Raw genomic sequence first — 108,543 nt, forward strand, 5'->3', positions numbered from 1 at the left:
CATGGCGCATCATGTCCATCGGCTTGCGCCAGTGGGCGCATGGGTCGTGATCAGAGAGTCTTGGTATCACTGCCTTTGCACGCGATGGCGACCCGGCAACCTCGGTCGCGTGTTCGGCAATATCCAGGAATGCCTCCGAAAACCGGCTATGTTCGCGGGAAAGACCATCCAGTTCCCCAAGACCTTGCCCCTTCTCCAGTCCTAAAACGACCAGCAGCGCGCAGACGATTGCAAATAATAGGTAAAACAGGACACCGATGACAGCTCGGCGAACCAAGCCATTGAGCCATCCCCAAATTAGCTCTGCAGCGTCCACGAATCCCCCTTGAGAGAAGAGACTATGTGATAGTCAATAAAGGACAACGAAAAAAACTTCGAGTCCAGAAGGAAACCTTCATTTCGGATTGAATTATTGAAGAACAAAATGTGTCGGCTGACCGAATGGGCCAATTTGTATCGATCGATCGGCCTTGAAGCCTATGCGCCGACAAAACGGCTGGACAACTTCCTCGGTCAAAAGCGCGATGATGGTCGCGCAAAAGCCGCCGGCGACCACCGACCACCGACCACCGGAACGCCATCTCACTCAGGACAATTCCGACTGCTTGATCCGATCGTCCATGGCACGCACCGCAGCGTCGAAACGGACGTCCTCGCCGATGGCTGTGGCAAGGTTTGTTTCCCAACCTTCGCTCTGGGCCTGCCATGCGATGATGGCGCGCTGTGAGCGCTTCCGATTTAGATGAAAATACTGATTAATGATCTTGGCAGGCACGGCATGGCGGATGCTCTTTTCGTCGGCCGGCAAGAGGGTTGTATAGGCGCAAAACGCTTCCGACATGCCCATGAGATCCCCTTCACGAGCGAGGTCTGACAGCAAGGCGAGCAAGGCGCCACTACGCACGGCATAGTCAGGCGATCCGGTATCGCGGATTGCGCTGGCAATTCGATCAGCAAGCATGTGCAATCACCATAGGCATTTCACGCTCTTCCCAATTCGCGGCTATCGGCCCTAGATTGGATCGTCTGTGTTTCATGATTGATGCATGTCCTTTGTCCAAGTTGGTGACGTGCGCCCCTGATTGTTACCAGTCAGAGGTAGAGTCCGGCTCCTTCATGATGGTTGGTTGAGTGGATGACAACCTGTCCGGGGGCATGCCCCCGGACAGGTTCGCCGGCTTTCTCGGCGGGTGTTCTCCCGCCCAGTTTCGAGTGGGGCCTGACGTGGTTATAGTCGTGCCGCCGACCGGCGATTTCTGCTCTCGTTCGAAGCGGGCGATCCGGACTGGGATCGCTTTGCGCTCGCAGGCCTTGCCGATCTACCCGCGCCGCAGTTCAAGCTGCTCAACATCCGGAATTCAGGCAGGATCAGCCAGGCGCCCTGCTGCCCTGCTGGCGGCACTGGAGGGGTATTGACCGCGCTTTGGTTCAGGCTGAACAACTCTCTGCGATAGACCTGGACACTTCGTTGGCGGCGAGCTTGACCGCATTGTCGATGTGAACATAGCGCTGCGTGACGCCATGCGATGCATGGCCGAGTAAGGCGCAAATCGTCAGTTCCGAAAACCCCAGTTCGGCCGCCATGCTTGCGAAAGTGTGACGCAGAGCATGGGGTGTGATCCCTGTGATACCGGCTGTAGCGCAAATGCGCTTCAGGACGCGTGGCAGGCCAACGAAATGGCCATCGGAAAAATCGCCGGGAAAAACATGGTCGTTCTTCTCGCGCTTCGGCTGTGAGCGGATGAGATCGAGGGCGACCGCCCCCAGCGCGCGTACCTGAGGTCCGGTCTTCGCATCCGGGAAGCGGACGCAGCTTCTACGCTCATCGACCCAGTCTCGTTTGAGACCAAGCGCCTCCATCCTTCGAAAGCCCGTGAGCAGGATGAGCCGAATTGCCGCCACGGCCACCGGACTTTCGGCTTCGTGATCGGCCATCGCCTTTCCAAAGCGCTTGAGTTCTTCAGCCGAAAGGCGGCGCTCACGCTTTACATCCACCGCGATCTTGCGGATGCCACGCGCCGGATTGGTCTCGATGACGTTCCAGCGCACCGCTTGTTCAAAAATCGTGTGCAGCATGCCGATGGTCCGGCCGGCTACGCCCGCGCCGCCGCGGGTAACGCCGCCACGTCCGTTGCGGTCCTTTGCCGTTCGCCCTTCTTTGATGTCGGCCTGGAACCGTTCCAGTTCCCCGATCGACAAGTTCTGGACTGGCCGGTTGCCGATCAGAGGCTTGACATGTTGTTCGATGCGGCTGCGGTCGAGCGCCAGAGTTGATGAGGCGACCGGCTTGCGCCTGCGTCCCAGCAGCCGTCCGGCTTCGGCTTCCTTCAGATACCAGTCGCACAGGTCGCTGACGGTCATTCCGGAGCGATTCTGATGGCGCTTCTCTGCCGGGTCATCTCCCGCAGCAACCGCGCCCAGCTTGACCCTTGCAAGGTCTCGCGCCTGCTCGACCGTGATCACACCATGGCGTCCAAGATTGATCCGGCGCTTGGTGCCCTCGCGATTACGATATTGCACCACGAAGGTCTTGAGCCCCGAGGGCAGGACGCGCACGCCAAAGCCCTTGATGTCGCTGTCCCAGAGCACGACCTGCTTCTCCGCCGGAGGTGCAAACAGCTCGACGGTACGCATTGTCAGTTTGGCGGTTGGCATGTACGACACCCTACTTGGAGACAAAATCGAACACTCGATCTTGTCTCCATATTATCTCCAGCCGAATTCCAAGTCCGGCGCTGAGAAAGCTAGGCTATCGTAGACAGAAAGCAACGAAATTAAGGGTTTTCGCACTTACCCGCGCAATGAGAAAGTCTAGCGTAGGCTGCACAGCCAATTGCCAAGGTTGGGGTCGAGGGTTCGAATCCCTTCGCCCGCTCCAGTTTCTCTCGCACATTCTGACAGATCAACGCTTTCTCAGCGCGGAGCTTCTGCTGCGCCTGGGGCCGCGTTTGCTGCGCTGTGCCGGGTATTGCCGGGATGTTTCAATACCTTTGCACAAGCATTCTCGGCTTTGTCGCCCAGTCGACACATGGATGTCGTTGTTCTGACCGCAAACTGCCGCAGAACTGACCGCAGGAAGTCAGAAAACACCGCCAGATGCCCCCCATCGAATCAAAACTCGTAAACAAGGGGGTCGAATCCATGTCATTCCAGAAAGTCCGCAACGCCTGCGTGCTCGGCACGTGCCTGGCCGCAATTGCCGTCGCTTCACCGGCGATGGCCGACGAAGCTGCCGACGGTGCAGGTGCACCGATGGAAGGCGGCGCGATCGTCGTCACCGGCACGCGCGCGACGTACAACAACTCGGCGCTGAGCGAGGAACTGATCGCGGATCAGCCGCCGATCGCCTCGGCGCTCGATCTCGTCGACACGCTGCCCGGCGTGCAGGTTCAGGAAGGCGATGCTTTCGGTTTCGACGACTGGTCGACCGCCGTTTCGATTCGCGGTTTCCAGACCAACCTCGACCAGCAGCAGGTCGGCATCACCATCGACGGTATGCCCAACGGCGGGTCTAACTACGGTGGCGGTTCGAAGGCCAACCGCTTCATCGACACCATGAACATTCGCACGGTCGAAGTGTCGCAGGGCACGGCCGACATCGGTTCGCTCTCCAACGAGGCGCTGGGTGGCACGCTGAACTTCGTGACCTCCGATCCGCTCGACGACATGCGCGTGCGCCTGTCCGGGTCGGTCGGCGATTTCGAGGCCAGCCGCTACTACGCCCGCTTCGACACCGGTCTGTTCCTCAACGACACCGCCAAGGCCTGGTTCTCCTATTCGCATCAGGAAGCGACCGACTGGATCGGCGGTTCGGCGCAGAACCATCGCGACAACTTCGCGGCAAAGTTCATCATCGACACCCCGGTGAAATTCACCGGCTACGTCAGCTACGACGATGCCCACGAGGACAACTACGACCAGGTCTACTCGGCGGCGCAGTACGAGTACTATCCGAAGACCGATGGCCTGACCACGGACTGGACCGGCGTTCCCTATCAGGATCAGGCCTATCGCCGCGCCTGGTCGACGCTGCGCAAGAACTTCTTCGCCTACCTCAAGGCAGATACTACGATCGGCAATGTACTCGATCTGCATGCATCGGCTTACTACCACGACATGGCTGGCCGCGGTGACTGGGTTCCGCAGTACGTCGTCGACGTGATTGCCGATGGGGCCGGCAACCCCGAAAGCGAACTGACGGGCAACAGCACGGTCGATGGCGGTTCGCCGCTCGGCACGATCTATTTCGTCGACGCCAACGGCGTGGCGATGACGCCGATCGAAGGTTGCGAGGGCAACCTGACCTATCCCTACGGCGGCACCACCAACCCGGCTTACGCCCCGGCCTGCTACGCGCCCGGCGCCATCGGTGCCCAGTCCTACCGTCACACGCACTATCGCAAGGATCGCAAGGGCGGCACGCTCGATGCGGCCTGGAATGCGGATCTGGGCGGTCTGGAAAACACCCTGCGCGGCGGTATCTGGTACGAGGACACCAACCGCGAGGAATGGCGCAACTGGCACAACGTGATCGACACCACCGTCGGCCCCGAATACGCCTCGCTGCCCTACTGGACGCAGTATAGCCGCAAATACCCGCAGGACACTTTCAAGTGGTTCGTCCAGGACACCGTAAAGGCTGGCCCGGTCACCGCGCACGTGGGTGCCAAGCAGTTCATCAACCACATCGAACGCGTCGATCTCTTCGGCGAGACCGACAACGTCCGCATCAAGTCGAAGTCGGACATCCTGCTTTCGGGCGGTATCCAGGTCGAGCCGATGTACGGCCTCAACCTGTTCGCCGGCTATGCCGAGAACTTCAAGTCGCTGACCGACTCGGTGCTGGAGTATAACAACGCCGACTTTACCTCGATCGATCCCGAAACCGCCGAAAACTGGGAAGCGGGCATCCGCTACCAGAACGGCTGGTTCAACGGCTCGGCCACCTGGTTCAAGGCGAAGTTCTCCAACCAGGTGATCTTCGTGCCGAACAGCACCTCGGCCGGCAACGACTACCTGGGTGAGGGTGACGGCAAGTTCTTCAACGCCGGCGGCATCGACTCGGAAGGCTTCGAACTGCTTGCCAACTTCCGTCCGGCGCGCGGTCTCAACCTCTACGGTGCCTACACCTATATCGATGCCACCTATCGCGGCACCGGCAACGCCGACCTCGATGCCGAGCAGGGCGTGACCCCGGGCAACCGCGTGGCCGGCATCGCCAAGCACATGTGGGTGCTGTCCGGCTCGTACAACTACGGTCCGGTCACTCTGGGCGTGACAGGCAAGTACACCGGCGACCGTTTCGTCAACGCCGACAACAGCTGGACGGCGGCAAACTACTTCCTCACCGACCTCAATATCAGCGTGAAGGGCGAAGCGCTCAGCGACTCGCTCAAGGCGCTGGATTTCGCCCTCACCGTCAACAACCTGACCGACGAGAACTATCTCGGCGGCATCTCCGGCGGTTACGCATGGATCGGCGCCCCGCGCACGATGGTCTTCACTGCCACAGCCGATTTCTGATCGGAAAACCACAGGCACTCATGGGGGAGTGTTGGAGCGGGCCGGTGTCCAAAGCCGGCCCGTGTTCCGTTTTTACCGAAAACCGCAATACGGGCGTGACATGGGTCGCGCCCGACAAGAACAGGTCCGAGCACGAGGAGCGCTGAGAAATGACCCGCACACTCCGTCAACCCGAAGTTTCCCGCCGCGCCCTGCTGGCCGGCATGGCCGGCAGCGCGGCCTTTCTGGCCATGCCGGCGTCCGTCCTGGCGCAGGCCATCGCTCCCAATCCGATGTTCCGGCACGGTGTCGCCAGCGGCGATCCCGATGCGACCAGCGTCGTGCTGTGGACCCGTCTGACCGCCGCCGCCGTCAAGGGTACCTGGGAACTGAGCACCACGCCGGACTTTGCCGAAGTAACCAAGACCGGCCCGTTCTCTACCGATGCCGACCGCGACCACACCGTGAAGGTCCTCGCCGAAGGTCTCGAGCCCGGCGGCATCTATTACTACCGTTTCCGCGTCGGGGAAGCGCTGTCGGTGCTGGGCCGCGCCCGCACCCTGCCGGAAGGACAGCTCGACCGCCTCGGCATCGCGCTGATGAGCTGTTCGAACTACGCCTTCGGTTTCTTCAACGCCTACGACGCGATTGCCCGTGACGCCGATGTCGACTTCGTGCTGCATACCGGCGACTACATCTACGAATATGGCGGCAAGGATGGCTGGGGCGCCGATGTGGCCCGCAAGATCGGGCGCGTACACGACCCGCTGCACGACATCGTCTCGCTGACCGACTACCGCACGCGTCACGCGCAGTACAAGACTGACCTCGGCGCGCAGGCCATGCACGCGAACCACACGCTGCTCGCCTGCTGGGACGACCACGAGAGTGCGAACAATCCCTGGGTCGGCGGCGCGCAGAACCACGATCCGGCCACGCAGGGCGACTGGGCGACCCGCCGCGCTGCCTCGATCCGCGCCTATTTCGAATGGATGCCGGTGCGCGAGCCCGAATGGCTCAAGGTCAAGGGCCGCACGCGCAAACAGTTCTGGCGCGGCTACAGCTTTGGCGATCTGGCCACCTTGCACACGATCGAAACGCGCCACACCGCGCGCGCCAGGCAGATCGACTACATGGACTATGCCGATACCATCACCGATGCGGCATCGGCGGAGCGCTTTAAGAAGGAGGTGCTCGGCGCACCGAACCGCCCCATCCTTTCGGCCGAGTGCGAAGCGGACCTTTCCGCTGCGCTTACCCATTCGGTGGAGCAGGGCCAGCCCTGGCGCATCATCGGCTGCCCGATGGTGATCGGCCGCGTCGACGTGCCCGATGTGGTCAAGCTCGGCCTCGTCCCCGATCCCTCCGAGAAGCTGGCCCAGGCCAGGACGAAAGAAGAGCTGGCCAAGCTCGTCTACGATCCCGCCGTCGCCTTCGCGTGGAAGGGCAAGTACAACCTGCCCGACTACACCGATGCCTGGGGCGGCTATCCGTGGGCGCGTGAGCGGCTCTACGATCTCTCGCGCAAGGCGGGCGCGGGCGATCTCGTATTCCTCTCGGGCGACAGCCACAGTTTCTGGATCAACGATCTGGCCGACGACGAAGGCCGTCCGGCTGGCATCGAGTTCGGCACGGCGGGCATCTCCTCGCCGGGCGACTTCATCTCCAGCGGCTTCGGCGAGGCGACCTCGCGTGCGCTCGACAAGGCCTATGCCGAGCACATTCCCGAGGTGACATGGACCGACAACATGCACCAGGGTTACGTACGCATCGAATTCGAACGCGAGCGCGGCATGGCGACCTTCGTGGGCGTCGATACGGTGCTGACGCCGAGCTATCGCACCATGGTGCTGCGCCGCGCGCCGTTTGAACGGCAGGGCAAGCAAGTCGCTCTCACCTGATCTTCGGTCGTATGACAGCGCCGTCACCGAATTGACCAAGCGCTGTCACGGCCTGCGGATAGGGCGCCCCCGAGTATCGCGCAGACCAGCATCGCGAAGGGGGCGACATGGTATCGAAGCGTTTGGGACTGCCGCGTTTGGGCGCGGCGGTCCTTTCCATGGCGGGGGTTGGCATCGCCCTGCTCGCCGCGGTTCCGGGGGCGGCGGCGGACGATGCGCCGGCTGAGGTGATCCACCGGATTGCTGCCCCGGAGGCGCGGCAGGGCGTGGCTTCCGATGGCAAGCATGTCTTCGCCATCGATAACAACGTGATCGCCAAGTACCGGATTGCGGACGGCAAGCGGCTTGCGGAGTGGCGCGGCGATCCGGCGCAGTTTCCGCACATCAACAGCTGCACGATTGCGGGCCGCGAACTGGTCTGTGCCGCGTCCAACTATCCGGCGGTGCCGCAGCTCAGCACCATCGAGGTGTTCGATCCCGCAACGCTGGAGCACATCCGCTCGGTCAGTCTCGGGATGGCGCCGGGGTCGCTCACCGTGGTCGACCGGCACGACGGGCACTGGTGGGCGGCTTTCGCCAACTACGATGCCAAGGGTGGCGAGCCGACCCGCGATCACCGCTACACGCTCTTTGCCCGGCTTGATGAAGACTTCCGTATCGATCGCGGCTGGGCCTTTCCGGAAAGCGTGCTCGAACGGTTCAAGCCGCGCAGCGCCTCGGGGGCGAGCTGGGGGCCGGGCGGGCATCTCTATGTCAGCGGCCACGATCTGTCCGAGGTCTATGTGCTCGATCTGCCCGAGTCCGGTTCCGTGCTGCGGCACGAGGCGACGATCCCGGTCGAAACGCACGGGCAGGCGATCGATTTCGATCCGCGTGACCCGGCTCTGCTGTGGTCGATAGATCGGGCTTCGCGGACGGTGGTCGCCAGCCGGATCGGTGAGGCGCCGTGAAGCTGCGATACCTGACGGGCTCTATCGTGCTTCTCGCCGGCGGATCGCTGGCCGACCCGCTGCCCGCGCCCGATCTGGCGCCGGCAGCTCAGGATACGGCAATGCCGGACAGCGCCTGCGCGCCGGACGATCTTTCGGTCCTGACCTATAATGTCGCCGGCCTGCCCTGGCCGCTCGCCAAGAAGGGCCCGGTAGCCCTGCGCGCCATCGGCGAGCGACTGGCACGGATGCGGGCCGAAGGCTGCGCGCCGCGCGTGGTGGTGCTGCAGGAAGCCTTTTCGGCGGAGGCCAAGGCCATCGGCGCGCGCGCCGGTTATGCCTATTCGGTCGAGGGCCCTTACTTGCGGACCGGGGGCGTGCCGCCGGGGATGGACCGGAGCTGGATGCTGGGGGAGACGGCCGGTACGCCGGTCGACAGCGGTCTTGTCGTGCTGTCCGATCTCCCGGTACTCGACGTACAGCGCGCCGCCTTTCCCGAGGGGGCCTGCGCCGGGTACGATTGCCTGGCGGCCAAGGGTGTGGTGCTGGTGACGTTGCAACTGGCTTCCGGACGCGCGGTCATGGTGGCGACGACGCACTTCAACAGCCGCGGAGCTTCGAAGGCCCCGGTGGAACGTACGCTAGCGGCCTATCGGCGGCAGGCGGACTTTCTTGCCCGCTTCATCGCCGCGCACCGCGCGCCCGGCATGCCGCTGGTGATCGCGGGGGATTTCAACCGGGGGCAGCGTCCGGGCCGGATGGCCCTTCTGGATGCCGCGATGGCGCGTCTGGCCGGCGGGCCTTTGCTCGACAGTCTGCGCATCTGCATGAATGACGATCCGGGTGCCTACGACCGGTCGCTGGATGCTCTGACGATCGCCCGCCGGGCACGCGACCTGCAATTCGCGATCGACGGCGAGGGCGCCGGGCTGCAGCCGGTCGGGATCGATATCCCCTTCGGAACAGAGCCCGATGGCACGATGCTCTCCGACCACATCGGCTATACCGTGCGCTATCGCTACACGGCGAGTTGAGGCCAACGCAAAATTGAAGCTAGTCCCGTTCGTGTCGAGCGTAGTCGAGACACGTCAGCGCTACACCAGCGTGTCTCGACTACGCTCGACACGAACGGGAACTGTAATGATCCTTTGGGCCGTTCCTACTGGTCGATGATCGGCCCGCGCGTCTCGACGATGCGCTCGCGGTAGACCACGCGCTTGCCGCGATTGGCGCCCACGCCCAGGAACATGATGCCGATGAAATAGCCGAAGTCGTACCAGCCACCGTTGTTGGGCACGGCATAGATCGACACGTCGGTGAACAGCGATACAAACCAGGCGAACGGGAAGATGAACCCGTGCCACATGCCCAGCAGGAAACCCGGCGCTTCGGGCTCGACGGCGGATGCAACCTGCCGCGCGCAGCCTGCCAGCACGAAGAGTGCGATGAGAGGCAGGAGGCGCGCGGCTTTGTTCATTCTAAAGATCGATCCCGCTTACTGGCAGGCCCTTACTGACAGGCCAGACACTCGTCGTAGTCGGTCGTCTCGCCGATCTCGAACTTGGGCGCCTCGGAGGTGTTGTCCGCCTCCACGCCGCCCGCGCCCGCGAAACCCGCCCGCTGCACGCTCTTCGAGCGCAGGTAGTAGAGCGACTTGATGCCCTTCTCCCAGGCCTGGAAGTGCAGCATCATCAGGTCCCACTTGTCGACGTCGGCGGGGATGAACAGGTTCAGCGACTGCGCCTGGTCGATGTAGGGCGTACGGTCTGCCGCGAATTCGAGCAGCCAGCGCTGGTCGATCTCGAAGCTCGTCTTGTACACCGCCTTTTCCTCGGGCGAGAGGAAGTCGAGGTGCTGCACCGAGCCTCCGTGCTCGAGGATCGAGTTCCACACGTTGGTGGAATCCTTCGATTTCGCGGCCAGCAGCTTCTGCAGGTAGGGGTTCTTCACCACGAAGGAGCCCGAAAGCGTCTTGTGGGTGTAGATGTTGGCCGGGATCGGCTCGATGCAGGCGCTGGTGCCCCCGCAGATGATCGAAATCGACGCGGTCGGTGCAATCGCCATCTTGCACGAGAAGCGCTCCATCACGCCCTGGTCGGCCGCGTCGGGGCACGGGCCGCGCTCGTTCGCCAGCAGCATCGAGGCCTCGTTGGCCTTCATGTTGATGTACTGGAACATCTGCATGTTCAGCGCCTTGGCCATGGCGCTTTCGAAGGCGATGCCCTTCTTCTGCAGGTACGAGTGGAAGCCCATCACGCCCATGCCGACCGAGCGTTCGCGCATGGCCGAGTACTTGGCACGGGCCATCTCGTCCGGCGCGCGGTCGATGTAGTCCTGCAGCACGTTGTCGAGGAAACGCAGCACGTCCTCGATGAAGCGCTTCTCGCCCTTCCACTCTTCCCAGGTTTCCAGGTTGAGCGAGGAGAGGCAGCACACCGCCGTACGGTCGTTGCCGAGGTGGTCGCGGCCGGTCGGAAGCGTGATTTCCGAGCACAGGTTCGAGGTCGAGACCTTGAGGCCGAGATCGCGATGATGCTTGGGCATCATGCGGTTCACGGTGTCGTTGAAGACGATGTACGGCTCGCCGGTGGCAAGGCGGGTTTCAACCAGCTTCTGGAACAGCGAGCGGGCATCGACCTTGCTGCGAACCTCACCGGTCTTGGGCGACTTGAGTTCGAACTCCGCGCCGTCGCGCACGGCTTCCATGAATGCGTCGGTCAGCAGAACGCCATGGTGCAGGTTGAGCGCCTTGCGGTTGAAGTCGCCCGACGGCTTGCGGATCTCGAGGAACTCCTCGATTTCCGGGTGCGAAATGTCGAGGTAGCAGGCGGCTGAGCCACGGCGCAGCGAGCCCTGCGAGATCGCCAGTGTGAGGCTGTCCATCACGCGCACGAAAGGAATGATGCCGCTGGTCTTGCCGTTGAGGCCCACCGGCTCGCCGATGCCGCGCACCGAACCCCAGTAGGTGCCGATGCCGCCGCCGCGCGAGGCGAGCCAGACGTTCTCGTTCCAGGTCGCGACGATGCCTTCGAGGCTGTCGTCGACCGAGTTGAGGTAGCACGAGATCGGCAGACCGCGACCGGTGCCGCCGTTCGACAGGACGGGCGTGGCCGGCATGAACCACAGCTTCGAAATGTAGTCGTAGAGACGCTGCGCGTGCTCCTGATCGTCGGCATAGGCATCGGCCACGCGGGCGAAGATGTCCTGATACTTCTCGCCCGGCAGCAGGTAGCGGTCGTCCAGCGTTTCCTTGCCGAAATCGGTCAGCAGCGCGTCGCGGCTCTCATCGGTGACGATGGTGAAGCGGCGATCATGGATCTTCTTGGAATCCGAACGCTTTGCCGTCTTCTGGGCAGCCTTCTCTTCCACCTGCGGCGCATCCACCAGATCGGCGGTGGCAGTGTCGGTCTTTTCCATGACGATTGCCGGGCTCTCACCCGTCTCCTTGTTCTTCGTGGCGGCCTCGCGCGGAGTGGGCCCGGCGTCCACTACGGTCTGGCTGTCTTCGTTGTGGCTCACATCGTGACTGGCCACATGACCCTCGTTTCCGTTCCTGAAATCCACTCGTCGCCCCCATGCATCCGTAGCGTCATCGAACTGCCTTGCGGCATGTTCACAGTTCATCGCAGGGCTTTGGCGGCACCGACGCGATTCGGCGGGCGATAGAAATCCCGTCTTACCACAATCGGCACAAAAAGAGAACGACCCGAACCCTGCCTTGCCCTGGGCGCGGTCTGCTGCCGGGGCCTCCCCCCGCCCTTGAAAGGCCGCCATGCGATCGTTGCGATCCACGTGACTTTCCTAGGTATTGAGGCCCGGCGACCGACGCGCCACAACCCATAGTGCTCTTTCTGCAAACCGGTGCAAGAGGGTGAAGTCGCGGTTAACAGGTGGCGCCTGTCGCGACTGGACAGCTTTTGGCGATGCGCGACGCGTGGGAAGTCCTTCACCTCTCACCAATGCAAGAGTCTAAATGGCTCCCGACACCGAAAAATTTTTCCACATAAATCGCCGACGAGCCGAATCGCATTTGCGACGAACCGAGTCCGTCATGCCGATTGTCAAGGCGCTGATACGGGCAATTGTTGCCAGACGCGCCCATCGTTGCGGACCGGCAGGTGGCAGCGCGCGTCCGTCGAGCGATCTCGGCGGCTTGCCGATGACGGCGTGCAAAAATGCACGGGGCGTGCAACCGTCCTGTCGTTCAAAGCTTCTAGGCAACGCAAATATCGAGAGGGCACACACTTTCATGTTCAACATCATCGGCGCCATCATCAGCGGCCTGCTCATCGGCGTTTTTGCGCGCTTCTTCTATCCGGGCGCGGTGGAAATGGGCTGGGTCGCCACGATCCTGCTGGGCATCGGCGGCTCGCTGGTGGCCGGCCTCATCACCAGCCGCGGGCAGAGCGATTTCAGCCGGGCCGGCTGCCTCGCCTCGATTCTCGGCGGCATGGCGCTGATCTTCATCGGCCGCGCGCTGGGCATCGGCGGCTGATTCGCCAAACGGGCGGTTACTTCGCCCGCGCGAGAATATTGGCGGCGGTCGTGATCAGGCCGCCGTTGGCCGCAATCGTCAGCCCGGTCAGCCAGCGCGCCTCGTCCGACGCGAGGAAGCCGACCACATCGGCAATGTCCTCCGGTTCGCCCAGGCGGCGCTGCGCGGTCCAGGGCACGACCTGATCGGGCCATGACTGCCCGGCGATCATCTCCGTCCGGGTGCAGCCCGGTGCTACCGAATTGGAGGTGATCCCGCGCGGGCCCAGTTCCTGCGCCAGACTGCGCATGAAGGCTTCGCCGCCCGCCTTCGCGGCAGCGCCGATGGATACGCCCGGGGCCCCATGTGTGGCCATGCCCGAGGACAGGAAAATCACGCGTCCGGCCTCGCTCTGCGTGAGGCGGGCGAATTCCGATGCGGCCAGGATCGTCGAGCGCAGGTTGAGCGCCAGCACGGCGTCGATGGTTTCCACCGGCATATCGGCGGCCATTCCGCCCTTGCCGCCACCGGCATTGAGCACGAGTACGTCGAGCGCCCCGTGCACGGCAAAGGCATTGCGCACGACATCGAGCGCGGCATCGCCCTGTGCGAGGTCGCCCATCACCACATCGGCCGTGCCGCCCGTGGCGCGAATGGTTTCCGCGACCGCTTCGGCCCGATCGCGCTGGGCGCGGGCGTGGAGCACGACGCGGGCACCATCCGCGGCCAGTCGCCGCGCGATTGCCGCGCCGATCCCGCGTGAGGAGCCGGTGACGAGTGCGACGCGTCCGGCGAGCCGGCTCACAGCAGCGCTCCGCCATCGACGGGAAGGACCGCGCCGGTGATCCAGCCCGCCGCGTCGCTGCACAGGAAGGCGATGGGGCCCGCGATGTCTTCGGCCTGGGCGATCCGCTTGAGCGCCTGATCGCGGGTGGTCATCTCGAAGCCCTGCGGTGTCTCCGTCCATGCCGCGATCGGGCCGGTCGCCGTCGTGCCCGGGGCCACGGCGTTGACGCGAATCCAGCGCGCGCCGAATTCCTGCGCGGCGCGCCGCACCAGCGTCTCGATCCCGCCCTTCATGGCGGCATAGGCGGCAACCCCGCCGGTCACCCGCCGCGCGGTGAGCGAGGAGACGAAGACAACGCTCGCGCCCTCGACCAGCGTGTCCGAGAGCTTCTGCAGCAGGAAGAAAGGCGCGCGCAGGTTGATCGTGGCGATCCGGTCGAAAGTCTCCTCGGTGCAGGTGCCGATATCCGAAGGCGGCATGACCGCGGCATTGAGCACAAGCGCCTGCAGTCCGTCGGGGCACAGGGCCGCAACATCGCTGGCCAACTGCGCGGGCGTGTCCGGATCGGAAAGGTCGCCGCCGACGAGCGCCGCGCTCCCGCCGGCAGCCTCGATCCCGGCCATCACGGCTTCGGCCTTTTCGCGATTGCTGCCGTAGTGCACGATCACGCGGTAACCGTCCGCCGCCAAGGCCTGTGCCGCCGCCGCGCCGATCCCTTGCGATGAACCTGTAACGAATGCCGTTTTGCTGGCCATGGTGCCGTTCTCTCCCGCTTTTCGCGAAGAGTGCGGCAGGGACGGATGGCTGTCGAGCGCGAAGGGCTCAGTTACGCGGGAGCGATGCGGTCAGGGAACGAGGACGGTATCGACCGGGGCGGCGTCCGTCTCGGGATAGTCGAGCGTGTAGTGCAGGCCCCGGCTCTCGTGCCGCCGGAGCGCCGAGCGCACGATCAGTTCCGCCGTCTGCAGCAGGTTGCGCAGCTCGATCAGATCGGTCGAGACGCGGAAGTGGCGGTAGTATTCCTCGATTTCGGCATTGAGCAGTTCGATGCGGTGCATCGCGCGTTCGAGCCGCTTGGTGGTCCGCACGATACCGACGTAGTTCCACATGAAGCGGCGGATTTCTGTCCAGTTCTGCTTGATGACGACTTCCTCATCCGAATCCGTCACGCGGCTCGCATCCCAGGGCATGACCGGTGGAGGTGCATCGTACCGGTCCCAGTTGTCGAGGATGTGGGCAGCGGCGGCATCGCCGAAGACGAAGCATTCGAGCAGCGAGTTGGAAGCGAGGCGATTGGCCCCGTGCAACCCGCTTTCGGTGCATTCGCCGGCGGCGTAGAGCCCCGGCAGGTCGGTGCGGCCGTCGAGGTCGATCACCACGCCGCCGCAAGTATAGTGCTGTGCCGGGACGACCGGGATCGGTTCCCTGGTCATGTCGATGCCGAGCGAGAGCAGCTTCTCGTGGATGGTCGGGAAGTGCTCCGTGACGAATTCGGGCGGCTTGTGGCTGATGTCGAGGTGAACGTAGTCGAGACCGAAACGCTTGATCTGGTCGTCGATCGCCCGCGCCACGACATCGCGGGGCGCCAGTTCGGCTCGCTCGTCGTAGTCGGGCATGAAACGGTGCCCGGTATCCGGGTGCTTGAGATGGCCGCCTTCGCCGCGCACCGCCTCGGTAATGAGGAAGTTCTTGACGTCGAGATTGTAGAGGCAGGTCGGGTGAAACTGCATCATCTCCATGTTGGAGACGCGCGCGCCGGCACGCCAGGCCATTGAAATGCCGTCGCCCGTGGCGCCGCGCGGCGCTGTGCTGAAGCGGTAGACGCGGCCCGCGCCGCCGGTCGCCAGCACCGTGGCATGGGCCGTGTAGGCTTCCACGAGGCCGGTCTGCTCGTTGAGTGCATAGACGCCCCAGACGCGGCCGGAGGCGGTATATCGGACCTCGTGCCGACCGGTGATGAAATCGATGCACGAACGCCCGGGCAGCAGCGTGATGTTGGGATGGGCTTCGGCGGCTTGCAGCAGCGCCTGCTGAACCGCCCAGCCGGTGGCGTCATTGACGTGAACAATGCGGCGGTGGGAATGGCCGCCTTCGCGCGTGAGATGGAGTTCGTTGCCCTCCATGTTGAACGGTACGCCCAGATCGATCAGCCGCTTGATGGCATGCGGTGCACGTTCGATAACAAACTCGACTGTCTCGCGGCGGTTGAGGCCGGCGCCTGCGATCATGGTGTCGCTGATGTGTTCTGCGAAAGTGTCGCCTTCGTCGAGCACGGCGGCGATTCCGCCTTGGGCCCAGGCCGTCGATCCGCCTGTAAGCGTGCCCTTGGCAAGCACGACGACCTTGTGTCGTTCGGCGAGCGCGAGCGCTGCCGTGAGTCCGGCTGCTCCGGAGCCGATTACGAGGATATCGAAGGTCTTAGCGTCGTTCGCGTGCGTAGGCATCGCGCTTCATTGCCGATCAATGACGGTCCCTGCAAGATTTTGCGACGCGACCGATGTTTTGTTGCAGTGCCGCATAAACACCTATAATATGCCTGTAGAACAGTACGGCAAGTACTGGGATCGCCCATCGCTGTTACCCGTTTGCGGGTAGTCCTGAAATATTCAATTCAATAGCGCGGGGTTAAGAACGTGGCTAACTTTATCACGTTATGCGCTCTTAATAGGCATCGGCCGGTTAGATCAGCCGTGCAATGGGATGGAGCTAATTATGTCGGTACTTGCAAGAACTGCGGGGAACCCATCAGGCGCATGAAGCACAACCTTTGGAAGCGTGACGGGGAAAAAGAATAGTGTTGCCCTTGTGAGTTCAAACGATGGTGTTCGAAACTGGCGAAACAGTTTTGCCGTCTCAATTCACGCGAACATGTTCCTCTTCCGGTGGCGCGTTGCTCTGATTAACGCGATCTCATCGCCGGCGGCTCGTTTCAGCGCTGGTTGCACCGTTTGCCAAAAGTGTGGTGTTCGGCGGGTGTTCTATCCCTGATCGCTTCGCGCCCGCACAATTTCGCGGGCTCAGGCTGCAGCGCGCGCCTGGCTGGTCAGGCTTACGAACACGTCTTCGAGATCGGCTTCGCGTGTCGTCACGTCGAGGATGCCGAAGCCTTGCGTCTGCAAAGCTGACAGAATCTCGCCGGCGTTGCTGCGATCCTTGTCGTAGGTGATTTCGAGCTGCCGTTCTCCGATGGTCTCACACTTCATGACACCGGGGTGGTTCGGCAGATTGGTCACATCGCGGTCGACGGTCAGCACGAGAATTTTCTCGCGCGCCATGCCGACCAGTTCGCGAGTCGGCTTGTTGGCGATCAGCTCGCCATGATTGATGATGGCGATCCGGTCGCACAGTTCCTCGGCCTCTTCGAGGTAGTGCGTGGTGAGCACGATGGTCACGCCTTCGCGGTTCATTTCGGTCACAAGTTCCCAGAGCTGACGTCGCAGTTCCACGTCCACGCCGGCCGTCGGTTCGTCCAGGACGAGCACAGGCGGCTGGTGGACCAGCGCCTTGGCGATCAGGAGGCGCCGCTTCATGCCGCCCGAGAGCGTGCGGGCATAGGCATCGCGTTTGTCGGCAAGGTGCACGGCGCGTAGCAGTTCCTCGCTGCGGCGCAGGTGCTTGGCGATGCCGTAGAGCCCCGCCTGGTTTTCCAGAACTTCGAACGGCGTGAAGAACGGATCGAAGACGATCTCCTGCGGAACGATGCCGATCGAGCGCTTGGCGTTACGCTGGTTGCGGTCGATGTCGAAGCCCCAGATTTCGGCGCTGCCCGAGGTCTTGCGCACGAGCCCGGCAAGAATGTTGATCAGCGTCGACTTGCCTGCGCCATTCGGGCCGAGCAGCCCGAAGATCCCGCCTTCGGGGACGTCGAAGGACACGCCCTTGAGCGCCAGCTTTCCTTCGCCGTTACCGGCGGGCGCATAGCGCTTGACCAGATCGCGAATGGAGATGGCGGCATTCGATGAGGTGGCGGGCTCGGGGGAGGTGCTCATGGCATCCGCATTTGGGGCAGGTTTGCGGCTGCGTAAAGGGCGGGCTTCGCTTGACGGGCAGATGGCGTGCACTTATGATCCACAATGTATCACTAATGCGTAACAAGCTTTGGGAGAGGAATGATGGCAACCGCCGCGACGACTGTGGAGAAGGATTACTTCACCGACCATTCGGTCCTGCTCGATCCCTACGACTACTTCGAGACGATCCGCCGCCACGGTCCGGTCTATCAGATGCAAAGCCGCGATGTCGTCGTGGTGACGGGTTTCGCGGAAGCGCTGGAAGTGCTGCGCAACACGCAGGACTTTTCGTCCTGGCTGAATCCCGATCCGTTGGTGAAGCTGCCGTTCGATGTCGATGGCGACGACATCACCGCGCAACTGGCGGCGACGCCAAGCAATCCGATGGAACTGATGGTCTCCTATGATGGTGAGCGGCACGCAGCTGCCCGTTCGCTGCTCAACCCGCTGTTCACGCCCTCGCGCCTCAAGGCCAACGAGGAATTCATGCGCGCCTATGCCGAAAAGATGGTGCAGGATGTCGTCGCGGCGGGCGGGTGCGAGCTGGTAAACAAGGTTGCGACGCCGTTCGTGACCATGGTCATTGCCGATCTGCTCGGCGTCCCGGCGGACGACCGCGAGGCCTTTCGCCAACTGATCGATTCCGCGCCGCCTCCGGGCAACATGGATGCGGGTGAAGATGGCCAGAGCGTCCACCCGCTGATGGTCATGGCCGGCTATTTCACGCGCTACGTTTCCGAGCGCCGGACCCAGCCGCAGAACGACGTGATGACCGAGATGGCGCTGGCCAAGTACCCCGACGGATCGACGCCCGATGCGATGGAAGTGGTGAAGTCGGCGATGTTCCTTTTTGCCGCCGGGCAGGACACTAGCGCCAAGCTGATCGGCAATGCGATGCGCCGTCTGGCCGAAGATCAGGATTTGCAGCAGCAGATTCGCGAGGACCGCAAGCTGGTCGGGCCGTTCCTGGAAGAAGTCCTGCGCGTCGAAGGCTCGACCAAGGCAACCTTCCGCATCGCCTCGCGCAGGACGAGGATCGGCGACATGGAAATCCCGGCCGGCAAGCGCGTGGTGGTTTCGCTGTCCGCGGCCAACCGCGATCCGCGCCGCTGGGAGGACCCGGCCGAATTCCGCCTCGGCCGGCCCAAGATCAAGGAGCACCTCGCCTTCGGCCGCGGCGCGCATACCTGTGCAGGCGCCCCGCTGGCCCGCGCAGAGGTGGCGGTGATTCTCGACAGGTTCCTCGAGCACACCAGCGCCATCACGCTCGACGAGGCGCATCACGGCCCGGCCGGCAACCGCACTATCGAATACGAGCCGAGCTACATCATTCGCGGTCTGGCGAACCTGCATATCAAGGTCGCCTGATCGTTTCGATGTCGTGGCTGCAGTCCTTCGTTCGGGGGCTGCAGCCTCATTCTTGGCGGCCCAGGCATCAGCTTTTCATGCTTTCCGTCTTGGATTTCGCCGGGTGCGTTCGCCATATCGGTGCAAACGCCCGGGCGGACAAAGGCTGATCTGCCGGAAAAACCCTTCAAATCCGCGCCGGGGCGGCTAAAGCCCGTTGCATGTCGAATCCGCACGATCCCGCCATGCTGGCCAAGGCCGAAACCCTCGTCGACGCGCTGCCCTATATGCAGCGATACGCCGGACGCACGTTCGTGGTGAAATACGGCGGCCATGCCATGGGCGATCCCGAGCTGGCGAGCGACTTTGCCGAGGATGTCGTGCTGCTCAAGGCGGTGGGCATCAACCCGGTGGTGGTCCACGGCGGCGGCCCGCAGATCGGCGCCATGCTCAAGAAGGCCGGTATCGAGAGCCAGTTCATCGACGGCTTGCGTGTCACCGACAAGGCTACGGCCGAAGTGGCCGAAATGGTCCTCTCGGGCGCGATCAACAAGGAGATCGTCGGCTGGATCTCCAAGGCCGGCGGCAAGGCCATGGGCATCTCCGGCAAGGACGGCAAGATGGTCACGGCCCGCAAGGTGCAGCGGACCAAGAAGGATCCCGACAGTCTGATCGAAAAGGTGGTCGATCTCGGCTTCGTGGGCGAGCCCGATTCCATCGACATCTCGGTGATCGAGACGATCTCGGCCGCGGGCATGATTCCGGTCATCGCCCCGATCGCGCCCGGCGCCGACGGCGAGACATACAACGTCAACGCCGATACCATGGCCGGGGCGATTGCCGCCGCGCTGGGGGCCGCCCGGCTGTTCCTGCTCACCGACGTGCACGGCGTGCTCGACAAGCAAGGCAACCTGCTCACCGACCTGCGTCCCGCAGACATCGAGAAGCTGCAGCAGGACGGGACGATCTCGGGCGGTATGATCCCCAAGCTGGAAACCTGCGTCCATGCCGTGGAGGCCGGGTGCGAGGCCGCCGTCGTGCTTGACGGGCGTGTCTCGCATGCCATGTTGCTGGAAATATTCACGCAGGAAGGCGCCGGCACGTTGATCCGAACCGGTCAGACGTCCAAGTGAGGGGTTCCCAGAGGCTGAAAGGTATCTCGATACTCATGCGCACCATTGCCGCGACCAGGACCATGCTCGTCACCGCACTTTCGGGCAGCGTGTTGCTGCTCGCGGGGTGCAACCAGAATGCCCCTACGCCGGAGATGACGGCGGAGGCCACCGGCTTTGCAACCGATGCCGTTGTGACAGAACCCGCACCGCTGCCTTCGGTGGACGCTTCGGCCGCTGCCAGCGCCGGCATTGCCGCCGGTCTCGACATGGGTGCGCTGCAGGAACGCCGCGATCCCGAACGCCTCCTTCGGTACTACACCAACGCCCTGCGCGTGGGCGACTGGATCGATGCCGCGAGGGCCTGGAGCCTCGATGCGCAGATGACCCCCGAAAAGCTGCAGGCGGAATTCGGCGGTCAGGCCGGCCCGAAGATCGCGGTCGGCAAGGGCGACGTCGAGGGGGCCGCCGGCTCGCTCTATTACGAGGCGCCGATCGTCGTCGATTTCGCGGATGGCCGCGCGTCCAAGCGTGGCACCATCGTGCTGCGCCGCGTGAACGACGTCCCCGGTGCCAGCGAGGAACAGCTCAACTGGCGGATCGAACGCACCTCTACACTGGTGCCCTGAATCCGGGCGCTGCACCGCCGCTTCAGTCGGTATTCGTCGAAAGCTGTCGGTAGAGCGTAGAGCGCACCCTTGCCGGGGTGGCGCCTGCTCGGCTATCAGCGCGGCCAGCCTCGACCTGAGCGCGGGTCCTCATCAGGAAAGGAGCAGGTGTTGCTGTTCGCCACCCTCTACGAGATCGTCCAGTATCTCATCAATATCATCGTCTTCGTGGTGATTGTGCAGTTCGTGTTGAGCCTGCTCATCTCGTTCAACGTGGTCAACATGCACAACCAGTTCGTCGCGGCCGTCTATCAGGCGCTCAACGCCATTCTCGATCCGCTGTTGCGACCGATCCGGCGGATGATGCCCAATACCGGCGCCATCGACTTTTCGCCGATGATCCTGATCATCGGGCTTACCATCCTCGGCATTATCCTTCGCAACCTGGCGATAGCGTACGCATAATGACTGAAGCTTCGATCATCGACGGCAAGGGCTTTGCCGCAGGCCTGCGCGAGCGGGTTTCCAGGGTAGCGGCGGATTTCGAGGCGAAGGCCGGCCGCAAGGCGGGCCTAGCGGTCGTGCTGGTGGGAGAGGACCCCGCCAGCCAGGTCTATGTCCGCAACAAGAACAAGCAGACCGTGGCCTGCGGCATGAACAGCTTCGAGCACAAGCTGCCCGTCGAAACGCCCGAGGCGGATCTGCTGGCGCTGGTCGAGAAGCTGAATGCCGATCCGGCCGTGGACGGCATCCTCGTCCAGCTTCCGCTGCCTTCGCACATGAACGAGCAGAAGGTGATCGCCACGATCAATCCCGACAAGGACGTGGACGGTTTCCACGTCGTCAATGTCGGGCGTCTGGCGACGGGCCTTCCCGGTTTCGTGCCTTGCACGCCGCTGGGCTGCGTGATGCTGCTCAAAGACAAGCTGGGCTCGCTTTCGGGGCTCGATGCCGTGGTGATCGGGCGCTCCAACATTGTCGGCAAGCCGATGGCGCAGCTGCTTCTGGCAGAAAGCTGCACGGTTACCATCGCCCACAGCCGCACCAGGGACCTGCCCGCTGTGGTGCGCCGCGCCGACATCGTGGTCGCCGCCGTGGGCCGTGCGGAGATGGTCAAGGGCGACTGGATCAAGCCGGGCGCCACAGTCATCGACGTCGGCATCAACCGCTTGCCGCCCGCCGAAGGCGAAACCAAGGGCAAGCTGGTCGGTGACGTCGATTTTGCCAGCGCTTCGCAAGTCGCGGGAGCGATCACCCCGGTCCCCGGCGGGGTCGGCCCGATGACCATTGCCGTGTTGCTGCGCAACACTGTCGTCGCCGCGCATCGCAATGCGGGAATCGGGCTGGACGAGAACGCGATTTGAACCGGATCGGCGCCTTTCTGCTCGTAGGTGCGGCGGTGGCGATGCTCGCCGCGCCCGCCGGCGCGGAAAAGCGTCGCCGTCCGGCGGGACCCGGCACGGCCAACCCCAGCGAGCTGATCGCTACCGAGATCGCCTTTGCCCGCGCCGCGCGCGAAGACGGGCAATGGACGGCCTTCCGCAAGTTCGCCGATGACGAGGCCGTGATGTTCGTGCCGCAGCCGGTCATGGCGAAGGACTGGCTCAAGGGTCAGCAGGACCCGGCTCAGCCTGTCCAGTGGGAACCCTACCAGGTCTGGATGAGCTGCGACGGCACCTTGGGCGTGATCAAGGGCGCATGGCACCGGCCGGACGGTTCGGTGGGTTATTTCACCACGATCTGGAAGCAGCAGAAGAAGGGCGAGTATCGCTGGCTGCTTGATCAGGGCGATGCACTGAGCGAGCCGCTTGAAAAGCCCGACTGGCTCTCCGCGAGCGTCGCAGATTGCCCCCAGCGCGGCAGCGGTCCGCCTCCGCACAGCGGCGACAAGAATCACGAAAAGCGTCGCGAAGCCGGGATGACCGGTTACGGGCAGGCCGATGACGGCACCCTGCGGTGGAGCTACAAGGTTTCGCAGGATAATTCGCGCGTGCTGTCCGTCTACCTGCGCAAGAACGGGAGCATGAGCGAGGTCTTGTCGTCATCCGTAGCCGGGCAGGCGGACTAAGCGCGCCATGCTCGACCTTTTCCTCTCGGCTTTCGTCACCCTCTTCGTGGTGATCGACCCGCCCGGCTGCGCGCCGATCTATGCGGGGCTTTCTGCTGACGCGAGCCGGCGGCAGGCGGTGGTCATGGCCGCGCGCGCCTGCGTGATCGCGGCGCTGATCCTCATTGCCTTCGCCCTGTTCGGCAAGCAGTTGCTCGGCGCGCTGCACGTCGAACTCGACGCTTTCCGCATTGCCGGTGGCATCATGCTGTTCATGATCGCGGTCGACATGGTCTTTGAAAAGCGCACGCAGCGCCGCGAGGAACGCGCAGAAAAGCTGATGGCAGAGCACGCCGAAACCCCGGAAGTGGAAGATGTCTCGATCTTTCCGATGGCCATGCCGATGCTTGCCGGCCCCGGTTCGATCGCGACGATCATGCTGCTGATGAGCCGCGCGCACGGTTTCGAAGCGACCGCCGTCGTGCTGGCCGCGATGCTTTCGGTCATGCTCCTGAGCTTTGCTGCCCTCGCAGCCGCCGGCCCGCTGATGCGCGTACTGGGTGACAACGTGGAGGCCGTTATCACGCGCCTGCTGGGCGTGCTACTGGCCGCTCTGGCGGCACAGTACGTGATCGACGGCGTGACGGCCTCGCTGCTGCGCTAGCGGCTCTTCTACCCTAACCAGCCACACCCCGTTCGTGTCGAGCGAAGTCGAGACACGCCAAGGCCGCGCTCACGTGTCTCGACTTCGCTCGACACGAACGGATGGCAGACTAACCGGGGAGGTCAAACCCGCCGCAGGAATCCGTCGACCGAGGCGGTGATGACGATCTTGTTCTCGATGGTCTTGTCGAGTTCGAAAGCCAGCTTGTCGCCGTCCGCTGCCGTGCGGCCTTCGTCAGCCAGTCGCTTCTGGTATTCCCAGACCGCAGTGCGCGGGTTGTCGCCCTTGCCCCAGGGGCGGTCGGCGCACATTTCGTCGGGCAGGTCTTCGACGCCGGTATCCCAGACCACGCAGTAGGAGCCCTTCGAGGTCAGCGGCGCATAGACCTCCAGCTCTGCCAGCACATGTTCATGCGTGTGGTTGGAATCGAGGAAGACCATGATCCGCTCGTATCCCTCGGCATGGGCCTTCACTTGCTCGAAGATGTCCGGTGCTACCGAGGAACCCTGGATCGTGGTGATCTTGTGCGCCATCGGATGCTCTTCGATCCCGGCGCGGTTGTGCGCACGGATGTCGATATCGACGCCCACCACCTTGCGGCGGCTGGCCTTTGGATCGAGCACGGTACCGGCTTCCAGCGCATCGCAGTAGTCGAGCATCGCCAGCATCGAGGCCGAGAGGATCAGCGATCCGCCATGGGCGATGCCGGTTTCGATGATCAGGTCAGGGCGGCAAGTCCAGATCAGTTCCTGAATTGCATACTGATCCTGCGGCACCTGAATGATCGGGCGGCCAAGCCAGGTGAAGTTCTGCGCATAGTTGTGCCGGATCGCCTCGCGCAGCCAGATCTGCGTCATGCCGAGGAAGGCAGTGTCCTCGCCGATGCCGCGGATGTTGTCCTGCACATAGGCAGCGAACTTGGCGTTTTCAGACATGCAATCAATTCCCGATCATGTGAGGCGTGTGCAGTGGATGTCCCACCAGCGCGTGCGCGGGGCGAGGCGATTACCCTCACGGTCGCGCACGGTCGTGGCGTAGTGTTCCACCATGTCGTTATACGAGAGCCAGTCCCCCTCGATATCGCGGCCGAGCGGACCGGAGGCACCGGCGGGGAAGATGTGGCCATGTTCGGCATCAGTCCGTCCCTCGACGGTCGACTGGTCGAGCAGCTTGAATCCGTCGTAGCCGCAAGCGGCGAGGGTTTCCATGTAGTCGAAGCCGAAGCGGCAATCCTCGACGCTGATGCAGGCGGGCAGCAGCGGTGCGCCGCGAAGCTGGTCGAGCACGACATGGTCGACCCCTTCGACATCGATCTTGAGATAGTAGGGCACGCCGAACCGCGCGAACAGTTCGGGCAGCGTCACGCACTGCACGGTGATGCGCTCGCACGTGCTGTCGTCGCGCCCGGCCCAGCCCGGATCGATGCTGCTCCAGTGGTCGTTGTCGAGATTGACGAGGAAGCTCGTCTCGCCCGAATGCTCCCAGATGGCCGCATGGACGATGGTGAGGCGGCCTTGCTCCACCGCATCGGCAAAGCGCTCCGAGGCCTTGGCGCAAAGCGCGGGATTGGCTTCGAGCGCGACGACATCGTAGCCGAGCTTCAGATAGTAGTCGGTGTCGTCCCCGTTGTTCATGCCGAGGTCGAAGATCAGGCGGCTGTTGCGGGCATAGGTTGTCATCGGATCACCCTTGCTCCTGCGGCAGCGCATAGACGACCGCGCCGGTGCCGCACCAGCTGTGCAGCCGCATAAGGAAACGGTAGTCCTCCAGCGTGTCCATCAGCCATGCCGGCGTACGCCAGATCCCGTCGGCATTGTGATAGGTGGTCACGGCGAGGATCGGGCGATTTCGCCGGATCGTCTCGCGAGCCCCGCGCAGGGCATCGAGCTCCGCGCCTTCCAGATGGAGCTTGATGAAATCGGGCGCGAGATCGAGGCTGTCGAGCGTTATGCTGCGCAGCATGTCTCGTCCCGTCGCGGAAAATTGTGAGGCGTAGCCGAGACCGCGATGGAAAGGCCGCGTATCGCTGTCCGCTCCCAATGCTGCCGCTACGGGCGTGATCCGCTCGGCCACTTCCGGTGCCATTGCTGCACGCATGGCTTCAATGGCAGCGAAGTTGTCGGGGTCGGGTTCGATGGCGACGATCCGCTTGAAGGTATTGTCGCGCAGCGCCGCGAACTTGCGGGTGACTTGCCCATGATGCGCGCCGCCATCGACGAACACGCCCAGCCTTTCGGCACGCGCGGTGACGTCCGAAATGAAAAAGCGGTCGCCGCCAGTGACGGGCGGGCCTTCGAAGGTCCACTCCTCGCGTAACATGCGCCACGCCAGGAACTGAAGGTGATGCGCGCGCGACAGATCGTCGTCCCAGGCATAGAGAACGTCCGCGGTGCGCGCGAAATCGGTGTCGCTCAGTGGATGGGCGAACCAGCCGTTAGAAAGCGGATGCCGGTCTCGCTGGCTTTCGGCAACATCGTAAAACGGGACGACCTCGGCCCAGCCATCGGCTGCCAGATCGCTTTCCAGCGGCTTGAAAGGCGCCGTGGCCACGCAGAGGATCAGTTGCGCATCCTGCTTCACACGAGGCGGCACATCCTGCGGGTGTACGATCTCCACGCCGCGCCAGAACGGATCCTCGCGCAGCGCCTCGGCATTGCGATCGACGACAAGGCCGATCTCGTGACCGAGCGAGGCGAAGTAGTCGCGCGCCATCCGGCCCATGTCGCCGCCGCCGTAGAGGGTGATCGGCAAGCGAGGGGGCTGCGGGGTCGCGCGGCAGGTGCCGTCCCGGAGGTCGGCCAGCAGCGCGCGCGCTTCGCTGCGCCCCGGCACTTCGGAGAACTGACGCAGGCCATAGCGCTTGGCGCCGGTCAGCACCGCTGGACCCCTTTCGCGCATGACCTTTCCCGTACTCCCCGTGACGAACCACGAACTTATCACACGCAAAGCGTATGGGAATCGTTAACCAAACCTTGGTAGTTGTGTCGCCCAAGGGGAAAAGGGCTTATAGATTTGCCATGAGCGTGGTGCTGTTGACCGGAGCGACCGGCTTCGTCGGTCGAGCGATCCACCGCTATCTCCAGCGGCGGGGCCATGACGTGCGCGTTACGGTCCGTCCCGGCACCGCGCCCCGTCTTGCCGTTCCCACACCTCAGACGGCGATCATCGAAACCGACGACATTTTCGCACGCGATGCCGCATGGTGGGCCAAGGCCTGTGCGGGCGTGGACGCCGTTATCCATGCCGCATGGTTTGTCGAGCACGGCCGCTACCTCAACGCGCCCGAAAACGCCGATTGCGTGCAGGGCAGCTGCGCCCTCGCGCAAGGCGCAGTGGAGGCTGGCGTCGCCCATGTCATCGGCGTGGGGACCTGCATGGAATACCGCCTGCCGGGCGAGAACCTCTGCGTCAATGCCCCGCTGGAACCGGCCAATTTTTATGCCGCGTGCAAGGTCGCAACCTATCAAATGATGCGCGAATGGCTCGCGCAGCACGACACCCGCTTTTCCTGGTGCCGCCTGTTCTACCTGCACGGCGAGGACGAGCACCCCGCCCGGATCGGGGCCTACCTGCATCGCCAGCTACAGGCCGGCAAACAGGCGGACCTTTCCGCCGGTACCCAGGTCCGCGACTTTCTCGATGTGCGTCAGGCCGGTGCGATGATTGCCAATGTCGTCGACAGCGGCCAGACTGGCGTCATCAACATATGTTCGGGCGAGCCGCTGACCGTGCGCGCCTTTGCCGAGCGGATCGCCGACAGCTACGGCCGGCGCGACCTGCTGAAATTCGGAGGCCAGCCGCCTCGTCCGTCAGACCCCGCAGCAGTGGTCGGCGTGTGCAATCTAAAAAAATCTGCCGAACTACTGGAGTTCTTATGAAAGCGCAGCTGAAGCCCCGGATCAATCTGGAAGGGCGCACGCCGCTGGAAACGGTCATTCCGCTGGAGACCCCGTTCGTCGTCTTCGTCGATCCGGCCAGCGCCTGCAACTTCCAGTGCAAGTTCTGCCCGACCGGCCACCGCGACATGATCGCCGACACCGGCCGCTATCAGGGCGCGATGAAGTACGATGTCTTCACCAAGGTGGTCGACGATCTCGCGGAGTTCTCGCAGCCGATCAAGGTGCTGCGCATGTACAAGGACGGCGAGCCGTTCCTGAACAAGCGACTGGCCGACATGATCGCCTATGCCAGAAAAGCGGATCACATCGCATATATCGACACCACCACCAACGGCACGCTGATGACGCCCGAGCGCGCCGGGCCGGTGATCGAGGCCGGGCTCGACCGGATCAACATCTCCGTCGATGGCATGACCAACGAGCAGTACAAGCGGTTCACCGGCTTCGACTTCGATTTCCCCGCCTTTGTGAAGAACGTGAAGTGGCTCTACGAAAACAAGGGCGACATGGAGATCGCGATCAAGATCCCCGGCGAGTTGATCACCGAGGATCAGCGCAAGGAGTTCTTCGACACCTTCGGCAACTACTGCGACCGCATCTTCGTCGAAAACTTTGCGCCGTGCTGGCCCGAGTTCGACATCGAGGCCCATACCGGCGTGAAGATCGAAAAGGGCATCTACCAGCAGGACGTGACGCCCACCGACACCTGCCCCTACATCTTCTACGGCTACTCGGTGAATGCCGACGGCCTTGTCAGTTCCTGCTTCCTCGACTGGGGGCGCAAACTGGTGATCGGCGACGTGCGCGAGCAGTCGATGAAGGAGATCTGGAACTCCGACAAGATGAACGCATTGCGCCTGCAGCATCTCGAAGGGCGCCGATGTGAAAACGGCGTCTGCGGCGATTGCGGCCAACTGACGCACTGCCTGCCCGACAATGTCGATGAATTCCGCCCCACGCTGCTCGACACGTTCAACAAGCTGGTGACCATTGATCCCTCCGTGGAGGCCCCGGGCGGGTTCAGGGAGCCGAGCGCCATCGCCGCAGAATGAAGATCCTGCATATCGCTGCGCACCTGGGCGGCGGCGTGGGCAAGGCCCATGCCGCGCTCTGCGCAGCTGATGGCGCCGATGTGCAGCGCCACTACCTGCTGCTCGAAGAACCACGCGACCGGCGCTACGCGACCGCAGTCGAGCAGGCCGGCGGGACGATAACCGTAGCGCCGGGGCCGCAGGTCGCGCGAGACCTGATCGCGCAGGCGGACGTGCTGCAGATCGAATGGTGGAACCACCCGCGCCTCTACGAGTGCCTGTGCCGGTGGGACCTGCCCGAAGCCCGTACGGTGATCTGGGCGCACATTTCCGGCCTCCATGCGCCGTGTATTCCTGCTGGCTTGCTAACCGCCCCGCATCGCTTCCTGTTTACCTCGGCCTGTTCGATGGAAGCCGCCGCTGTGCAGGCGCTGGCGCCCGAAGACCGCGCCGGGTTGGGCGTGGTCAACAGCGGTTTCGGCTTTGCGGCACCGGCGCCGACAACGCCGCAGCGTGCAGGCAATATCGGCTATCTGGGCACGGTCGATTTCAGCAAGCTGAGCCCCGACTTCCTCGAGGTGGTCGACCGCGCAGAACCCGATACGCCAGTGTCGATCTGGGGCGAGGTCGAGGCGGGCAGTCCGGTCCTTCGCCGTGCTTCGACCATGCGCAAGCCTGAAGCGGTGCGCTTTGCAGGCCACACGGACGATCCCGAAGAGGTACTGCGGCAGACCGGGATATTCCTTTACCTGCTGCAGCCCAAGCACTTCGGCACTGCCGAGAACGCGCTGATCGAAGCCATGTCGCTAGGCTGCGCACCGCTCGTTTTCGCTAATCCCGCCGAACGCGCCATCGTCGAGCATGGCCGCACCGGATTCATCGAAGCCGATGCCCCCGCTGCTGCCGAGCGCCTGAAATGGATGCTGCGCAATCCGGACATGGTCGCAAGGATCGGAGAGGCCGCGGCCCGTTTTACGGCCAAAACCCGGACTGCAGCAAAATCCGCCGGAGAGTTCGCGGCGATCTACCGCGACGTGGTCTCGGTAGAGAAGCGGAAGATCGACTACAGCGCCATACTCGGAGCGACGCCGGCCGAGTGGTTCCTTTCCACGCAGGAGAGCACCGGTTCGCAAAAGGAACCCAAGGGCTCGGCGCGAAAAGGCACTCTGGCCCATTTCACGCACTGCTTTCCCGACGATCCGTCGCTCAAGGCGCTTTCGCCTCGACTGCCCGACCTGTTCTCGACGGACTGAGCGGCCTCAGACCAGCACGAACTGCATCAGATCGCTTTCCAGGAACACGAAGTGCGGGTCGAAGCCCCGAGCTGCAAAGGTATCGGCCGCTTCCTGCGATGACACGAGCACGGCGGTCGACGCCGCTTGTGTATCGCTCTCGCCCGTATCGCCCGTCACCTCGATATGGTCCGCCAAGCCGAGCTTGAGCAGCACTTCGCTGATGGCCTGCGGATCATCGGCATCGCTCAGGATCAGACGCTTGATTTCGGGAATGGAACTGACCTTGTAAGCCAGCGTCTGCAGGCCGACCATCACCGGGAACTGCGAGCGCAGTTCCGCGACGCTGGGATGGTCGCCGAAGCCGGCAATCGCCATGCGCGTGTAGAGTTCATAGGCCCGCACATAGTCGTTGCGCGCCAACCAGAAGCGCACCGCCACAGACATGCGCAGCGCCGTGAAGATGTGGCACATCCGGTCGTAGAGCGCGCGGGCTTCATCATCGGCGCTCAGCTTGCCGCGACTGACGCCGAAATGCAGGAAGTATTCGAGGCCGCCGCGATACATGTCCCACGAGGTCATGACGTCCTCGTTGCCCGCCTGCTCGCGGTTGGGGGCGACCTTGGACACGGTGACCGAGCGGTAGAACGGCTCCTTGAGGAACGTCACGGCACCCTGATCGAGGAAGTGGGCAAGATAGACGAAGGGCCAAAAGCAGAAGAAGCGCGGCACGAATGCCGAGCGCACGCTCGACATTCGGTAGATCGCGATTTCCGGGAAGATGTGCTTCTGGAAGATGAATTCGAACACGCTCAGGAAGTCCTGCCGATCGAATTTCACATCGGCATCCACCTCGTAGAACTTGCGGTGATCGACGCCCTGAACCTCGTCGTGGAGAAACCAGGGGGCATGGCAGGCGCTGACATCCTGATTGGCGTCAAGGTAGGCGATCACTTCCTTGATCCGCGGCAGGATCAGCAGGTCGTCGTCACCCTGATAGATCATGTACTCGCCCGAGGCGTGCTGGATCGCGTTGGTGAGGTTGGGTCCCGGACCGGCGTTTTCCGGCATGCGCAGATAGGTAATCGGCAGCCCCTTATCGATGAAGCCCTGCACGACCTCCTGCGTGTTGTCACTGGACGCGTTGTCCGAGATCACGATTTCATGGGCAAAATCGAAGTCCGCTTCCGCCAGGCATGTCAGCGCCGTTTGCAGGTACTCCGCTCGGTTGTAGGTCGGAATGCAGATGCTGAGTTTCATGTCAGTCAAAGGACCACCTCGTTGCTGAAATCGGGATATTGGGCATCGCGCGCGCCGATGATCTCGGGCGAGAAGGGCCAGGCGATGGCGAAGGCGGGATCGTCCCAGCGCACGCCGCGTGCCAGATCGGGAGCGTAGGTCTCGGAAATCTGGTAGAACAGCTCGCAATGGTCCTCAAGCGTGAGGAAACCGTGGGCACAGCCAGCGGGAATGTAGAAGGCGTTGTGACGGGCGGAATCGAGTTCGACCGCCGCCCACTTCAGATAGCTGGGCGAATCCGGACGCAGGTCGAGCGCGACATCGAACACGCGACCGCACGACGCCCGCACCAGCTTGGCCTCCGCCTTGGACGCGATCTGGAAATGCAGTCCGCGCAGCGTGCCGCGCCTGGCATTGGTCGAGACGTTGCATTGCGGATAGACGCTGGCGAGGCCCTGCGCTGCGAACGTCTCCGCGCAGAAAGTCCGGGCGAAGGCACCGCGCTCGTCTTCGCGCATCTCGGGTTCGACGATAAAAGCCCCGGCGACATCGGTTGCAACGAACTTCACGTCAGCACCGTCAGTTCCGGAACCGCAACCACGAACTGCCCGCCCCACGCGCGAACCTCACCCATCGTCGCCATGACTTCCTCGCGGATGTTCCACGGCAGGATCAGGACGTAGTCGGGCCGGGTTTCGGCAAGCGTTTCCGGCGGAAGGATCGGCAGATGACTGCCCGGCAGGAAATGGCCCTGCTTGGCCGGATTACGGTCGACGACATAGGCGATCCGGTCCGTCCCGACACCGCAGAAGTTGAGCAGCGTATTGCCCTTGGCCGCCGCACCATAGGCCGCCACTGTCTTCCCGTCGCTTGCGGCCTGATCGAGAAACGCCAGCAGCCCGTCGCGCACCGGCGCCACGCGGCTCTGGAAGGCAGCGTAGGTTTCAAGCTTGTCGAACCCGGCGGCCTTTTCGTCCGCACGCACTTTGGCGAGGCGCTGACCGATTTCGTGCGCCTGTGACGCCGCCGGGCAGGCCAGTACGCGCAGGCTCCCGCCATGGGTGGGCAGTTCCTCGACATCGAAGACCTTCAGGCCGTGTGCCGCAAAGACCGTCTCCACCGCGAGCAGCGAGAGGTAGTAGAAATGCTCGTGATAGACGGTGTCGAACTGCACCCCTTGGATCAGTCGCAGCAAATGGGGGAACTCGACGCTCACGACGCCATCGGGCTTGAGCACCGCGGCAAGACCACCGACGAAATCGTTGATGTCGGGCACATGGGCCAGCACGTTGTTGCCGATGACCATGTCCGCCGCGAGCCCCCTGCTCACCAGATCGCGCGCCGTCTCCTTGCCGAAGAAGCGCGCCTCGGTCGGCACGCCGATCTGGCGGGCAGCCTCGGCCACGTTCTCGGCCGGCTCGATCCCGAGCGCAGGCACACCTGCTGCAACGAAGTGCTTGAGCAGGTAGCCGTCGTTGCTCGCCACCTCGATCACCTGCGAGGTCGCGTCCAGCCCGAAGCGCGCACGCGCCATTTCGGTAAACCGCCGCGCATGCTCCACCCAGCTGTCGCTGTAGGACGAGAAATAGGCGTAATGGCTGAAGATGTGCTCGGGCGGCACGAAGCTGTCGGCCTGCACCAGCCAGCACTGTGAACACACGAAGGCGCGCAGCGGATAAGCCGGTTCGGGCTGCGTGAGCCGCGCTTCGGTGAGGTAGGCATTGGCGAGCGGCGTTTCGCCGAGATCGACGAAGGGCTGCTCCACCGGCGCACCGCAGAACCGGCAGGGGCGCGTGCTCATGCCATCCGTTCCTCGTAGTCTGCGATCTGCCGCAGCGTGAATTCGCGCATGTCCGCTCCCCGGCGATGGGCGTCGTACCAAGAAACCGTCCAGTCGACGGTCTGCCCCCGGTCGAGACAGGGACGCCATCCCAGAACGTCCCCCGCGCGGGCGGAATTAAGCATCAGGAACGGCGCTTCGCCGGCCCATGAGCCGGGCGCCTGCTCCCAGCTTCGTTCCAGACCGAACCCCCGGCCCAGTTGGTCGGCCAGTTCGGCGACTGTCGCGAAGTCCTGTGCATCGGGACCGAAATTCAGCGCCTCGGGCAAGGTGGCATCCCCAGCCTCGGTCAGCGCGCGGGCATACGTGAGATAGCCGCCGAGCGGTTCCAGTACGTGCTGCCAGGGGCGGACGGCTTCGGGATAGCGCAGCATGACCGGCTCGCCCTTTTCCAGCGCGCGGATGAAATCGGGCACCAGCCGGTCTTCCGCCCAGTCGCCGCCGCCGATGACATTCCCGGCGCGTGCGGTGGCGAGGACCACGCCCTGCTCGCGCAGGAAGCTTTTCGCGTAGCTCTGGCACACCAGTTCGGTGCAGGCTTTCGAATTGCTGTAGGGATCGCTGCCGCCCAGCGGATCGCTCTCCACGAAGGCCTTGGGCCGGCCGTCGTTGGCATAGACCTTGTCCGAGGTCACCACGAGCACAGTGCGCACCGACGGCGTGCTGCGCACGGCATCGAGCAGGTTCACCGTGCCCATGACATTGGTGGCATAAGTCCCGGCGGGATCGGCGTAGGAAGGCCGCACCAGCGCCTGTGCCGCCATGTGGATGACAATTTCCGGTTCGGCCTGCTGCAGCACACCCGACAGGGCCGCTCCATCGCGGATGTCGACAATATGGTGTTCGCCCCTCCACGGACCGGCCATCGCATAGAGCGACGGCGAGGTTGCAGGCGCCAGCGCTAAGGCCGATACCTCTGCACCCAGCCGTTCCAGCCAGAGGCTCAGCCAGGCCCCCTTGAAGCCGGTGTGCCCCGTGACGAAAACCCGCCGGCTCTGCCAGAAGCTATTCAGCCCCATACCTTCCAGGGCGCCTTGCCGGAGTTCCACAGCTCCTCGAACTGCATCTTTTCGCGCAGCGTATCCATGGGTTGCCAGAACCCGTCATGCTCGAAGGCGGCAAGCTGCCCGGCAGCGCAGAGCCGTTCGAGCGGCCCGCGCTCCCACACCGTCGCATCGCCCTCGATCAGATCGATGACCGAGCGGTTGAGCACGAAGAAGCCGCCATTGATGCGCTGGTTGCCGATGCTAGGCTTCTCGACGAAGGAGGTCACGCGTCCGTTCTCGATATTGGCGGCGCCGAAGCGGCCCGGCGGCACGACTGCGCACATCGTTGCTTCCAGCCCATGGTCGCGGTGAAAAGCGATCTCGGCGGTGATGTCGATATCGCCCAGCCCGTCGCCGTAGGTCATGCAGAATGGCTCTTCGGGATCAAGGTAGGGCGCCACACGGCGCAGGCGTCCGCCGGTCATGGATTCAATGCCGGTGTCGACAACCGTCACCCGCCAGTTCACCTGCTCGGCACTGTGATGCTCGATCGTGCCGTTGGAGAGATCCACCGTGATGTCGTTGTGATGGATGAACAGGTTGGTGAAGTATTCCTTGATCATGTAGCCCTTGTAGCCGGCGCACACGATGAACTCGGTGATGCCGTGATGGGCGTAGATGTTCATGATGTGCCAGAGCATCGGCTTTTCGCCGATCTCGATCAGCGGCTTGGGCCGGGCGATCGTTTCTTCCGATAGGCGCGACCCGAAGCCACCGGCCAGAATTACGGCTTTCATGAGAGGCGCCCCGTTCCCCGTATTCGTGCGAGTGCTGCTACAGGCTGCATCTCGGAAATACCCTCTGTTTTCGTTCCGTTATCGACAGACCGGCTTTCCCCCAGCCGCTTCGGCAACATGAACGGGGGAAGGTATAGGCGCAACGAATCGCACTAAGCAACCCGTCATCGCGGCTTTGCGAGCGGGGTTCCGGATCGGTCGCCGCACGAAAAAGGTCCCTCCCGGACGGCGCCGGGAAGGACAGTGTCAGCCGCCCAGGGTGGGGGCGTCTCGAGGCGAAACGGAAAAGACCGGAGCGGCTTTGGAAAGGCGCGGATAGGGCCGCTCCGGCCATGCAGTCGCGTCGACCGCATTCAGGGGGCGGTGCGAGGCCGCCGATCGGGGAACTTCGTGCGGGTCAGTCGCGCGGAATGACCCAGCGGATCGTTCCGGCATAGCTGCCGGCGACCTGGCTGCCGCTGGCGTCGGTCGCGGGCTCGAAGCGGGCGCGGCGCGAGACGTTGCGGCAGGTGGCATCGTCTAGGCCGGTATACCCGCTGGACTTGACGATGGTGCAATCGCTGACCCGGCCGTTTGCATCGATGGAGAGGCGGAAGCGTACGGTTCCGGTATGCCCGGCGCGCAAATCGCGGGTCGGATAATCGTCGGTGCTAACCCATTCGGCAATCGCGCCCCTGGGCTTTGCCGCCTTGGGGGCAAACTGCGGCGGCGGATCGCTCGGGGCGACCGGCGGCACGAAGGTGAAATCGGTCAGGTCCGTGACGTCGACCGGCGGCTGGAAGGTCGGTGTGATTTCCACCGGCGGCAGCACTCGGGGCTCGGGCGGGGTGATGAAGGTCTGCTGCGGAGCCTGCGTTTGCGGCCGTACCGTCGGCTCTTCGGTCGGCTTCGGTGGGGGAGGAGGTGGTGGGAGCGCGATCTGCACCCCGTCAGTCCGTGGTTCGGGCTCGCTCTCGATGAAGTTGACCGCGAGGCCGTGCACCAGAGCCACGGCCAGTCCAACCTGGATAAGCGCGACCGTTCCTCCGGTCAGGGCCTTTCGGCCACCTGTATTCCCATCGACATAGGACATGGGCTTCCTCTCCATATGTTGGCCGTATCCCTGCGTTCGGTCGCAGGCCCGGCTCGGTTCATGGACAGAAGCGTAACACAATCAATTTGGTTGGGAATTGTTTTTTGCTAAGGAAAACAAGCATATATCAGAGCACTGCTATAATAACTGTGCTTAGTATTGCCGGGAATCGCCAAGTTCTGCGGACCGCAGTCAAGTCGCTGAATCGAGGCTGAATGAAAATCAGCGCGCCCCGGCCAGAGCTTTCTGGCGCCGGCGCTGCACGGAACTGCCCAGACCGATCGCTTCGCGGTACTTGGCGACGGTACGGCGGGCGAGTTCGAAGCCCTTTTCCTTGAGCAGTTCGACCAGCGCATCATCGGAAAGGATGGCCTTGGGGTCCTCGGCATCGATAAGCTGCTTGATCGCCGCTTTCACGGCCTCGGCCGATGCCCCGCCTTCGCCGCCCGCCGAAGCCACGCCCGAACTGAAGAAATACTTGAGCTCGTAAGTGCCGCGCGGACAGTTGAGGAACTTGTTCGAGGTTACGCGGCTGACTGTCGATTCATGCATGCCGATGGCTTCGGCCACGGTGCGCAGGGTCAGCGGCTTGAGCTGCGAGACCCCGTGCCGGAAGAACCCGTCCTGCTGTTTCACCAGTTCGGTGGCGACCTTGAGGATGGTCCGCTGGCGCTGGTCGAGCGCCTTGATCAGCCAGTTGGCGTCGGCAAGCTTGTCCGAAAGCCAGGCGCGCGAGGACTTGTCGTCGCAAGTGCCCTTGAGCTCGACGTAGTAGCTGCGATTGACGATCAGGCGCGGCAGCGTGGCCTGATTGAGCGCGATGTCCCAACCACCGTCGGTGCGCGGCGTAATGAGAATGTCCGGTGTGACAGCCCCGCTGGGTTCCCCGCCGAAGCGCATCCCCGGCTTGGGATCGTAGCTGCGCAATTCGGCCAGCATGTCGGCGAAGTCCTCGTCGTCCACGGCGCACATGCGCTTGAGCCGGGACAGTTCGCCGCGCGCCACGAGATCGAGGTTATCGATCAGCTTGGCCATGCAGGGGTCGTAGCGATCCGCTTCCTTGGCCTGCAGCGCGATGCATTCGGACAGCGTACGCGCGCCTATTCCGGTTGGATCGAGCGACTGGACCACCGCGATCCCTTCCTCGGCTTCGTCCGGCTCGATGCCCAGATCAGCCGCGATTTCGTCGAGCGTCGCCGGCAGATACCCGGCGTCGTCGAGCTGCCCGATGATGTAGCGGGCAATGCCGGCGAGACGCAGATCGTCGGTCACGGCGCCGACCTGTGCCTCGAGATGTTCGGTCAGGGTCTCGCCGCTGCTTGCGCGCTCGTCGATTCCGGGACCGTCCTCGCCGGCCGGGCCGCGCAGATCCGAACCCCAGCTGGCATCGTCGAGCCCGCGCTGTCCGTCGCCGGTATCCCGGTCGCTATCGATCGAGCCGGCGTCGATATCGAGAGGCCGGTCGTCCGCCCCGCGCCCTTCGCCGATCAGCTGATCGACCGAGGAGCTTTCGAGATTGGTGCGGCGCGCCTCTTCGGGCATGTCCACGGTTTCGGAAACGGGCTCGGGTGCGCGTTCGCCAACATCGAGCAGCGGATTGGCTTCCAGCGACTCCCCGATGAAGGTCTCGATCTCGAGATTGGACAGTGCCAGCAGCTTGATCGCCTGCTGCAGCTGCGGCGTCATCACCAGCGACTGGCTCTGCCTGAGGTCTAGACGAGGCCCCAGCGCCATCGGTCAGTCTCCGCCCGCGAAAGGCCTCACAACGTGAAACCCTCGCCCAGATAGAGACGACGTACGTTTTCGTCGGCGACGAGCGCTTCGGGGCTACCCGCGAAGAGCACCTGGCCGCCATAGATGATGCAGGCGCGGTCGACGATATCGAGCGTCTCGCGCACATTGTGGTCGGTGATCAGCACACCGATGCCGCGCGTCTTGAGGTCGCGCACGAGATCGCGGATGTCCGCGATGGAAAGCGGATCGATGCCCGCGAAGGGCTCGTCGAGCAGCATGATCGAGGGATTTGCGGCCAGTGCACGGGCAATTTCGCAGCGACGGCGCTCACCGCCGGACAGCGCCATTGCCGGACTGGAGCGCAGGCGCGTGAGGCCGAACTCGTCGAGCAGGCGTTCGAGTTCCTGCTCGCGCATGGTCTTGTCCGGCTCGTTGAGTTCGAGCACCGCGCCGATGTTCTGTTCGACCGTCATGCCGCGGAAGATCGAGGTTTCCTGCGGCAGGTAGCCCAGCCCCAGGATCGCGCGGCGATACATGGGCAGGCTGGTGACATCGATGCCGTCCATCAGGATGCGGCCCGAGTCCGGCCTTACCAGACCCATGATCGAATAGAAGCAGGTCGTCTTGCCCGCGCCGTTGGGGCCCAGCAGGCCGAGCACTTCGCCCTTGGCCACGGACAAGGAGATATCCGACAGCACCGTGCGCTTGTCGTAGCTCTTGGCAATGGAGATGACTTCGAGGCCGCCGCGCTCTGCCAAGAGCGCCGCAGCAGCGGCGGCATCGCCGTGCACCTGTTCCTGCGAAAGATCAGTCGTTTCGGTCATTCCTGCAAGGAATACGCAGCCTGCGGGGCGACGGCAACCCAGCATTTCCGCTTGACCGGTCAGATTGGCAGGTTTCGTGCATGACGCGCGGACAATCGCGCTGCGCCGATCTTCGCACTTGCAAAAATCAGAAGTGAACTTGATCTTAACGCATTTAAGTGGTTCACTCGTGATCAGTCGAGGGAGAGTCGCCTGATGAACAATGGAACGAGCCACGCCACGATGACCCAGGCATCGACGCTGCACAAGCAGGAAGTCACGGTTGGCGACTGGCGCCGAAAGATGAGCGACCACATCGCTTATGCCCTGCTGGTCTACACGGCCCTGCAGATTTTCGTGACTGTTGGCGCACTGAAGGCGGGAGGCGGTTCGCTGCTTCCCTATCTCGCTCTGGTCATCCTCGTCATCGCCATCATCCCGGCCTGCCGCCGCTTCGAGTCCCGCTGGAACAAGCTGACCGACAAGCAGGCACACGATCCTGCGCTTGCCGCCTACTACCGGCGCGACCGGATGCTGCTCTGGGCTCTGGCCATCGGCCTTCCGTTTGGGCTGACCGCGCTGTTCAAGGGCCTTGCGCTCGCTTTTACCTGACCTGATGCGCTAGCAACTCGCATTTGCCCTTCGCCGCCGCGGCGACTAGGGCGAATGCGCGCACGGCTGCCGTGCGCGCGTAAGAGGAGTTGCAGTTCACATGCTCAGTCCGGAACAGGCCAAAGACCGCGCGCAGGATCTCGTTGATCGCGCGCGCAAAGCCGGTGCCGACACCGCCGATGCCGTTTACGGCGCCAATGCCTCCGAAGGCATCCAGATCCGGCTGGGCAATCTCGAAGACGTCGAGCGCTCCGAAAGCGAGCACATCGCCCTGCGCGTGTTCCTCGGCCATCGCTCCGCCAGCATCGGCTCTTCCGATCTTTCGCCCGCCGCGCTCGATGAACTGGCCGACCGGGCTATCGCCATGGCCCGCGCCGCGCCGGAGGACCGCTATTCGGGCCTCGCTCCCGCAGAGCTGTTGACGCACGGCCCTTACCCGGAACTCGACCTGATCGAGACTTACGAGCCCAGCCCGCATACCTTGCGTGCCATGGCCGAAGAAGCGGAAGAGGCAGCGCGCGCGGTGGAGGGCATCACCAATTCCGATGGCGCATCGGCCAGTGCCGGCTCGGGGGTCTTTGCCCTCGCCACCAGCCATGGTTTTGCCGGGGGCTATGCCTCGACCCACCATTCGATCAGCGTTTCCGTCGTCGGCGGCGAAGGAGCGGGCAAACAACGCGATAATGCCTGGCGCACCGCCCACCACGCCAGCGATCTTCCTGCCGCAGCCGAGATCGGCAAACTGGCCGGCGAAAGGACGATTGCCCGGCTCGGTTCGGCGCGTGCGAAAAGCGGCCCGATGCCGGTCGTGTTCGATCCGCGCGTGGCCGGCACGCTGCTCGGCCATCTGATCGGGGCCATGTCCGGCAGTTCGATTGCGCGCCGGTCGAGCTTCCTGCTCGACAAGCTGGAAGAACAGATCTTCGCGCCGGGGATCGAAGTGGTGGAGCGCCCGCACACCCCGCGCGGCCTGCGCTCGCGGCCCTTCGATGGCGAAGGCCTGCCGACCGTGGCGCGCAATCTCGTCGAGGATGGGCGCATCACCGGCTGGCTGCTGGAGTCGGCCTCGGCTCGCCAGCTTGGCCTGCAGCCTACCGGTCACGCCGCGCGCAATGGCGGCGGCGCGCCGAGCGTTTCGGTGGGCAATGTCCACCTTGCGGCAGGAGCTCTGTCCCCCGCCGAGCTGATGGCGGACATCAAGGACGGCGTCTATGTGACCGAGCTGATCGGGCAGGGCGTGAACGGCGTTACCGGCGACTACAGCCGCGGTGCGACCGGCTTCCGCATCGTCAATGGCGAACTGGCCGGGCCGATCTCGGAGTTCACCGTGGCCGGCAACCTGCTCTCGATGTTCGCCAAGATGACCCCGGCCAACGACCTAGAATGGTACCGGGCGATCAACGTGCCTACGGTACGCGTCGATGGCATGACCGTCGCCGGGGACTGAGGCCTACTGCGAGCCCTCGTTTCGGCGCGCATAGCCTTCGGCCATCAGTTTTCCGAGTTCGGGCCGGTTCGCCGTCTGCAGGTGGCGGGCGCTTTCGACTTCGATGTACTCGCCGACAGGCAGCGTCTCGGCGGAGATGCAATTGGCTTTCATCAGCCGCAGCGCCAGTGGATCGCGCGCGGCGAGCTGTTCGGCGAGCGCCATGGTTTCGCCATGCAGCGCATCCGGCTCGTAGAGGCGATTGACCAGCCCCATGGCATGCGCCTCGTTGCCGCCGAAGCGGTCGGGGAAGAACAGCAGTTCGCGCGCCTTTGCCCCGCCGACAAGGCGGTCGAGGCTCCACGCCAGCCCCATGTCTCCGGATACGCCGACATTGAGAAAGGCCGTCGAGAACCGCGCCCGCGCAGTGGCGAAACGCAAGTCGCAGGCTGTCGCCCAGCCCATGCCCGCGCCGGCACATCCGCCATCGATGGCCGCGAGCGTGACCTGCGGCATCGTGTGGAGCAGCGTGGAGGCGTGATAGATCGCGCCCATGTCCGCTTGCGCGCATGCCTCGGACACCGGCGCATTGTCCTCGGGCGTGGAAGCGATATCCGCGCCCACGCTGAAGTCGTTGCCGGCCCCGCGCAGCACGAGCACGCGTGCATCGCTTGCAGCGACATCGCGCACCGCCTCGTAGAACGCCACGCACATGCCCACCGTCACGCCGTTGCGCCGTTCGGGGCGGTTGAGCGTGAGGAGGGCGATGGTGCCGTGCCGCTCGGCGAGGACGGTCGGCGCGCGGCTCATTGCGGGTTGGACCAGACCGGCGCGCGCTTTTCGAACAGTGCCTTGCCGCCTTCGCGGGCGTCGGGTCCGGTGAACATGGCACGCACTTCGGGAAGCGCGAACATCTCCTTGTTCGAAGCTTCCATACCGAGGTCGTAGTAGGACTGCATCACGGCCTTCGTCGCAATGATCGAGGCCGGTGAACACGAGGCGATCTCGTCCGCCCAGCGCCGGGCGCAGTCCATGAGCTCGCCATCGGGAACGACCTCGGCGACCATGCCCCAGTCGTGCGCCTGCGCCGCGGGCACCTTGCGCGCGGTGAGGAGCATGGCGTGCGCGCGCTTGGGCCCGAGTTCCTGCACGATGCGCTGAATACCGCCGCCGAGCGCGGCAAGGCCGACTCTCGGTTCGGTCAGGCCGAAACTCGCGCTTTCGGCCGCGACGATCACGTCGCAGGCCAGCGCCGCCTCGAACCCGCCGCCCATGGCAAAGCCGTTGACTGCCGCGATCACCGGCTTGCGGCGATTGAAGCGCCAGACCAGCCCGGCGAACCCGGTTTCGGGCACCGGCATGCCGTTGAAGGCACGCGGATCGGCCTTGTCGAAAGGCGTGCGCAGGTCGGCGCCGGCGGAAAAGGCCTTGTCGCCGGCCCCGGTAAGGATCGCGACCCACAGGTTCGGATCGGCCTCGTAGGCATCGAACACTTCGCCCAGTTCGAAATTCGCCTCGCCGTGAAGCGCATTGCGCATTTCCGGCCGATCGATGGTCACGGTCATCAGGTGGCCATCGGTCTCGACCTTGCAGAACCGGGTTTCCATGTGCGTATCTCCTCTCGTTGGTCTGCTGCCTGTTGAAACCTGCGCGGCCAAGGATCAAGATCGGCAGACGATGAGACAAGTGTCTAGCATTCTTTCCTTCGAGACTCCGGGGCGCAGCCTGACCGATATCACGCGAGCGATGGCGGACTGGCTGGACGAGACCGGCATTTCCGAAGGGCTGCTCACGCTGCTGTGCCGCCATACTTCGGCTTCGCTGCTCATTCAGGAGAACGCCGCACGGGAAGTGCGGGGGGACCTGCTGACATGGCTCGACCGGCTGGCGCCCGAAGGTGCTCACTATGCGCACGACGATGAGGGACCGGACGACATGCCCGCGCACCTCAAGGCCATGCTGACAGGCGTGAACCTGCAGATCCCGGTGATTGGCGGTCGCATGGCGCTCGGCACATGGCAGGGGATTTACCTTGCCGAGCACCGCGCGATGCCGCACCGTCGGCAGATCGCCGTCCACGTTTTCGGCGAATAAGAAACCGGGAAGCCTCGCGCTGTAACCGCCGGCGGTCCCGCAACGAATAACGGGAGAGAAGGAGCGGATATGGACGTGACAAATGCGGAATTCGATCCAGGCTTCGACATCGCTGCGCGCGAAGCGCACGTGGTGGGCGAAAAGCCGCGTATCGATCCGGTGGCGCAGGAAGACATCGACCCGGCCTCGCGCCAGCTCGTCGACGAGATCCGCGCCAGTGCCGGTGCACCGCCTGTCGAGCAGGTGCCCGAATACATGCGTACCGTCCTCAAGCACCCCGAGATATTCCGCTGCCAGATGGAAATGGGCACGGCCCTGTTCCAGGGGCGTATTCCCGCGAAGGAACGCGAACTGGCGATCCTGCGCATCGGCTGGCTGTGCCGCGCGCCCTACGAGTGGGGGCAGCACGTCAACATCGCCTACCGTATCGGTCTCGACCGCGATCTGATCGAACGCGCCCGGATCGGCTCGTCCGCGCCTGGCTGGACCGACCACGAAGCGGCGATCCTGCGGGGTGTCGAGGAATTGCTGGAAGACAAGGTGCTGTCCAACGGAACCTGGGACACGCTCGCGCAGAGCTGGGACGAGGCGCAATTGATCGAGTTCCCGATGATGGTCGGCCAGTACGTCGCGACCGCCTTCGTCCAGAACACACTGCGCATCCGGCTCGAGGACGGCAATCCGGGGCTCGCCCGCGCATGAGTACGCTTGAAGGTCACGGCACCTCCGCCAAGGGCGGGGATGTGGTGAAGCGCCACCGTCTCTCGACGCGGGTGTGGCACTGGATCAATGCCGTGACCCTGCTGGTCATGCTGATGAGCGGCTTGATGATCTTCAACGCGCACCCGCGGCTCTACTGGGGCGAATACGGCGCGAACTACGATCCCGCCTGGCTCAAGATCAGTTCGGCGCGGGCCGGCGGCAGGGAGTTCGGCTACCTCCAGATCGCGAACACCCGGTTCGAGACGACCGGCGTGCTCGGGCTCTGGGAAGACCCCGAGGGCCGCACCCAGCGCCGCGCCTTTCCCCATTGGGCGACGATCCCCTCGCGCTACAGCCTCGCCGGCGCGCGAATCTGGCATCTGGCCTTCGCCTGGGTGCTGGCCGGAGGGCTCGCACTCTATCTCGCATGGTCGCTGCTCAACGGCCACCTGCGGCGCGACGTCCACATCACCCGCCGCGAGTGGAAGCTGTCGCACATATGGCACGACGTGAAGCAGCACGCACGCCTGCGCTTTCCCACCGGCGTGGCGGCTTTGCGCTACAATGTCCTGCAAAAGCTGTCCTATGCCGGCGTGCTCTTCGTACTGCTGCCGCTGATCATCTTCACCGGTCTTGCCATGTCGCCGGGTACCGATGCCTGGCTGCCGCTGGCGACGCAGATCTTTGGCGGGCGGCAGTCGGCACGCTCGGTCCATTTCATCTGCGCATTCCTTCTGGTGCTGTTTTTCCTCGTCCACCTGGTGATGGTGCTGCTCGCCGGCCCGTTCAACGAAGTCCGCTCGATGATCTCTGGCCGCTATCGTCTACCGCCCGAAAAGGCGGACACCCCGGAGGAGCAAGCATGAGCCGCCTGATACTCTCGCGCCGCCACCTGATCCGTGCCGGGGCCGTCGGTGTCGGCGGGTTGCTCCTGCCCGGCTGCGACAGGCTGTTCGAGAACCGGATCTTCCGTGAGACAATCGAAAGCGCTGAGGACCTGCATCAGGCCACCCAGCGCACGCTGGGCCGCGATGCTCTCGCACGCGAATTCTCCAAGGCGGACATGTCGCCGATCTTCCGCGCCAACGGCAGCCGCGAAGTCGCCGATGCGGCCTATCAGCGGCACTTGCAGCAGGAGTTCGCGCAATGGTCGCTGCGAGTCGACGGACTGGTGGAACGACCGCTCGACCTGCCGCTATCGATGCTCAAGGGCTTCCGCCAGCGCACCCAGATCACGCGGCACGATTGCGTCGAGGGCTGGAGCGCGATCGGCCAGTGGACCGGCCCGCAGCTCGGCCCGCTGCTCGACCTTGCCCGGCTCAAGCCGGAGGCGAACTACATCGTCTTCCACTGCGCAGACCTCTACAACGGGCGGCCTTACTACGAGTCCATCGATCTCGTGGATGCCTTCCACCCGCAGACGATCCTGGCCTGGGCGATGAACGGCAAGCCGCTCGAACAGGCCCACGGCGCGCCCCTGCGGCTGCGGGTCGAACGCCAGCTCGGCTACAAGCACGCCAAGTTCGTCACCCGCGTGGAAGCCGTGGCTTCACTCGATGGCATCTATGGCGGCAAGGGCGGGTACTGGGAGGATAACGGTGCTTACGCCTGGTATGCGGGAATATAGCTGGCGATTGTCCAGGCGGAGGCGCAGAGGCGCGAAGGCTTCAGTTTGCGGCGCAAGACGCCATTGCTTCTGACAAGCTTGCGGAAACCTATGAATGCAAAAAGTGAAGCGGCTTTGCCGCCTCACGGAATTCTTCGCGCGTTAACGCAAGCAAACCCTTTTCTTCTCCGCGTCTTTGCGCCTCCGCGTGATCTCTTTTGGCTATTCCCCGCACAAGCACCCCAAATTTGACCTGGCGCAAGGAAATGATCCACTCCGCATCGCTATGAGAACGATGTTCTCGGACGCAAAGACGCGAATCGGGAAAGGGATTCGATAAGAGAGGATCAGGTAATGGACAGTGCATTCTGGGATGGACTGCTGGCGAGTTACCAGTGGCAATTGTCGCTCTATACAGCGCTCGGCATCATGGCCGTGACAGTACTGGGCAAGCTGGCCCTGCGGATGGTGCCGACCGTTCGCGAAGCGGGAAAGCTCAACGCGGAAACTTACCGCAAGAAGATGGAAAACCCGCGCTATGCGGCGAACCAGCGCTGGAACCGCAAGTGGGGCCTGTTCTTCTGGGTGGTGATCTTCGCAGGCATCCTGCCGTTCACCCTGACCGCCGAGCCGCAGCCCATCTGGCAGATCCTGCTGGACTGCTTCGTGATCCTGATGGTTTATGACTTCTTCTACTATCTGGTGCACCGCTTTCTGTTTCACGATGCCGGTTTCCTGGGCGGACCGCTGATCTGGGTCCACGCCGTCCACCACCGCCAGCACAACCCGTGCCGCGAGGATTCAAGCTTCATCCACCCGATCGAGGTCGCGATGGGCCTGGGGCTCTATGTCGCCTGCATCTTCGTGCTGTCGCGCTTCATGGGCAACTTCCACGTTGCGACGATCGTGATCACCTGGGTCGCCTTCTCGCAGATCAACCTGCACAACCACGACCTGTGGACGGTCGACCGCTTCCCCTTCAAGTACCTCAACACCATGTCGGTGATGCACCACAATCACCACGCCCGGTTCACCGGCGGCAACTTCGCGACGATCTCGCTGCTCTACGACTGGATGTTCGGGACGCTGGACTACGGCGCGGGTTACAAGGGCGCCGAATACACGCCCAAGCCCAAGAAGACGCCCGAAGGCGCCGGAATGGTCTGAAGCCTGACTCGGCACGCAAAGAAAAACCCGGGGCAGTGCGCTCCGGGTTTTTCGTGCCGGTGAAAGGCAGGGTGTCGAAGCCCAGCCTTACGCGTCCAGCTTGCGTCCCAGCTTTACGAAGAACCAGATGAAGGGCGGCACCATGATCGTCGACAGGACCAGTTTGGAAATGATCTGGCCTTCCATGATCGAAACCAGCGGCAGGTCCTGACCGGCGAACGAGATCGTGATGAACAGGACCGTGTCGATCGTTTGCGAGAGCATGCTGGCGATCCAGGCGCGCACCAGCAGCATGCCGCTGCGTTCATGGCCCAGCTTGTCGCCGGCGAGGCGGGAGAAGAGATAGACGTTGAGCGTCTGCGAAACGCCGTACGATACGAGCCCGGCAAACTGCATGCGCGCGCCTTGGCCCAGCAGGCGGGCGAAGGCTTCCTGATCGTCCCAGAACGGTGCGGGAGGCACCATGTGGATGACGAAGGTCAGCAGCAGCATCGACACGATGAGCGGGATGAAGCCGTAGCGTACCAGCCGGTTGGCCGTGTCCTTGCCGTGCAGTTCGGCCACTGCGCTGGAAAGCACCACCAGCAGCAGAAACGCGAAGATCCCCGATTCCACCGCAAGGTCGCCCAGCAACGGCCAGTGGCCCAGAGACGCGAGCTTGGTCCCCAGCACGCCTGCCAGCACGACAAGGCCGCCGTAGAGCAGCGAGAAGACGAAAAGGGAGCGGGAGATGAAAGGCGCCGGGCTGGGCGCGGAAGCGGCGGGGTGGTCCATGACCGTCCTCTAACGGCCTGAAGACAATTGGACTAGCCGTCTCGCGCTCTGGCCGATAGGTTCTCCCGATTCCTCCCTCGCATTTCACGAAAGATCCGCGCCTCGATGCATGTCGTCTACAGCCTGCTGGGCATCGCTCTCATCATGACGGCAGCATTCCTGCTTTCTTCCGACCGCAAGGCGATCCGCCTGCGCGTTGTCGGCGCGGCGTTTGCGCTGCAGGCAGGTTTTGCCGCGCTCGTGCTCTATGTTCCCTTCGGCAACCGGGTGCTGCGCGGCGCTGCTTCCGGTGTGGAGAGTCTGCTCGGCTATGCCCATGCCGGCGTCGATTTCCTGTTCGGCCCGCTCGCTTCGCCGGAAATCGGGGGCACCAGCTTTGCGATCGCGGCGCTGCCGGTGATCATCTTCTTCGCCTCGCTGATCTCGATCCTCTACTATTTGCGCATCATGCCGCTGGTGATCCACTGGATCGGCGGTGCGCTGGAAAAGGTCACGGGGATCAGCAAGGTCGAAAGCCTGTGCGCGGCCTCCAACATCTTCGTCGGGCAAAGCGAAAGTCCGCTGGTTATCCGGCCTTACCTGGCAAACCTCAATCCCTCGCAGCTGTTCTGCGTGATGACGGTGGGACTTGCCGGCGTGGCAGGCACGATCCTCGCCGCCTACGCCTCGATGGGCATCCGCATCGACTATCTCGTCGCGGCGGCCTTCATGTCGGCGCCTGGCGGCATCTTCATGGCGAAGATGATCATGCCCGATCCGCGCGGGCCGCATCCCGATGAAAGCAATGTGCATGAGGGCTATGCGCCGCCGGCCGGCATGGCTGCCGCCGCGCTCAACCGCGATGACGTGACGCACCAGCCCGGCGTGCATGTCGACGACGTCGAGCCGGTCGAGCACGAGGAGGAAGAGCCCGCCAACATCATCATGGCGGCCTCGCAGGGCGCGCAGACCGGGGTCAAGCTCGCGGTGGCGGTCGGCGCCATGGTGCTTGCCTTCGTTGCGCTGATTGCGCTCGCCAACGGCATCGTCGGCTGGGCGGCGGGCCTGTTCGGGTTCGAAGGCGTCACGTTCCAGGCCTTGCTCGGCTATGTCTTTGCGCCGGTGTTCTTTCTGCTCGGCGCGCCCGACTGGAACGAGGCGATGCACGCCGGCGGGCTGTTCGGTACAAAGATCGTGCTCAACGAATTCGTCTCGTTCATCGAACTGGGGCAGGACAGTACCTTGTCGGCGCGCACCGTCGCCATCGTGACGTTCGCGCTGTGCGGGTTCGCCAACTTCTCGTCGATCGCGATCCAGATGGCGGTGACGGGCGGCCTTGCGCCCAACCAGCGGCCGATAATCGCCAGGCTCGGCATGCGAGCGCTGGCCGCAGGCAGCCTTTCGAACCTGATGAGCGCTGCTCTGGCGGGGCTGTTTCTCAGCTTGACCTGAGGCGTTACTTGTCCCTGCCGGGCTCGACGTCGCGTCCGGCCCAGGCCGCATAGCGCTGCGCTTCGGGGTTGGCGGCGATGCCGTCTTCGAGCGCGTAGAGCCATACCTTGCGGTCATCCGGCTCGTAGCGCGGCCAGCTGTCACCCGGATTGCCATGCTTTACGAAGCTGGCAATATGGGCGCGCATCCGTTTGCCCAGAGCGGCACGGCGGCCGCTGTCCGGACCGCCGCGGGCCAGCGCCATCTTGAGGCCGGTGAAAGGCCAGAACAGCGTCAGGTCGAGCCCGTGCGTGGCCCCGGCGATCGGGTGGGCATAATCGAAACGATAGAACCAGGTCGGCTGGCGGGCGGCGTGACGCTCTGCGAAGTGGCGCGTGGGCATCACGAACGTCAGGTCCGAACCCAGAGCGATGCGCCCTTTCTTGCTGCGCGGGTAGGCAGACAGGATGCGCTCGGCGTGCTCGGGCGCCAGCTGGTCGCGCAGCAGGGCTTCCAGATCCGGCCACTTGGAAGGCAGGATGTCTCCGGGCATCAGATCGAAAAGCCGGATTTCGTCGCGCGTCGATCCGGCGAGGAGCGGAACGGGGGCAGTGTCGTGAGTCAGCGCTTCCTCGAACGTTGCCGGCAGCACATCGCCATCGTACCACGGGGCGGCGGGTATCGCGTTGGTCAACTGGCCTCCCACGGCGACTTGCGCCGCCATCAGGTCCGTAATGTCCATGGTCTTCAGACGATTCAGGCTGCCCTGATCGAGTTTCAGGACTTCGGCAAAACGCCGCGCGTCGCGTACGCTGCGCTCGCGATCATGGATCAGGCTGACGGCGCCGGATTGCATGATCGCGCCATGAAAGAGCCCGCGTGCCGCCGGGCTCAGCATCAGCAGCGATATCGACATCGAGCCTGCCGACTGGCCGCAGATCGTCACCCGCGAAGGATCGCCGCCGAAAGCCTCGATATTGTCGCGCACCCATTCGAGTGCGGCGATCTGGTCGCGCAGGCCCAGATTGGACGGGATCGCGGATATGCCGAGCGCTTCGGCGAAGTTGACGAAACCCAGCACGCCGACCCGGTAGTTGATGGTGACGACGATGATCCCGCCTTCAGCGGCGAGCCGCGAGGCGTCGTAGGAATTGGCGCCGCCCGCCATGAAGGCGCCGCCGTGGATCCAGACCATGACCGGTAAGGGCGCGGTCGTCTCGACTTCGGGGCGGTAGACGTTGAGGCAGAGGCACTCCTCGCCATAGATTTCGCTTTCCAGCACATCGCGCCGGACCTTGCTGCCATATTGCTGCGGGCACTGCTTGCCGAAGCGGTCGCCCGGAAGCACACCCTGCCACGGCTCGACCGGCTGCGGCGCCTCGAAACGGCCTGCGCGGGCATAGGGAATACCCAGGAAACGGGTCGTATCGGGCGCGGATAGTCCTGCCGTCCCCGCGATCTTCCCCGCACGCATCTGGACAATCGGCTGCATCATCGTCTTCTCTCCCCTGCCAAACACCCAATGCTAGCCGGAGAGTGCCGTGAAGCCAGAGGAATTCCGCGAGACATACGGACCTATCGCCCTGGTGACGGGCGCGTCCTCCGGTATCGGCCTCGCTTTTGCCGAGGAACTGGCGGCGCGCGGTTTCGATCTCGTGCTGGTGGCGCGCCGCACCGACCGACTGGAGGCCCTGGCGCAGCGTCTGCTCAGTTCGTGCGGTGTGAAGACACGCGTTATCGGGGCAGATCTCTCCGATCCGGATGCTCCCGCTCGGCTGCTCGAAGAGACCGAGGGCAGCGACATCGGTCTTGTCGTCAGCAATGCCGGTTTCAACATCAAGGGCGCATTCGAAAGCAAGGACGCCTCGGCCATGGCCAAGATGCTGACGGTCAACTGCCACGCGCCGATGCAACTGGCCCATGGCTTCATTCCCCGCCTGAAGGCGCGCGGGCGCGGCGGTCTGGTGTTCACGGCTTCGGTCGAGGGGCTGATCGGCTGCCCCTATTCCACCGCCTATTCCGCCTCGAAGGCCTTGGTCGTCTCGCTGGGCGAGGGCCTCTGGGGCGAATTGCAGGGAACCGGCGTCGATGTGCTCACGCTTTGCCCAGGTGCGACAGAGTCCGAAGCCACAGCCAACATGCCGAGCGCAGCCAACCTGCAATCGGCCGCAGACGTCGCGCGCCTCACGCTGGACAATCTGCGCGAGGGCCCGACTTTCGTGCCACACCAGCACTATCGCGACATGTTCGAAGGGCTGCGCACGATGCCGCGCCGCGACGCGCTGACGCGCATGGCGCAAAGCATGAAGGACCTGGCCTGATCTTTGGTCGCGGCCGGGTTGCGCCCAAAGGTTAAAGAAGGCACCATCCCGGCTTTCTGGCGACAGGGAGGCAGGCCATGGACGATCTCGACCGCAAGTCCTCGAATCCGGCATCGGGTTTCGAACTCAACAACCCGACCATCATCAGCCTGCTCTATCTCGCCTCCTTCGTCGTGGGGGTGACGGGGATCATCGGTGTCGTGCTTGCTTTCGTGTGGCGGAGCGAACCGAAGGCCGCCTGGGAAGAATCGCACTATCAGTATCTGATCAACACGTTCTGGATCGGCCTCATCGGGTCGATCGCCGGGGTGCTGCTGATGATCGTGCTGATCGGCTTTCTGCTGCTTGCGGCGACAGCGATCCTGGTGATCGTGCGCAGCGTGCTGTGCCTTATCAATGCCCAGAAGCATGCACCCATGCCGAATCCGGGCTCCTGGACCATCTGATCCATTTCGGAAGCTGCGGTTTTAGCCGTCTGCTTCGATTATGTGCGATAGTGATCTCCTGCTGATGCAGGGGGCGCTCTGTTATGTACATTACTTTTTGTAATGAATGCATAAAAACAAAGTGAAGGCTGTTATACAACAAGACTAACCCTTTCTTCAATGTAAGAAATATTTCCACAATATGGCTATTAATTGCACCATCCCGATGAAAAATGTTAATCGCAATCGATAGTATTAAGAATAACTGCGTTTTTAACTTGTATTCGCACATTATTTGGGTACCTGCTGCATCTGTAGATTGAACAGGATGGCTGGCGGAAAGCAGCGGCTTTGAAGGCTGCTCTCTTCCGCCCCGAAATGACGCCCGTCCACGGTGCGGCCCCACGCTGTGCCGGCCGTCGCCCCTAACCCCCCCCAGGGGCGGCGGTTCGGCGGGCTGCAACCCGGTATACCGTTGCCGGCTGTATCGTTTCCTCTTGGGGGACGAGTTGGGATGATATGCAGACGCGCTTCCTGCCTTTGACGTTGCTGTATCGAAGTATGCTTGCGAAGCTCGTGCGGGAGCGTTTGCATGTCTTCTGAGTCGATTGCGCGACCGTTCGATTTCCAGCTCGTGCCCGAGCGGCTGTGGCAGGCGATCAACCCCTGGACCTGGAACGTGGATACCGGGCCCGTCGGCCTCATCAACGTGAACATAGGCCAGACCCGTCACCCGGAAGTCGAACGCGCCATTCTCGATGAGGTCGGCAGCTATGGCCGGCAGATCGGCCATATCGGCGATGCCGTGGAAGTGCTGATCCGGCATCTCGATCCGAAAGAACTCAGCCGTGAAGAACAGGACGCGCTGGATGTCCTGAAAGGCGACCTGGCACAGATCCGGGGGCTCAAGGCAAGGAAGATGGGCGCATGATGAGCGTCAGCTGGGCACTGGTCGTCATGGGCGCGATTGCCGCATTCGTGCTCGGCTGGATCGCCGGGCGCGGTAGCGTGGATATCCGCGCCGGCGCTGGTCGGCCCATGCGAAACTACGCCGATCTTGGGCCCGCGATCCGTACGGAAATTGAAACTGCCGTGGCGGACGGGCGCAAGATCGAGGCGATCAAGCTCATGCGCGATGCCACCGGTATGGGCCTGAAGGAAGCCAAGGAAGCGGTCGAAGCCATGGACGGCCGCTGTTTTGCGACCGCTACACCGCCGCGAAGATCGCGATTCCCAGGTTGATCCACAGCGCCAGCATGAACACGACGCCGAGGCTGAATGCCAGTCCGCGCGGGCCGGGGCTGTTGGATGTCATGTGCACCGCGCTCTGGACGAAGCGGCAAATCGCAAATCCCCAGGCAAAGACCAGCGTCCACGTGCCCACTGAACCGAGCACGAAAGCGGTAATGCAGCCCGCGTAGAACAACGTGGGCAGTTCGAACAGGTTGTCCCAGTGGCGCGCGGCGGCTGTGGCCATTTCCGGTTCGGGTGTGCCGAGGTGGGCGCGGTAGAACGCGGGATCCTGGCCTCCCTTCACCGCTGCGGCACGCGCCGCAGCCATCTTGATGAAGGCGATGAACGTCAGCGCGACGACTATCAGCATCGGTACCAGAACGAGTGTCTGATTGGTAGCAGGCATGGCCGGATCTCCCCCCTATGGCTTTGGGCAAGGATGCCCAAGCAGAAGGAAGGCCGCAAGCACTACTGCGGCGCTGGACTGGGCACGAGGCTTCGATCATCGCGCCGGCGCGCTTTGTTCCGTCTACTGTGAGGTCGGCAACTCCACCGGAACCTTGGGGGCGGCCGGTTCTTCGGCCCATTCGGTTGACTGTGCCGCCGGCTGCGTGGCGACCACGACATCGTTGCCATCTCCCGATGGCTTCATCAGCCAGACCCCGAGAACGACGAGCAGCAGCAGGATCACGACAATCCAGAGCCATTTTGCGGGGCCGGTAGCTGCCGGATCGGCCATGACTCACTCTCCTTTCCAAGGTTGCGGGAGCCCGACCGGGATCGGGCTAAGGAACGGGTTCGAGCACGGCTTTCGGCAGGCGGCTGGCGAATTGGTCGGCTGCGCCTCTCCGGAAGGCGTAGAGCTGCGTGATCGGGACCTTGTAGCGGGTCTTTCCGTCGCTGATTACGATGGTGTTGCCAGCCCGTCTTTCGACAGTGCCGATCAGGGTTCCGCTATCATCGACGATGGGCAGGCCGGGTGTCAGTTCCACGCGCGTGATATTGCGCACGGTGACGACATCGGGGTGGGCCATGGCGCTGGCCGTAGCGGGAGCGGCGGTTCGCTGGGCGGCCGCAGGGGTTGTCAGCCCCAAAGCGGCGGCACATGCGACAAGCATCATCTTTCCGGTCATGTACAATCTCCGGAATCGGGTTTGGGTACACCCGTAAAACGCCGGGGGCGCAGATGAGTTGCCGGAAATCGGCGGGACCCGTCGATGAATCGCGCGTTGTCATCGATCGGCACCAGGTAAAAGGTGCAGGCGGACATTATGCGAGGGGCTTGGGGGCAGCGCGTTCCCGCGCTACCGTCCGCCGATGATCGAGACCTTGCCGTTATTCCATTGCATTGCCGGCCAGCCCGTTGTGGTTCTGGGCGTGGGGGAGGCTGCGGAGGCCAAGCGCCGTCTGGTCGAGCGCGCGGGCGGACTGGTTGTCGAGGATCTGCAGGAAGGCATCGACAAGGGCGCCCGGCTCGCCTTCATCGCGCACGAAGCCGATACCGCGGCGGAAGCCGATGCGATCCGGGCGCGGTGTGCCGGTCTGCTCGTCAACGCTACCGACAGGCCGGCCTTGTGCGATTTCACCGTGCCCTCGATCCTCGACCGCTCGCCGGTGCTGGTGGCCATTGGAACCGGCGGTGCTTCGGCCGGGCTCGCCAAGCAGTTGCGCTTGCGGCTCGAACAGATCCTGCCGCAGTCGCTCGGTGCGCTGGCAAGCGCGCTGGGCAAGGCCCGAAGCGCCTTGCGCGCACGCTTCCCCGACGCCGGTGAGCGCCGCCGCGCGCTCGACGCCGCGCTGGGGATCGGCGGCGAACTCGATGTATTGAGCGAGGCTGCCGAGGGCAGGGTGGAGCAATGGCTTTCAGGAGCCGAACCGCTGCCGGCAGGCGTTGTCGAGATCGTTTTGCGCAGCGCGGATCCCGAGGACCTGACGCTGCGTGAGGCCCGGCTGATGGGATCGGCAGACGTCGTCGCCTTTGAAGCCGGCGTGCCGGTGCAGATACTGGACAGGGCACGGGCCGATGCAAGCCGCGTTGCAGTGGCGCCCGGGCCAGTTCCGGCGGGACAGGGCCTCATCGTTGTGTTGCGAAGCAAGCCAAAGACAACCTGACGGTATTTCGGGCCTCAATTTCAATCTTTTAATTAAAGCCCTGCCGCTCGATGCGGCAATTTCTCCGTTGAAGCACGAAACCATCAAAGCAAAGGGGGGCGGGGGCATGAAAATGTCCGAGCGGGAAGACCTGATTCTTCCTCGAATCGATCATGCTGCGTTACCGGATCTGGACATGCTGACGGGCGCTTTCGGCAGTTTCGCCGATTCCTCTCGCATCGATGCCGAGGACGACAATCACGCCGAACTGATGCTTTACCTCCTCCCGTTTGCGGTTTCGGACTGACGGGACAATCATGCCGATACAAGGTGCACCGGCCGGTGCGCGTCAGGACGAGGAAAGCTGGGAGCGCGGACAGGCGGCGCTGGCCCGGCGTCTGGCCGACTGGCGCGCCTTGCCGGAGATTGCGCCGGTTCTGGAGGCGATGAAGCTGTTCGGAGAAGGGGCTGCGCTCGATCTGTGCCAGCCGCTGGCGAACCTGTTTACTGCAGACGGAGAGCATGCCCCTCGCTTCGTGGAGAGCTTCGTCTCGGCTGGGCTGAGTTGCTTGCGGGACAATCCGCTCGGGCAGATCCCTTTGTCCCACGGGCGGCGCGATGCTGTTCCCGTGCTCCTGCTGGCCGATGCGGCGCGGGCCAGTCTGGCGCTCGCAGCCTATGAAGGGGCCGCGCTCGATGCCTTGCCTGCGCCCAAGACCGCCCGGTTCGCGCCGCAGGAAACCTGGATCTACGTGCTGTCCGGCACCGGAACGGCAGATCTCGTACTTCGCCGCGAAGGGCAGGGCACGCGCGAGGTCCTGCAAACGGGGGCGATCGACCTGCAGCCCGGTACGGCGTTCTATCGCTATGGCCCCCGCGAGGCCTTCCAGATGCGCAGCGTGCGCGGAAGCCTCGTGCTGCTGCGCCTCCAGCGCCAGTTCGCCGAGCCGGAACCTGCCAGGGAATACAGCCTTCCCGACGGCGCTCTCGTCCACCAGTCCGCTGCCCATCCGCACGATACGCGGCTCGAGCTGGCAACCTCGTTGCTTGCCCGCATGGCGCGCAAGGATGCTGTCGGGCCGATGGCCGCCATCGCACTCGGACAGTCGGACAAGGGCGCGTCGCAGAGCTTGCGCTGGCACGCGCTGCGCGAGGTCCTGACGCTCGACACGGCCGCCGGTCTCGATCTGCTGGCGCGGCTTTCGAGCGACCCGGAAGATCCCCTCGCGCGCCCGGTGGCGTCGCTGCACGCCTCGCTTCTCGAATCCTGGCCGGATCTTGCGAAGGCGGCGTCGTGGCGAGAGTAATCCCGACCCGAGATCCGACACCGGCCTCGCTCGAAGAGTGCATCGAGGCGCTCACCACCTGGGGCTTCGATCCATACGAGGAGGAGAGCGTCTCGCACGCGGCCAACTGGTTGCAGCGGCTGGGCAACGACGCGCATTTCCTTGGCGACGCCCTTGTCGACCTGCTCGCCGGGAGAAGCGGCGGCGGCGATGGGCCCGCCTTTCGCGGCTGGGGCCCGAACAGCATGCTCCTGGCGCGGCCCCGGCAGGGCAATTTCGCGATAGGCGCGGAGATCCTGCCCTCGGCCAGCGAGCATGTGCTGCGGGCCAGTGGGCCGAGAGCGCTCGGCTACGGCGTGGTGCACAACCACAACTACGATTTTCTGACGCTTGGCTATTTCGGTCCGGGCTGCCGGATCGACGACTATGAATTCGATATCGAGCGCAGCGAAAGCCATCTCGACGCCGCGGTCATGCTGCGCCCCGTCGGCCGTTCACGGCTGAAGCCGGGACGGCTCGTCCACTACCGCGCCCGGCGCGACGTGCATTGCCAGCACCCGCCCGACGCGCTTTCGGTAAGCCTCACGCTTTCGCATGCCCATGGCGCGCAGGGGTGGACCGACCAGAACACATTCGTGCCGATAGAAGGCAGTGTCGGCGGCTTTCGCATTGCCAGCGTTGCCGGACATGGGCCGAGCGAGACTTTCCTGCGTGTCGCGGTGGCGCTGGGGAGCGAGGAGGCGGGCGAACTGGCTCGCCACTTCGGCAAACGCCACCCCAGCGACCGCATGCGCCTCACCGCATGGCGCGCGCTTGCCGGCGCAGCGCCCGACCGCGAAGGCCGCGATGCGATCTGGAGCGAGGCGGAGGCGGCGGGAAGCCGGGCCGTTGCAGCCGTGGCGAAGCTGCGAAAGGGGTAGGCACGGGTGGCGCGTGCCGGTCAAGTCTAATAGCCATCAGATGGCGGCTATTCAGATCCTTCTACGAAAAGCTGCCGTTCCGCAGCTGCCGACATAGCGGCCGCTATGCAGCTTGGCGTTGTCAGATCGCCTTTCGGTCGTATCATTTTTCCAAAAATGAGCTTTCGCCCACCCATCGTTCCTTCCCGCGTCGCGGAACTGTTATGTTTCGTCCCCACAGCTTTTGTAGATTTCGCCATGTTGGCCTACTTAGTTTGGGCAGAAACACGGGGCTTATTGGAGTGGAGTGGTGTTGCGCTCTTTTGGGTGCTGAGTTTGTTTGCCAGCATACCTGTCATTGGGATCGGCCTGCTGCTGCGGAGGTACCGCCTTCAAAAGGCAGTGGCTCTGAGTGAATACAAACAAGCCTTGGACCTTGCGTCGCAAGGGCAGTAGATAGTCGCTAACCCCCGACATTTTGGTAGTCGAAACGCTTCTGCACCCGCGGCGGAAGCGGACTATCACGACCCGGAAAACATCCGTCCGAGCTTAGAACATCCCCCCAACCAGCGCATCGATAGCGCCTTGCAGGATCACGGCGGCGGCGGCGGAATCGATGCGGGTGGCGCGTTTGGCGCGGCTCATGTCCTGTTCGATGAGGCCGCGTTCGGCGCCGGTGGTGGACCAGCGCTCGTCCCACAGCAGGATCGGCAGGCCCAGCACGGAGAGGTTGCGGGCATAGGCGCGGCTCGACTGGGCGCGGGGGCCTTCCGAGCCATCCATGTTAAGCGGCAGGCCGATGACGACACCCTTGGCCGAGCGTTCGCGGATCAGCGCTTCGAGCGCGGCCTTGTCGGCGCCGAACTTGCCGCGCTTCATCGTCTTGCCGGGCGAGGCGAAGCGCCAGCCGGCATCGCAGAAGGCGGTGCCGATGGTCTGGGTGCCGAGATCGAGCCCGAGCAGCGCCCCGGCATCGGGTAGCGCATCGCGGAAATCGAGCGCGCTGGTGGTGATCAGTGCGCTTTCAGCCATGCCGCGGTGCGCCTTTCGTAGTCGGCCCTCAGATTGGCCCAGAACAGGGTCATGTCATAGACGTGATAGTTATTGCCCGGCAGAACGAAAGCGTCGAGGTCCAGCTTGGGCGGCGGGCCGATGTGGAGGAAGTGGTCGGGGCCGCAGGCCGCGGGGACCTCCTGCGCGACGAGTTCGCCGGTGCTGCGTTCGAAGTTGGGCACGAGCGTGCCGGTGTTGGCGCCAGCGTCGGCAGCGCTATCGAGAGCGCCCGTCAGCGGATTGAAGCACAGGAAGGCGCTGCCCCCAACGGCCTGCCCGTCGAGCCCCTTGCGGCGGCCATAGGCCTGCGTGAGCATCGACGTATCGGCGGGATCGGCAACGCTCAGCCAGCTGGCGACGCATCCCGGCTGGTCGGCCCGGACGCAGGCGGGCAGACCCATTTCGGGCAGATCGTGTTCGATCGAAACCGGCCAGCCGATGACGTAGGCTGCGGCGATGCGGTCTGCCAGCGGGGTTCGGGCAATCCGGTCGCGCAGCAGGCGCCGCAGAAGGAACGCGCCCTGGCTATGCCCGGCAAGCACGATGGGCCGGTCTTCGGGCGCTTGCGCCACAAACGCATCGAAAGCGTCGAGAACGTCGCGGTAGGCAAGGTCGATGGCCTCGTTCGCCTGCGGCTTGTCGGTGAGGAACGCGCCGATGGCGGCCTGGCGATAACGCGGCGCCCAGATCGCGCCGGTGCCGTTGAACGGGCTTGCCATGGCCTTGACGAAGACGTCCGCACGCTCGCGCGAGGTGGCGTCATCCAGATCGGCGTTCCAGTCACCCTTTTCGATGTAGCTCGTCGGGTGGACGAAGAAAACGGTGGCTTGCGTGGGCCGTACCTGTGCCGTGAAGCCGGAGGGCAGCCACTGCGCGGGATTGTCCTGCTTCGCCATGTCTGGCCGCGCGATCCACATCCCGGGATCGTCGTAGGCATTGTCCGCAAGCGCCGGGCGCGCGTGGAAAGGGCCATCGGGCACGAAGGCCATTTCCGTCAGGTCTTCGGCGTAGAACGTCAGCACCAGCCGGACGAGGATGTAGAGCACCAGCAGGACGGCGATGATGTAGAGGAACTTGCGAGCCATGGCCGGTGCCTGTCGCGCGGGCAGGCGCCGGGGTCAAGCGCGCGCTTGGGCGGGCTTTAACCCCAGCCCTATTTCCCGGCTGCCGCCTGCTTCGCTTCGTAGGCCCCGGCGACCGCCGGATCGATCTGCGGACGCAGGCTCTTGAAGGCGCGGCCGTCGCGCAGCGCGCTCCACCAGGTCAGCGGGTTCCAGGTCTGGGTGCCGTCGAGCGAGAAGGTGATGAATTCCGCGCGTCCGCCGATGTCGGAAAGCGGAACGGGCCCGCCCAGACCGCCGCCGGGATGGCCGAGGAAATCGGTCTCGAACGGTGCGCGGCTGTCGGCAGAGCGGTCGCGGTCGTCGCCCATCAGGAAGACGTGACCCTTGGGCACGACGGTCTCCGGATAGTTGTCGAGCGGCTGGTTCAGATAGTCGATGACCCGATAGGTCGCGCCGTTGGGCAGCGTCTCGCGGAACGTCGGCAGGTCATAGACCTCGCGTCCGCTTGGCAGGCGCGAGCGGTACATCCCGAAGCCGTCGTAGCAATGGCCGGGCGACTGGCCGTCGCACTGCAACGAATCGTCGGCGGAAATCTCGACCGGCGGTTCGACCTCGCGCTTGATGAACTTGCCGTTGAGGCGGATGCGCCCATCGATCACGGCGATGCGGTCCCCCGGCAGCGCGACGACGCGTTTGATCAGGTCTTCCTTGCGGTTGCGCGGCACGACGATGACGATGTCGCCATATTGCGGCGTGCTGCCCAGCACGCGCCACGTGCTGCGCGGGAGCAGGTGGAAGCTCAGCGAGGACCAGTTCCAGCCATAGGGGTACTTGGAGACGACCAGCCGGTCGCCCACCAGCAGGCTGGGCATCATCGAGATCGAGGGAATGTAGAACGGCTTGGCGATGAACGAATGGAACGCCAGCACTCCCACCAGCATCAACGCGAGCCCGCGCAATTCGTGCCACCAGTTGATCTTCTCTCGCTGCGGGCCTTCCCGGGCCTTGTCCTTCGGTTGGGAAACGGAAGGGGCGGTTTCGGACATGGCGGGGGGCAACTCGGATCCTATTCGGCAGTGAGCGGACGAGCTTCGATGACGACGAAGGCCTGCGCCCATGGATGATCGTCTGTGAGCGTAAGGTGAACCACCGCCTCATGACCTTCGGGTGTCATCGAATCAAGGCGCAACTTCGCTCCGCCCGTCAGTGCCAGCGTCGGCGCCCCGGACTTCGCGTTGACGACACCGATGTCCTTCATGAAGACGCCGGCCTTGAAGCCGGTGCCCACGGCCTTGGAAAAAGCCTCCTTGGCGGCAAAGCGCTTGGCCAGCGTGCCCGCCTTGGTGAAGGGGCGCCGGCCCGCCTTGGCGCGCTCGATCTCGGTGAAGACGCGATTTTCGAAGCGTTCGCCGAAGCGTTCGAGCGAGTTCTGGATCCGCTCGATGTTGCACAGGTCAGAGCCCATCCCGATAATCATGCGATCCCTCTCGCGCGGCGAATAAGGGTGATTGCGTGGATTAATTCACGCGGAGCCGCGGAGACGCGGAGAAAGGAGGATCGTGGTGCGCGCAAAGGCGCAAAGGCGCGAAGAAGTCTCCTTGCGCCGCAGGCCCCTTCTCTCATTCTCAAGCCATCGCCAGAAACGGCGGCAAAAATGGTAAGCGGCTTCGCCGATAACGGGCATTCTTCGCCCCTTTGCGCCTTTGCGCGAAGATGTCTTTGTCTCCGCGTCTCTGCGCCTTCGCGTGAAACCATTCCCGCTTCTGTTGTCACCGCACTTCGTCCATCAGCATGCGCATCTTCTTCACGCTGGCTTCGAGGCCGCAGAAGATCGCCTCGCCGATCAGGTAGTGGCCAATGTTGAGTTCCGCGAGTTGCGGGATGGCCGCGATAGGCTGGACGTTTTCGTAGGTCAGGCCGTGTCCGGCATGGGGCTCGATGCCGTTCTTGGCGGCGAGTGCAGCCATGTCTGCGATCCGCTTCAGTTCGACCGCGACATCGGCGCCGGTTGCGTGGGCATATTCGCCGGTATGCAGCTCGACGACCGGCGCCCCCAGTTGCATCGCCGCCTCGATCTGGCGGGCTTCGGGCGCGATGAAGAGGCTGACGCGGATGCCGGCCTCGGTCAGCCGGGTCACGATCGGCGCAAGCTGGTTGTGCAATCCGGCGGCGTCGAGCCCGCCCTCGGTCGTCCGTTCCTCGCGCTTTTCCGGCACGATGCAGGCGGCGTGCGGTTTGTGGCGCAGCGCGATTGCCAGCATCTCGTCGGTCGCGGCCATCTCAAGATTGAGCGGCAGGCCCGTCGCCGACTGGACGCGCTCGAGATCGTCGTCGCGGATGTGGCGGCGGTCTTCGCGCAAGTGCACGGTAATGCCGTCGCCACCCGCCTGCGCGACGATTTCGGCGGCGCGTGCCGGATCGGGATGCTCGCCGCCGCGCGCATTGCGGATCGTCGCGACGTGATCAATGTTCACGCCGAGGCGCAGGCGGCCGGGGTTGAGAACGTTCATGCAGTTTTCCCGAGCATCAGGTTTCGGCGCGGCTGCCGGGCTTGATTGCCGGTGTTTCCGCCAGTTCGGGCGGCAGTTCGTCCGGGGCGTAAGTCGGGAAGTTGATTGCCACCAGCGGGAAATAAGGCACGCCGAGATCGACCGTGCCTGCCGAGCGATCGACGAGCGAGGCGGCGGCGATGACCTTGCCGCCGGCAGCCTCGATGGCCTTCATCGCCTCGCGGGAAGACTTGCCGGTGGTAATCACGTCCTCGACCAGCAGGACCTTGTCTCCCGGTTCCAGGGCGAAGCCGCGGCGCAGTTCGAACGTGCCGGTCGGGCGCTCGACGAACATCGCATCGACCTGCAGCGCGCGGCCCATTTCCTGGCCGATGATCACGCCGCCCATGGCCGGCGAGACGACCTTGTCGATCTGCCTGCGGATGTCGTGCGGCAGTGTTGCAGCCAGCGCCACGGCAAGGCGCGCGGCACGATCGGGGTTCATCAGAACCCGTGCACATTGCAGGTAGTGGGCCGAGTGCCGGCCCGATGAAAGAAGGAAGTGCCCTTCAAGCAAGGCCTTGCTGGAACGGAACTCGGCGAGGACCTCTTGTTCGGTCATTTCGGACGTTACCCCTGGTCTAATTTGCATTGATCCGGCGCAGGTTTGACGCACCTTCGTTCAAAAATTCCCCTAGAGGCGCTTGAGACACGCGGCAAGCGCGCGTATAGGCCCCCGCGGAAGGGGGGCTTTCGCCTCCGCATCAGGGGTGCGTGCAAGCGGGGCGACTCGGTTGCGCGTGTTAAGGAAAACGGAAGCGTAAAGACGATGAAATCGGGCACATACGCCAGCACCGTCAGCCAGTCCGCCAGGGCTCTCGGTCTTTCTCTCGCCAGTGTTATCGCCGTCGCGGCAACGCCGGCATTCGCTCAGGATACCGCTTCCGCGCCCGCAGCTGCTGAAACTGCCGCTGCCGCCGGTGGCTACACACCGATGACGCCGACGCCCGGCGTCGGCATGCCGGTTGCAGAGGGCATCGGCCTGCAGCAGCAGTATTCCAAGATCGGCGAATACGGCGCCTGGATCCACAATGGCGTGCTGATGCCGATCATCACCCTGATCTGCATTCTCGTGCTGCTGCTGCTGATCGTGGTTGCCGTGCGCTATAACCGCCGGAGCAATCCGGTCGCATCGAAGACGAGCCACAACACCCTGATCGAAGTGATCTGGACGCTGGTTCCCGTGCTGATCCTGATCGGCATCGCGGTTCCCTCGATCGATCTCATCGCCAAGCAGTACAAGCCCGCTCCCAAGGGCGCGCTGACCATCAAGGTTACCGGCAACCAGTGGTTCTGGACCTATGGCTACCCCGACAACGGCGACTTCGAAGTCGTGTCGAACATGCTGAACCCGGTCACCGGCCCCACCATCAACAACGGTATCCGCAAGGTCGGTTCCGAGCCCTGGGACGGTCCGTCCCACCTCGAGGTCGACAACCGCATGGTCGTTCCCGCCGGCGAGCCGATTCGCCTGCAGATCACCGCGTCCGACGTCATCCACTCGTTCGCCGTGCCCTCGCTGTGGTTCAAGCTCGACGCCGTGCCGGGCCGCATCAACGAAAAGGTGCTGCTGATCGAAAAGCCGGGTGTTTACTACGGTCAGTGCTCCGAGCTGTGCGGCGCGAAGCACGGCTACATGCCGATCGCCGTCGAAGCGCTGCCGCGCGACAAGTACGATGCATGGGTCATGACGCACCCCGGCGCCAAGATCGACAATCCCAACGCCGCGGCAGGCAGCGAAACCGACTACCTGCCGGGCGAAGAGCCCGCCGGTGCGGCTCCCGCCGCCGACGCATCCGCAGCGCCTGCTGCCGCCGAAGCCGAATAAGCGCGTATTCAAGGACAGGGTCACCAGAAAATGGCAACCACCGCTGAACAGTTCCAGGGCCACGCGGAAGACCACGGGCACGATCACGATCACAAGCCGGCGTTCTTCGCGCGCTGGTTCATGTCGACCAACCATAAGGACATCGGTACGATGTACCTGATCTTCGCGATTCTCGCGGGGGTCATCGGTGGTGCGGTCTCGGGTATCATGCGCGCCGAGCTCATGGAGCCGGGCATCCAGTACCTCGGCTTCTTCTCGAAGCTGGTGGGCGACGATCCGTCGAACTTCAACGCCACGCTGCACATGTGGAACGTGCTGATCACGGCTCACGGCCTGATCATGGTGTTCTTCATGGTCATGCCCGCGATCATCGGCGGTTTCGGCAACTGGTTCGTGCCGATCATGATCGGTGCGCCGGACATGGCCTTCCCGCGCATGAACAACATCTCGTTCTGGCTGACTGTCGCCGGTTTCTGCTCGTTGATGCTTTCGGCCTTCGTGCCGGGCGGCACCGGCATGGGCGCCGGCACCGGCTGGACCGTCTACGCGCCGCTCTCGACCACCGGCTCGCCCGGCCCTGCCGTCGACTTCGGCATCTTCGCGCTGCACCTTGCCGGTGCCGGCTCGATCATGGGCGCCATCAACTTCATCACCACCATCTTCAACATGCGCGCGCCTGGCATGACCATGCACAAGATGCCGCTGTTCGTGTGGTCGGTGCTGGTCACCGCATTCCTGCTGCTGCTCTCGCTGCCGGTTCTCGCCGCCGCGATCACCATGCTGCTGACCGACCGCAACTTCGGCACCACCTTCTTCGATCCTGCGGGCGGCGGTGATCCGGTCCTGTACCAGCACCTGTTCTGGTTCTTCGGCCACCCCGAAGTGTACATCATGATCCTGCCCGGCTTCGGCATCATCTCGCAGATCATCTCGACCTTCTCGAAGAAGCCGGTCTTCGGCTACCTCGGCATGGCCTACGCCATGGTCGCCATCGGCGTCGTCGGCTTCATCGTGTGGGCCCACCACATGTATTCGACCGGCCTGTCGGTGAACACCAAGATGTACTTCACCGCGGCCACCATGGTCATCGCGGTTCCGACGGGCATCAAGATCTTCTCGTGGATCGCGACGATGTGGGGCGGCTCGATCGAGTTCAAGTCGCCGATGATCTGGGCGATCGGCTTCATCTTCCTCTTCACCGTGGGCGGCGTAACCGGCGTCGTGCTGGCGAACGGCGGCGTCGACGACGTGATGCACGACACCTACTACGTCGTTGCCCACTTCCACTACGTGCTGTCGCTGGGTGCGGTCACCGCGCTCTTCGCCGGGTTCTACTACTGGTTCCCGAAGATGAGCGGCAAGATGCACTCCGAGTTGCTGGCGCATGTCCACTTCTGGGTGTTCTTCGTGGGCGTTAACATGATCTTCTTCCCGATGCACTTCCTCGGGCTGCAGGGCATGCCGCGTCGTTATCCGGACTACGCAGAGGCCTATGCCTACTGGAACCACTTCGCGACCGTCGGCTACATGATCATGGCCGCCAGCCTCGGCATCTGGTTCCTCAACATCATCTACGCATTCGTCGCCGGCCGTAAGGCGGAGGACAACTACTGGGGCGAAGGTGCGACGACGCTCGAGTGGACGCTCACCAGCCCGCCGCCGTACCACCAGTTCGAGACGCTTCCCGTGATCGAGGAAACGGCTCACCACTGATCCGGATGCGCTCGTCGTGACGAGCCCAAAGAAGCAATCCAGGGCCTTTCGAGCGCACTGGATTGCTTCTCCGTATGGGCTTCTCGCCATGACAGGCCATTCCGGTGTATGAGCCCGACACCATGACACCCACGATTCCCGCTTCCACCTCTTCTTCGCTCCCGGCCGACTGGCGCGACCTGTTCGCGCTGACCAAGCCGCGGGTGATGAGTCTGGTGATCTTCACCGGCCTGTGCGGCCTGATCGCCGCGCCGGAGCGTATTCACCCGGTTCTCGCCTTCACCGCGATCCTGTGCATTGCCATGGGTGCCGGCGGCGCCGCCGCGCTGAACCAGTGGTGGGAGGCCGATCTCGACGCGGGCATGAAGCGCACGTCGAAGCGCCCGCTGCCGCAGGGCCGTCTCGACCGCACGACCGCGCGCGATTTCGCCGGTGTGCTCTGTGCGGCCTCCGTCTTTCTCATGGGCTTCGCGATCGGCTGGCTCGCTGCGGCGATCCTGGCCATCTCGATCATCTATTATGCCGTCGTCTATACGATCTGGCTCAAGCCGCGCACGCCGCAGAACATCGTCATCGGTGGCGGCGCCGGCGCGTTCCCGCCGCTGATCGGCTGGGTCGCGGCGACCGGCCAGATCTCGCTGATGCCGGTCGTGCTCTTCGCCATCATCTTCTTCTGGACGCCCCCGCACTTCTGGGCGCTCGCGCTCTTCGTGAAGAGCGACTACGCCAAGGTGGGCATTCCGATGATGCCGGTCGTGGCGGGCGAAAAGTCCACGCGCCGCCAGATCCTGATCTACGCCGTCCTGCTGCTGCCGCTCAGTGTGGTGCCCTGGTGGATCGGCGGAACCGGCGCGGTGTATGGCGTTTCGGCCATCGTGCTCTCGGGGCTGTTTCTCGCGCTGTCGCTGCGCGTCGCCGTCCGTGAGCGTACCGGGCCCGACGATGCGATGAAGCCGGAAAAGCAGCTTTTCGCCTATTCGGTGATCTATCTCTTCGCGCTGTTCGCGGCGCTGGTGGTCGATCGCTTCGTGGTCCTGTAAGGAAACGCCATGCAAGACCCTGAACATGACCAGCGCTCGATCGAGCAGATCCGCAAGAGCCGCAATCGCGTGCTGGCCCTCAGCCTGGCCGCATTCGTGATCCTCGTTTTCTTCATCTCGCTCGCCAAGATGGGGTGAACGCGATGGCGCAGGCGAGCAATGCAGCGGAACGGGCCAAGCAGAGCAATCGCAAGGTCGCGCTCGTGGCCCTGTCGCTGGCGCTCGGTATGCTCGGCCTCGGCTATGCCTCTGTGCCGCTCTATCGCATCTTCTGCCAGGTGACCGGCTACGGCGGCACGACGAAGCGCGTCGATGCGGCGCAGGCCGCGTCCGTCGTGGATAGCGGCCGGATGATGTCGGTGCGTTTCGATGCCAACACCGCGCGCGACATGCCCTGGGAGTTCAAGCCGCTGCAGGTGAAGGACAGCGTCTCGATCGGCGTGCGCGACATGGCGCTGTTCTGGGCGAAGAACGATTCGGACAAGCCGATCACCGGCACTGCCAGCTTCAATGTCGAGCCCGAGCAGGCGGCCAAGTATTTCAACAAGATCCAGTGCTTCTGCTTCACCGAGCAGACGCTGCAACCCGGCGAGGAAGTGCGTATGCCGGTGCTCTACTACATCGATCCGGCGATCCTGGATGATCCCGACAACAAGGATGTGGCAGAGATTACCCTGAGCTATACCTTTCATCTTACGTCGGTGGGCGATGCAAAGACACTGGACCAGAACAACACGGGCGGTTAAGGGCCCTCGGGAAACCATTCGCGGCACCGTGGGGGAGCCGCAGGCAAGATACAGTTTCGAATAACGGGGAAGAAGGCAGCATGGCCGGTACCAAGCACCACGATTACCATATCCTTCCGCCGGATATCGCACCGCTGGCAACCACCATCGGCGCCTTCACGTTCACATCCGGCATGGTGCTGTTTATGCACGAAATGCCGGGCGGCCACTTCGTGCCGTGGCTGGGCATGGCGATCCTGCTGGCATCGATGTTCATGTGGTTCTCCAAGATCGTTAAGGAAGCGCACGCGGGCGATCACACTCCGGTGGTGCAGCTTCACCAGCGCTACGGCATGATCCTGTTCATCGCTTCGGAAGTGATGTTCTTCGTCGGCTGGTTCTGGGCGTTCTTTGACTTCTCGCTGTTCCCGTCCGACATCGCTGAAGTCGTCGGTGGACAGTGGCCGCCCAAGGCGATCGAAGCGGTCATGGATCCCTTCGCCCTGCCGCTGCTCAACACGCTGATCCTGCTGTGCTCGGGCACCACCGTCACCTGGGCGCACCACTCGCTGATCCACGGCGACCGCGAAGGCCTGAAGAAGGGCCTGTGGGCGACCGTGCTGCTCGGCCTGCTGTTCACCTCGATCCAGGCCTACGAGTACCTGCACGCGCCGTTCGGCTTCGGTGGCAACACCTACAGCTCGGCCTTCTACATGGCGACCGGCTTCCACGGCTTCCACGTGATCGTCGGCACCATCATGCTGATCGTGTGCCTCGTGCGCTCCTACAAGGGCGACTTCACGCCGCGCCAGCACTTCGGCTTCGAAGCTTCGGCCTGGTACTGGCACTTCGTCGACGTCGTGTGGCTGTTCCTCTTCGTGGCAGTCTACATCTGGGGTGGCTGGGGCTACCCGACGCACTGATGTCGTCCGAGGATAACTCAAAACCCGAAGGGCAGCCGGACACCGCTTCGGCTGCCCTTTTCGGTCTTTGCCCCCGTTGCGGCGCAAAGACCCTGTTCGACGGCATCGCCAAGTTCGCGCCGCGCTGCCGCGCGTGCAGCCTCGACTACACGCAGTTCAACGTGGGCGACGGCCCGGCTGCTTTCCTGACGCTCATCATTGGCGCCGTGATCGCGATTCTGGCGATCTGGGTTCAGCTCTCCTTCGAACCGCCGTTCTGGGTCCACGCCGTGCTGTGGGTGCCGCTGACGACGGTGATGGTGATTGCCGGCCTGCGAATCGCCAAGGCCTGGCTGCTGATTGCCGAGTATCGCCGCCGCGCCGGCGAAGGGCGCCTCAAGGACGACTGATGCGCCGTATACCCGTTTTTTCCACAATGCTGGTGCTGGTGGCCGTCGCCATCATGGTCGCGCTCGGATTCTGGCAATTGCAGCGCCTCAAGTGGAAGGAAGGGCTGCTCAGCCACTACGCGGCGGCGCGCGACATCTCGCGCGAAGTGGAATGGACATCGAAGGGTGTGGGCGAGGAGCTGCTCTATCGCCGTGCCCACCTAACCTGTTCGGCCGTGCGCGGACACAGCAGCATTGCCGGTCGGAATGCCGAAGGGAAACCCGGCATGGGCCAGACCGCCGATTGCGCGCTGCCCGGCGGAGGCAAGGCGCTCGTGGTCCTGGGGTGGTCCGAACAGCCCAATGCGGCGACGGCCTGGCAGGGCGGCGACGTGCGCGGCGTGATTGCGCCGGGCCCCCGCCTCGTGGCCGATCCGCCGTTGGGGGGGCTGGAGGCGAACGAGATTCCCGATCCTTCGGGTATTCCCAACAACCACTTCTCTTACGCAATGCAGTGGTTCTTCTTCGCCGCGACTGCGCTCGTCATCTACGCGCTGGCCCTGCGCAAGCGCCTCTCGCGCGACTGACGCGCAAGCCGAGGCTTCCCTTTCCGCGCGCGCGCCGCTAACCGGCCGGGCAAACAACAGGATTGGCCATGGAATACATCAGCACCCGCGGCAGCGCACAGGCGCTCGATTTCGAAGGCGCGACGCTGGCCGGACTCGCGTCGGACGGCGGCCTTTATGTCCCGCGCGAATGGCCACGCTTCTCTGCGGAAGAAATCGCGGACATGGCGGGCCTGCCCTATGCCGAACTCGCCGCGAAAGTCATGGCACCCTTCGTCGGTGATAGCCTGACGTACGAGCGGCTGCTCGAACTGACGACCGAGGCCTATGGCCGCTTCGCGCACAAGGCGGTGACGCCGCTGCGCCAGCTCGACGAGCAGCAGTGGGTGCTGGAGCTGTTCCACGGCCCGACGCTGGCGTTCAAGGACGTCGCGCTGCAGCTGCTCGGCCTGTTCTTCGAGGAATTCCTTTCGCGTTCGGACCGCAACCTGACGATCGTCGGGGCGACCAGCGGCGATACCGGGTCGGCGGCGATCGATGCCGTGGCCGGGCGCGACAAGGTGGACATCTTCATGCTCCACCCCAAGGGCCGCGTTTCCGACGTGCAGCGCCGGCAGATGACCACGGTGCTGGCACCCAATGTGCACAACATCGCCATCGAGGGCTCGTTCGACGATGCCCAGGCGATGGTGAAGCGCATGTTCGCCGATACCGCGATGACCGATCGCTTCGCCATTGGCGCGGTGAACTCGATCAACTGGGCCCGCCTCATGGCTCAGGTGGTGTACTACTTCGCCGCGGGCCTGCAGCTTGGTGCGCCGCACCGCGCGGTCGCCTTTTCGGTGCCGACCGGCAACTTCGGCGACGTCTTCGCCGGCTATGTCGCAGCGCAGATGGGCCTGCCCGTCGCGAAGCTGATCGTTGCGACCAATGTCAATGACATCCTCCACCGCGCGCTCTCCACCGGCGACTACTCGCAGGGCGCGGTCACGCCCACTGCGGCACCGTCGATGGACATCCAGGTCTCGTCGAACTTCGAACGCCTGCTGTTCGATCTCGGTGGCCGCGACGGCAAGGCTATGGCCGAACAGATGGCCGGGTTCGAAGCGACCAAGGCGATGCAGCTCACCAATGCGCAGCGCGAAGGCGCCGCCGCGCTGTTCCAGTCGTGCCGCGCCGATGCCGACGAGATGGCCTCGACCATCCGCTGGGCCTGGGAGAACTGCGGCGAGCTGATCGACCCGCACACTGCTTGCGGTTTGTTCGCGGCGCGCGCGGCCGGACTCGACGAGGCGACGCCTGTGGTCACGCTGGCGACCGCGCATCCCGCCAAGTTCCCGGAAGCGGTCGAGCGCTCCACCGGGCACCGCCCCAGTTTGCCCGCGCGTGTCGGCGATCTGTTCGACCGTGAGGAAAAGTGCGTCGCGCTCCCCGGTGAATACGATGCGGTTGCCGAGTTCGTGGCCAGCCACGCTTCGCCCAGGGTCTGATGGCTGAGCTGGTAACCCAGCCGGTCGTCCTCGCGGGAGAAGGGTGGAGCGACTACGGCCTCGTCGATTCGGGGCATGGCCGCAAGCTTGAGCGCTACGGCGACTACCGCTTTATCCGCCCCGAACCGCAGGCGATGTGGACGCCGCGGCTCGCCGACTGGGACGCGCACGGCGAATTCGTCCCCGGTTCCGACGAGGATGGCGGCGGCAAGTGGCATTTCGGCGGCAACGTCCCGCGCGAAGGCTGGCCGCTCATGTGGAACGAGGTTTCGTTCACCGCGCAGTGCACACCGTTTCGCCACCTCGGTTTCTTTCCCGACATGGCCCCGGTGTGGGACTGGATGCGCGACCAGCTTGCCGGGCGCGATGATGCCGCGACGCTGAACCTGTTCGGCTATACCGGCGTCGGTACACTGGCGCTTTCGGCGCACGGGCAGGTGACGCATGTCGATGCCTCGAAGAAGTCGGTGGCGCAGGCGCGCGACAATGCCGCACTGGCGGGTCTGGAAGACCGCCCGGTGCGTTGGCTGGTCGACGATGCCGCCAAGTTCGCCGCGCGCGAAGTGCGCCGGGGCAAGCGCTACGACGGGATCATCCTCGACCCGCCCAAGTTCGGCCGTGGACCGGGCGGGGAGACCTGGCGTCTCGAAGAAGGCCTGCCGGGTCTGCTCTCCGATTGCCGCCAGCTGCTCGATCCGGACAGCCGCTTCCTGTTCCTCACCGTCTATGCCGTCCGCATGTCCTCGCTGGCATTGGCCGGTCTGATGGACGAGCTGTTCGAGGGCCTGCCGGGCAAGATCGAGCATGGCGATCTGGCGGTCCGCGAGGATCGGCAGGGGCGCTTGCTGCCAACGGCCATATTCGCACGCTGGTCGAATCCCGGCTAAAGGGCGCCATGGTCGATTCGCTGATACTTGAAGTCGCCGATTTCGAGCAGGATGTCCTCACCGGCATCTACTCGGAGGAAACCGGCAAGCCGCAGCCCTTGCGCTTTACGATTACCGTGCGGATGAAGCCCGCGCGGCACTACGCTCCCGATACGCCGCTCAATGCCAGCAAGAACTACATGGACCTGAAGTTCGCGGCGTCCGAAGCGTTGCCGCCGGGCCTGCACTTCAAGCTGATCGAGGCCGTGGCCGATCACATCTGCGAAACGCTGTTCCTGCAGGACGACCGGGTCGAGGCAGTCACGGTGAAGATCGTCAAACTCGCCATTGCCGAGAACGGCGAGAAGATCGGCATGACGCTGACCCGCGAACGGCGCTGACGGGGCCGGGCGTGCAGGATATTTTCCATGTCGGCCCGCTGTCGGACGATCCGCTGGAAGCCGCTGCGGACTTTCATGCACGGCTGCTTCCCGCCGTCGAGGCCACGCTTGGGGGCGGAGCCGATCCGTTGACCCTTGTCTTCCTGCCTGCCGATCATGCGCATCGGGCATGGCGCCTGGCTCTGGTCCAGTCGCTGGCCCGCCGCTTTGCGCCCTCGCGCGTGAATGCGGTCGAATGTTCGGAGGCAGCCGCGCTCGAAGCCGCGACGCGCTGGCTGAAGAGTGCCGGTGGGGTCACGGGACAATTGCTGCCCCTCAATGGAACCGGGGCCGGTCCAGTGCTATATCAGCAGGGATGAACAGCCCAGCACCCCTCGTCGACCAGTTCCAGCGCCGCATAACCTACCTGCGGCTTTCCGTTACCGACCGCTGCGATCTGCGCTGTTCCTACTGCATGCCCGAGCGCATGACGTTCCTGCCGCGCAAGGAAGTGCTGACGCTCGAGGAACTGCACGATCTGGCGCTCGGCTTCATTGCCCGCGGCATCACCAAGATCCGCCTGACCGGCGGAGAACCGCTGGTTCGCCGCGACATGATGGAGCTGGTGCGCGCACTCGGCCGCAAGATCGGCGATGGTCTGGATGAGCTGACGCTGACCACGAACGCAACGCGGCTTTCCGAATTCGCCGACGATCTGGCCGCTGCCGGGGTGCGCCGGGTCAATGTCTCGCTCGATACGCTCGACCGCGAAACCTTCACACGCCTCTCGCGCCGCGATTCGCTCCCGCAGGTGCTCGAAGGGCTGCAGGCGGCCAAGGAAGCGGGGCTCAAGGTCAAGCTCAACACGGTGGCGCTAAAGGAGATCAATGAAGCTGAAATTCCCGATCTCATCGCCTGGGCGCATGGAGAGGGTTTCGACAGCACGCTGATCGAGGTCATGCCGCTCGGTGATGTAGAGGAAGACCGTTTCGATCATTACCTGCCGCTCGTGGCGGTGCAGGAGGATCTGGCCAGGCGCTGGACACTGACGCCCAGCGAACACCGCACAGGCGGCCCGGCGCGCTACTGGAACGTGGAAGAGACCGGCGGCCGGATCGGCCTGATCACGCCGCTCACCAACAACTTCTGCGAAGGCTGCAACCGCATCCGCGTGACCGCGACCGGCCAGCTCTATGCCTGTCTCGGCGGTGACGAGCGCGTTGACTTGCGCGCTGCGCTGCGCAGCGAGGACCCCGAGGCCGCACTGGCCGCCGCGCTCGATACCGCCATGCGCATCAAGCCCGAGCGTCATCACTTCCGCATTGAGGAACCGGGCGCGGCCCCGGCCGTTTCCCGTCACATGTCGATGACAGGAGGTTGACGTGCATGCCCGGACAGGTCTGCTTTCTTCCGATGAGGAGAATGCCTTGAGTGTGAAGCTGGTGTTCCTGGGGCGCCTGGAAGACCTCGCCGGCGGCAGTAGCCGCACGGTTCCTCTCGAACCCTCGATCGATGCCGTGCTCGACAGCCTCGATCCCGATCTTGCCAAAGCGCTGCGGGCGCCGCGCGTGAAGCTGGCGGTGAACGGCATCCTGCTTCAGGACACCGATGCGCCGGTGCTCAAGGAGGGCGACGAGATCGCCTTCCTGCCGCCGGTTTCGGGCGGATGACATGACGCTGACCAGTTCCGACGTACGCCTGCTGCACGATCCCTTCGATCCAGCCCACGAGCTGGGCGCGTTTACGCGCATCCATCCCGAAGCCGGCGGCGTGGTTAGCTTTCTGGGGCAGGTGCGTGCCGGGGACGAGGTCGAGGCGCTGGAACTGCAGCACTACGAACCGCTGACGCTCCCGGCGATGAAGGACCTTGCCGAGCGCGTTTGCCAGCGCTGGGACCTCGAAGGCCTGCTGGTGGTCCACCGTAGCGGGGTAATGGAGCCGGGCGATCCGATCGTGCTGGTCGCCGCCGCGGCGCGTCATCGCCGCGATGCTTTTGCCGCTGCCGACTATGCGATGGATCACCTCAAGAGCGAATCGTGGTTCTGGAAGCGCGAGAAGGCGGGCGGTGAATGGCGCTGGATCGAACCGCGCGAACAGGATTTCGAGGATATCGCCCGCTGGGGCTGACCGTAAAAAGCCGTAGCCGTTTGATTGCGGTCAAATCGCTTGGAGCGGCAATCACACATGGTGCCTTCAGAAGGGGAACGGCACCATGTCGCAGCGAATCGATCAGCAACGGCTTCAGCAAATCGCCATCATCACCGGCGCGCCCGTACGCCCTGCTGCTGATCGATCTTCCGGTTCGGCGACGGGCCTCTACGCTGCTTTCATAGGGCTCTATCTTGCATCCATCGCCATGATGGCTTCGGTATTTCTCGATTCTACCGTGGCTGTACCGATGGTGTTCCTCGCCGGTGTTGTCGTCCTTGCGTTCGGTCTGGCTGGTCACTGTGTGATCAGGGAGGCTGGGATCGAGGCATTCACGGCAAGGCTGGTGCAGCTTGTTTCCCAAGGCATCGACACTCTGAGCGGAAGGCTGACAGCCGGTTCAACGACTGTTCGGGCCCTAACGCTGCCCGTGCTGATCCTGGGCGGAGGCCTGACGGCTGCGGTACTTGTCACCTTCGTCATCTGACCGCTTGACCCGAGCCGGGGGGCTATTGGGTCAAGGTCGGACGTTCGGAGGGCCCCTCCCCCACGCGGGGGAGGGGCTTTTCCTTTGGCGTTATTATACGTGACGTACCCGACCGGACATAGCTAGCCTTGCCTGCCTCTGCCCGCCCCGCCATGAAGGGCTATGGCTGTCATCGTATCTCAACCAGTTCTGCCCTCTCTGACGTTCTTTGGAGACGCCAGTAGTAAAGAACGCGCTTTCATGGTCGCTGGCGGGTTTGCTGTCAGCGGGAATAGGATTTCCGAAGTCGAAGATCACATCGCGATGCTTCGCGACGATGCAGGGATCAAATCTGAATTCCATTGGAGCGCATATCGTGGCGGTGCAAAACGCGAAGGTTATGAGGCCTTGGTGCGCTATGCCTTCCAGCTTGTGAGGGAGCGCCAAGCGGCACTGCACGTCATCATCCCACTGTTCGACGGATACGATCACAAGGCGGTAAAAGGCGCGACCCGCGACACTAGCGTGAACAAAATGTATTTCCAGCTTCTGCTTCACCGCGTGGCTAGGTTCTACGGCAAGAAGCGAGAGATTCATGTCCGATTGGATGCGGGGAATGACTCTGCCGATATTTGCGAAAAGCGGCATGAACTCTGCAAGGCCGCGTATGTTGCTTACGACGCAAAACCCAATTGCGTCAGGACCATCGAGCCTGTCCAGTCAGAGCGTCATGGCATCGTTCAAATGGCTGATGTGATTGTCGGGGCGATTGCGGCCAAGCGGAATAACATTGTCCATAGCTCGCCTAAAGGCGCATTGGCCGACTATGTTTTGAAGGTATCCGGGCGGCATTCGTGGGCAACCAACACGGCAATGGACGCGCGGTTTTTGACCATTTGGAACCACAGATCGAAGGAGTAGGTCCCCCGGTGCCCTATCCCAAGGACTGCGCCTTGAGCAAAGCTGGGCTAGCCAGCGTATTCGGACATCGGAGGCCTGCATCCGATATAGGCAGAAGCGGCCAAAAACGCAACATATAAAGATTGCTTTAAGTCTTTCTTGGGGTGGCCTGATTTTGAAGTTTCAACAAATCATCGACTGCCCGCTGCGCGTCGGTGGGGCTTAGTTCGCCAGCGTCGATCAGCTTTTGAGCCTCGCGAATGAACCGCTCGCTCTGCTCTGCCTGGCTTTCCGTTTTTTGCTTCTTGGGCATTAGGCCCTCGCACTAGCTGTTTGATAGGTGAGGCGCTTGCCAATGATACCCGAAAGGAGCGCATCGGCACGGTCAGCGTCATTGCAACCAAGCGCCACGCGGTTGTTATAGCGGAACTCGAACTCGGCAAGGTAGCGGTGCAGGTGCTGTTCGCCGCAGAACTGGTAGACGCCCTTCATGCCGCGCTTGAAGATGCTGAAATACCCTTCGACGGTGTTGCTGTGGATGCTGCGATCCTCAAGGTTCACGTATTCGCCGCGACCGTGGCTGGTGGTGCCGTGGGCGGCAAAGAACTTGCTCATATCGCGATAGCCGCTGTGTTCGTCGGTCATCACGCGGGCTTCGCGGGCAACATTGTCGAGAACGATGGGCATAAGGGTCGAGGCGTTCACGTTGTCTATGACCATGGTGCGAGCCTTGCCGCTGTCGCGATCCACCAGCGCCAGAACCTTCATTTTGTGATGGAAGGCGCGCTTGACCGGAGCACCCTTGATTCGACCGATGAAAGTCTCGTCAACTTCGACAACGCCACCGTTGCCGCCGAACATGCCAGTATCGTTCGAACGCATGGCTTCGCGAATGCGATGCGACATGAACCAAGCGGTCTTGAGGGTCACGCCAAGGGTGCGGTGAAGCTGGTTGCTCGAAATTCCCTTCTTGCTGCCCGCAATCAGGTACATCGCCTGCAACCATATGTGCATGGCGACCTTGCTGTCCTCAAAGATGGTGCCGATCTTCACGGTGAATGGCTTGCGGCACTGGTAGCACTTGTACGCGCCGACGCGGGTGCTCTTGCCCTGCATCTTGCTGATGCGCTCCACGCCGCCACAGTGAGGGCACACCGGACCTTCCGGCCAAATGCGCGCCTCAACATAGGCATAAGCAGCTTCTTCGTTGTGGAAGTGCGGGGCGGAAAGAGCGGATGACATCAGGTGAACTCCAAGTGTGGATTCACACTACGTTCTCAACGTGGGTACGTCAAGTATAATAACGCCTTTCCTTTGCTCTTTCGAAAGCAGATGTGCCGGTAAGGTCAGCTGGGCAGGCGGGCCGCGAGCCGCGCTATGACGGTGTCCTGCGCGTCGACCCAGCCGTTCACCTCGTCGCGAGCGGAGGCAATCGCCTCGGTCGTCGGCGTGCGTTCCAGCGCCGCATCGTTTCGCGCGGTCACATAGAGGTTGTCGAGATCGGCGAGCGCGACCATGGCGCTCGACCGGCTCGTTTCCAGCAGTGCGAGCGCGACGCTGGCCGAACTCCACGAATCGGTGGCCCTGCTACCGGCCGCAGCGACAGCGCGTTCGGCTGCGGGGCGGTTTGCCTGGAACTGCCTGTCGGCTTCGTGGGCAAGCGCCACCAGTCCGTTGAGGCGGGTGACCAGCTCGGCGCTGGCAGGCGGCGGCGCGGGGGCCTCCGGAGCGGTGTCGCCCGGTACCGGCTCGGCGCTGCCGCTGACGCGCTCGACATCGCGTTCGGCAAGCGAGGGATAGTTCCCCGCGGTGGAGCAGGCGGCCGCCATCATCGGCAGCAGGGCGGTAAGCAGTCGGGCCTTCGCACGGATCATGAAAGGTGCCATAGCATGGCGCGTCGGCGAGGGGAGGGGCTTTCGTTGCCGGAATCGATGCCGGGGAATGCGATTCCTCCAGTCCTTGGTTGACACGAATCGGGCCTTGCCCTAACGGCACCCACTCTTTCCGGCCCCTCGCGCCTCGCGGGGTATCCGGCGCGTCGCCCGCACGTTCTCAGGCTTTGTCTGGAACATCGCGGCCGGGGCAAGGTTGTTTCGGCTCGTTTCGGGCACATTGATATTAGGTAAGGGCACCATGTTCGCAGTTGTGCGCACGGGCGGCAAGCAGTACCGGGTTGCCGCCGGAGACAAGATCGCGGTTGAGAAGCTGGCTGGTGAAGCCGGTGAGACCATTACTCTGGGCGACGTTCTCATCGCCGGCAAGGACGGCGAAGTCGTTGACGCCGCGAAGGTTTCGGTTTCGGCCGAGATCATTGCGCAGGCGAAGAGCGAGAAGGTCGTGGTGTTCAAGAAGCGCCGCCGCCACAACTATCGTCGCAAGAATGGCCACCGCCAGCAGATGACGCTTCTGCGCATCACGTCGGTCGGCTGAAGCCCTGCATTCGGAGTAACGGGAAATGGCACATAAGAAAGCAGGCGGTTCATCGCGCAACGGTCGCGACTCAGCGGGCCGCCGCCTCGGTGTGAAGAAGTTCGGCGGTCAGGAAGTGATCGGCGGCAACATCATCATTCGTCAGCGCGGTACCAGGGTGTACCCGGGCGTGAATGTCGGCATGGGCAAGGATCACACCCTGTTCGCGCTGGCTGAAGGTCGCGTACGCTTCCACGATGGCAAACTCGGCCGCAAGTACGTGTCGGTCGATGCCATGGCAGAAGCCGCCGAATAAATCGGATGGTCGGTAAAAGGGCCATCCTGACGGGATGGCCCCGCCGGACGCTGTAAGTCCGGCTGCACGAGGGAGAGGGCCATCGCCCGTCTCCCTCTTTGCTTTTCTTCCTCATTTCGCCGCAAGCGCGCGTCACTCCGGCCTCGGCCTGCCGCATCTCTGCGATGTGCTGCATGCCGCCCCGCGTCGCGCCCGCCTGCGTAATGGCATTGTCACGCGTTTCGGCTACCGGAATGGCGCGGCGGGTGAGTGGAGAATTACGATGTTCCTTCGCAGCGAGCGGCTGTTCCTGCGGCCAGGCTGGCCAGAGGACTGGGAAGAACTCTGTGGGCAGATTGCCGACGAGCAGGTCGTGCGCAATCTTGCCAGTGCGCCCTGGCCCTATGCGGGGGAGGATGCTCGCAGCTTCCTCGCGCTGCCGCAAAGCCATCGTCACCCCCGTTTCCTGATCACCGTTCCCGATGCGCCGGGCGCCCGGATCGTCGGCGGTATCGGGCTCGACAAGATCGAGGACGGCGTCGAACTGGGATACTGGGTGGCACGCGATCACTGGGGGCAGGGTTATGCCAGCGAGGCCGCGCGTTCCGTCGTCGCCCTGGCCGAAACCCTCGGGCATCGCCGTGTGACCGCGCAGCACTTCATCGACAATCCCGCATCGGGCCGCGTGCTGGAAAAGACGGGCTTCCGCCGGACCGGGCGAGTCGTCGAGCGGTTCAGCAAGGGGCGGGGCAAGGCGTGCCCGGTGCGGTCCTATGAACTGGCACTCGGCCCTTCGCGCACATGCGATGACCTTTTGGGATGCAAACGCGCGGCCTGAGCAAGTCTCGGGAATCGGATCGAATTTTCCGGATAACGGAGTGCGGCTGTTCTGCTGGTCGCACGCCACCCTCGCTGCACAGAAAACGTCGTGCAATTGCAGGCGCTTGGGTGCATAATGGGTTTAGCGGAATAGGGGCAACGGAGAACCGTGACATGTTTTTCCGCACGGAGAGGCTATTTCTGAGACCCGGGTGGCCGGAAGATCTCGACGATCTTCTGGAGGCCTTCAATGACGAGGCAATTCAGCGCACCATCGAGGTGAGCGCCTTCCCGCGCACGCGCGAGGCTGTGCGTGAATATCTCGACCGGCCGCGCGATCCGCGCTTTCCCCACTTCTTCATGTATTTGCGCGGTGCGCATGGTGCGAAGCTCGTGGGCGGGATCGGCCTGGGCCCGTTCGGCAAGGATGTCGAAGTGGGATACTGGATTGCGTCGGGCTATCGTGGGCAAGGCTATGCGCTTGAAGCGCTACGTGCCGTGGTGGACCAGGCGTGGACCCTTGGACACCGCCGCCTTGTGGCCAAGCACTTCATCGACAACGATGCCTCGGCGCGTGTTCTTGAAGCTGCCGGCTTTCACGATGCGGGTGAGGAAAGTCCCCGGTTCAGCGAAGGCCGTGGCGGGGAAGCGCTCGCGCGGCTCTATGTCGCGGATCTCGAAAAGGGGAAGCTACCCGCAGGTCGCAGCAGCGATCACGCGCTCAGCGCCTGATCAGGCGCTCTGCGAAGGTTGCAGCCACTCCGGCACGAGGTCGGCGTCGATGGCATCGACCCGCATGTGATCGACGGCCAGCCCCAGATCGGGGTAGGCGATACGGCGCCGCTTTTCGTCCGAACGATCCAGCGGCACGACGACAAGGCGGCGATTGACCTTCTGCCGCCAGTTCATCCTGGCCGTGTTTTCCTGACCCACGAAGCAACCCTTGGTGAAGCTGACGCCGTTCAGTTCTCCGGCATTGCATTCGAGCCATAGCGTCTCGCCATCGCCCAGTTCGGCCTGGCCTTCGGTCACGCCCAGCGACAGCCGGTGCGCGAGCCATGCCGCGTCGGCGCCCTGTTCGCTTTCCTCGGGATCGCTGGCGTCGATCTGCGCGATCCAGCGCTCGCCAAGCGCAGCAAGGCGCGGGTCGGGCGAGGCGCCATCGCCGACATGGGGGCGCCAGTGCACGGCCACGGTCTCGTCCCGGGCAATATCGATGGCCTTGCGCAGCCGGTACATCGAGAGTCGCTTGATGAGCGCGTCGGCCGCCGAAGCCTCGCAATCGATCAGAAGGTCATCCCCGGCAGACCAGACCACGAAGTCGAACAGGGCCTTGCCTTGCGGCGAGAGCAGGCCCGTCCAGACGGGCAATGCCTTCTTCACATCGGCGGTTACCAGTCCCTGCAGGAAGTCGGCGATATTCTCGTCCGATCCATCGCGGGGCGAGAGGCGGATCACGGCGCGGTCGAAGAGGCGTGTAGCGGTCATGCCCTCAAAGTGGGGAGCAGGCGGAGCGGTGCAAGACCCGCCGTCACGATCTCAGGGGCACTTCGCCAGCCGTTCGCGCATTTCGTCCAGAACCCAAACGGCGGCGGGGCCGGGCGGGTAGTCCTTTCGCCAGAGCGCGACGAGGGCGTAGTCCATGGTCGCGGTCTCCGGCAGGTGCAGTTCCACCAGCGAGCCCTGCTCCAGATCGGCCTCGATCCGGTGGCGTGGCATCGAGCCCCAGCCGATCCCCTCCTTCAGCAGCGCATGCTTGGCGCCGAGATCGGCCAATCGCCACGAACGCGGGCTGAAGACCGAGAAGTCCCGGCCTTCGGTCAGCGGAGAACGGTCGGTCAGCACCAGTTGCAGGTGCTTGCGCGCCTCTCCGGGGGCGATCCGCTCCATCTGCGCCAGCGGGTGGCCCGGTGCGGCAACGGGTACCATTTCGACCGATCCCAGCGTCTCGCGTTCGGTCTCGGGCAAGTCGAGAATGTCGGGTCCGGCAATCGCCAGCGTGGCCCGCTCGTCCAGAACCAGCGCGGCCACGGCCCCCAGCGCTTCGACATGCAGCCGCAGCGCCACGCTGGGGAAGCGCACCTGAAAGTCGCGCAGCAGCTTTGCAAGGACATGGCCCGGTACCATCACGTCGATGGCCAGCGACAGTTCGGCCTCCAGCCCCTGCCGCAGGCTGCGCACCTTGGCGAGCAGCGCGTCCATGTCGTCGGCAATGGCGCGGGCTTCGGTCACGAGCGCGCGGCCCGCTTCGGTCAGCTGCGGCTTGCGCGAGCCCTCGCGGTCGAACAGCCGCACATCGAGCTGGGTTTCGAGCTGGGCGATGGCATAGCTGACCACCGAAATCGCGCGCCCGAGCTTGCGGGCAGCAGCGTTGAAGCTGCCTTCCTCGACGACGGCAAGAAATGTGCGCAGGTGATCAAGACTGGGAGGGGCAAGGTCAGGCATTCAACAAATCCGAACATCTATGTCGAATTTATCCCAATTTTCCGATTGCATGCCAAGCTCTATCTGGAGGGCAACGGGTCGCATCGACCCTCAACCCTTCAGCTTAAGGAGTGCCCCCATGATCGAACTCCGCCCTTTCGCAAGCCTTGGAGCCGCCAACCATGGCTGGCTCGACGCGCATCACCATTTCTCCTTTGCCGACTATCACGATCCGGAAAGAACCACCTGGGGCCGCCTGCGCGTGTGGAACGACGACACCATCGCGCCGAAGACCGGCTTTCCCGCCCATCCGCATCGCGACATGGAAATCGTCACCTATGTTCGCAAGGGCGCGATCACCCACGAGGACAGCCTTGGCAACCGCGGCCGCACCGAAGCGGGCGACGTGCAGGTGATGAGCGCGGGAACCGGTATCCGCCATTCCGAGTACAATCTCGAGGATGAGGAAACGACGCTCTTCCAGATCTGGATCATGCCCGACCGCCGCGGCGAGCAGCCCGGCTGGGGGGCGCGCCCGTTCCCCAAGGACGACCGCGCTGGCCGTTTCGTCACGCTGGCCAGCGGCCATGAAGGCGACGGCGATGCCCTGCCGATCAATGCCGACGCCCGCGTGCTGGGCGCCACCATCAAGGCGGGCGACACGGTGACTTATGCCACCGATCCGCAGCGCCACGCCTATCTGGTGCCGGCCACGGGCCGCATTCGGGTTGGCGAGGTCGAGGCCCGGGCCCGCGACGGTGTCGCGATCACCGACCTCGATACCATCACTGTAACCGCGATCGAGGACAGCGAACTCGTGCTCGTCGACGCAGCCTGACCTCCGGCGGCGGAGCAAAAGCCTCCGCCGCCTCTTTCTTCTCACTCTCCCAACCGAAAGGACCCCGTTTCATGACCGGACGCACTGCTCACCCCAAGATCGAAAAGCTCATCGTCGAGCGCTGGAGCCCCCGCGCGTTCGACGGCAGCGACATGCCGCAGGAAGATCTCGACGTGATCTTCGAGGCTGCCGGCTGGGCGCCTTCGGCCTACAACGTCCAGCCCTGGACGTTCCTCTACGCGCGTCGCGGCGATGCCAACTGGGACCTGCTGCTTTCGCAGCTCATCGACTTCAACCAGGGTTGGGCCAAGAATGCGTCGGCTCTCGTCTTCGTCGTCTCTGCGAAGAACTCGACCGGTCCCGACGGCAAGACCTCGCCCAACCACAGCCACAGCTTCGATGCCGGTGCGGCCTGGGTGCTGGGCGCCATTCAGGCGCAGGCGATGGGGTATCACACCCACGGCATGACCGGCATCAAGTTCGGCGAAGCCGAACAGGCGCTCGGCATTCCCGACGACCACCGCCTCGAAGCCGCCTTCGTGATCGGCAAGCAGGCTCCCAAGGAAACCCTGCCGGAATTCCTGCAGGAGCGTGAGGTTGCGGTAGGCCGCAAGCCGGTGAGCGAGATCGCCAAGCCCGGCAAGTTCGCCTGACACAAAATCCCCCAAGGCGCCCATCTGCCCCCCGATCGGGCGCCTGCTGGCCCGGTTCGCCCCTACCCCGGCGGACCGGGCCTTTCTGCGCGGCGCTCCGGGATTTCAGAGGCCGGGCCGGCTGATCTGTCCGATCAATGCGGGCTTTCGCGCAAGGCTCCTGCGAAGGCGCCATGGTGCCGTCGTTGGCGACGAAGGTCGCCATCATTTCGCGCCGTGAAATGGCCATGTTCTCATGGGCATCCTTGCATATCGCCGCCCAGAGATTTGCATGCCCGCCGTAGATCTGCCTGCCGATTCGCCCGTCGCGATGGAACAGTCGCGGGCCGAGACCTTCGATCTGGCCTTGCTGCCAAAGGAAGACGCGACGCTGGACCTGCGGGCCGTGAAGCCCCGCTGCCCGGTTTCCACGGGAAAAGAGATCGTCGTCTGCGCGCCCGATCCGGAGGAAAACCGGCTGCGTCCCTTGCCCGACACATATGTGGTCGCAGAGGGGATGCCGCGCGCGCAGGTCGGGCTGGGTGACGGGGTTACGCTCGATGTTCATGTCGATGCGGCGGCCATGCCCGACGGGACCGTGAGCAACCGCATCATGATCGGAACCAAGATCAAGTTCTGACCGCGGGGCGCCTGCCCATTCTTGCGCGATTCATTCGGGACGCCTAGGCCGGAGGGAACGCACGGGCCGCGTTTCGGCATGAGGACCGTGCAGACCATGTCACGTGCAACCCTGGCGGAGAGACCTTTCCGATGACCGCAAACGCTCCCGAACTCGTGCTTTCCGGCGGAATGGTCCACACCCCGAACGGGGCAGCCGTGGCCGATGTCGCCGTGCGCGACGGCAAGATCGTCGGCGTGGGCAGCTATCCCGATGCAGCGCGGCGGATTGACTGCGCCGGACTTGATGTGCTGCCGGGGGTGATCGACAGTCAGGTCCATTTCCGCGAGCCGGGGCTGGAGCACAAAGAAGACCTTGAAAGCGGTAGCCGTGCGGCGGTGATGGGCGGCGTGACCGCCGTCTTTGAAATGCCCAACACCAATCCCAACACCGACACGGTGATGCGCGTGCACGACAAGCTCGAGCGCGGCCATCACCGCATGTACTGCGACCATGCCTTCTACGTCGGTGCGACAGCGGAGAACGCAGAGGAGCTGGCCGAGCTGGAGCGCATCCCCGGAACAGCCGGCGTTAAGATCTTCATGGGCGCTTCGACCGGCAATCTGCTGGTTGCCGAGGACGAGCAGCTTGCCCGCGTGCTCGCGCATGGCCGCCGCCGCGTCGCCATCCATGCCGAGGACGAGGCACGGATGAATGAGCGCAAGGGCGAGCGGGTCGAGGGCGATCCCTCCAGCCACCCGGTCTGGCGCGACGACGAGAGCGCGATGCTGGCGACCAGGCGCATCCTGCGGCTGGCCCGCCAGGCGCGGCGGCCGATCCACATTCTTCACGTCACGACTCCGGCGGAACTCGAACTCATCGCGCAGCACCGCGACATCGCGACCTGCGAGGTCACGCCGCAGCACCTTACGCTGGCAGCCGAAGACGCCTATCCGCGGCTCGGCTCCTATGCGCAGATGAACCCGCCGATCCGCTCCGCCGCGCACCGTGACGGGCTGTGGCACTGGCTGCGGCAGGGCGTGCCCGACGTGATCGGGTCCGACCATGCGCCGCACACCAAGGAGGAAAAGGCCAAGCGTTATCCGGCCAGCCCCTCGGGCATGCCCGGCGTGCAGACGCTGCTGCCGCTGATGCTCGATCATGTCGCCAAGGGGCACATGACGCTGGAGCGGCTGATCGACATGACCTCCGCCGGCGTGCAGCGCGTGTTCGGTCTCGTCGGCAAGGGCCGCATCGCCACCGGCTACGATGCCGACTTCACCGTGATCGACCGCAAGGGCAAGTTCACCGTGACCGAGGACTGGGTGGAAAGCCGCTGCGGCTGGTCGCCTTTCACCGGCATGGAGCTGGACGGCCGCGTCGTCGGCACCATCGTGCGCGGCCACGCGGCGATGTGGGAAGGCCAGCTCGCCAATCAGGCGCTGGGCGAGCCCTTACGCTTCGCCGGCGCTCTGTAAGGCGGCTTTCCGGCTGTTCCTGCCGCGCGAGAGCATGTCCCAGCAGAACAGCGCGATCGCGGTCCAGATGAACAGGAAGCAGATCAGCTGAACGCTCCTGAGCGGTTCGTTGAAGACGAACAGGCTCAGCAGAAACAGGCCCGTCGGCGTCACAAACTGGATGAAGCCGAGCACCGAGAAGTCGAGCTTGCGCGCGGCGCTGGCGAAAAGCAGCAGCGGGATGCCGGTCAGCACGCCGGCGCAGGCCAGCAGCAGGCTGAGCGGCATCGTGGTGCCCATGGCAAGGCCGGCCGGCGTCGTTGCCTGCCAGCCCAGCAGCGCCGCAGCCGGGATCAGCAGAACCACGGTTTCGACGGTCAGCCCGGAGAGCGAATCGACCGGCGCCAGCTTGCGCGTCAGGCCGTAGCCCGCGAAGGCCAGCGCCAGCACCACGCTGATCCACAGCGTCGCCAGCGCATCGTGGGCCAGGATCGCCACGCCGACGGCAGCCAGCGCCACGGCAAGCCACTGCAGCCGCGACAGGCGTTCGCGCAGGAAGACCGCGCCGGTCAGCACATTGACGAGCGGGTTTATGTAGTAGCCCAGGCTTGCGGCCAGCACGTGCCCGTGCATCACCGCCATCACATAGACCAGCCAGTTGGTCCCGATCAGCAGCCCGCTCGCGGTAAGGGCGGCGACGATGCGCGGATTGCGCAAGGCGGCCCACAGCTCCTTGCCCTGCCGCATGGCCGCAATCACCAGCAGGCAGAACGGCAGCGTGAACAGGATACGCCAGGCCACCACTTCGAACGGCGAGACGGCATGGAGCAGCGCGAAATAGAGCGGGAACAGCGTCCAGATCAGATAGGCGCTCAGGGCCTGAAGCAGGCCGCCCAGGCGTGCGGGAGGATTGGTGGACATGGCTGGTACTCTGGACGGCGGAAGATGGGGCCCCACGGGCGCGGCTTAGAAGTCCCGGCGAATTCGGGCAACCCTCTCGTCTCGTCGCAGCCAGTGCCTCGCTTCATCGAAACACCTGAAATCTGACAGCGCTGTTGCAGTCTGTTCAGGTTAAGTGCCGTAAAGATGAATGTGTACCGCGGATCGAGTCGTCCGGCAGATCCGCCCCTCGCCATTGAGGAGAAGAGAGATGAACGCATTCTTCAAGGTTTCCGCTCTGGCTGCGGCCACGGCCGGCCTCGCTACCGTCACGCCGGCGTCTGCCGAGCCCGTGTTCGCCTCGCAATTCCATGCGCCGGGCGAGCAGAGCTACAACCACAGCCGCGAGCGCTACTCGCGCGAGGACAGGCGCCGGGGCTATCGCACCGATTACCGTTACCGCGGCGAGCCCGTCTACCGCGACACGCGCACCTGGCGCGGCCGCGACGGTCGGTATTACTGCCGCAAGCAGGACGGCACTGCCGGTCTGCTCATCGGCGGCGCGGCAGGCGCGCTTCTTGGCCGTGAGATCGATGGCGGACGCGATCGTACCGTAGGCACGCTGCTTGGCGCAGTCGGCGGGGCCCTGTTGGGGCGCGAGATCGACCGGGGCGGATCGCGCTGCCGCTAACCTGACAACAAGCTGGCTTCTTCACGCGGACGGCGACGCGTGAGGGACCGTCTGGCCGCACCCTGCGTGTTCGGACGGGAGGGCGCCTGCGATTTTCGCAGGCGCCCTCGTTGCGTACCGGCAACCTTTGCGCGCACGCTCTTCCCGAAATGGGACGCCGCCGCCATGCGGCTGGCAATTCCTGCGGTTTTCGCGTTTGACTGAAAAAGTTGATTGCCCTTCAATCCGTTGAGGGGACGCGCTGTGTCCACGCAGCGTAGCGAAATTGAGGAACGCGACGATGAAGACTTCCGCCCGTTTCATGGCTATCGGCCTTGCCGGCACGCTGCTTCTGGCCGGCTGCGGCTCGGACGACAAGACGCCCACCGGCAGTGAAACCGATCCTGCGATGAGCGGCGCGCTGGGCGATCAGATCATGGTCGATCCGGAAATGGCAGGCCAGGACGGCGCCGCCATCTCCGCGAGCGACGGCCAGATCACGCTTCCGCCCGAGGATCGCTCGCCCGAAGCCGTTGCCGATGCCAAGAAGAAGGCGGCCGAGGCCGTCGGCGGCACTTTGAAGCCCGCGCCCGAACCGGCCAGCGGCGGTGCTGCAGAGCTGGCCGAAAGCGCCGCCACCGCAGCGCAGATCGCCCAGGCTTCCAAGCTGGCGCAGACCGATTGCGCTTCCAAGGTGGAGTACTCGAACACCTGGGCCGCCAAGCTGCCCTCGGACATTCCTGTCTATCCGCGTGGGGCCGTACAGGAAGCCGCGGGCGTTGACAGCGACACGTGCTCGCTGCGCGTCGTCAACTTCGCGACCCCGGTCGCGCCGGACGATGTCATCAGCTTCTACTACACCAAGGCCAGCAAGGCCGGGTACGGGGCCGAGTACAAGCTCGATGGCAACGACCACGTTCTGGGCGGCCGCAAGAACGGCAAGGCTTATGTCGTCTATGCCCGCCAGCTAAACGGCGGGATCACCGAAGTCGACCTGATAACCAGCGGCAAGTGACCGCAGGTAGGGGCTCTTCCCGATCGGGGGATGGGAGGAGGCCCGTTTGCCTGCGAAACATTGTCCAAATGCCCGGGGCGCGATGGCCTTGAGGCGGAATTACCTGAGCCCGACGCCGATCATTGCGCGTGGCTGCTCCATTTCACCCGAAGCGACAGGATAGGCGCAGTAGTCGGCCGCATAGTAGCCGGTCGGGCGATGGTTGCCGGAAAGGCCGATGCCGCCGATCGGCGCGGCATGGTTCGGGTTCACCGTGGCGCGGTTCCAGTTGACGATACCGGCGCGGGCATTCGCCCAGAACTTGTTGTATTCCGGCGGCGTGCCGCCGATCAGCGAAGCCGCCAGGCCGAACCGGGTATTGTTGGTTTCGGCAATCGCCTCGTCGAAATCGTGGACGCGGATGATTTGCAGGATCGGGCCGAACAACTCGACGTCGGGCCGGTCCTTCATCGCCGTCGTGTCGATGATCGCGGGGCTCAGGAAAGGCAGCGATTCGTCGGGGCGCACCAGATGCTTGATCGCCTTGCCGCCGTTGCTCATCAGATAGAGGAAGCTCTCGGACAGGCCGTCGGCTGCGGCATTGTCGATGACCGGGCCCATGAAGGGGGAGGGTTCGTCGAACGGCGCGCCGAAGATGAGGCGGTCGGCGAGCGATTTCACTTCGGAAATCACCGCGTCGTACATCGAATTCTTGACGATCAGCCGGCGCGTCGCGGTGCAGCGTTGTCCGGTCGTGGCGAAGGCCGACTGCACGATCAGCGCGGCGGCGTCGGTCAGCTTGGGGGTGTCCCATACGACCATCGCGTTGTTGCCGCCCATTTCCAGTGCGACCATCTTGTCCGGGCGCGTGGCGAGGCGGCGGTTGATGGCGATGCCGGTATTCGCCGAACCGGTGAAGAGCACGCCGTCCACGCCGTCATGTGAAATCAGGGCCTGACCCTCGGGCGGGCCGCCGACCGCGAACTGCATGACCGCCGCCGAGATACCGGCGCGGTTGAAGCAGCGGGCAAGGATTTCGCCGGAAGCCGGGGCCTTTTCGCTCGGCTTGAAGATCACCACGTTGCCGGCGATCAGTGCGGGAACGATGTGTGCGTTCGGCAGGTGCGCCGGGTAGTTGTAAGGGCCCAGCACCACCAGCACGCCATGCGGCTTGTGGCGCACGGCCATCGTGCCCTGCAGGGCCGAATCGAGTTTGCGCTGGCTGGTGCGCTCGGCATAGGCGCGGATCGAGACTTCGACCTTGTTGATGACCTGCTCGACTTCGGCATGCGCTTCCCAAAGCGGCTTGCCGACTTCGCGGGCGATGGTGGTGGCGAGCTTTTCCGCGTCCTTGCGGACTTCATTGGCAAAGCGGCGCACGAGTTCCATGCGCGTGGACAGCGGCTGAGCCGCCCAACCCGGCCATGCACGGCGCGCACGCGAGACGACCTCGTCGACCTCGCATACGGGACCGCGCCAGATTTCCGCGCCGGTTGCAGGCTCGTGCGAAATCACTTCGACTTTGCTTGCTTCAGACACGGGGCCTCGGTCACTCGCTAATGATGTTGTACTTGTCGCTGCACCGTCCATTACGGCTAACAATCCGTTATCCAATAAACTTCGATATTTTGCAGTCTATGCCACAGGTATTCCTACCGGGTTGCTAACGGGGCGCATCAAATCATGCGCAGGCCGCATGGCTCGGGCGGTTCGTCGAGATTTCTGCCAAGTTCGCGAATTTCCGAGACCTTTTTGTGCAGCGGTGCCCAGTCGTCGTCCGCGTCGATGGCCGCCCAGATCCGCTCGACCTCGTCGATCAGGATGTGCGGCGATTCGTCGTTTTGCCAGAAATCGGCACTGCTACCGGCCGCCGGAGCATAGCCTTTCAGCAGCTCGCCGAAGGAATGGTCATCGGCCTTGCGTCCGCCGCGATGGGTGAAGAAGAAGGCGTCGGGCGCCATCTCATGTTCCACCATGTAGCGTTCGGCGGACTGGATCAGCGTCGAGTCCGCTTCAAGGCCGCGCGATTCGACGCCGAGGCGCCAGGTGAAACGGCGGGCCATCGCCTGCTGGTAGAGCGGACCGAACCGGTCGAGCGCGGCAATCAGCGGTTCGGTGTCGGTCAGCATCCGCAGGGCAACGGCAAGCTGACCGCAGTTCCACAGCACCGATTCCGGCTGGCGCCCGAAGGCGTAGAGCCCGCCATGGTCGAAATAGGCGGCGGTAAAGCGCGGGTCCCACTTGGGCAGCCAGCGCCAGGGGCCGTAGTCGAAGCTCTCGCCCGAGATGTTCATGTTGTCAGTGTTGAGCACGCCGTGGACGAAGCCCGCGACCATCCAGCTCGCCGCGAGATCGGCCATGCGTTCGACGACTTGATGCATCAGGATCACCGCCGGTTCTTCGCGCGCCGGGGCGTCGGCGGGCGGCTCGCCGCCGGGATAGGTCTCGAGGCAATAGGCGACGAGGGCTTCCATCAGGTCCTTCTCGTCGTGGGCGAGCAGGCGCTGGAAGCTGCCGATGCGGATATGGCCATGCGAGAGGCGCACCAGCACGGCGGAGCGCGTGGGAGAGGGTTCGTCGCCGCGCCACAGCGATTCGCCGGTCTCGATCACCGTGAAGGTCTTGCTGGTATTAACTCCGAGCGCTTCGAGCATCTCGGTGGCGAGGATTTCGCGCACTGCACCTTTCAGCGTCAGTCGTCCGTCCCCGTCGCGGCTGTAGGGGGTGCGGCCCGATCCCTTGGTGCCCAGATCGAGCAATCGCTGGTCCGCGTCGCGCATCTGCGCGAACAGGAAGCCGCGTCCGTCGCCGATGTCCGGGTTGTACGAGCGGAACTGGTGGCCGTGATAGCGCAGCGCCAGCGGCTGCGGCAGGTTGCCTGGCAGCGGTTCGAAGCGCCCGAGATGGCTGACCCATTGCGCATCGTCGAGGTTGTCCAGCCCGACGGCACGTGCCCAGCGGTCGTTGCGGAATCGCAGCTCGTGCTTGGGAAAGTCCGCCGCGGGGACGGGATCGCCGATCCAGTCGGCAATCGTTTCGATACGGGGATCGGGGCGGTAGACACTTGCTTGCGGTTCGCTGCGCATAAAGCGATAGTGGGGGGCGAAGGCCCGCCGATCAACCCGGGTACTGAGGAGGTTGCCGTTTCGGCATGACGGAATTCGAAGATCGGTACTGGTCGAGCCGCGACGGCCTCAAGCTCCACTTCCGTGATTACCCGGCCCAGCAAGACGCAGGCGGTCCGGCGCTTGCGCCTGTCCTGTGCCTCCATGGCCTCACGCGCAATGCGCGCGACTTCGATACGATCGCGCCGCATCTGGCCGAGACCCGGCGCGTGATCTGCCCCGACATGCGCGGACGCGGCGACAGCGAATATGCCAAGGATTCTGCCAGCTATACACCGGTGCAGTATGCCGAGGACCTGCTCGAGCTGATCGCGCAGGAAGGTATCGAGCGCTTCGTCGCCATCGGCACCTCGCTGGGCGGTCTGCTGACCATGGGGCTGGCAACCGTGATCCCGGAGAAGATTGCCGGGGCGGTCATCAACGACGTCGGTCCCGCGCTGCGCCGCGACGGTCTGGAACGGATCAAGGAATATGTCGGGCAGGGGCGCAGTTTCCCCACCTGGGTCCATGCCGCGCGCGAAATCGAAAAGACGCATAGTGGCGCGCATCCCGATCAGCCGCTCGATTTCTGGATCGGCATGGCCAAGCGGATCATGGCGCTGACCAGCAACGGCCGCATCGTGTTCGATTACGACATGAAGATCGCCGAGCCGTTCATGGATTTCGATGTCGATAACCAGCCCGATCTGTGGCCGGCTTGGGAAGCGCTGGCCGGCCGGCCGGTTCTGGTCCTGGGCGGCGCGCTATCCGATCTGCTGTCCGCAGAAACGATGGACGAAATGGTGCGTCGTCTGCCCGGCACGCAAGCGCTGACGCTCGACAACGTGGGCCATGCCCCGACGCTCGACGAACCGGAAGCGGTCGCGGCAATCGATCGCCTGCTGGCGCGCGTGGACTGAGCGGCCCCTTGCGCGTCCTGCATCTTCATTCGAGCTTCTCGGCCGGCGGCAAGGAACTGCGTGCCGCGCGGTTGATGAACGCTTTCGGTCCGCAAGTCGAACATGCGGTCGTCTCGGCGCAGCCGGGGGCCTATGGTGCCTCGGTCGTGCTCGATCCGGCCCTGACGGTGGATTACCCGCAGGACTTTCCGAGCCTGCAGGGCAGGCCCACGCCGCTGCGTCTGCTGAAGCTGGCCAAGGCCATGCGCGGGTTCGACTTGATCCTCACCTATAACTGGGGCGCCATGGACGCCGTGCTGGCGCACCGGCTTTACGGCGGTCTGTTGGGGCTCAGCCCGCTCGTTCACCATGAGGACGGGTTCAACGAGGACGAGGCGGCGGGGCTGAAACCTGCGCGAAACCTGTTCCGGCGAATCGCGCTGGCGCGCGCCTCGGCGCTGGTCGTGCCCTCGCAGCGGCTTCAGGCGATTGCCCGCGAGGCCTGGCATCAGCCCGCCTCGCGCGTCCGCCTGATCGTCAACGGGATCAACACGCCAGCTTATATCACGCCGCCACCGCCCGATTCCGTGCCGGGCTTGGTCAAGCAACCGGGCGAGAAATGGGTGGGCACGCTCGCGGGGTTGCGCGCGGTGAAGAACCTGCCGCGTCTGGTGCGCGCCTTTGCGGCCCTGCCCGAGGATTGGCGGCTGGTCATCGTCGGCGAGGGGCCTGAGCGCGAGACCATCGCGGCAGAGGCGGAGGCGAGCGGCGTAGGGGACCGCGTTCATCTGCCCGGGTTCGCACCCGATCCCTCGCGCGTGGTCGGTCTGTTCGACATATTCGCGCTCTCGTCCGACAGCGAGCAGTTCCCGATCTCGGTCGTGGAAGCGATGGCGGCCGGAGTCGCGGTGGCCTCGCCTGCCGTGGGAGACGTGGCGCAGATGGTATCGGGGGATAACCGCCGCTTTGTTACCCCTGCCGGAGATGAGGCTGCACTGAGCGCGTCGTTGATCGCGCTCGCTGCCGACGAAGGGCTGCGGACGTCCGTCGGTGCTGCCAACCGTGCCTGTGCGCAGGCGGCTTATGACGAAAAAACAATGATTCGCGCCTATCGCGATACCTATGGCAGCGCTCTGGGGCTCGCTGCCTTCCCCTAGCCACATTCCCCATTCAGGCGGCCTTCACGCCTGAGGGTGCAGCGATCATCCCCGTTGAAAACCCTAGCCCATACGCTAAACAGCCCCGCAACCATTCAGACTACCGCGGAAAGCGCCCAAATTGGCCCTGCCTCCTGACAAGAATTCGAAATCCGAAGAGAAAAAAGCGGCCCAGCTCGCTGCGCAGCAGGACGTGTTCCTGCGCGAGGTCGACGATGCCTTGCGCCAGGACCAGGTCGAGAGCTTCATGTCGAGCTACGGCAAGCCGCTGATTGCGCTGATCGTGCTCGGTCTCGCCGCGTTCGGCGGGTGGCTCTACTGGGAGCACCGCCAGACCAAGGAACTCGAAAGCCGCACCGAAACGTTCGTTCAGGCGCTCGACAGCGTGCAGGCGAGCAATCTCGACGATGCCAAGGCCAAGCTCGAACCGATCGCGGCCGCAGGCTCCGATGGGGAGGCCACGGCTTCGCGTCTCATGCTCGCCGCCATTGCGCTGGAGCAGGACAAGAAGGCCGACGCGCTCAAGATCTACAAGCAGGTGGCGGCCGACGAAAAGGCGCCCAAACCGCTGCGCGATCTGGCAACAATCCGTGAGGTGGCTGCCAATTTCGATGCGATGAAGCCGCAGGACGTGGTGGACCGGCTCAAGCCGATGGCGGCGCCGGGCAATCCGTGGTTCGGGGTCGCCGGCGAACTGGTGGGCATGGCCTACCTCAAGCAGGATAAGAAGGACCAGGCCGGTGCGCTGTTCGCGGCGATCGCCAAGGAAGAGGGCGTGAACGATGCCCTGCGCAGCCGGGCACGGCAGCTCGCGGCGGTGCTGGGCCAGGATGCGGTGGACGACGTGGTAGACGACAAGGGCGAGCCGCTCGACAAGCCGATTGGCAAGATCGTCAATGCCGTTGAACCCGCCGGTGAATAAGAATGTCTGATGAGGTGCGCATGAAGGCTACTGTCTCGAATACCCGCGTGGGCGAAGGCCGCCGGTCCGGCGCACGCAAGGTCGTGCCGCTGATCGCGCTGGCACTGGTGATGGGCCTGTCGGGCTGCAAGGTGTTCGGTGGCGGCAAAGGCGACCCCAAGACGCCGACCGTCGGCGAACGCGTTCCGATCCTCTCGCGTATCGAGACCGGCGCCAAGGTCGACCCGACGCTGGCCGCCGTATCCGTAATCCTGCCGCCCGAACAGACGAATGCCGACTGGGCGCAGGGCGGCGGCACCGCCAGCAAGTCCTACGGCCACCTCGCGCTGTCGGCCAATCCCACGCGCGTCTGGACCGCGCAGATTGCCGGCTCCTCGAACCGGCAGCGTCTCGCCGCCGCGCCCGTGATCGGCGATGGCCGTCTCTACGTCATGGATACCGAGGGCAAGGTTCATGCCTTCGACGCCCAGAGCGGCGCGCGCCTGTGGACCAAGAGCTTCGCCGTGAGCGGTGACGGTTCGAAGTCGGTCTTCGGTGGCGGTGTCAGCTTCGACAGCGGCCGTGTCTATGTCACCACCGGCGTGGGCGAAGTGGCCGCGCTCGAGGCATCGACCGGCGACCAGATCTGGAGCAAGAAGCCGGCCGGCCCGCTGCGCGGTGAGCCGACGATCGCCTTCAACGCCGTCTACGTGATGACCCAGGACAACCAGATCCTGTCGCTCAACGCAGCGGACGGGTCGCTGATCTGGAACGAATCGGGCTCGCTCACGCAGGCCGGTGTGTTCGGCGTTGCCGCGCCGGCTGCCGGGCAAGGCACGGTGATTGCCGGCTATTCCTCGGGCGAACTGGTCTCCTATCGCTATGAGAATGGCCGTCAGCTCTGGTCGGACGCGCTTGCGCGGACCTCGATTTCGACCGAGGTCGGCAGCCTGACCGACGTCGATGCCGATCCGATCATCGACAATGGCCGCGTCTATGCGCTGGGCCAGGGGGGGCGCATGGCCGCCTACGAACTCGTGACCGGCCAGCGTATCTGGGAACTCAACCTTGCCGGTATTTCCACGCCAGCCGTGGCCGGCGAATGGGTCTTCACGCTCGACGATCATGCCGAGATTCTCGCGATTGCGCGCTCCACCGGCCGCGTCCGCTGGCTGACGCAGCTTACCCGCTACAAGAACGAGAAGAAGCGCAAGAACCCCTACTTCTGGGTCGGCCCGGTGCTGGCTGGAAACAAGCTGTGGGTTGCCAATTCGGAAGGCGACGTGGGCACGGTCGATCCGGCAACGGGAACCTATTCGCTGTTCACAGAGCTGAACGACGGCGTCATGCTCGAGCCGGTCGTGGCCAACAGGACGCTCTACATTCTTGACGATTCGGGCAAGATCAGCGCCTTCCGCTGATCTTGTGCCAAGCGGGACGGGGAACTTTCCCGTCCCGTTTCGGACCCCTTAACCATTTGCGGCTAGGGCACGGGCATGAGCAATGCCCAGACCGCCGCGGACCCCCGGCCCGCCAGTGATGTCTCGGCAGGCGTCGGCCTGTCGGGGCTTGCCGCCCTCTTCCTGTGGCTGATGGTCTGCCGCAATTGGGCGTCGATAGCCGATGTGCTGGCGCTTCCGGGGCCTCATGCCCCGATGAGCGGGCCCTACGCGTCGGTGGCGACGCTCTTCTTCACCGGCACCGCCATGGGGCTGTGGTCCGTCCTTGTCGACAAGGTGCACTTGCGGCCCTCGACCGGCATCGACTGGAGCGCGCCGCGCCCGCTGTCGGAAACGCTCGATATCTCGATCACCAAGATCGCCGGCCTCTGGGCGACATGGGCGGTGCTCGGCTTCTATTACTGCATCGCGCGCTGGTATTGGGAAGGCCAGTACCTCTTCGCGATGGACGTGCTCAGCGTCGTGGCGCTGCCGCTCTTCGTGCTTTCGGTGCCCTATGTGCTGTGGCTCGACCGCTACATGATCGAACCGCGCGACCATTCCTGGCATTTCGGGGCCATGCTCATCGGCCGCGAGCCGTGGGACGCCAGTGAGGTCAAGAAGCACTGGCGGGCCTGGGCGATCAAGGGCTTCTTCGGCGCCTTCATGATCTCGATCCTGCCGCCGGGCTTCGCGCAAGTGGTGAACGCGGATTTCGCGGCGATGGAATACAATCCCGTCGCCTTGGGCTCGACGCTGATCGCCGGGCTGTTCCTGATCGATGTGCAGATCGGGACCGTCGGCTATCTGCTGACGCTACGTCCGCTCGATGCGCATATCCGCAGCGGCAATCCGCTGCTGGCCGGCTGGGTCGCGGCGCTGATCTGCTATCCGCCGTTCGTGTGGGGCACGATGGGCCGCGCGGACGTGCTCGGCTATGAAGTGAACACGGTCGGCTGGGCCGGCGTCTTCGCGACGCATTCGGTACTCTTGTGGATCTGGGCGGCGCTGATGGTGTTCCTGACCGCCGTCTATGCTTGGGCGACGTTCGCTTTCGGCATCCGCTTCTCGAACCTCACCTATCGCGGCGTGCTGACCAACGGGCCGTACCGCTTCACCCGGCATCCGGCCTATCTTTCGAAGAACCTGTTCTGGTGGACCTCGACGCTGCCGTTCCTGGTGCGCACCGGTTCGGTCTCCGACGCGATTCGCAACACCGTGCTGCTCGCCATCGTTAGCGGCATCTACTACTGGCGCGCCCGGACCGAGGAAGCGCATCTGCTGGCCGAGGATCCGAAGTACCGCGAGTACTACGAGTGGATGGGCCGCAATGCCCTGATTACGCGCATGTTCGGCCGGCTGGGCAAGTGGCTGCAGCCACGCAACCCGCAATTGCAGCCCGCAGAGTAGGCGTCAGAGCGGCTCCCTTGCGCCGACGATCACCTCAGAAGCTCTTCACACCGTAGACGCGCGAGACGTCCCCGCCCCATTCGCCGTGGTAGAGGTCCAGCAGGCGCTCGGCAGGCACCTTGCCGGCCGCCACGATCTCGGCGAGCGGTTCGAGGTAGCCGGTCTCGTTGTCGCCGCCGGCATTGAGCCGGCCGCGTGCGGCAAGGCCCGAACGGGCGATGGAAAGCACTTCGCCGGCAATGTCGCGCAAGGTGCCGCCACCCGGAAGCGGGGCATCGAGACCGAGCTCGGGCACCGAGGCGCGCAGCAGCTCGCGGCCTTCCATGTCCCAGTCCTTGACGAGATCCCATGCCGCATCGAGCGCGGTCTGGTCGTAGAGCAGGCCCACCCACAAGGCAGGCAGAGCGCAGATGCGGCTCCATGGCCCGCCATCCGCGCCGCGCATTTCGAGGAACGACTTGAGGCGCACTTCGGGGAAAGCCGTCGAGAGGTGGTCTTCCCAATCGCTTAGTCGCGGGCGCTCTCCGGGCAGCGCCGGAAGCTCGCCCTTGAGGAAATCGCGGAACGACTGGCCGGCGGCATCGATGTACTTCCCGTCGCGGAAGACGAAGTACATCGGCACGTCGAGCATATAGTCGACATAGCGCTCGTAGCCGAAGCCGTCCTCGAACACGAAAGGGAGCATCCCGGTGCGGGCCGGGTCGGTGTCCGACCAGATATGGCTGCGGTACGAGAGGTAGCCGTTGGGCTTGCCCTCGGTGAAGGGCGAATTGGCGAAGAGCGCGGTCGCCAGCGGCTGCAGTGCCAGGCTGACGCGGAATTTCTGCACCATGTCCGCCTCGCTCGCATAGTCGAGATTGACCTGGATCGTGCAGGTCCGCAGCATCATGTCGAGGCCCATCGAGCCGACGCGCGGCATGTGCCGCAGCATGATGCCGTAGCGGCCCTTGGGCATGATCGGCAGCGCTTCGCGGGTCTTGTCCGGCCACATGCCGAGGCCGAGGTAGCCCTTGCCGATCCTGTCGCCGATCGCTTTCACCTGCTGGAGATGGCGGCCGGTTTCGCAGCACGTTTCGTGCAGATTTTCGAGCGGTGCGCCGGACAGCTCGAGCTGGCCCGCCGGTTCAAGACTGACCGTGCCGTCGGCGCCCTTCATCGCGATGACCTTGCCGCCCTCCTCGATCGGCGTCCAACCGAATTCGGTCAGCGCCATCAGCAGGTCGCGGATGCCGCCGGGCTCGTCGTAGGACGGGGCGTGGTGGTCGACGAGGTCGTAGACGAACTTCTCGTGCTCTGTGCCGATCCGCCACGCGGCGCGCGGCTTTTCGCCCGCAGCCATCGGCGCGGCGAGTTGATCAAGGCTTTCGACGATCGGATCGGCGCGATCCGATACCTCCCTGGTGCTCATGCGCCGGGAATTAGGGATGCGGACGTGCCGATGCCAGCAATATTTGTATCGGGGATGCTCAATTTCCGTTGCTCGACCAATCGCCGGCGACGGCCATCCATAGCGCGCAGGCAGCGATACTGGCGGTTTCGCCGCGCAGAATGCGGGGGCCCAGCGTTATCGGGTGGGCCTGCGGGTGGGCGCGGATGGCCTCGCGCTCGCCGTCGTCGAACCCGCCCTCGGGGCCCACCAGCAAGGCTGCCGGGCCCGGATGGCTGGCAAAGCTGGCCGCGGCAGGCGCTCCGCCCTGTTCGTCGGCAAAGTACAGGGCGCGGTCCTGCGGCCAGTCGCGCAGCAGGGCATCCAGCTTCGTCGCCGGGGCCAGTTCGGGCAGCGCCGTGCGTGCGCACTGCTCGGCGGCTTCGGTCACGATGGTGCGGGCGCGTTCGGGATTCAGCTTGTCCGCCACGCAGCGGCGCGTGACCAGCGGCTGGATGCGGCGGACGCCCAGTTCGGTTGCCTTTTCCAGCACAAGATCGAAATTCGGCTTCTTCAGCAGCGCCGCGCAAAGCCAGAAGTCGGGCACTTCTTCGCGCTCGCGCAGGCGTTCGCGCGGTTCCAGAACGATATCGCGCTTGCCCGCCGAGACGACTTCGCTGGCCCATTCGCCGGTCATGTCGTCGCACAGCATCACGGCATCGCCCGGCGCCACGCGCATGACCTTGGCGAGATAATGGGCCTGCCCGCCGTCCACGGTGACGGCGGCATTTTGCGCGAGCGGCCCCTGTACGAACAGGCGCGGAGCCGAACGCGGCGGCCAGGCGGGGGTTGCTCCCATGAGCGGCGACTTTCTTCTCGTGCGAATGGCTGCAGGACAGGCCTTTTCGCGGCAACCCGGCCGGTATGCAATGGGTTTGCCGGTCCGCGACTGAACTCCTGTCCATGCAATCGCCGATGACAGGCGGCGAGCAATCGACTAGACCTCGCGCGTGACTAAAGGCTCCCCTCCTTCGGATATCGGCGTTCCGGATTCCCAGCACGGCGGTTTCATCGCGATGCTGCCCATGCCCCTGCGTCCCTACGCCCGGCTGGCGCGTTTCGACCGGCCGATCGGCTGGTGGCTGCTGTTCTGGCCCTGTGCCTGGGGCGTCTTGCTGGCAGGCGGCGAGGAGCGCTGGGGGCTGCTGCTGTGGCTGCTGGTCGGCTCGGTCGCCATGCGCGGCGCGGGCTGTGTCTATAACGATATCGTCGATGCCGATCTCGATCGCAGCGTGGCGCGCACGGCGGCGCGGCCCATCGCCAGCGGCCAGGTAAGCAAGGAAGCGGCCTGGACCTGGCTCGGTGTGCTCTGCATCGTCGGGCTCGTGGTGCTTGTCCAACTGCGCTGGCAGGCGCAGGTTATGGCGCTGGGCAGCATTGCGCTCGTGGCGGCCTATCCGTTCATGAAGCGGATCACGTGGTGGCCGCAGGCCTGGCTCGGGCTGGTCTTTACATGGGGCTGTCTGGTCGGCTGGATCGAGATCCGCACCGATCATCTCGAGGCTCTGGCCGCGCTCTACGCCGGCAGCATCGTGTGGTGCATGGGCTACGACACGATCTATGCCCTGCAGGACCGCGAAGACGATGCGCTGGTCGGCATCCGCTCCGCAGCCCTGCGCCTAGGCAGCCGCGTACGTGCAGGGATCACGGCGTTCTATGCCCTGGCCCTGGCATTCTGGGCGCTGGCATTCTGGGCCATGCGTCCCGACTGGGTCGCGCTTGTCGCGCTGGTTCCGGTAGCGTTGCACCTTGGCTTTCAGGCGCTGACACTCGACCCCGATGATGGCGACAACGCGCTCTACCGTTTCCGGTCGAACCGCGATGCCGGCATTGTCATGGCGCTCGCCTGCTGGGTGGTGGGCAACGCCGGCGTGATGTGAGCGCGAAGGGGCGCGACGATACCACGCTCCGGCTTCGGTGATCAGCGGCTCATTCATAGCTGACCAGCTCGAATTCGATGCCGTCCCAGTCGAAGAAATAGAACCGCCGGCCCGGTTCGTAATCGGCATGGCTGAAGGGTTCGAGCCCCGCGGCGATCACAATCTGTTCGGCGGCATCGAGATCGTCGACCACGATGCCGATGTGGTTGAGCGGCGCGCCTTTGGCGAAGCGGTCGTGCGGCTTGTGGTCGGTATAGATGGCGATGTAGCTGAATTCCCCGCCGACATGGATGGTTTCGCCGTCGTTGATCGCGGGGCCTCTCCAGCGCTCTTCCCAGCCGAGCAGATCCTGCAACAGGCGGGAGGAGCGTTCGATGTCGCTCACCGTGATATTGGCGTGTTCGAGGCGGCCTGTGGCCATTGTTCTTGCTCCTTTTTGCTTGCGGGCGAATCACCGGCTTGGCAAAGATGCAACCTCAAGCTAACTTGAGATCAAGCCAAAAATTCGGGGGGTGTGTGGTCGAGGATCGGTTCATTTCCATCGGCGACCTGTCGCGCCGCACCGGCGTCGCGGTTTCGGCGATCCGCTTCTACGAGGAAAAGGGGCTGCTGACGTCGCTGCGCTCGCGCGGCAACCAGCGCCGTTTCCTGCGGTCCGACATCCGCCGTGTGAGCTTCATCCTGATTGCCCAGAAGCTCGGTCTCGCGCTCGCCGAAATCGAGCGCGAACTGTCCCTGCTGCCGCAAGGCCGCACGCCGACACTGGGCGACTGGGAGCGGATCAGCCGTTCGATGCGCGCCTCGATCGATGCCAATATCGCCTTGCTCGAACTGACCCGCCGCAAGCTGGAGGAATGCATCGGCTGCGGGTGCCTGAGCCTCAGGAAATGCCAGCTCTACAACGCGAATGATGGTGCCGCCGCCCACGGACCGGGGCCGCGGTTCGTGTTGAAGGGGTGATCAGATGCCGAGCGCCTTGCGCAATTCGGCATTGATACGCGTCTGCCAGCCCTTGCCCATCGCGCGGAAGCCTTCGATTACGTCCGGATCGAGACGAAGCGTGACTTGCTTTTTGGGATTTTCGGAAAGGGGCCGGCCTACCGATTTTAACGTGCCCGCAGCGGGACGGATCAGTTTTTCGCCTTTGTAGACCGCCGCCGCTCGAAACATTTCCTCCGTCCATTCGACATCATCGTCGTCGGGATCAATCCAGGGATCGGAAGCGGATTTCGTGTTCCTGCTCATGGGCATGTCTCATTGTAATGATACGACGATTGCCATCCCGAGGAGTCCAGACCAGAGAAACGCGACGACCGTTCAGAAAGCCCCAAACACGGTAGCGTCTTTCGCCATAGTCTTTGCGGTCATCTTCAATCTGATAATGCTCGTTGGCAAATACCAGAGCTGCGTCCGCAAGGTCTAAACCTCGCTCTTCAAGAATCTTAGCACGCTTGCCATCATCAAAAGTGATTTTCCAACGATCGGCCTTAGAGATGTCTTTCAAGTCGGTCTCCGGCGTGCAGATTACATATCAGTCTCGTACCTCTGTCTCTTGCCCATCAGGTATGGGCGACCGACCGTTTCTGTAGCTACAAAAATTTAGGTCGTCAACTTATTCCGCCGCCAGCAGCTCTTCCGCGCCGACCAGATCGACGCTGACCAGCCGCGAGATGCCCTTTTCGACCATGGTGACGCCGAACAGGCGGTGCATGCGGCTCATGGTTACGGCATTGTGGGTGACGATCAGGTAGCGGGTGTCGGTTTCCTTGGTCATCGCTTCGAGCAGGTCGCAGAAACGTTCGATATTGGCATCGTCGAGCGGGGCGTCGACTTCGTCGAGGACACAGATCGGCGCCGGGTTGGTCAGGAACAGACCGAAGATCAGCGCCACCGCCGTCAGCGCCTGTTCGCCGCCCGAAAGCAGTGTGAGCGATTGCAGGCGTTTGCCCGGTGGCTGGGCGTAGATTTCGAGCCCGGCTTCAAGCGGATCGTCCGAGTCGACGAGCGCAAGGTGCGCCTTGCCGCCCTGGAAAAGCCGGCTGAACAGACGCTGGAAGTGGCCGTCGACCGCTTCGAAGGCGGCACGCAGGCGCTCGCGGCCTTCGCGGTTGAGGTTGCCGATGGAGCCGCGCAGCCGGTTAACCGCTTCGGCCAGTTCCGCCTTTTCGGTGACGCTGGAGCCCAGTTGCTCCTCGGCTTCAGCGAGTTCGTCGGCAGCGACGAGATTGACCGGGCCGATCCGCTCGCGGTCTGCGACGAGCTTGTCCATGGCCGCCGATTCCTCGTTCGCGCCGCTAACTTCGGCGGAGACGAATTCGAAGCGTTCGGGGAGGACCGGCGGCGGGCACTGGAAACGCTCGCCGGAAATTCGGGTCATCTCGACGCGGCGCTCGTCCTCGTTCTCGGCGCGGGCCACGGCCCCGGCGCGGCCTTCGCGGGCGCTGGCGAGGCTCTCCTGCGCGGCGGCCAGACCGGCATCGGCCCTGCGCGCGGCTTCGGTGGCATTGCTTACGGCCGCTTCGGCCTTGGCGAGTTCCTCGGCTAGGCGATTGCGCACCGTTTCGCCTTGCTCGATCTGCTCCATCAGCGAGGCAGGCTTGGCGGCGATGACGGCGCGCTCGGTCTCGATTTCCTCAAGCCGCCCGGCCATCTGCGCGAGCCGATTCGTGGCATCGCCCGCGCGGGCCTGCCAGTTCTTGATATCGCCGCGCTGCGAGGCGGTGCGTTCGCGGGCAACGGCCAGCGCCTGATCGTGCGAGGCCAACGCGGCGGTGGCTGATTGCAGCGCGCTCCTGGCCGTCTCGTTCTTGCCCCTGGCGGCATCAAGTGCGGCGCGGCCGGTTTCGGGATCGGGGAGGTGCGCGCGCTTGGCTTCGGCAGCAGCCAGATCCTGTTTGGCATTGCGGCGCTGCTCGGCCAGTTCCGCGACGCTGCGGTCGAGTTCGGTGCGCCGGGCCTGATGGCGCGCCTTGGTATCCTCGGCCTGATCGACGGCGCGCAGGGCGCTGCGTTCGGCATTGGCGGCATCGGCAATCGCGCGTTCCGCCGCGATCACGGCGGCGGACAGACTGGAGAGTTCCTGCTGCACTTGGCTCTGTCGCGCTTCCGCTCTGGCTACAGCCTCGCGTAGTGCCGGAAGCTGTGCATCCAGCTCGGCAAAGCGGTTTTCAGCCTCGAGGCGTGCGGCTTCCGCGGCGCCTTCGCCGCGCGCCACGAAGCCGTCCCAACGGCGCAGCAGGCCGGCTTTCGTGACGAGCCACTCACCGGGTTTCAGCGCGCGGTTATCGTCCTCGTCGGCGACATGGACCAGCGCCAGCCGGGCGCCGAGTTCGGGCGGGCATTGCGGAACATGCGCGGCCAGATTGTCCGCGACGGAGGCAGGAGCCACGGCGCCTGTCCAGAAGCGTCCATCGGTGTTTTCGACGCGCCCTAGCGGCGCCTTGGCGTCACGGCCCAGCACGGCTGCCAGCGCACGCTCATAGCCCGGCGCGGCGCGCACGGCGTCGATGGCGACGGGCAGGCCGTGTGCAGCCTTGGCACCCTTGGCCCGTGCCTCGCGGTCGCGCGTCAGGGCCGCATGTTCGCGCTCTATGCCGGTGAGGTCAGCGCGCGCGCCGGAAAGCTCGGAGGCGGCTGCATCGCGTTCGGCCTGCAGTTCGGCCTTGCGCGCCTGCTGCGCTTCCAGCCCCTCGCGCGCCTTGCCGAGGGCTTCGGCAGCCCCTTCGGCTTCGCGCTGCGCCTGTGCAATCGTCGCATCGAGATCTTCCGTCGACGGCAGGCCCGCCAGTTGCGCCTGCAGCCGATCGGCCTCGGCGTTCAACCGGTCGAGCCGGCTGCGCGCCTGCGCCAGTTCGGCTTCGGCAATGCGCCACTCGGCCTCGACGGCAGCCTGTTCGGCGGTGGCCTGCGCCAGATCGAGTTCGGCGGTACGCGCCATGCGTTCGGCACCTTCGAGAGCATTGGCAAGGCGTGGGCGCTGTGCCTCGTCCGCTTCCAGCTGCTTCGCCCCTTCCGCTAGGTCCCGTTCGAGCCGCGAGAGCGCTTCGGCGGCATCGCGGGTCATGCGGTCGGCGTCGCTGCGGTCTTCTTCGAGCCGCGTGCGCTGACGGTCGAGGTCTTTGAGGCGCTGCTCGGCGGCTTCGAGCTGGCTGGTCAGCGTCGCCATGCGATGGCCCTGCGCGGTGGCATCGTCGCGGCGGTCGGCCAGTTCGTCGCGCGCTTCGGCGAGCACTTCGGCGGCCGTGGCCTGCGCCTCCTGCGCGGCTTTCGCGGCCTCCTGCGCCTGGGTCACGCGCGCTTCTGCGGCCTGCGCTTCTTTCTTCGCCGCTTCGGCAGCCGCCGCGGCGTCGCGCCAGCGGGCGAAGACCAGCCGGGCTTCGGCGAGCCGGATCTGGTCGGACAGCGACTTGTAGCGTTCGGCGGCGCGCGCCTGCCGGCGCAGCGTCGCCACCTGCTTGTCGAGCCCGGCCATGATGTCGTCGAGCCGGGCGAGATTGGCCTCGGTCGCGCGCAGCTTCTGTTCGGCGTCCTTGCGGCGTACGTGCAGACCGGCGATGCCCGCCGCCTCTTCCAGCATCTGGCGGCGCTCGGCGGGCTTGGCGGCAATGACCGCGGCGATACGGCCCTGGCTGACGAGGGCGGGGCTGTGCGCGCCGGTGGCGGCATCGGCGAAGATCAGCGCCACGTCCTTGGCGCGCACGTCGCGGCCGTTGACGCGATAGGCACTGCCGGCGCCGCGCTCGATGCGGCGCACGACTTCGAGTTCCTCCCGCACGCCGTCGTCACGCGGCGCGGTCTCGGCTTGCAGGACGACTTCGGCAAAGGCGCGCTGCGGGCGATTGGCGGTGCCGGCGAAGATCACGTCTTCCATGCCGCCGCCGCGCATGGACTTGGGCGAGCTTTCGCCCATTACCCAGCGGATCGCTTCGAGCAGGTTGGACTTGCCGCAGCCGTTGGGGCCGACGACGCCGGTCAGGCCGGGTTCGATGCGCAGTTCGGCAGGCTCGACGAAGCTCTTGAATCCACTGAGCTTGAGCCGCCTTATGCGCATCTACGCGCCCTTACTGAAGCCGGCGCATCAGCGCGCGCCTGCCTGCTGCAGCTTGGCTTCCAGTTCCTTCCAGCCCATCGACCCGATCGATGAGCCGTTGATGATGAAGGTCGGGGTGCCGGTCACATTGAACTCGTCGGACGCCTTCTGGGTCTGGTCGGCGAGCGCCTTGGCCTTGGCGGTGTCGGCCAGGCAGGCCTTCGCCTGATCGCGGGCAATGCCGCGCGAGGAGAAGAAGTTCACCATGCCCGAAGCGTCGGCGATGGCCGCGATCTGCTGTTCCTTGGGCAGTTCGCCGATCGCCTGCAGTTTCTGATCGCCGAGGGCCTGCACGTTCTCGAACATGTTCGGCTGCCATGCCCAGAACTGCTCGCTGAGCGGGATTACCGCCTCGGTCGAACCGCAAGTGGTGAGCAGCGAAGCGGGTACGTCGAAGGGGTTGAGCATGAAGTAGCGCAGCTCATAGCTGACGCGGCCGCTGGCGACGTAGTCGTCGCGCATCGGCTCGGAGCTTTCCTTCGAGAATTCGGCGCAGTGCGAGCAGCTCAGCGCGGCATATTCGATCAGCTTGATCGGTGCTTCGGGATTGCCCATGCGATAGCCGCCTTCGGGCGTCTTCTCGATCATGTCCTGCCAGGCCTTTCCGGCCGGCGGGGCGATCCTGGCGATGGGTTCGCTCGACGAGGGCGCGCCGTCCTCTGCCTTCTTGTCGCAGGCAGCAAGGCCGAGCGCGAGAGGCGCGGCAAGGGCGCCGAACACGATCTGGCGGAAACGGTTGCGGGTCATTGTGGCGAATCCTTTGCAAAGACGGGAAAATGGCTAGCCGATAGGACTGGCGGAACAAAGCGCGGGCCGGGCTTGCGGAGATTCTCTCCACAGCTTGTCCGCAGATTTCGGGGCTTCAGACGGTTCCGTCGCGTTCGTCGGCAAGGGCGCTGGTGATTGCGGTGGAAACCCCGGTCCAGTCGTGAACGTCGGTCAGGACCTTGCCGTTGAGCGTGAAGCTGGGTGTGCTCTTCAGGCCGAGCTTGGCGATCTCCGCCTGCTGGTTGCTCAGCTTTTCGAGCATGGCCTTGTCGGCAAGGCAGGCATCGGTCTGGGCGCGGTCGATACCCCAGCCCGACATAATCTTGTAGAGGTCGAGGTCGGAGGCCATTGCCCGCATGCGGTCGATCATCGGCCCCTGATACCAGCGCTGCTGCTGCGATTTGGTCGCGTCTATCGCCTTTTGCAGCCAGGTGTCCTGGGTGGCGAAGAAGGCGTTATGGCGCACGAAAAAGCGTTTGGGATCGCCGCAATTGGCAAGCATGGCCACGGTGAGGTCGACGGGATTGCGCAGCAGGTTGGTGACCGTCACCTGCACCTTGCCCTTGGGCACCACGGTCAGGCGCAGCACCGGGTCGGACTGCTGCTGGTAATGCGCGCAGTGCGGGCAGGTATAGCTGACGTACTCGGTGAGCTTTACCGGGGCATCGGGATTGCCGAAGCGGTGGCTGCCGTCGGCGGTCATTTCGATCCGGCTGTTCCAGTTGGTCGAGGCCTTTTCCAGGCTCTTGCTGGTCTTGGCCGAGGCCGAGACGCAGGTCATCGCACCGGCCGCGAGTACCATGGCACCCAGGGCGGTCTTCATTCCGGCAAGTTTCATTACTGCTCTTCCTGACTATCCTTGGCGCTCATGCTGCGCGCCAGCGACTCAAGGACCGCGCGAAGCTCGGGATCGCCCACGTCGCGCAGCGATTCCCCCAGTTCGAGCGGAACGGGCCGCAGCGAGGGTGCGGCAGCCTGCGGCTTTGAAGCAGGCGGCGCCTTAACCTCACCTTGCCGGATCTTCACTTTGCCCACGGCATTGTAGCCGAAGAAGCGGTTCACCCGGTCGATGATCTCGGGGATCACGTGCTGGATCATCGGCGCATGGGCCGGCACGACGACGAGCTGGAGAATGCCGTCGCTCTTCTCGCCGGGCGGGAAGCGGATCGATTCGGGCGTGCACACGCGCGCATGCCGGGCGCCGACGATCTCCGGCCAGCGCGATACCACGCTCGATTGCACGAAGCCGAAACGCCGGAATGCCGTACGGCCGACCTCGGGCATCAGGTCCGAAATCGGGCGCGCCTGCCCGCCGCGCGGACGCTCGTAGGGCTTGGCGCCCCTGGGCCTGGCTTTCGAAGAGCCGGATTGTTTGCGATCGTCCCGTTCCATTGTCGGGGCCGCAATGCCATAGCGGGCGCATGGATGCCAGTTCCGATGCCCTATCGTCCGCCCTGCTCGACTGGTACGATGCCCACGCCCGCGATCTGCCGTGGCGTTCGCCGCCCGGCGCGCCGCCGCCGGATCCCTACCGGGTCTGGCTGTCCGAAGTCATGCTGCAACAGACCACGGTCGCGGCGGTAAAAGCCTATTTCGCCGAGTTCACCCGCCGCTGGCCTACCGTGAAAGCGCTGGCGGCTGCGTCGGACGCGGAAGTCATGGCCGCCTGGGCAGGCCTCGGTTACTACGCCCGCGCCCGCAACCTGCTGGCCTGTGCCCGCGAAGTGGCCGCGCAGGGCGGGACCTTTCCCGATACCGAAGAGGGTCTTCGCGCCCTGCCGGGGCTCGGCGCCTATACTGCCGCCGCTGTGGCGGCCATTGCCTTCGAGCGGAGGGCGGTCGTGGTGGATGCCAATGTCGAGCGGGTCGTCGCGCGGCTTTTCGCGCTGGATACCCCGCTGCCCGGCGGACGCACCGAAATCCGCGAGAAGGCGGACGCGATCACGCCCGAGGCGCGCAGCGGCGACTTTGCGCAGGCGATGATGGACCTTGGCGCGACGGTGTGCACCAGCCGCGCGCCGCGCTGCCTGCTCTGTCCGCTCTCGCCGCATTGCCGGGGACGGGCCACTGGGGAGCCCGAACGCTTTCCGGTCAAGGCACCGAAAAAGGCCAAGCCGGCCCGCAATGGCCGGGCCTTCTGGATCGAACGCGAAGTGGACGGCGAGGGGCATGTCTGGCTGGTCCGTCGCCCCGGCAAGGGCATGCTTGGCGGCATGCGCGCGCTGCCCGACGACGGCTGGAGCGCACGTGCCGACGGATCGGGCGAGGGGCCGCTTGCGGGCCCGTGGGAGAGCGCGGGCATGGTGGGGCATGTCTTCACCCATTTCTCGCTCTCGCTGAACTTGTCGGTTTATCTTGGCAATCAATGCGATAGTCTTGCACAGGAAGCGGGCGAATGGTGGCCGCTGGACCGGATCGAAGACGCCGGCCTGCCCACGCTTTTCGCCAAGGCGGCGCGGCTGGCGCTGGCAGAAACGGGAGAAGAGGCATGATCCGCGATTTGCAGTCTCTGGAAGCGGCGATGGACCGCCGCATGTTGTTGCGCATGGGCGCCTGCGCGGGCCTCGGCGCCGCGCTCATGCCGCGTCTGGCGCTGGCCGCTGCCGATCCCGACCTGCTCCCGCATGTGCGCGCGGTGATCGAGCGCTGGGTTGGGCCGGGCAAGTTTCCCGGCATGGTCGCTTCGCTCGGCGTGCCGGGGCGCGATCCGCAATATGTCGCGCGCGGTTCGGAAGGGTTCAACGATGGCGATGCAGTCACCGCCGACAGCCTCTTTCGCATCTATTCGATGACCAAGCCGGTTACCGGCATGGCGGCGATGCAACTGATCGACGAGGGCAAGCTGGGGCTGGACCAGCCGCTCTACGACATCCTGCCCAAGTACCGCGACATGATGGTGCAGGACACCTACGACGGATCGATCACAGAGCTGCATCCCGCGCCCGGCCCGATCACGATCCGCCAGTTGCTCACGCACACCTCGGGCATCGCCTATTCGATCATCCAGAAGGGCCCTATCGCCAAACTGCTGGAGGAGAAGGGCCTCGTCGCCGGGCAGGTCAGCCGCATGGAAATTCCCGGTCTCTCACGTGGCAAGACGGTCAAGGGACTGGATGTCTTCGCCGACCGTCTCGCCGAAGTGCCCCTGGTCGCTGACCCCGGCACCCGGTGGAGCTATTCGATGGGGCTCGATCTGATGGGCCGGGTGATCGAGGTGGTCTCGGGCAAGAGCTTCGACACGTACCTGCGCGAAACGATCTTCGAACCGGCAGGCATGAGCAGTACCTTCTTTCAGGTCCCGGCGCCCGATGCGAAACGGCTGACCACCAATTATGGCGCAGTGAAAAATGTCCTCGTGCCGATCGATCCGGGCGAGAGCTCGATCTATCTCGACCCGCCGCCGTTCCCTTTCGGCGGGGCAGGGCTGGTGAGTTCGCCGCGCGATTACGACCGCTTCCTGCGCATGCTGGCGCAATATGGCGAGATCGACGGGCAGCGCGTGCTCGGCGAACTCACCGTGCGCACCGGCACGCGCGACCTGCTGCCCCCCGGTCTGGAAATCCCCAAGCTCTTCGGCGGCAGTGCCGGCTTCGGTGCCGGCGGCCGCGTGGGCAGGGGTGCTGAAGCCGGGATCTACGGATGGTCGGGCGCCGCCGGCACCGTGGGCATGGTCGATATGCTCCATTCGCTGCGATCGCAGATATTCGTGCAGTTCATGCCCCCCAATGCCAATGACCTGCTGCCCGAGTTCCAGACGGCCCTGAAGGCCGATGTCATGGCCCTGCTGGAGAAACAGTAACGTGGATGTCGCCGTAGCCCCCATCGCCTTTTCCGGCTCGCACATCGATCGTGCTGATCACATTCGCAACGATCCGGCGGCACTCGACGCACTGCGAACGGCGCAGGCGCGGCTGCTACGCATGGACGGGCTCGATCCGGTTCTGACGGATGACAGCGCGCTTGCCTGGGGTAGCCTTGCCGATGCGTCCGCAGACAGCGAACTGGTGTTTCTCGGCATCGCACAGGGCGTAGACGGCGAGCACGGCTGCTTCGCCGAAGTCCCCGCGACGACGCCTTCCGGCGGACCCCATGCGGGACCGGCGAGCTGGAATGCCATGGTGGTGCTGGAGTCCGGCGAACTGGCGGCCTACGGCACGGCCCGCGCGCTCGTCGGCTGGCACATGCGCCACCGCTTTTGCGCGGTCTGCGGCAGTCCGACGGCGCTGGCCAAGGGCGGCTGGCAGCGCACCTGCTCCAACGCCGCGTGCAAGTCGGAACACTTTCCGCGCGTCGAT

At 64.3% G+C, this 108,543-nt stretch carries 119 protein-coding genes (1 of these 119 only partly in view); 68 read left to right on the plus strand and 51 right to left on the minus strand.

Annotated features, from left to right (window positions below; translation table 11 throughout):
• The 4 genes from IEX64_RS13980 to IEX64_RS13995 all read right to left on the minus strand — a co-directional run.
• Positions 1-316, minus strand: a 316-nt coding sequence (locus IEX64_RS13980; protein ID WP_188820391.1) for a hypothetical protein, incomplete at its 3' end; no start/stop codon positions are given.
• Positions 317-586: 270 nt separating this feature from the next.
• The gene (locus tag IEX64_RS13985; RefSeq protein ID WP_188820393.1) at positions 587-961 is read right to left on the minus strand and encodes a hypothetical protein; all 375 of its coding nucleotides are present in this window, start codon (positions 959-961) and stop codon (positions 587-589) included.
• Positions 962-1,092: 131 nt separating this feature from the next.
• Positions 1,093-1,308, minus strand: coding sequence for an integrase core domain-containing protein (locus tag IEX64_RS24765; RefSeq protein WP_188820700.1), 216 nt, complete (start codon positions 1,306-1,308; stop codon positions 1,093-1,095).
• 120 nt (positions 1,309-1,428) lie between these two features.
• A complete protein-coding gene (locus IEX64_RS13995) occupies positions 1,429-2,655 on the minus strand; it encodes a site-specific integrase (protein ID WP_188820395.1) in 1,227 nt (408 codons plus the stop codon).
• A gap of 486 nt (positions 2,656-3,141) precedes the next feature.
• On the opposite strand from IEX64_RS13995, the gene IEX64_RS14000 reads away from it, so the two are divergent.
• The 4 genes from IEX64_RS14000 to IEX64_RS14015 all read left to right on the plus strand — a co-directional run bounded on the left by IEX64_RS14000 (position 3,142) and on the right by IEX64_RS14015 (position 9,366).
• Positions 3,142-5,523, plus strand: coding sequence for a TonB-dependent receptor (locus tag IEX64_RS14000; protein WP_188820397.1), 2,382 nt, complete (start codon positions 3,142-3,144; stop codon positions 5,521-5,523).
• Positions 5,524-5,672: 149 nt separating this feature from the next.
• The gene (locus tag IEX64_RS14005) at positions 5,673-7,403 is read left to right on the plus strand and encodes an alkaline phosphatase D family protein (protein WP_188820399.1); all 1,731 of its coding nucleotides are present in this window, start codon (positions 5,673-5,675) and stop codon (positions 7,401-7,403) included.
• A gap of 107 nt (positions 7,404-7,510) precedes the next feature.
• Positions 7,511-8,353, plus strand: coding sequence for a YncE family protein (locus IEX64_RS14010; RefSeq protein WP_229710355.1), 843 nt, complete (start codon positions 7,511-7,513; stop codon positions 8,351-8,353).
• Positions 8,350-9,366: an endonuclease/exonuclease/phosphatase family protein gene (locus IEX64_RS14015; RefSeq protein WP_188820401.1), complete on the plus strand. Its 1,017-nt coding sequence runs from the start codon at positions 8,350-8,352 to the stop codon at positions 9,364-9,366. Before IEX64_RS14010 ends, IEX64_RS14015 begins: the two co-directional genes overlap by 4 nt.
• Positions 9,367-9,491: 125 nt before the next feature.
• Here IEX64_RS14015 and IEX64_RS14020 read toward each other — a convergent pair whose 3' ends face one another.
• Positions 9,492-9,809, minus strand: coding sequence for a hypothetical protein (locus IEX64_RS14020; RefSeq protein WP_188820403.1), 318 nt, complete (start codon positions 9,807-9,809; stop codon positions 9,492-9,494).
• A 32-nt stretch (positions 9,810-9,841) separates the two neighbouring features.
• Positions 9,842-11,749: a ribonucleoside-diphosphate reductase subunit alpha gene (locus IEX64_RS14025; protein WP_229710396.1), complete on the minus strand. Its 1,908-nt coding sequence runs from the start codon at positions 11,747-11,749 to the stop codon at positions 9,842-9,844.
• A gap of 556 nt (positions 11,750-12,305) precedes the next feature.
• Between IEX64_RS14025 and IEX64_RS24860 the strand changes: the two genes are divergently transcribed.
• Positions 12,306-12,827: a GlsB/YeaQ/YmgE family stress response membrane protein gene (locus IEX64_RS24860; RefSeq protein ID WP_308422610.1), complete on the plus strand. Its 522-nt coding sequence runs from the start codon at positions 12,306-12,308 to the stop codon at positions 12,825-12,827.
• Positions 12,828-12,843: 16 nt separating this feature from the next.
• Here the strand turns inward: IEX64_RS24860 and IEX64_RS14035 are convergent, their stop codons facing one another.
• The 4 genes from IEX64_RS14035 to IEX64_RS14050 all read right to left on the minus strand — a co-directional run bounded on the left by IEX64_RS14035 (position 12,844) and on the right by IEX64_RS14050 (position 17,582).
• Positions 12,844-13,611 carry an SDR family NAD(P)-dependent oxidoreductase gene (locus tag IEX64_RS14035; protein WP_188820407.1) on the minus strand — a complete coding sequence of 256 codons (768 nt, stop codon included), beginning with the start codon at positions 13,609-13,611 and terminating at the stop codon, positions 12,844-12,846.
• Positions 13,608-14,348, minus strand: coding sequence for an SDR family NAD(P)-dependent oxidoreductase (locus tag IEX64_RS14040; protein ID WP_188820409.1), 741 nt, complete (start codon positions 14,346-14,348; stop codon positions 13,608-13,610). The genes IEX64_RS14035 and IEX64_RS14040 overlap by 4 nt, the downstream gene beginning before the upstream one ends.
• Before the next feature lie 90 nt (positions 14,349-14,438).
• Positions 14,439-16,037, minus strand: coding sequence for an L-aspartate oxidase (gene nadB / locus IEX64_RS14045; protein ID WP_188820411.1), 1,599 nt, complete (start codon positions 16,035-16,037; stop codon positions 14,439-14,441).
• A 573-nt stretch (positions 16,038-16,610) separates the two neighbouring features.
• Complete coding sequence (locus IEX64_RS14050; RefSeq protein ID WP_188820413.1) at positions 16,611-17,582, minus strand: ABC transporter ATP-binding protein; 972 nt, start codon at positions 17,580-17,582, stop codon at positions 16,611-16,613.
• Positions 17,583-17,702: 120 nt separating this feature from the next.
• On the opposite strand from IEX64_RS14050, the gene IEX64_RS14055 reads away from it, so the two are divergent.
• The 7 genes from IEX64_RS14055 (at position 17,703) to IEX64_RS14085 (ending at position 23,381) form a co-directional block, all read left to right on the plus strand.
• A complete protein-coding gene (locus IEX64_RS14055) occupies positions 17,703-18,971 on the plus strand; it encodes a cytochrome P450 (protein WP_229710362.1) in 1,269 nt (422 codons plus the stop codon).
• Positions 18,972-19,171: 200 nt separating this feature from the next.
• A complete protein-coding gene (argB, locus tag IEX64_RS14060) occupies positions 19,172-20,083 on the plus strand; it encodes an acetylglutamate kinase (RefSeq protein ID WP_188820415.1) in 912 nt (303 codons plus the stop codon).
• A gap of 35 nt (positions 20,084-20,118) precedes the next feature.
• Positions 20,119-20,691 (plus strand): hypothetical protein, encoded by a 573-nt coding sequence (locus IEX64_RS14065; RefSeq protein WP_188820416.1) that lies wholly within the window; start codon positions 20,119-20,121, stop codon positions 20,689-20,691.
• A gap of 150 nt (positions 20,692-20,841) precedes the next feature.
• Positions 20,842-21,135: a YggT family protein gene (locus tag IEX64_RS14070; protein ID WP_188820418.1), complete on the plus strand. Its 294-nt coding sequence runs from the start codon at positions 20,842-20,844 to the stop codon at positions 21,133-21,135.
• Entirely contained in the window at positions 21,135-22,034 is a 900-nt protein-coding gene (folD, locus tag IEX64_RS14075; protein WP_188820420.1) for a bifunctional methylenetetrahydrofolate dehydrogenase/methenyltetrahydrofolate cyclohydrolase FolD, read from the plus strand. The genes IEX64_RS14070 and folD overlap by 1 nt, the downstream gene beginning before the upstream one ends.
• Positions 22,031-22,738, plus strand: coding sequence for a hypothetical protein (locus IEX64_RS14080; protein ID WP_229710365.1), 708 nt, complete (start codon positions 22,031-22,033; stop codon positions 22,736-22,738). The genes folD and IEX64_RS14080 overlap by 4 nt, the downstream gene beginning before the upstream one ends.
• A gap of 7 nt (positions 22,739-22,745) precedes the next feature.
• On the plus strand, positions 22,746-23,381 hold the full coding sequence (locus IEX64_RS14085) for a MarC family protein (protein ID WP_188820421.1): 636 nt from the start codon (positions 22,746-22,748) through the stop codon (positions 23,379-23,381).
• A gap of 122 nt (positions 23,382-23,503) precedes the next feature.
• Here the strand turns inward: IEX64_RS14085 and IEX64_RS14090 are convergent, their stop codons facing one another.
• From IEX64_RS14090 to IEX64_RS14100, 3 genes are read right to left on the minus strand one after another with little or no spacing between them, the layout of a single operon-like run.
• Positions 23,504-24,316, minus strand: a complete 813-nt coding sequence (locus IEX64_RS14090) for a cephalosporin hydroxylase family protein (protein WP_188820424.1) — start codon at positions 24,314-24,316, stop codon at positions 23,504-23,506.
• 15 nt (positions 24,317-24,331) lie between these two features.
• Positions 24,332-25,060 (minus strand): FkbM family methyltransferase, encoded by a 729-nt coding sequence (locus tag IEX64_RS14095; protein WP_188820426.1) that lies wholly within the window; start codon positions 25,058-25,060, stop codon positions 24,332-24,334.
• A 4-nt stretch (positions 25,061-25,064) separates the two neighbouring features.
• Positions 25,065-26,279 carry an FkbM family methyltransferase gene (locus tag IEX64_RS14100; protein ID WP_188820428.1) on the minus strand — a complete coding sequence of 405 codons (1,215 nt, stop codon included), beginning with the start codon at positions 26,277-26,279 and terminating at the stop codon, positions 25,065-25,067.
• 119 nt (positions 26,280-26,398) lie between these two features.
• Here IEX64_RS14100 and IEX64_RS14105 point away from each other — a divergent pair, with 119 nt between their 5' ends.
• Genes IEX64_RS14105 through IEX64_RS14115 form a run of 3 tightly spaced genes read left to right on the plus strand, consistent with a single transcriptional unit; the run spans position 26,399 to position 29,564 of the window.
• The gene (locus IEX64_RS14105; RefSeq protein ID WP_188820430.1) at positions 26,399-27,259 is read left to right on the plus strand and encodes an NAD-dependent epimerase/dehydratase family protein; all 861 of its coding nucleotides are present in this window, start codon (positions 26,399-26,401) and stop codon (positions 27,257-27,259) included.
• Positions 27,256-28,332, plus strand: coding sequence for a radical SAM/SPASM domain-containing protein (locus IEX64_RS14110; protein WP_188820432.1), 1,077 nt, complete (start codon positions 27,256-27,258; stop codon positions 28,330-28,332). The genes IEX64_RS14105 and IEX64_RS14110 overlap by 4 nt, the downstream gene beginning before the upstream one ends.
• On the plus strand, positions 28,329-29,564 hold the full coding sequence (locus tag IEX64_RS14115) for a glycosyltransferase family 4 protein (RefSeq protein WP_188820433.1): 1,236 nt from the start codon (positions 28,329-28,331) through the stop codon (positions 29,562-29,564). Before IEX64_RS14110 ends, IEX64_RS14115 begins: the two co-directional genes overlap by 4 nt.
• Before the next feature lie 6 nt (positions 29,565-29,570).
• On the opposite strand, the gene IEX64_RS14120 is transcribed toward IEX64_RS14115, so the two are convergent.
• The 8 genes from IEX64_RS14120 to lptB all read right to left on the minus strand — a co-directional run bounded on the left by IEX64_RS14120 (position 29,571) and on the right by lptB (position 38,035).
• Positions 29,571-30,803, minus strand: a complete 1,233-nt coding sequence (locus IEX64_RS14120; RefSeq protein ID WP_229710400.1) for a glycosyltransferase family 2 protein — start codon at positions 30,801-30,803, stop codon at positions 29,571-29,573.
• Positions 30,804-30,808: 5 nt separating this feature from the next.
• Positions 30,809-31,351, minus strand: coding sequence for a dTDP-4-dehydrorhamnose 3,5-epimerase (gene rfbC / locus IEX64_RS14125; RefSeq protein ID WP_188820437.1), 543 nt, complete (start codon positions 31,349-31,351; stop codon positions 30,809-30,811).
• A complete protein-coding gene (locus IEX64_RS14130) occupies positions 31,348-32,583 on the minus strand; it encodes a class I SAM-dependent methyltransferase (protein WP_188820439.1) in 1,236 nt (411 codons plus the stop codon). The genes rfbC and IEX64_RS14130 overlap by 4 nt, the downstream gene beginning before the upstream one ends.
• Positions 32,580-33,641, minus strand: coding sequence for a CDP-glucose 4,6-dehydratase (gene rfbG / locus IEX64_RS14135; RefSeq protein ID WP_188820440.1), 1,062 nt, complete (start codon positions 33,639-33,641; stop codon positions 32,580-32,582). Before rfbG ends, IEX64_RS14130 begins: the two co-directional genes overlap by 4 nt.
• Positions 33,632-34,405: a glucose-1-phosphate cytidylyltransferase gene (gene rfbF, locus IEX64_RS14140; RefSeq protein ID WP_188820443.1), complete on the minus strand. Its 774-nt coding sequence runs from the start codon at positions 34,403-34,405 to the stop codon at positions 33,632-33,634. The genes rfbG and rfbF overlap by 10 nt, the downstream gene beginning before the upstream one ends.
• A 397-nt stretch (positions 34,406-34,802) precedes the next feature.
• On the minus strand, positions 34,803-35,477 hold the full coding sequence (locus IEX64_RS14145; protein ID WP_188820445.1) for an energy transducer TonB: 675 nt from the start codon (positions 35,475-35,477) through the stop codon (positions 34,803-34,805).
• A 222-nt stretch (positions 35,478-35,699) separates the two neighbouring features.
• Positions 35,700-37,211: an RNA polymerase factor sigma-54 gene (rpoN, locus tag IEX64_RS14150; RefSeq protein ID WP_188820447.1), complete on the minus strand. Its 1,512-nt coding sequence runs from the start codon at positions 37,209-37,211 to the stop codon at positions 35,700-35,702.
• Between the two features lie 26 nt (positions 37,212-37,237).
• The gene (gene lptB / locus IEX64_RS14155; RefSeq protein WP_188820449.1) at positions 37,238-38,035 is read right to left on the minus strand and encodes an LPS export ABC transporter ATP-binding protein; all 798 of its coding nucleotides are present in this window, start codon (positions 38,033-38,035) and stop codon (positions 37,238-37,240) included.
• A 195-nt stretch (positions 38,036-38,230) separates the two neighbouring features.
• Between lptB and IEX64_RS14160 the strand changes: the two genes are divergently transcribed.
• Entirely contained in the window at positions 38,231-38,626 is a 396-nt protein-coding gene (locus IEX64_RS14160) for a hypothetical protein (RefSeq protein ID WP_308422611.1), read from the plus strand.
• A gap of 100 nt (positions 38,627-38,726) precedes the next feature.
• Positions 38,727-40,073 carry a TldD/PmbA family protein gene (locus IEX64_RS14165; RefSeq protein ID WP_188820451.1) on the plus strand — a complete coding sequence of 449 codons (1,347 nt, stop codon included), beginning with the start codon at positions 38,727-38,729 and terminating at the stop codon, positions 40,071-40,073.
• A 3-nt stretch (positions 40,074-40,076) separates the two neighbouring features.
• Here IEX64_RS14165 and IEX64_RS14170 read toward each other — a convergent pair whose 3' ends face one another.
• Together IEX64_RS14170 and IEX64_RS14175 are read right to left on the minus strand one after the other, a co-directional pair.
• Positions 40,077-40,862, minus strand: a complete 786-nt coding sequence (locus tag IEX64_RS14170) for an enoyl-CoA hydratase/isomerase family protein (protein ID WP_188820453.1) — start codon at positions 40,860-40,862, stop codon at positions 40,077-40,079.
• Positions 40,859-41,659, minus strand: coding sequence for an enoyl-CoA hydratase-related protein (locus IEX64_RS14175; RefSeq protein ID WP_188820455.1), 801 nt, complete (start codon positions 41,657-41,659; stop codon positions 40,859-40,861). The genes IEX64_RS14170 and IEX64_RS14175 overlap by 4 nt, the downstream gene beginning before the upstream one ends.
• Positions 41,660-41,729: 70 nt before the next feature.
• Between IEX64_RS14175 and IEX64_RS14180 the strand changes: the two genes are divergently transcribed.
• The 5 genes from IEX64_RS14180 to IEX64_RS14200 all read left to right on the plus strand — a co-directional run bounded on the left by IEX64_RS14180 (position 41,730) and on the right by IEX64_RS14200 (position 45,621).
• Positions 41,730-42,146: a secondary thiamine-phosphate synthase enzyme YjbQ gene (locus IEX64_RS14180; protein WP_188820457.1), complete on the plus strand. Its 417-nt coding sequence runs from the start codon at positions 41,730-41,732 to the stop codon at positions 42,144-42,146.
• A 69-nt stretch (positions 42,147-42,215) separates the two neighbouring features.
• A complete protein-coding gene (locus IEX64_RS14185) occupies positions 42,216-42,848 on the plus strand; it encodes a carboxymuconolactone decarboxylase family protein (RefSeq protein ID WP_188820459.1) in 633 nt (210 codons plus the stop codon).
• Entirely contained in the window at positions 42,845-43,714 is an 870-nt protein-coding gene (locus IEX64_RS14190; RefSeq protein WP_188820461.1) for a cytochrome b/b6 domain-containing protein, read from the plus strand. Before IEX64_RS14185 ends, IEX64_RS14190 begins: the two co-directional genes overlap by 4 nt.
• Positions 43,711-44,475, plus strand: coding sequence for a molybdopterin-dependent oxidoreductase (locus IEX64_RS14195; protein WP_188820463.1), 765 nt, complete (start codon positions 43,711-43,713; stop codon positions 44,473-44,475). The genes IEX64_RS14190 and IEX64_RS14195 overlap by 4 nt, the downstream gene beginning before the upstream one ends.
• 333 nt (positions 44,476-44,808) lie before the next feature.
• The gene (locus tag IEX64_RS14200; RefSeq protein WP_188820465.1) at positions 44,809-45,621 is read left to right on the plus strand and encodes a sterol desaturase family protein; all 813 of its coding nucleotides are present in this window, start codon (positions 44,809-44,811) and stop codon (positions 45,619-45,621) included.
• An 87-nt stretch (positions 45,622-45,708) separates the two neighbouring features.
• Here the strand turns inward: IEX64_RS14200 and IEX64_RS14205 are convergent, their stop codons facing one another.
• A complete protein-coding gene (locus tag IEX64_RS14205) occupies positions 45,709-46,395 on the minus strand; it encodes a queuosine precursor transporter (RefSeq protein ID WP_188820467.1) in 687 nt (228 codons plus the stop codon).
• Positions 46,396-46,500: 105 nt separating this feature from the next.
• Between IEX64_RS14205 and IEX64_RS14210 the strand changes: the two genes are divergently transcribed.
• Positions 46,501-47,826, plus strand: a complete 1,326-nt coding sequence (locus tag IEX64_RS14210) for a NupC/NupG family nucleoside CNT transporter (RefSeq protein WP_188820469.1) — start codon at positions 46,501-46,503, stop codon at positions 47,824-47,826.
• A gap of 4 nt (positions 47,827-47,830) precedes the next feature.
• On the opposite strand, the gene IEX64_RS14215 is transcribed toward IEX64_RS14210, so the two are convergent.
• Positions 47,831-49,300: a carboxylesterase/lipase family protein gene (locus IEX64_RS14215; protein WP_188820471.1), complete on the minus strand. Its 1,470-nt coding sequence runs from the start codon at positions 49,298-49,300 to the stop codon at positions 47,831-47,833.
• 46 nt (positions 49,301-49,346) lie between these two features.
• On the opposite strand from IEX64_RS14215, the gene IEX64_RS14220 reads away from it, so the two are divergent.
• From IEX64_RS14220 to IEX64_RS14235, 4 genes are all read left to right on the plus strand, one after another.
• Positions 49,347-50,126 carry an SDR family NAD(P)-dependent oxidoreductase gene (locus tag IEX64_RS14220; RefSeq protein WP_188820473.1) on the plus strand — a complete coding sequence of 260 codons (780 nt, stop codon included), beginning with the start codon at positions 49,347-49,349 and terminating at the stop codon, positions 50,124-50,126.
• A gap of 77 nt (positions 50,127-50,203) precedes the next feature.
• Positions 50,204-50,572: a DUF4870 family protein gene (locus IEX64_RS14225; RefSeq protein WP_188820475.1), complete on the plus strand. Its 369-nt coding sequence runs from the start codon at positions 50,204-50,206 to the stop codon at positions 50,570-50,572.
• A 571-nt stretch (positions 50,573-51,143) separates the two neighbouring features.
• On the plus strand, positions 51,144-51,482 hold the full coding sequence (locus tag IEX64_RS14230; protein ID WP_188820477.1) for a hypothetical protein: 339 nt from the start codon (positions 51,144-51,146) through the stop codon (positions 51,480-51,482).
• A complete protein-coding gene (locus tag IEX64_RS14235; RefSeq protein ID WP_188820479.1) occupies positions 51,479-51,793 on the plus strand; it encodes a ribosomal protein L7/L12 in 315 nt (104 codons plus the stop codon). The genes IEX64_RS14230 and IEX64_RS14235 overlap by 4 nt, the downstream gene beginning before the upstream one ends.
• Here IEX64_RS14235 and IEX64_RS14240 read toward each other — a convergent pair.
• From IEX64_RS14240 to IEX64_RS14250, 3 genes are all read right to left on the minus strand, one after another.
• Positions 51,759-52,190: an MAPEG family protein gene (locus IEX64_RS14240; RefSeq protein ID WP_188820481.1), complete on the minus strand. Its 432-nt coding sequence runs from the start codon at positions 52,188-52,190 to the stop codon at positions 51,759-51,761. The two genes, IEX64_RS14235 and IEX64_RS14240, sit on opposite strands and share 35 nt — an antisense overlap.
• Positions 52,191-52,313: 123 nt before the next feature.
• Entirely contained in the window at positions 52,314-52,523 is a 210-nt protein-coding gene (locus IEX64_RS14245; RefSeq protein ID WP_188820483.1) for a hypothetical protein, read from the minus strand.
• 46 nt (positions 52,524-52,569) lie between these two features.
• Entirely contained in the window at positions 52,570-52,917 is a 348-nt protein-coding gene (locus IEX64_RS14250) for a hypothetical protein (protein WP_188820485.1), read from the minus strand.
• Between the two features lie 184 nt (positions 52,918-53,101).
• On the opposite strand from IEX64_RS14250, the gene IEX64_RS14255 reads away from it, so the two are divergent.
• The 4 genes from IEX64_RS14255 to IEX64_RS14270 all read left to right on the plus strand — a co-directional run bounded on the left by IEX64_RS14255 (position 53,102) and on the right by IEX64_RS14270 (position 56,081).
• On the plus strand, positions 53,102-53,896 hold the full coding sequence (locus tag IEX64_RS14255) for a precorrin-2 dehydrogenase/sirohydrochlorin ferrochelatase family protein (RefSeq protein ID WP_188820487.1): 795 nt from the start codon (positions 53,102-53,104) through the stop codon (positions 53,894-53,896).
• Positions 53,897-53,963: 67 nt separating this feature from the next.
• Positions 53,964-54,182 carry a hypothetical protein gene (locus IEX64_RS14260; protein ID WP_188820490.1) on the plus strand — a complete coding sequence of 73 codons (219 nt, stop codon included), beginning with the start codon at positions 53,964-53,966 and terminating at the stop codon, positions 54,180-54,182.
• A gap of 10 nt (positions 54,183-54,192) precedes the next feature.
• Positions 54,193-55,182, plus strand: coding sequence for a hypothetical protein (locus IEX64_RS14265; RefSeq protein ID WP_188820492.1), 990 nt, complete (start codon positions 54,193-54,195; stop codon positions 55,180-55,182).
• A complete protein-coding gene (locus IEX64_RS14270) occupies positions 55,170-56,081 on the plus strand; it encodes a transposase (protein WP_188820494.1) in 912 nt (303 codons plus the stop codon). Before IEX64_RS14265 ends, IEX64_RS14270 begins: the two co-directional genes overlap by 13 nt.
• Before the next feature lie 528 nt (positions 56,082-56,609).
• On the opposite strand, the gene ruvX is transcribed toward IEX64_RS14270, so the two are convergent.
• The 6 genes from ruvX to pyrE form a co-directional block, all read right to left on the minus strand.
• Positions 56,610-57,092, minus strand: a complete 483-nt coding sequence (gene ruvX / locus IEX64_RS14275) for a Holliday junction resolvase RuvX (RefSeq protein WP_188820496.1) — start codon at positions 57,090-57,092, stop codon at positions 56,610-56,612.
• Entirely contained in the window at positions 57,074-58,198 is a 1,125-nt protein-coding gene (locus IEX64_RS14280) for a DUF3089 domain-containing protein (protein WP_188820498.1), read from the minus strand. The genes ruvX and IEX64_RS14280 overlap by 19 nt, the downstream gene beginning before the upstream one ends.
• A 68-nt stretch (positions 58,199-58,266) precedes the next feature.
• Complete coding sequence (lepB, locus tag IEX64_RS14285; protein WP_188820500.1) at positions 58,267-59,223, minus strand: signal peptidase I; 957 nt, start codon at positions 59,221-59,223, stop codon at positions 58,267-58,269.
• Positions 59,224-59,243: 20 nt separating this feature from the next.
• The gene (gene acpS, locus IEX64_RS14290) at positions 59,244-59,654 is read right to left on the minus strand and encodes a holo-ACP synthase (RefSeq protein WP_188820502.1); all 411 of its coding nucleotides are present in this window, start codon (positions 59,652-59,654) and stop codon (positions 59,244-59,246) included.
• A 292-nt stretch (positions 59,655-59,946) separates the two neighbouring features.
• Positions 59,947-60,687 carry a pyridoxine 5'-phosphate synthase gene (locus IEX64_RS14295; protein ID WP_188820504.1) on the minus strand — a complete coding sequence of 247 codons (741 nt, stop codon included), beginning with the start codon at positions 60,685-60,687 and terminating at the stop codon, positions 59,947-59,949.
• Between the two features lie 16 nt (positions 60,688-60,703).
• A complete protein-coding gene (gene pyrE, locus IEX64_RS14300) occupies positions 60,704-61,288 on the minus strand; it encodes an orotate phosphoribosyltransferase (RefSeq protein WP_188820506.1) in 585 nt (194 codons plus the stop codon).
• A gap of 207 nt (positions 61,289-61,495) precedes the next feature.
• Here pyrE and coxB point away from each other — a divergent pair, with 207 nt between their 5' ends.
• The 17 genes from coxB to IEX64_RS14380 all read left to right on the plus strand — a co-directional run bounded on the left by coxB (position 61,496) and on the right by IEX64_RS14380 (position 74,160).
• Complete coding sequence (gene coxB / locus IEX64_RS14305; RefSeq protein WP_188820508.1) at positions 61,496-62,554, plus strand: cytochrome c oxidase subunit II; 1,059 nt, start codon at positions 61,496-61,498, stop codon at positions 62,552-62,554.
• A gap of 30 nt (positions 62,555-62,584) precedes the next feature.
• On the plus strand, positions 62,585-64,267 hold the full coding sequence (gene ctaD / locus IEX64_RS14310; RefSeq protein ID WP_188820510.1) for a cytochrome c oxidase subunit I: 1,683 nt from the start codon (positions 62,585-62,587) through the stop codon (positions 64,265-64,267).
• Between the two features lie 122 nt (positions 64,268-64,389).
• Positions 64,390-65,307, plus strand: a complete 918-nt coding sequence (locus IEX64_RS14315) for a heme o synthase (protein ID WP_188820512.1) — start codon at positions 64,390-64,392, stop codon at positions 65,305-65,307.
• A 9-nt stretch (positions 65,308-65,316) separates the two neighbouring features.
• On the plus strand, positions 65,317-65,445 hold the full coding sequence (locus IEX64_RS24625; protein ID WP_268238457.1) for a cytochrome c oxidase system small membrane protein: 129 nt from the start codon (positions 65,317-65,319) through the stop codon (positions 65,443-65,445).
• A 5-nt stretch (positions 65,446-65,450) separates the two neighbouring features.
• Complete coding sequence (locus IEX64_RS14320; RefSeq protein WP_188820514.1) at positions 65,451-66,053, plus strand: cytochrome c oxidase assembly protein; 603 nt, start codon at positions 65,451-65,453, stop codon at positions 66,051-66,053.
• Positions 66,054-66,133: 80 nt separating this feature from the next.
• Positions 66,134-66,955, plus strand: a complete 822-nt coding sequence (locus tag IEX64_RS14325; RefSeq protein ID WP_188820516.1) for a cytochrome c oxidase subunit 3 — start codon at positions 66,134-66,136, stop codon at positions 66,953-66,955.
• A complete protein-coding gene (locus tag IEX64_RS14330; RefSeq protein ID WP_188820518.1) occupies positions 66,955-67,344 on the plus strand; it encodes a DUF983 domain-containing protein in 390 nt (129 codons plus the stop codon). Before IEX64_RS14325 ends, IEX64_RS14330 begins: the two co-directional genes overlap by 1 nt.
• Positions 67,344-67,910: an SURF1 family protein gene (locus IEX64_RS14335; protein WP_188820520.1), complete on the plus strand. Its 567-nt coding sequence runs from the start codon at positions 67,344-67,346 to the stop codon at positions 67,908-67,910. The genes IEX64_RS14330 and IEX64_RS14335 overlap by 1 nt, the downstream gene beginning before the upstream one ends.
• Positions 67,911-67,978: 68 nt before the next feature.
• Positions 67,979-69,379 carry a threonine synthase gene (gene thrC, locus IEX64_RS14340; RefSeq protein ID WP_188820522.1) on the plus strand — a complete coding sequence of 467 codons (1,401 nt, stop codon included), beginning with the start codon at positions 67,979-67,981 and terminating at the stop codon, positions 69,377-69,379.
• Positions 69,379-70,266, plus strand: coding sequence for a class I SAM-dependent methyltransferase (locus tag IEX64_RS14345; protein ID WP_188820524.1), 888 nt, complete (start codon positions 69,379-69,381; stop codon positions 70,264-70,266). The genes thrC and IEX64_RS14345 overlap by 1 nt, the downstream gene beginning before the upstream one ends.
• An 8-nt stretch (positions 70,267-70,274) precedes the next feature.
• Positions 70,275-70,646, plus strand: coding sequence for a dihydroneopterin aldolase (locus tag IEX64_RS14350; protein WP_188820526.1), 372 nt, complete (start codon positions 70,275-70,277; stop codon positions 70,644-70,646).
• A gap of 11 nt (positions 70,647-70,657) precedes the next feature.
• The gene (locus tag IEX64_RS14355; RefSeq protein WP_188820528.1) at positions 70,658-71,005 is read left to right on the plus strand and encodes a Rossmann fold domain-containing protein; all 348 of its coding nucleotides are present in this window, start codon (positions 70,658-70,660) and stop codon (positions 71,003-71,005) included.
• The gene (gene moaA, locus IEX64_RS14360; RefSeq protein ID WP_188820530.1) at positions 71,002-72,006 is read left to right on the plus strand and encodes a GTP 3',8-cyclase MoaA; all 1,005 of its coding nucleotides are present in this window, start codon (positions 71,002-71,004) and stop codon (positions 72,004-72,006) included. Before IEX64_RS14355 ends, moaA begins: the two co-directional genes overlap by 4 nt.
• A 52-nt stretch (positions 72,007-72,058) precedes the next feature.
• Positions 72,059-72,295: a MoaD/ThiS family protein gene (locus tag IEX64_RS14365; protein ID WP_229710403.1), complete on the plus strand. Its 237-nt coding sequence runs from the start codon at positions 72,059-72,061 to the stop codon at positions 72,293-72,295.
• Position 72,296: 1 nt separating this feature from the next.
• Entirely contained in the window at positions 72,297-72,752 is a 456-nt protein-coding gene (locus tag IEX64_RS14370) for a molybdenum cofactor biosynthesis protein MoaE (protein ID WP_229710371.1), read from the plus strand.
• Positions 72,753-72,837: 85 nt separating this feature from the next.
• Positions 72,838-73,260, plus strand: coding sequence for a hypothetical protein (locus tag IEX64_RS14375; protein WP_188820536.1), 423 nt, complete (start codon positions 72,838-72,840; stop codon positions 73,258-73,260).
• A 162-nt stretch (positions 73,261-73,422) separates the two neighbouring features.
• Complete coding sequence (locus tag IEX64_RS14380; RefSeq protein ID WP_188820538.1) at positions 73,423-74,160, plus strand: DUF3800 domain-containing protein; 738 nt, start codon at positions 73,423-73,425, stop codon at positions 74,158-74,160.
• Between the two features lie 127 nt (positions 74,161-74,287).
• Here IEX64_RS14380 and IEX64_RS14385 read toward each other — a convergent pair whose 3' ends face one another.
• From IEX64_RS14385 to IEX64_RS14395, 3 genes are all read right to left on the minus strand, one after another.
• Positions 74,288-74,452 (minus strand): hypothetical protein, encoded by a 165-nt coding sequence (locus IEX64_RS14385; RefSeq protein ID WP_188820540.1) that lies wholly within the window; start codon positions 74,450-74,452, stop codon positions 74,288-74,290.
• Positions 74,452-75,381 (minus strand): IS1595 family transposase, encoded by a 930-nt coding sequence (locus IEX64_RS14390; protein ID WP_188820542.1) that lies wholly within the window; start codon positions 75,379-75,381, stop codon positions 74,452-74,454. Before IEX64_RS14390 ends, IEX64_RS14385 begins: the two co-directional genes overlap by 1 nt.
• Positions 75,382-75,485: 104 nt before the next feature.
• Entirely contained in the window at positions 75,486-76,013 is a 528-nt protein-coding gene (locus IEX64_RS14395) for a hypothetical protein (RefSeq protein WP_188820544.1), read from the minus strand.
• Between the two features lie 259 nt (positions 76,014-76,272).
• On the opposite strand from IEX64_RS14395, the gene rplU reads away from it, so the two are divergent.
• From rplU to IEX64_RS14415, 4 genes are all read left to right on the plus strand, one after another.
• Positions 76,273-76,569, plus strand: a complete 297-nt coding sequence (gene rplU, locus IEX64_RS14400; RefSeq protein WP_188820546.1) for a 50S ribosomal protein L21 — start codon at positions 76,273-76,275, stop codon at positions 76,567-76,569.
• 25 nt (positions 76,570-76,594) lie between these two features.
• Positions 76,595-76,864: a 50S ribosomal protein L27 gene (gene rpmA, locus IEX64_RS14405; protein ID WP_021233962.1), complete on the plus strand. Its 270-nt coding sequence runs from the start codon at positions 76,595-76,597 to the stop codon at positions 76,862-76,864.
• 262 nt (positions 76,865-77,126) lie between these two features.
• A complete protein-coding gene (locus tag IEX64_RS14410; protein WP_188820548.1) occupies positions 77,127-77,681 on the plus strand; it encodes a GNAT family N-acetyltransferase in 555 nt (184 codons plus the stop codon).
• Positions 77,682-77,836: 155 nt separating this feature from the next.
• A complete protein-coding gene (locus IEX64_RS14415; protein WP_188820550.1) occupies positions 77,837-78,394 on the plus strand; it encodes a GNAT family N-acetyltransferase in 558 nt (185 codons plus the stop codon).
• On the opposite strand, the gene ygfZ is transcribed toward IEX64_RS14415, so the two are convergent.
• On the minus strand, positions 78,395-79,150 hold the full coding sequence (gene ygfZ / locus IEX64_RS14420) for a CAF17-like 4Fe-4S cluster assembly/insertion protein YgfZ (RefSeq protein WP_188820552.1): 756 nt from the start codon (positions 79,148-79,150) through the stop codon (positions 78,395-78,397).
• Positions 79,151-79,201: 51 nt separating this feature from the next.
• A complete protein-coding gene (locus IEX64_RS14425) occupies positions 79,202-80,107 on the minus strand; it encodes a LysR family transcriptional regulator (RefSeq protein WP_188820554.1) in 906 nt (301 codons plus the stop codon).
• Between the two features lie 118 nt (positions 80,108-80,225).
• Between IEX64_RS14425 and IEX64_RS14430 the strand changes: the two genes are divergently transcribed.
• The 4 genes from IEX64_RS14430 to IEX64_RS14445 all read left to right on the plus strand — a co-directional run bounded on the left by IEX64_RS14430 (position 80,226) and on the right by IEX64_RS14445 (position 83,653).
• Entirely contained in the window at positions 80,226-80,924 is a 699-nt protein-coding gene (locus IEX64_RS14430; protein ID WP_188820556.1) for a pirin family protein, read from the plus strand.
• 71 nt (positions 80,925-80,995) lie between these two features.
• Complete coding sequence (locus IEX64_RS14435; protein WP_188820558.1) at positions 80,996-81,577, plus strand: nitroreductase family protein; 582 nt, start codon at positions 80,996-80,998, stop codon at positions 81,575-81,577.
• A 271-nt stretch (positions 81,578-81,848) separates the two neighbouring features.
• Positions 81,849-82,196, plus strand: coding sequence for a hypothetical protein (locus IEX64_RS14440; RefSeq protein ID WP_188820560.1), 348 nt, complete (start codon positions 81,849-81,851; stop codon positions 82,194-82,196).
• 131 nt (positions 82,197-82,327) lie between these two features.
• Positions 82,328-83,653, plus strand: a complete 1,326-nt coding sequence (locus IEX64_RS14445; RefSeq protein ID WP_188820562.1) for a dihydroorotase — start codon at positions 82,328-82,330, stop codon at positions 83,651-83,653.
• Here the strand turns inward: IEX64_RS14445 and rarD are convergent.
• Positions 83,630-84,553, minus strand: coding sequence for an EamA family transporter RarD (gene rarD / locus IEX64_RS14450; protein WP_188820564.1), 924 nt, complete (start codon positions 84,551-84,553; stop codon positions 83,630-83,632). The genes IEX64_RS14445 and rarD overlap by 24 nt on opposite strands.
• 229 nt (positions 84,554-84,782) lie before the next feature.
• Between rarD and IEX64_RS14455 the strand changes: the two genes are divergently transcribed.
• The gene (locus IEX64_RS14455) at positions 84,783-85,202 is read left to right on the plus strand and encodes a glycine zipper 2TM domain-containing protein (protein WP_188820566.1); all 420 of its coding nucleotides are present in this window, start codon (positions 84,783-84,785) and stop codon (positions 85,200-85,202) included.
• A 280-nt stretch (positions 85,203-85,482) separates the two neighbouring features.
• Complete coding sequence (locus IEX64_RS14460; protein ID WP_188820568.1) at positions 85,483-86,196, plus strand: hypothetical protein; 714 nt, start codon at positions 85,483-85,485, stop codon at positions 86,194-86,196.
• Positions 86,197-86,295: 99 nt separating this feature from the next.
• Here IEX64_RS14460 and IEX64_RS14465 read toward each other — a convergent pair whose 3' ends face one another.
• Both IEX64_RS14465 and IEX64_RS14470 read right to left on the minus strand, forming a co-directional pair.
• Positions 86,296-87,765 carry a succinylglutamate-semialdehyde dehydrogenase gene (locus IEX64_RS14465; RefSeq protein WP_188820713.1) on the minus strand — a complete coding sequence of 490 codons (1,470 nt, stop codon included), beginning with the start codon at positions 87,763-87,765 and terminating at the stop codon, positions 86,296-86,298.
• A gap of 86 nt (positions 87,766-87,851) precedes the next feature.
• A complete protein-coding gene (locus tag IEX64_RS14470) occupies positions 87,852-89,261 on the minus strand; it encodes a protein adenylyltransferase SelO family protein (protein ID WP_188820570.1) in 1,410 nt (469 codons plus the stop codon).
• 65 nt (positions 89,262-89,326) lie between these two features.
• Here IEX64_RS14470 and IEX64_RS14475 point away from each other — a divergent pair, with 65 nt between their 5' ends.
• The 5 genes from IEX64_RS14475 (at position 89,327) to IEX64_RS14495 (ending at position 95,085) form a co-directional block, all read left to right on the plus strand.
• Positions 89,327-90,199 carry an alpha/beta fold hydrolase gene (locus IEX64_RS14475; RefSeq protein WP_188820572.1) on the plus strand — a complete coding sequence of 291 codons (873 nt, stop codon included), beginning with the start codon at positions 89,327-89,329 and terminating at the stop codon, positions 90,197-90,199.
• Between the two features lie 8 nt (positions 90,200-90,207).
• The gene (locus IEX64_RS14480) at positions 90,208-91,335 is read left to right on the plus strand and encodes a glycosyltransferase (protein ID WP_229710376.1); all 1,128 of its coding nucleotides are present in this window, start codon (positions 90,208-90,210) and stop codon (positions 91,333-91,335) included.
• Between the two features lie 121 nt (positions 91,336-91,456).
• The gene (locus tag IEX64_RS14485; RefSeq protein ID WP_188820574.1) at positions 91,457-92,257 is read left to right on the plus strand and encodes a tetratricopeptide repeat protein; all 801 of its coding nucleotides are present in this window, start codon (positions 91,457-91,459) and stop codon (positions 92,255-92,257) included.
• 20 nt (positions 92,258-92,277) lie between these two features.
• Positions 92,278-93,657, plus strand: a complete 1,380-nt coding sequence (locus IEX64_RS14490; RefSeq protein ID WP_188820576.1) for an outer membrane protein assembly factor BamB family protein — start codon at positions 92,278-92,280, stop codon at positions 93,655-93,657.
• Between the two features lie 75 nt (positions 93,658-93,732).
• Positions 93,733-95,085 carry a methyltransferase family protein gene (locus tag IEX64_RS14495; protein ID WP_188820578.1) on the plus strand — a complete coding sequence of 451 codons (1,353 nt, stop codon included), beginning with the start codon at positions 93,733-93,735 and terminating at the stop codon, positions 95,083-95,085.
• Positions 95,086-95,119: 34 nt separating this feature from the next.
• Here IEX64_RS14495 and IEX64_RS14500 read toward each other — a convergent pair whose 3' ends face one another.
• Both IEX64_RS14500 and IEX64_RS14505 read right to left on the minus strand, forming a co-directional pair.
• The gene (locus tag IEX64_RS14500; RefSeq protein WP_188820580.1) at positions 95,120-96,493 is read right to left on the minus strand and encodes a glutamate--cysteine ligase; all 1,374 of its coding nucleotides are present in this window, start codon (positions 96,491-96,493) and stop codon (positions 95,120-95,122) included.
• Positions 96,494-96,551: 58 nt separating this feature from the next.
• A complete protein-coding gene (locus tag IEX64_RS14505) occupies positions 96,552-97,310 on the minus strand; it encodes a 16S rRNA (uracil(1498)-N(3))-methyltransferase (RefSeq protein ID WP_188820582.1) in 759 nt (252 codons plus the stop codon).
• A 217-nt stretch (positions 97,311-97,527) separates the two neighbouring features.
• Between IEX64_RS14505 and ubiA the strand changes: the two genes are divergently transcribed.
• Positions 97,528-98,391: a 4-hydroxybenzoate octaprenyltransferase gene (ubiA, locus tag IEX64_RS14510; protein WP_188820717.1), complete on the plus strand. Its 864-nt coding sequence runs from the start codon at positions 97,528-97,530 to the stop codon at positions 98,389-98,391.
• A 49-nt stretch (positions 98,392-98,440) separates the two neighbouring features.
• Here the strand turns inward: ubiA and IEX64_RS14515 are convergent, their stop codons facing one another.
• Positions 98,441-98,812, minus strand: coding sequence for a VOC family protein (locus IEX64_RS14515; protein WP_188820584.1), 372 nt, complete (start codon positions 98,810-98,812; stop codon positions 98,441-98,443).
• Positions 98,813-98,907: 95 nt separating this feature from the next.
• Between IEX64_RS14515 and soxR the strand changes: the two genes are divergently transcribed.
• On the plus strand, positions 98,908-99,351 hold the full coding sequence (gene soxR, locus IEX64_RS14520) for a redox-sensitive transcriptional activator SoxR (protein ID WP_229710379.1): 444 nt from the start codon (positions 98,908-98,910) through the stop codon (positions 99,349-99,351).
• On the opposite strand, the gene IEX64_RS14525 is transcribed toward soxR, so the two are convergent.
• From IEX64_RS14525 to IEX64_RS14550, 6 genes are all read right to left on the minus strand, one after another.
• Positions 99,352-99,636, minus strand: coding sequence for a BrnA antitoxin family protein (locus tag IEX64_RS14525; RefSeq protein ID WP_188820588.1), 285 nt, complete (start codon positions 99,634-99,636; stop codon positions 99,352-99,354).
• A complete protein-coding gene (locus IEX64_RS14530) occupies positions 99,596-99,895 on the minus strand; it encodes a BrnT family toxin (RefSeq protein WP_229710382.1) in 300 nt (99 codons plus the stop codon). Before IEX64_RS14530 ends, IEX64_RS14525 begins: the two co-directional genes overlap by 41 nt.
• Positions 99,896-100,003: 108 nt before the next feature.
• Positions 100,004-103,441, minus strand: a complete 3,438-nt coding sequence (locus tag IEX64_RS14535) for an AAA family ATPase (protein WP_188820590.1) — start codon at positions 103,439-103,441, stop codon at positions 100,004-100,006.
• Between the two features lie 27 nt (positions 103,442-103,468).
• On the minus strand, positions 103,469-104,227 hold the full coding sequence (locus IEX64_RS14540; protein ID WP_188820592.1) for a DsbA family protein: 759 nt from the start codon (positions 104,225-104,227) through the stop codon (positions 103,469-103,471).
• A gap of 115 nt (positions 104,228-104,342) precedes the next feature.
• Complete coding sequence (locus IEX64_RS14545; RefSeq protein ID WP_188820594.1) at positions 104,343-105,086, minus strand: DsbA family protein; 744 nt, start codon at positions 105,084-105,086, stop codon at positions 104,343-104,345.
• Positions 105,086-105,640, minus strand: coding sequence for a DUF721 domain-containing protein (locus IEX64_RS14550; protein ID WP_188820595.1), 555 nt, complete (start codon positions 105,638-105,640; stop codon positions 105,086-105,088). The genes IEX64_RS14545 and IEX64_RS14550 overlap by 1 nt, the downstream gene beginning before the upstream one ends.
• Before the next feature lie 29 nt (positions 105,641-105,669).
• On the opposite strand from IEX64_RS14550, the gene IEX64_RS14555 reads away from it, so the two are divergent.
• The 3 genes in view from IEX64_RS14555 to nudC are tightly spaced (each overlapping or abutting the next) and all read left to right on the plus strand, a layout consistent with a single transcriptional unit that may run on beyond the window.
• Positions 105,670-106,740, plus strand: a complete 1,071-nt coding sequence (locus IEX64_RS14555; RefSeq protein ID WP_188820596.1) for an A/G-specific adenine glycosylase — start codon at positions 105,670-105,672, stop codon at positions 106,738-106,740.
• The gene (locus IEX64_RS14560; protein ID WP_188820597.1) at positions 106,737-108,047 is read left to right on the plus strand and encodes a serine hydrolase domain-containing protein; all 1,311 of its coding nucleotides are present in this window, start codon (positions 106,737-106,739) and stop codon (positions 108,045-108,047) included. The genes IEX64_RS14555 and IEX64_RS14560 overlap by 4 nt, the downstream gene beginning before the upstream one ends.
• Positions 108,019-108,543, plus strand: partial view of an NAD(+) diphosphatase gene (gene nudC / locus IEX64_RS14565; RefSeq protein ID WP_188820598.1) — the 5' portion only. The gene runs 420 nt beyond the window's last position; the window shows 525 of its 945 coding nt (coding positions 1-525); the start codon lies at positions 108,019-108,021; the stop codon falls past the right edge of the window. The genes IEX64_RS14560 and nudC overlap by 29 nt, the downstream gene beginning before the upstream one ends.

Source organism: Novosphingobium indicum (assembly GCF_014645195.1).
In the GTDB taxonomy this organism is placed as follows: domain Bacteria; phylum Pseudomonadota; class Alphaproteobacteria; order Sphingomonadales; family Sphingomonadaceae; genus Novosphingobium; species Novosphingobium indicum.

Excerpts from the sequence above, each read along its gene's own strand:
- IEX64_RS14145 (WP_188820445.1), bottom strand. The coding sequence starts at position 35,477 with ATGTCCTATGTCGATGGGAATACAGGTGGCCGAAAGGCCCTGACCGGA.
- IEX64_RS14410 (WP_188820548.1), top strand. The coding sequence starts at position 77,127 with ATGTTCCTTCGCAGCGAGCGGCTGTTCCTGCGGCCAGGCTGGCCAGAG.
- IEX64_RS14050 (WP_188820413.1), bottom strand. The coding sequence starts at position 17,582 with ATGAGCACCTCCCCCGAGCCCGCCACCTCATCGAATGCCGCCATCTCC.
- rpoN (WP_188820447.1), bottom strand. The coding sequence starts at position 37,211 with ATGGCGCTGGGGCCTCGTCTAGACCTCAGGCAGAGCCAGTCGCTGGTG.
- rarD (WP_188820564.1), bottom strand. The coding sequence starts at position 84,553 with ATGTCCACCAATCCTCCCGCACGCCTGGGCGGCCTGCTTCAGGCCCTG.
- IEX64_RS14180 (WP_188820457.1), top strand. The coding sequence starts at position 41,730 with ATGAGACAAGTGTCTAGCATTCTTTCCTTCGAGACTCCGGGGCGCAGC.
- lptB (WP_188820449.1), bottom strand. The coding sequence starts at position 38,035 with ATGACCGAAACGACTGATCTTTCGCAGGAACAGGTGCACGGCGATGCC.
- IEX64_RS14245 (WP_188820483.1), bottom strand. The coding sequence starts at position 52,523 with ATGGCCGATCCGGCAGCTACCGGCCCCGCAAAATGGCTCTGGATTGTC.
- rpmA (WP_021233962.1), top strand. The coding sequence starts at position 76,595 with ATGGCACATAAGAAAGCAGGCGGTTCATCGCGCAACGGTCGCGACTCA.
- IEX64_RS14100 (WP_188820428.1), bottom strand. The coding sequence starts at position 26,279 with ATGCGCGAAAGGGGTCCAGCGGTGCTGACCGGCGCCAAGCGCTATGGC.
- acpS (WP_188820502.1), bottom strand. The coding sequence starts at position 59,654 with ATGATTATCGGGATGGGCTCTGACCTGTGCAACATCGAGCGGATCCAG.
- IEX64_RS14550 (WP_188820595.1), bottom strand. The coding sequence starts at position 105,640 with ATGGAACGGGACGATCGCAAACAATCCGGCTCTTCGAAAGCCAGGCCC.
- IEX64_RS14195 (WP_188820463.1), top strand. The coding sequence starts at position 43,711 with ATGAGCCGCCTGATACTCTCGCGCCGCCACCTGATCCGTGCCGGGGCC.
- IEX64_RS14115 (WP_188820433.1), top strand. The coding sequence starts at position 28,329 with ATGAAGATCCTGCATATCGCTGCGCACCTGGGCGGCGGCGTGGGCAAG.
- rplU (WP_188820546.1), top strand. The coding sequence starts at position 76,273 with ATGTTCGCAGTTGTGCGCACGGGCGGCAAGCAGTACCGGGTTGCCGCC.
- IEX64_RS14130 (WP_188820439.1), bottom strand. The coding sequence starts at position 32,583 with ATGAGCACGCGCCCCTGCCGGTTCTGCGGTGCGCCGGTGGAGCAGCCC.
- IEX64_RS14200 (WP_188820465.1), top strand. The coding sequence starts at position 44,809 with ATGGACAGTGCATTCTGGGATGGACTGCTGGCGAGTTACCAGTGGCAA.
- IEX64_RS14350 (WP_188820526.1), top strand. The coding sequence starts at position 70,275 with ATGGTCGATTCGCTGATACTTGAAGTCGCCGATTTCGAGCAGGATGTC.
- IEX64_RS14205 (WP_188820467.1), bottom strand. The coding sequence starts at position 46,395 with ATGGACCACCCCGCCGCTTCCGCGCCCAGCCCGGCGCCTTTCATCTCC.
- IEX64_RS14435 (WP_188820558.1), top strand. The coding sequence starts at position 80,996 with ATGACCGGACGCACTGCTCACCCCAAGATCGAAAAGCTCATCGTCGAG.
- IEX64_RS14265 (WP_188820492.1), top strand. The coding sequence starts at position 54,193 with ATGCCGATACAAGGTGCACCGGCCGGTGCGCGTCAGGACGAGGAAAGC.
- IEX64_RS14505 (WP_188820582.1), bottom strand. The coding sequence starts at position 97,310 with ATGGGAGCAACCCCCGCCTGGCCGCCGCGTTCGGCTCCGCGCCTGTTC.
- lepB (WP_188820500.1), bottom strand. The coding sequence starts at position 59,223 with ATGTCCGAAACCGCCCCTTCCGTTTCCCAACCGAAGGACAAGGCCCGG.
- IEX64_RS14395 (WP_188820544.1), bottom strand. The coding sequence starts at position 76,013 with ATGATCCGTGCGAAGGCCCGACTGCTTACCGCCCTGCTGCCGATGATG.
- IEX64_RS14515 (WP_188820584.1), bottom strand. The coding sequence starts at position 98,812 with ATGGCCACAGGCCGCCTCGAACACGCCAATATCACGGTGAGCGACATC.
- IEX64_RS14210 (WP_188820469.1), top strand. The coding sequence starts at position 46,501 with ATGCATGTCGTCTACAGCCTGCTGGGCATCGCTCTCATCATGACGGCA.
- argB (WP_188820415.1), top strand. The coding sequence starts at position 19,172 with ATGTCGAATCCGCACGATCCCGCCATGCTGGCCAAGGCCGAAACCCTC.
- IEX64_RS14225 (WP_188820475.1), top strand. The coding sequence starts at position 50,204 with ATGGACGATCTCGACCGCAAGTCCTCGAATCCGGCATCGGGTTTCGAA.
- IEX64_RS14000 (WP_188820397.1), top strand. The coding sequence starts at position 3,142 with ATGTCATTCCAGAAAGTCCGCAACGCCTGCGTGCTCGGCACGTGCCTG.
- IEX64_RS14460 (WP_188820568.1), top strand. The coding sequence starts at position 85,483 with ATGAAGACTTCCGCCCGTTTCATGGCTATCGGCCTTGCCGGCACGCTG.
- IEX64_RS14120 (WP_229710400.1), bottom strand. The coding sequence starts at position 30,803 with ATGAAACTCAGCATCTGCATTCCGACCTACAACCGAGCGGAGTACCTG.
- IEX64_RS14560 (WP_188820597.1), top strand. The coding sequence starts at position 106,737 with ATGATCCGCGATTTGCAGTCTCTGGAAGCGGCGATGGACCGCCGCATG.
- ctaD (WP_188820510.1), top strand. The coding sequence starts at position 62,585 with ATGGCAACCACCGCTGAACAGTTCCAGGGCCACGCGGAAGACCACGGG.
- IEX64_RS14370 (WP_229710371.1), top strand. The coding sequence starts at position 72,297 with ATGACGCTGACCAGTTCCGACGTACGCCTGCTGCACGATCCCTTCGAT.
- IEX64_RS14110 (WP_188820432.1), top strand. The coding sequence starts at position 27,256 with ATGAAAGCGCAGCTGAAGCCCCGGATCAATCTGGAAGGGCGCACGCCG.
- ubiA (WP_188820717.1), top strand. The coding sequence starts at position 97,528 with ATGCTGCCCATGCCCCTGCGTCCCTACGCCCGGCTGGCGCGTTTCGAC.
- IEX64_RS24625 (WP_268238457.1), top strand. The coding sequence starts at position 65,317 with ATGCAAGACCCTGAACATGACCAGCGCTCGATCGAGCAGATCCGCAAG.
- IEX64_RS14535 (WP_188820590.1), bottom strand. The coding sequence starts at position 103,441 with ATGCGCATAAGGCGGCTCAAGCTCAGTGGATTCAAGAGCTTCGTCGAG.
- IEX64_RS14540 (WP_188820592.1), bottom strand. The coding sequence starts at position 104,227 with ATGACCCGCAACCGTTTCCGCCAGATCGTGTTCGGCGCCCTTGCCGCG.
- IEX64_RS14105 (WP_188820430.1), top strand. The coding sequence starts at position 26,399 with ATGAGCGTGGTGCTGTTGACCGGAGCGACCGGCTTCGTCGGTCGAGCG.
- moaA (WP_188820530.1), top strand. The coding sequence starts at position 71,002 with ATGAACAGCCCAGCACCCCTCGTCGACCAGTTCCAGCGCCGCATAACC.
- IEX64_RS14280 (WP_188820498.1), bottom strand. The coding sequence starts at position 58,198 with ATGGCTCGCAAGTTCCTCTACATCATCGCCGTCCTGCTGGTGCTCTAC.
- IEX64_RS14175 (WP_188820455.1), bottom strand. The coding sequence starts at position 41,659 with ATGGAAACCCGGTTCTGCAAGGTCGAGACCGATGGCCACCTGATGACC.
- IEX64_RS14465 (WP_188820713.1), bottom strand. The coding sequence starts at position 87,765 with ATGGACGGTGCAGCGACAAGTACAACATCATTAGCGAGTGACCGAGGC.
- IEX64_RS14345 (WP_188820524.1), top strand. The coding sequence starts at position 69,379 with ATGGCTGAGCTGGTAACCCAGCCGGTCGTCCTCGCGGGAGAAGGGTGG.
- IEX64_RS14185 (WP_188820459.1), top strand. The coding sequence starts at position 42,216 with ATGGACGTGACAAATGCGGAATTCGATCCAGGCTTCGACATCGCTGCG.
- IEX64_RS14490 (WP_188820576.1), top strand. The coding sequence starts at position 92,278 with ATGAAGGCTACTGTCTCGAATACCCGCGTGGGCGAAGGCCGCCGGTCC.
- folD (WP_188820420.1), top strand. The coding sequence starts at position 21,135 with ATGACTGAAGCTTCGATCATCGACGGCAAGGGCTTTGCCGCAGGCCTG.
- IEX64_RS14230 (WP_188820477.1), top strand. The coding sequence starts at position 51,144 with ATGTCTTCTGAGTCGATTGCGCGACCGTTCGATTTCCAGCTCGTGCCC.
- IEX64_RS14170 (WP_188820453.1), bottom strand. The coding sequence starts at position 40,862 with ATGAGCCGCGCGCCGACCGTCCTCGCCGAGCGGCACGGCACCATCGCC.
- IEX64_RS14475 (WP_188820572.1), top strand. The coding sequence starts at position 89,327 with ATGACGGAATTCGAAGATCGGTACTGGTCGAGCCGCGACGGCCTCAAG.
- IEX64_RS14455 (WP_188820566.1), top strand. The coding sequence starts at position 84,783 with ATGAACGCATTCTTCAAGGTTTCCGCTCTGGCTGCGGCCACGGCCGGC.
- IEX64_RS14255 (WP_188820487.1), top strand. The coding sequence starts at position 53,102 with ATGATCGAGACCTTGCCGTTATTCCATTGCATTGCCGGCCAGCCCGTT.
- IEX64_RS14495 (WP_188820578.1), top strand. The coding sequence starts at position 93,733 with ATGAGCAATGCCCAGACCGCCGCGGACCCCCGGCCCGCCAGTGATGTC.
- IEX64_RS14445 (WP_188820562.1), top strand. The coding sequence starts at position 82,328 with ATGACCGCAAACGCTCCCGAACTCGTGCTTTCCGGCGGAATGGTCCAC.
- IEX64_RS14295 (WP_188820504.1), bottom strand. The coding sequence starts at position 60,687 with ATGAACGTTCTCAACCCCGGCCGCCTGCGCCTCGGCGTGAACATTGAT.
- IEX64_RS14095 (WP_188820426.1), bottom strand. The coding sequence starts at position 25,060 with ATGACAACCTATGCCCGCAACAGCCGCCTGATCTTCGACCTCGGCATG.
- IEX64_RS14375 (WP_188820536.1), top strand. The coding sequence starts at position 72,838 with ATGTCGCAGCGAATCGATCAGCAACGGCTTCAGCAAATCGCCATCATC.
- IEX64_RS13985 (WP_188820393.1), bottom strand. The coding sequence starts at position 961 with ATGCTTGCTGATCGAATTGCCAGCGCAATCCGCGATACCGGATCGCCT.
- IEX64_RS14325 (WP_188820516.1), top strand. The coding sequence starts at position 66,134 with ATGGCCGGTACCAAGCACCACGATTACCATATCCTTCCGCCGGATATC.
- IEX64_RS24860 (WP_308422610.1), top strand. The coding sequence starts at position 12,306 with ATGGCTCCCGACACCGAAAAATTTTTCCACATAAATCGCCGACGAGCC.
- IEX64_RS14440 (WP_188820560.1), top strand. The coding sequence starts at position 81,849 with ATGCCCGCCGTAGATCTGCCTGCCGATTCGCCCGTCGCGATGGAACAG.
- pyrE (WP_188820506.1), bottom strand. The coding sequence starts at position 61,288 with ATGACCGAACAAGAGGTCCTCGCCGAGTTCCGTTCCAGCAAGGCCTTG.
- rfbG (WP_188820440.1), bottom strand. The coding sequence starts at position 33,641 with ATGGGGCTGAATAGCTTCTGGCAGAGCCGGCGGGTTTTCGTCACGGGG.
- IEX64_RS14330 (WP_188820518.1), top strand. The coding sequence starts at position 66,955 with ATGTCGTCCGAGGATAACTCAAAACCCGAAGGGCAGCCGGACACCGCT.
- coxB (WP_188820508.1), top strand. The coding sequence starts at position 61,496 with ATGAAATCGGGCACATACGCCAGCACCGTCAGCCAGTCCGCCAGGGCT.
- IEX64_RS14320 (WP_188820514.1), top strand. The coding sequence starts at position 65,451 with ATGGCGCAGGCGAGCAATGCAGCGGAACGGGCCAAGCAGAGCAATCGC.
- IEX64_RS14555 (WP_188820596.1), top strand. The coding sequence starts at position 105,670 with ATGGATGCCAGTTCCGATGCCCTATCGTCCGCCCTGCTCGACTGGTAC.
- IEX64_RS14315 (WP_188820512.1), top strand. The coding sequence starts at position 64,390 with ATGACACCCACGATTCCCGCTTCCACCTCTTCTTCGCTCCCGGCCGAC.
- IEX64_RS14090 (WP_188820424.1), bottom strand. The coding sequence starts at position 24,316 with ATGTCTGAAAACGCCAAGTTCGCTGCCTATGTGCAGGACAACATCCGC.
- IEX64_RS14025 (WP_229710396.1), bottom strand. The coding sequence starts at position 11,749 with ATGGAAAAGACCGACACTGCCACCGCCGATCTGGTGGATGCGCCGCAG.
- IEX64_RS14235 (WP_188820479.1), top strand. The coding sequence starts at position 51,479 with ATGATGAGCGTCAGCTGGGCACTGGTCGTCATGGGCGCGATTGCCGCA.
- IEX64_RS14470 (WP_188820570.1), bottom strand. The coding sequence starts at position 89,261 with ATGCGCAGCGAACCGCAAGCAAGTGTCTACCGCCCCGATCCCCGTATC.
- ruvX (WP_188820496.1), bottom strand. The coding sequence starts at position 57,092 with ATGGCTGAAAGCGCACTGATCACCACCAGCGCGCTCGATTTCCGCGAT.
- IEX64_RS14065 (WP_188820416.1), top strand. The coding sequence starts at position 20,119 with ATGCGCACCATTGCCGCGACCAGGACCATGCTCGTCACCGCACTTTCG.
- IEX64_RS14190 (WP_188820461.1), top strand. The coding sequence starts at position 42,845 with ATGAGTACGCTTGAAGGTCACGGCACCTCCGCCAAGGGCGGGGATGTG.
- IEX64_RS14380 (WP_188820538.1), top strand. The coding sequence starts at position 73,423 with ATGGCTGTCATCGTATCTCAACCAGTTCTGCCCTCTCTGACGTTCTTT.
- IEX64_RS14055 (WP_229710362.1), top strand. The coding sequence starts at position 17,703 with ATGATGGCAACCGCCGCGACGACTGTGGAGAAGGATTACTTCACCGAC.
- IEX64_RS14040 (WP_188820409.1), bottom strand. The coding sequence starts at position 14,348 with ATGGCCAGCAAAACGGCATTCGTTACAGGTTCATCGCAAGGGATCGGC.
- IEX64_RS14020 (WP_188820403.1), bottom strand. The coding sequence starts at position 9,809 with ATGAACAAAGCCGCGCGCCTCCTGCCTCTCATCGCACTCTTCGTGCTG.
- ygfZ (WP_188820552.1), bottom strand. The coding sequence starts at position 79,150 with ATGACCGCTACACGCCTCTTCGACCGCGCCGTGATCCGCCTCTCGCCC.
- IEX64_RS14010 (WP_229710355.1), top strand. The coding sequence starts at position 7,511 with ATGGTATCGAAGCGTTTGGGACTGCCGCGTTTGGGCGCGGCGGTCCTT.
- IEX64_RS14385 (WP_188820540.1), bottom strand. The coding sequence starts at position 74,452 with ATGCCCAAGAAGCAAAAAACGGAAAGCCAGGCAGAGCAGAGCGAGCGG.
- rfbF (WP_188820443.1), bottom strand. The coding sequence starts at position 34,405 with ATGAAAGCCGTAATTCTGGCCGGTGGCTTCGGGTCGCGCCTATCGGAA.
- IEX64_RS13995 (WP_188820395.1), bottom strand. The coding sequence starts at position 2,655 with ATGCCAACCGCCAAACTGACAATGCGTACCGTCGAGCTGTTTGCACCT.
- IEX64_RS14250 (WP_188820485.1), bottom strand. The coding sequence starts at position 52,917 with ATGACCGGAAAGATGATGCTTGTCGCATGTGCCGCCGCTTTGGGGCTG.
- IEX64_RS14425 (WP_188820554.1), bottom strand. The coding sequence starts at position 80,107 with ATGCCTGACCTTGCCCCTCCCAGTCTTGATCACCTGCGCACATTTCTT.
- nadB (WP_188820411.1), bottom strand. The coding sequence starts at position 16,037 with ATGCCTACGCACGCGAACGACGCTAAGACCTTCGATATCCTCGTAATC.
- IEX64_RS14335 (WP_188820520.1), top strand. The coding sequence starts at position 67,344 with ATGCGCCGTATACCCGTTTTTTCCACAATGCTGGTGCTGGTGGCCGTC.
- IEX64_RS14165 (WP_188820451.1), top strand. The coding sequence starts at position 38,727 with ATGCTCAGTCCGGAACAGGCCAAAGACCGCGCGCAGGATCTCGTTGAT.
- IEX64_RS14240 (WP_188820481.1), bottom strand. The coding sequence starts at position 52,190 with ATGCCTGCTACCAATCAGACACTCGTTCTGGTACCGATGCTGATAGTC.
- IEX64_RS14085 (WP_188820421.1), top strand. The coding sequence starts at position 22,746 with ATGCTCGACCTTTTCCTCTCGGCTTTCGTCACCCTCTTCGTGGTGATC.
- IEX64_RS14500 (WP_188820580.1), bottom strand. The coding sequence starts at position 96,493 with ATGAGCACCAGGGAGGTATCGGATCGCGCCGATCCGATCGTCGAAAGC.
- IEX64_RS14430 (WP_188820556.1), top strand. The coding sequence starts at position 80,226 with ATGATCGAACTCCGCCCTTTCGCAAGCCTTGGAGCCGCCAACCATGGC.
- IEX64_RS14545 (WP_188820594.1), bottom strand. The coding sequence starts at position 105,086 with ATGAAACTTGCCGGAATGAAGACCGCCCTGGGTGCCATGGTACTCGCG.
- thrC (WP_188820522.1), top strand. The coding sequence starts at position 67,979 with ATGGAATACATCAGCACCCGCGGCAGCGCACAGGCGCTCGATTTCGAA.
- IEX64_RS14160 (WP_308422611.1), top strand. The coding sequence starts at position 38,231 with ATGAACAATGGAACGAGCCACGCCACGATGACCCAGGCATCGACGCTG.
- IEX64_RS14390 (WP_188820542.1), bottom strand. The coding sequence starts at position 75,381 with ATGTCATCCGCTCTTTCCGCCCCGCACTTCCACAACGAAGAAGCTGCT.
- IEX64_RS14215 (WP_188820471.1), bottom strand. The coding sequence starts at position 49,300 with ATGATGCAGCCGATTGTCCAGATGCGTGCGGGGAAGATCGCGGGGACG.
- IEX64_RS14005 (WP_188820399.1), top strand. The coding sequence starts at position 5,673 with ATGACCCGCACACTCCGTCAACCCGAAGTTTCCCGCCGCGCCCTGCTG.
- IEX64_RS14525 (WP_188820588.1), bottom strand. The coding sequence starts at position 99,636 with ATGAGCAGGAACACGAAATCCGCTTCCGATCCCTGGATTGATCCCGAC.
- IEX64_RS14415 (WP_188820550.1), top strand. The coding sequence starts at position 77,837 with ATGTTTTTCCGCACGGAGAGGCTATTTCTGAGACCCGGGTGGCCGGAA.